Consider the following 111,092-nt stretch of genomic DNA (forward strand, 5'->3'; position numbering starts at 1 on the left):
CTGCCAGCCGCCTTCCGAGATAGCCCGCGCCCCATAGGCCACGCGTTTGCCGCCCTTCAGCAGCTCGGCCACCATCGGGTGATGCTTGAACCGCTGGAATTCCATATAGGGCGACAAATACGGGTTCTTGTAGTTCAGGTGAACAACGAAACCGACGTAAACCTGATTGTTGTCAAGATGATAGATGAAGGAACCGCCCCCGGCGTTCGCGCCCAGCGGCCAGCCCATGGTGTGGGTGACGGTGCCCTCGTGATGCTTGTCGGGATCGATCTCCCAGATTTCCTTCATGCCGATGCCGTATTTCTGGGGCTCGGCATCCGCGTCCAGATCGAATTTCGCGATGGCCTGCTTTGACAGCGATCCGCGCACGCCTTCGGACAGGAAGACGTATTTGCCCTTCAGCACCATGCCCGGCTCATAGGCCGGACCGGGGGTGCCGTCGGCGTCCTTGCCGAATTCACCGGCAACCACGCCGGCAACTTCGCCGTTGTCACCATAGACCAGTTCGGAACAGGCCATGCCGGGGAAGATTTCAACCTCCAGCGCCTCTGCCTGCTCGGCCATCCAGCGGCAGACATTGGCCATCGACACGATGTAGTTGCCGTGGTTGTTCATCAGCGGCGGCATCGGGAAGTTGGGCACACGGATCTGTCCCGCCTCGCCCAGCATATAGAAGTTGTCCTGTTTCACCGGCACGGTGATCGGGGCGCCCTTCTCTTTCCAGTCGGGGATCAGCTTGTTCAGACCGCAGGGATCCAGAACCGCGCCCGACAGGATATGCGCCCCCACTTCCGAGCCCTTCTCCAGCACCACGACCTGAAGTTCGGGATCAAGCTGTTTCAGACGGATCGCGGCCGACAGACCTGCCGGTCCGGCGCCTACGATGACGACGTCATACTCCATCTCTTCGCGTTCGATCTCGGTCATAGGCTTAATCCTCTGCTGCGCGGGGTCTCGATCCCGTCGGGACCCGGACACCTGACTTTGGCTCACCGGGGTTATCGACTGCGGCGGGCCGCAGGGTCAATTGCGACGTTGCGCCTTTTGCCCGCCCGTCGCGCGACCTTGGGTAGCACCCGGCAGGCCGGTGCCACCGCCGCATTCCGCCCCTTGCAATCCGGTCTGCCATTTGTTCAGGTTGGGCTTGGTCGCGTCCGTCCCGGGCAGTATCGGGACGCAGGCAGGATAAAGAGACTCATGGAAAAGATACCGCTGACCCGCGCGGGCCACACCGCGCTGGACAAAGAACTAAAAACCCTCAAGTCGGTGGAACGCCCGGCGGTCATCAAGGCCATTGCCGAGGCGCGCGAACATGGCGACCTGTCGGAAAACGCCGAATATCATGCCGCCCGCGAAAAGCAGAGCTTCATCGAAGGCCGCATCAAGGAAGTCGAATCCATCCTTGGCCGTGCCGACATTATCGACACCTCGAAGCTGTCCGGCGCCATCAAGTTCGGCGCCCGCGTGACGCTGCTGGACGAGGACAACGAGGAAGAGAAGACCTATCAGATCGTCGGCGAACCCGAAGCCGACATCGAGAAGGGCCGACTGAACATCAAGTCGCCGCTGGCCCGTGCCCTGATCGGCAAGGAAGAGGGCGACAGCGTCGAGGTGCGCACCCCCGGCGGGGATCGGGCCTATGAAATTCTGACCATTGTCTATGGCTGACAGCGACCGGACGGGGCGTCCCCACTCGGGTCCCGCCCCGGGCCCGTCGTCCCGGCGCACAGGGGCCACGGCGATCATCGCCATCGGTGCCGGCACGGCGCTTGTTTGGGCGGCCCTTTACCTGCTCGTGTTGCCGCGTGCGGGCGACGGGTTGCTGGGCACGGTCCTTGGCCTTGTCCTGCCATTGGTGCTGATCTGCCTTGCCACCGCCCTGGCCCGCGCCCTGCATCAGGCGCGCGCCGAACTGGAGGTCCTGAAAGCACAGCAGACCGCACCGCAGGTGCGCCCGGAAAAGACGCCGCCGCCGCGCACGTCCGATCCCGTGCCGCTGTCGGTTTCGGCCATGCCGCTGTCAGATCCGCAACCGGCGCTGCCGATGGATCCGGTGCCGGCGCAACCGCTGGCCCTGACCGACCTGATCCGCGCCCTGCATTTCCCCGAAACGCAGGATGATGCCGAGGGGTTCCGCTCGCTCGCCCGCGCCCTGAAGGATCCGCAGTCCCGGCAGGTGGTTCAGGCCGCGCAGGACATGCTGACGCTGCTGTCCCAGGATGGCATCTACGTCGATGACATCGACGGCGCGCTGCCCGATGCGGCCACCTGGCAGGCCTTCGCCGAGGGCGCACGCCACGATGTAGCCATCGGGCTGGCCCTTTTCCAGGACACGCCCGAAGCCGAAAAATGCCGCCGACAGTTGCACACCAACACGGTTTACCGCGACACGGTCCACCATTTCCTGCGCCGCTTCGATCACCTGATCACCAGCCGTCTTCCGGATCTGGACGAGCCCGCCATTACCGCCCTCACTGCCACCCGCAGCGCCCGCGCCTTCCTGCTGCTGGGCGCGGCCGCCGACATGTTCGGCCCGCGCTGAGCACAGCTGTCGGGCAATGGTCCCGGGGGAGATGGGTCATCGGGGGAAGGCTCCCCTACCCGCCCCGCACCCCAAAGCTGCCATAGGGCACGAAGCGCACCGGATCGCCGGGGGAAATCTCGCGGGCGTCTTCGTCCAGTTCCACCAATCCGCAAGCCCAGCTTAGCCCCGAGACCCGGCCCGAGCCTTCCGAGGCAAAGACCTCTGCCCGCCCATTCGCATCCAGCCGCGCGCGCAGATATTCCCGCCGCCCGGCCTTCTTGCGCTTGGAAAATGCGGCCGGAACGCTGAATCCCTGCGGCACGGGCCAGCCCTGCCCGGACAGCGCCGCCAGCATCGGACGCGCGAAAACCAGGCTGCAGACGAAGGCCGCCACCGGGTTGCCCGGCAGGCCGACCACCGGCACCCCCTGCCATAGCGCGAGCGCCAGTGGCCGCCCCGGTTTCATTGCCACGCGCCAGGTCTGCAAGTTCCCCTCTTCGCGCAGCAGGGCCGAGACGTGATCTTCATCTCCTGCCGAAGCCCCGCCCGAGGTCAGCACCGCATCCACCTGCGCCGCCGCGCCATCCAGCGCCGCGCGCACGGCATCGCGCGTGTCGGCGACCTGCCCCAGGTCCACCGCCGTATGCCCCCAGTCCGCGATCAGCCCCAGCAACATCGGACGGTTGGCGTCGAAGGTCTTGCCGGGATCCATGTCTTCCCCCGGCGCCACCAACTCGTCACCGGTTGATACCACGCCCACCCGCAGCGGCCTGTGAACCGCGACCTCGGCCAGCCCGGTGGCGGCCAGCAGCGCCAGGTCCGGCGGGCCAAGCCGGCGGCCTGCGACCAGAACCTCGGCCCCGGCCTGCACATCCTCGCCGGCCTTGCGGGCATTTGCGCCGGGCTTCACCGGACCCTCGAACGCCACCTGCCCGCCGCCAAGCGCGCAGTCTTCCTCCAGCACCACGGTATCGACCCCCTCGGGCAGCAGCGCCCCGGTCAGGATGCGGATCGCGTGGCCCTCGGGGACGCGGCCATGAAACGGTGCCCCGGCGGCGGCGCGGCCGTCCACCAGCGGCAGAACCTGTGGCCCCGCGCCGATCGAAGCCCCGGCAAAACCATAGCCATCCACCGCCGAATTGGCGCCGGGCGGGTTGGCGCGCCGGGCGACGGCGGGTTCAGCCAATACCCGGCCAAGGGCCTGCGACAAGGGCAGGCGTTCAGTGCCGGTCACCGGGCGGATCCGGGCGCGCAGGGCGTCCAGAGCGTCGGCCACCGGTGTCCAAACGACGCCTTGCGGCAGGGCGAAACAATCGTTGCGCAGCGGTGGCGGGCGCAGCGGCTGATCGCCCCGCGCCGCCTGACGCAACTGCGCTTCGGCCCCGGCGCCCAGAATCCAGCCTTCCGCCAGTGCCCCGGTCGGCGCGGCGGACAAAAGCGGACCAAGGCCGTCGCTTGCGGCCAGCCGGGACAGTGCGCGAGCCAGCACCTCGACCTGCACCGCGTCCTTGATGGCGGCAGGATCCTCGGCCATCTGCGCTAAGACCGCCTCGGCCAGAATCGAGGGGTAGACCTCGGCCAGAACCACACTCGCCTCGACACTTGGCTCGAACGGCCAGACCGCGATGCGCCCGGCCAGCGCGCGCCGCAGCCGCGCCAGAACCGGCAGCCCCATCAGGGTCTGCGAGCCCACGGCCCCAGCCCCGGCCAACTGCCAGCAAGAGAACGCCCCGGGCAGGTGTCTTTCGACCTGACGACGTTCCGCCAATCCGGTGGCGGCGCGGTCCAGCCCGCTTGTGCCGCGCGGCAGCCCCACGATCTCGCGCTTCAGGCCATTGCCCCAGAACGACCCGTCGCCAGGGAAGCGGGCGTTGATCTCTGCGGCCAGATCGAAACGGTTGTTGTTCTCGGGCGTGTCGGTGATCCGCGCCTCGACCCACTCCCACAGGGCCAGCGCATCGGCGCGCCCGGTCAGCGCCTCGGCGAATCCCGCCGGATAGCCGAAGGCAAAATCGAAGCCGGCCAGAACCCGGCGACCGGCGCGCAGTTCGGCCTTAAGAAACTCCCGCAGGGCGGCTTCGGCCACCTGACGATTGCGGTGATAGACCGGCGGCTCGGCATCGCCATTCCGGGCGACACAGGTCCAGATGGCATCAGCCTTGGGCGTGGCCCCGCGATCCTTGCCGCCGGACCAATCGACCACCAGCACCGTGTCGAATCGCGTCACAGCCCGACCTCGGCCAGGATGAAATCCGCAATGGCGCCAGTATCGTCCAGATCGAACCGAGGCACCGTCAGATCGGGCAACACCATGTCCGAGGCCACGGCGCGGATCGTCGGATCCTCGGGTGCGATCAGCGCGTGTCCGGCCGCCTGCCGCCAGGCTTCGATCTTGGGATGCCGCTCGCGCTTGTAGCCCTCGATCAGCACCAGATCGACCGGCGACAGCTTGTCCAGCAGCAGTTCCAACGGCGGCTCTGCCCGGTTGCGCAGTTCATGCATCAACGCCCAGCGATGGCCCGAGGCCACCAGAACCTCGGTCGCCCCCGCCTGCCGGTGCCGATGGCTGTCGCGCCCCGCATGATCCACGTCGAAGGCGTGATGGGCGTGTTTCACCGTCGAGACGCTGAGCCCCCGCCCGGTGATTTCGGTCACCAACCGTTCCATCAGCCCGGTCTTGCCCGCGTTCTTCCAGCCCGCGACGCCGAACAGCCTCATTGCACGCCCTCGCGCACCATCCGCTCGGCGCGGGCCAGATCCTCGGGCGTGTTGATGTTGAAGAAGGCGTCGTCGTGGAATGCGGTCGAGGCCGCGCCATGCTTGTCGGTCCACAGCACCACCTTGCGCAAACCATCCTCAAGCGCGGCCCGCAGATCGGCGCGCAGCGCCACGGGCCACAGCCCGAAGGTCGGGTGCCGGGTCATCCGCCCGCCTTCCTGCGTGGCAGCCAGCGCAATCGGCGTGGCGGCGCGTTCGGCGGCGCGCGCCAGACGCGGCGCAAGGTCGGCGGGAAAGAACGGCGTGTCGGCGGCGGCGGTGATGATATGGGTCAGCCCCGCCTCGGCTGCCCAGTCGAGACCGGCCAGAACCCCCGCCAGCGGGCCCGGATACCCCGGCAGGCTGTCACCCCGGACCGGCAACCCGTATTCGGCAAAGCGCGCCGCATCGCCGTTGGCGTTCAGCATCATCGGCCCCACCTGCGGCCCCAGGCGGTCGATCACCCGGTCCAGCAGGCTGCGCCCCCCCAGCACCAGCGCGCCCTTGTCGCCGCCGCCCATGCGCCGCGCCTGACCGCCGGCAAGAATCACGCCGCCAAGGTTCAGCACACCAAAACTCATGCCGGTGCCCCCTTGCGGCGGTGGCGGCGGTCCTCGGCCGGTTGGGCCTCCGGATCCGCGTCCCAGACCAGCCGTTCTGCCCCGCTGAGGCAGACGAACCGCTGGCCGCGCATCCGGCCGATCAGGGTCAGCCCCACCTGCCGCGCGATCTCTACCCCCCAGGCCGTGAAGCCCGAGCGCGAGGCGAGCACCGGAATGCCCATCAGCGCGGTCTTGATCACCATCTCCGAGGTCAGCCGCCCGGTGGTATACAGCACCTTGTCCGCGCCCGAGGCGCCTTCGGTCACCATCCAGCCCGCGATCTTGTCCACCGCGTTGTGACGACCGACGTCTTCCATGTAGACCAGCGGCTGATCTCCCTTGCACAGCACCGAGCCATGGATCGCCCCGGCCTCAAGGTAGAGGCTGGGCAGCGTGTTGATCTGCCGTGCCAGCGCATAAAGGTCCGAGGTCCGCACCTGCGCAGGCGGCAGTTCCAGCCCCTCCAGCCCCTCCATCATGTCGCCAAAGACCGTGCCCACGGCGCAGCCCGAGGTTCGGGTCTTCTTCTTCAGCTTGTCCTCATGGTCGGTCTGTTCGGCGGTGCGCACCACCACCACTTCCAACTCGGCATCGAAATCGACGCCGGTGATCACATCGCTGTCGCGCAGCATCCCCTGGTTGCGCAGGAACCCGACGCCCAGATATTCGGGATAATCCCCGATGGTCATCGCCGTCACGATCTCGCGGCTGTTCAGATAGATGGTCAATGGCCGCTCCTCGACCACCGACAGGTCGCAGGGCTGGCCAGTGTGATCCACGCCGGTGACCGCACGGGTCAAACCGGGGGCCTTGGGGTCTGGAGCGATCAGCAATGCGCGTGTTTCGGGTCGCTCGGACAATTGCCTCTCCTGCCTGCTTGGCGTAGCTCGGGATTGTTCACAGGACGTTAAGGAGTCGCCGTGACAGGTTCCAGCGCGAATTCATCCCAAGGCGGTGTCATCGCAGGCAGTTTCGGCAAAGGTGCGGTGGCCGGCGCCCCGTTCCTGCTGGTCATCATCCCCTTCGCCTTGCTCTTTGGCGTGGTCGGCACCGAGGCCGGCCTGAATCTGGCGCAGGTCATGGGGTTCTCCATGCTGGTGATCGCCGGCGCTGCGCAGTTCACAGCCGTGCAACTGATGGTCGAAGATGCGCCGACGGTGATCGCGCTGCTGACCGCGCTGGCCGTCAACCTGCGGATGGCAATGTACTCGGCCTCGCTTGTGCCCTACCTCGGTGCGGCGCCGCTGTGGCAGCGGCTGCTCATCTGCTACGGTCTGGTTGACCAGACCTATGCGGTGTCAATCGCGCGCTTCGAAAGCCCGCCGGCAATGACCGTCAGCGACCGCGTCGCCTATATCCTCGGCGCCTTCACGATGATCGCCATTCCCTGGTACGCCGCGACGCTGCTGGGCGCGGTCCTGGGCGCCGCGATCCCGCCGGGGCTGCCGCTGGATTTCGCGGTGCCCATCACCTTCCTGGCCCTGATTGCCCCGGCGCTGAAAACCCTGCCGCATGTGGTGGCAGCCCTCACGTCCACCTGCATGGCGCTGGCCTTCAGCTGGATCCCCTACAGCCTGGGCCTGATCGTGGCCGCCGTGCTGGCCATGGCCGCCGGGGCGGCCTGCGAGATCTGGATGGAGCGTCGCGCATGACCCAATCCGATGCCACCGTCTGGGCCGTGATCGTCGGCCTCGGGATCGGCACCTTCCTGATCCGCTTCTCGTTTCTGGGACTGGTGGGCGATCGCCCGCTGCCGAACTGGCTGTTGCGCCTGCTGCGCTACACGCCGGTGGCGGTGATGCCGGGCCTCGTGGCGCCGCTGATCCTGTGGCCCGAGGCCACCGGCGGCACACTGGATCCGGCCCGCCTGGCCGCCGCCGCGGTCACCCTTGGCGTCGGCCTCTATACGCGCAACGTCGTGGCTTCGGTGCTGGTGGGTATGGTCACGCTCTTCGCGCTTCTGGCCCTGATCCCCTGACCCGTTCTTCTTGGGACAAATACTCCCGCCGGAGGCGATCCCCCGCCCCGCAACAGGTCTAGTCGTTGAATTCCAGGTCCAGGTCCGACCAGTCGTCGGGGCTGTCATCCACGTACAGCCGCGTAACAACACCGGGATAGGCATCGAACGACCGCTCGGCCTTGCGCGGCCGCCAGGTCATCGGGAAATCCTCGAAGCCGGGCAGTTGCCGCAGCACGCCTGTGATCGACAGGGTACAGCGCGCCGGCCCGACCGAACCCACCTGCTGCACCAGCGCCAGCGCCTGCGCGGCGACTTCGGGCGGCACCTCAAGGGTCTGGGCCTTGATGCGATAGGTGATCCGCGCGTGATAGTTGAAGAACCAGTTTTCCATGCCGGGGGTGAACCCGTAATGGACATCACCGCGCTCGGGCGCCAGCGGATGCCGCCAGCTTCCAGCGGGGTTGAAGACCACCCGTTCCGGCCCGTTGATGATCAGCGCCGAATGGGCGCCGCTGTCATCGGCGTTGCGGATCGAGGTGACCAGCGTCAGCGACGGCGGCGCGCTGGACACATAGCGGGCCTGCGCGATCTCGACAGGGCCCGCCTGCGGCGTCGGCTGCGCGCAGGCACCAAGAACAACCAATCCCGCCATCAGAACGAGGGCGCGACACAAGACTGAAGATAACCGCATCTCGGCGCGCCCGGGTCGGATCAGCCGTTGACCAGACCCATGAAGATCAGAATGCAGATGCAGACCACGGCCCCGTAGGCCACAGTCTTGGTGAAGCCCTCGAAGGTCTTTTCCTGGACACTGATGTCCATCTCGCCGTGCTTGTAATCAGACATAGGTGATCTCCCTTTTACGCCCGAACCGCTTTAGCGCAGCCAGAGAGGCGTGTCACGCCCCTGATTCCGCGCACAAAATGTCACAGTGCCTGCCACAGCCACGCGCCGTCGTCCCGACGCCAGCGTCGCAGCTCGCCACGTTTCAACAGGTGGTTCAGATGCGCCACCGCCTCGACCAATGCCAATCCATAGGCGCTACCGCCGATTTCGCGCTTGAACAGTGGCAAAAAGCAGTCCCCGGCGGTCTGCGGCGTGGCCAGATGGGCACGCAACCGCGCCAGCGCACCATGATGATTGTCTTCAAGCTGGCGCATCCGCAGCGGCAGGCCGGTGAAGGGCAGCTTGTGCCCCGGCAGCACGAAATGGCGATCCTCGGCAAGGTCCGCAAAGCGTTGGCAGCTGTCGAACCAATCGCTCAGCGGATCGGCCTCGGGCTCGGTCGCGTAGACACCGATATTGGGCGAGATCGACGGCAGAAGCTGGTCGGCGCCCAGCACCAGATCATCGTCCCGGCTCCAGAGCGTGGCCTGTTCGGGCGCATGGCCATTGCCGATGCGCACGTCCCAGGCGCGCCCCCCGAAGCGGATCACATCCCCTTCGGCGACTCGCGTGAAGCCCAGCGGCAAGGGCGTCACCACATCGGCAAAATTGAAGGGACGTTCGGACAGGCGCTGTTCCAGAATATCCGGCGCCATGCCGGCGCTGCGCCAGAAGGCTTCGGTTTCGGGGGCCACCTGGGGCTGTTCATCCAGCGTCAGCATCCGCGCGAACAGCCACGCGGTGCGGGTGCAGATCAACTCGGCCCCGTGGTCTGTCTGGAACCAACCCGCCAGCCCGACGTGATCGGGATGATGGTGGGTGACGATGACTCTTACCACCGGCTTGCCCGCCAGCGGCCCGTCCAGCAGCGCCGTCCAGGCCGCTTTCGACCGTTTGGTGCCAATGCCGGTGTCAATTGCGGTCCAGCCGTCCGCGTCTTCGAACAGGTAGATATTGACGTGATCCAGCGCCATGGGCAGCGGCAGCCGCGCCCAGAGCACGCCCTCGGCCACCGCGATCACCTCTCCCGGCCCGGGGGCCTCGGGGAAGGGTGTCACGATCCCGGGGCGGATCGACGCGGTCACGTGCCCAGATCTTCCAGGCTGAGCGCATAGAGGTCATCGGCACCGACCCGCACTTCCTCCAGCAGGCCCAGGTATTCCGGCAACAGCCGTCCCATGTAGATCCGCGCCAAGGCCGTGCGCGGACCGTCGCCGCCCTCGGCCAGCGCCGCCTTCAGATGATAATGCGCGCCCAGTACGCGGGCAAAGGCCCGCAGATAGGCCACCGCCCCGGCGAACCGCTGATTGGCGTCGGACTGGCCGACCAGCCACTCGGTGGTTTCGCGCAGGCTTTCCGAGGCATTCCAGACCGCGTCGGCCAGGTCCGGAAGGCGGGTGCGGGCGGATTCGGCCTGGGTTTCGATCTCTTCCAGCAGGCGATAGGCGGCCTCGCCCCCGTCCATCAACTTGCGGCCGACCAGATCCATGGCCTGGATGCCGTTGGTGCCCTCGTAGATGGCGGTGACGCGCACGTCACGGCTGAATTGCGCCGCCCCGGTTTCCTCGATCACGCCCATGCCGCCATGCACCTGCACGCCTTCGCGGGACACCTCGATGCCAACGTCTGTCCCGAAGGCCTTGGCGATGGGGGTCAGGAAAGCGGCACGCGCCGACCAGTCGGCCGAGCCTGTGGCGGTTTCCATGTCGATGGCCACGGCGCAGGCCAGTTCGATGGCGCGCGCGGCAAAGATATCGGCCTTCATCGCTGTCAGCATCCGCCGCACATCCGCATGATCGACGATGGTGGGGTGCCCGGTGGGGGTGCGGCCCTGCTTGCGTTCCAGCGCATAGGCCAGCGCGTGCTGATAGGCGCCTTCGGCGGTTCCCACACCCTGCGCCCCGACGTTCAGGCGGGCGTTGTTCATCATGGTGAACATGGCCGCGATGCCGCCGTGCGGGGCACCGACCAGCCAGCCCGTGGCCCCATCGAACTGCATCACCGCGGTGGGCGAGCCGTGCAGGCCCATCTTGTGTTCAAGGCTGACCACGCTCAGGCTGTTGGCCACGCCGGGTTTGCCGGCTTCGTCGGGGATGAACTTGGGCACCAGGAACAGGCTCAGCCCCTTGGTGCCGGGCTTGCCGTCGGGCAACCGCGCCAGCACCAGATGGCAGACGTTCTCGGCCACGTCGTGATCGCCCCACGAGATGAAGATCTTCTGACCGGTGATCGCATGGGTGCCGTCGCCGTTGTCCGCGGCCTTGGAACTGAGCGCGCCCACGTCCGACCCGGCCTGCGGTTCGGTCAGGTTCATGGTGCCGGTCCATTCGCCCGAGATCAGCTTGGGCAGGTAGAGCGCCTTCAAGTCGTCGCTGGCATGGGCTTCCAGCGCCTCGATCTGGCCCTGGCTGAGCAGCGGACACAGTTGCAGCGACAGGCAGGCCCCCGACATCATGTCGTTCAGCGCCACCGACAGGGCAAAGGGCAGCCCCATGCCGCCATGTTCGGGGCTGGCCGAGATGCCGACCCAGCCGCCCTCGGCAATCGCCCTGTAGCCTTCGGCAAAGCCCGGAGAGGTCCGCACCACGCCGTTTTCCAGCCGCGCGGGGGTCAGGTCGCCGGCCCGGTTCAGCGGCGCCATGATGTCAGCGCAAAGCCGCCCGGCCTCGGTCAGGATCGCCTCGCAAACATCCGCCGTGGCCTCGGAAAACCGGTCGGTGGCCGCGACCTGAGCCAGATCCACCACGTGATCCAGCGTGAACTTGAACTCCGACACGGGGGCGGTATAGGGCATCATCTTCCTCTCAAAAGGCGCAACGGCACAAAGCGGGCCTGTTGTGCCCGTCCCGGCACCAGACTAATCAAGCGATCATGGCACACAATCAAGACGCGGCGTCACAATCGCCTGACCGCAAGACCCGGATGCTGGCGCCGGATGCCGAGGGGATCAACGTGGCCGCCGCGCTGTTGCGTGCGGGCAGCCTCGTCGCCTTCCCGACCGAGACGGTCTACGGGCTGGGCGCGGATGCGCGCGACGATGCGGCGGTGGCCGGGATCTATGCCGCCAAGGCGCGGCCATCCTTCAACCCGTTGATCGTGCATCTGCCGGATCTGGACGCGGTCCGAACCATCGCCCAGGTCGGCCCCGCCGCGGAAGCCCTTGCCGCCGCCTTCTGGCCCGGTCCGCTGACACTGGTGCTGCCGGTTACCCCCGCAAGCGGGTTGTCGCGGCTGGTCACTGCCGGGTTGGAGACCGTGGCCGTGCGGGTGCCGGCCGCGCCCCTTGCGCAGGAATTGCTGCGCGCGGCGGCGATTCCGGTGGCCGCGCCTTCGGCCAACCCCTCGGGCCGGATCAGCCCGACCCACGCCGCCCATGTGATGCAGGGGCTGGAGGGGCGCATCGATGCCGTGCTGGACGGCGGCGCCTGCGCGGTGGGGGTGGAAAGCACCATTCTGGACGTGACCGGACCGCCGATGCTGCTCAGACCCGGCGGCCTGCCCGCCGAGGTTTTGGAAGCGGCCCTTGGTGCGCCCTTGGCCCGGTTGCCAGACCATCAGCCCGACCGGCCCTCGGCCCCCGGACAGCTGACATCGCACTATGCCCCGAACGCCCGCCTGCGCCTGAATGCACAAGCGCCGCGTACGGGGGAAACGCTGCTGGGCTTCGGCCCGGTGGAGGGTGCCGTGCTGAACCTGTCGCGCAACGCCGATCTGGTGGAAGCGACGGCCAACCTGTTTGCCATGCTGCATAAACTGGACACGCCCGAGGTCACCACCATCGCGGTCTCGCCGATCCCCGACCATGGGCTGGGAACGGCCATCAATGATCGGTTGACGCGGGCCGCCGCGCCGCGCGCGTGACCGGCGCGGGTCATGCCGGGTCTGGCGGGAGGGAATTGTGGCGCGGTTAGATGAGTATTTTTGCCAAAAAGAAATGGGGGTATCGGCTCAGGCGCGCCCGGCGGCGCCGGAAAGGGTCAGCGGATCGATGCCCATGAGGGCGAGGGCGGCTGTCCATTTGGCGTCGCTGTCGGCAGAAAACACGATCTGCTCGTTGGCCTCGCCCACAAGCCAGGCGTTTTCCTGCAATTCGGTTTCGATCTGCCCCGGCCCCCAGCCGGAGTACCCCAGCGCCAGCAGGCAGGCGTGCGGGCCGCTGCCGCGCGCAATGTCCTCGAGAATGTCCTGCGTCGCGGTCATCCCGAAGCGGGCGTCGACCTGCAGGGTGCCCGCCGCGCCGTGATAGTCCGCCGAGTGCAGCACGAAGCCCCGCGCGTGCTCCACCGGCCCGCCCAGGTAGACCACGGGCATCGACCCCTGATCCGCGCCGGGGTCGATCGACAGTTGCTCGAGCAGCAGCGGAAAGGACAATTCCCGCGCGGGGTGGTTGATCACCAGCCCCATGGCGCCCTCGTCCGAATGCGCGCACAGGAAGATCACGCTTTTCTGGAAGCGCGGGTCGGCCATGCCCGGCATGGCGATCAGCAATTTGCCGCTGAGATCCATCGCTGTGTCATCACCCTGTGTCATCCTTCAAGGATGGGGCAAACACCACCCCTTCTTCAAGGGGGCGCGACACCTTGGTAAGATACTCTCCGTATTGTGACTTTTCTCGGGGATCGGGGCATGTCAAGCCGGTCTCATGACATCACTTCGCACCCTGCTTGCAACCTCTGCCCTTGCCCTTTGTGCCGGGGCGTCAACTGTCGCGGCTCAGGAGATGGGCGACCTGATCGGGATCACCGTTCTGGATGGCTGGCAGACCGAGCGCGGCACCGTGATGGCCGGGCTGCGGATCACGCTGGACGCCGGGTGGAAGACCTATTGGCGCAATCCCGGCGACAGCGGCATTCCTCCGCAGTTCGACTGGGGCGCGTCCGACAATCTGAAGGCGGTGCAGGTTTATTGGCCCCGGCCCGAGATTTTCCAGGACGCCGGTGCCGAAACCCTTGGCTACAAGGATGAATTCGTCTTGCCGGTGGAGCTGTTCCCGCGCGATGCCTCGGCCCCGGTACGGCTGGACGGGCTGGCCTCGGTCGGTGTCTGCCGTGATGTCTGCGTGCCGGTGGACGCGGTGTTTGGCGGCACCGTCGGCCAGGGCGACCGGGGCCATGAGGGCGCCATTCGCGGCGCGCTGGCCGCGCAACCCGACCGGGTGGACGGGCCGCGCACGGTGTCCTGCCGGGTGAAACCCATCGCCGATGGCTTGCAACTGACCGCGCGAATCGCCGTGCCCTCGCAGGGCACGACCGAGCGGGTGGTGTTTGAAACCGGACGGCAGGACCTGTGGATTTCTGCGCCCGTGAGTTCACGGGAGGGTCACATTCTTGTGGCCACCGCCGAGCTGGTGCCGCCCGAGGCCCAGCCCTTTGCCTTCAGCCGGACAGACCTGCGGGTGACCGTGCTGGGCCAGACCCGCGCGGTCGAGATGAAGGGCTGCTCCGCTTCCTGAGCGGTCAGGCCGCCCGGCGCCGCATCTGCAAGGTCGCGGCGATCACGTAGACCAGCACCGTCACCAGAACAGCGCCCGCGGCGAAGATCGCGAAGGCCAGGCCGATGGCGCCGGTCTGGGGCAGCGGTCCCAGCGGCAGCAGCATGGTCCCGGTCACGATCTGCGCGCCCAGCGTCACCGCAAACCAACCCGCCAGAGCCGCGGCCAGAGCCGCCGAGGCCCAGGCGGCCACCCCGCCCCGTCGCCCGGCCCGCAGCGCGCGCCGCCCGGCCCGCAGGCTTTGCGAGAAGTCCTGCCCCGCCGCCAGCAGCGCCGGCACCACGAACAGCACCATCACCACCCCGAAGCCCAGCCCGTAGACCAGCGTGATCACCGTGGGCTTCAGGAACAGCGCCTGCACCGAACGTTCGTACAGCAGCGGCGCCAGTCCCAGCACCGTGGTCAGCGTGGTCAACAGCACCGGGCGCAGACGATCGCAGACCGCATCGACGATGGCCGGACGCAGGCCGCGCGTCTTGCCGTAGTCGTCCACGGTGGTGATCAGCACGATGGAATCGTTGATGATGATCCCGGTCATGCCGATCAGCCCGACCACCGAGAACATCGACAGTGGCACATCCCAGATGTAGTGGCCCCAGATCGTGCCGACCAGGCCGAAGGGAATGATCGCCATGATGACCAGCGGCCGCGCCCAACTGGCAAAGATCCAGGCCAGCGTCAGATAGATCCCCAGCAGGCACAGGGTGAAGCCGACCGAGGCATCGGACAGGAATTCGTTTTCCTGTTCGGCCAACCCGGACAAGCGCCAGCTGACCTGATACTCGGCCTCGATCCTGGGCAGGATCTCGGCGCGCAGGGTCTCGAGGATTTCCTCGGCGCGGGCGGCGTCATCGTCTGAAATATCGCCGCTGACGGTGATGGTCTGCACCCCGTTCTTGCGGGTGATGGTCGAGAACCCCGGCTCTTGCCGCACGGTGACCAGATCGGCCAGCGGCACGTATTGCCCCGACGGCGCGCGCAGCAGCAGGCTTTGCAGGTAGTCGGCGGTCTGTTCTTCCTCGGCGACCTCGACCCGGATCGTGGCGGTGCGGATGCCATCGGGGAAGCGCGCGGCCTCGATCCCGTTCAGGCGCTGGCGCAGGACCCGGCCGACATCGTCGATGGTGAAGCCCAGAACGCGGGCCTGCGGGGTCAGGTCGAGGATGATCTCGTCCTTGTCCCACGACATGCTGTCCTGCACCGCCGAGACCTCGGGATAGATCACCACCTCGCGTTTCAGCGCTTCGGCGGCCTCCTTCAGGCGGCGCGGATCAGAGCCGTACAAGCGCACGTCCAGCGCATCGCCGCCGGGGCCGGAACGCCAGCCGCGAAAGCTGATTTCCTCGGTCTGCGGCAGGCGGCGGGTTTCTTCCTGCAGGGCAGCGACGAAGGCGAAGGCGGAATAGGGGCGCAGGTCGGCGTCGATCAGGTCGATGGCCAGCGATCCCAGCAGATCGTTGTCCTTGTTCTCGGCCGAGGCGATGCCGCGCCCGGTGGTGCCGCCCAGTTGCGCCAGCACATAGGCCAGCGGGTTGGCGCCATGTTCGGCTTCCAGACGCTCGGCCACCACTTCGGCGGCGCGCTGCATCTCGACCATCTGGGCAAAGGTGTCTTCGCGGGTGGCGCCTTCGGCCATGGCGAAATTGCCGGTGACCGAACCCTGTTCCGGCGCATTGAAGAACCGCCAGGTCACCTTGCCGTCCAGGAACAGCACCACCTGCGTGGACAGGATCAGCAGCACCCCGGCAATCACCGGGTAGCGGGCGGTGATGACCAGCCCGATCAGCGGGCGGAACAGATGCTCGCGCAGCCAGCGGAAGCCTTCATTGAACTTTCGGCTGGGCCAGTCGTACCAATGGTCCTGCGCGGTGTGCATCAGCGCGTGGCGCATGTGGTGCGGCAGGATCAGGAAGCATTCCACCAGCGAGGCCGCCAGCACCGCCACCACGGTGATCGGAATGTCGCGGATCAACTCTCCGAACCGGCCGCCGATGGTAGTCAGGGCCCAGAAGGCGATGATCGTGGTGATGGTGGCCGAAAACACCGGCAGCGCCATGCGGCGGGCGGCGTTGATGGCGGCGTCCTCGGGGCTTTCGCCCAGCCGCCGGGCGCGAAAATCGGCGTGCTCGCCCACGACGATGGCATCGTCCACCACGATCCCGAGGGTGATGATCAGCCCGAACAGCGAGATCATGTTCAGCGACACCCCGCCCGCGTACATGATCGCCACCGCCGTCAGCATCGCCACCGGGATCCCGGCGGCCACCCACAGCGCGGTGCGGGCGTTGAGGAACAGGAACAGCAGCCCCACCACCAGCGCCAGCCCGGTCAGCCCGTTGGTGAACAGGATGTTCAGACGCCCGGTGATGGCCTCGGACCGGGTGCGGATCAGGTCGATGTGGACGCCGGCGGGCAGGTCCAGCTCCATCTCGCGCGCCACCTCCTCGACGGTGTTCTGCAGCTTGATGGCGTCGCCCTGGGCTGAACGGTCGACGCGCAGCGATATCGCCGGATTGACGCCCACGTAGTAGGCCTGTTCGCGATCCACGCCGCCGGTTTCAAGGCGGGCGATATCGCCGATGGTCAGCGTGGTGCCATCGGGTTCGGAGCGCAGGGCGATGGTGGCAATTTCATCGGCGCTGCGCCGCTCGGTGCCGCTGCGCAGACGGGCATTGGCGGCATCGACGTCGCCGGCGGGTTCGGCGGCGGCCTCGGCGCCGATTGCGGCGGCGATCTCGGCCAGCGAGGTGTCATGCCGGATCAGGTCGCGGGTTTCGACGATGACCACGATCTCGGGCGCGGCGACGCCGCGCAGGGTGGTGCGGGTCACCCCGGCCTCGAACAGGCGCAGGGTCAGGTCGTCGGCGAACCGCGCCAGTTGCTCGACCCCGACGGGGCCGGTGATCACCACATCCGTCACCCGGTCGCGCCACGCCCGCCGGGTGACCTCGGGCGGATCGGAATCGTCGGGCAGGTCGATGACCGAGGCGACGGCGGTTTCCACATCCGCCTGCGCCTGCGCCATGTCCCAGCCGGGTTCGAACTCCATCGACAGGGTGGCGCGGCCTTCGCGGGAATTGGCGGTGGTCTCCACGGCGCCATCCACGTCGCGCACCGCCGGCAGCAGCGGGCCGATGATGGCGCGGTCCACGTCCTCGGGTCCGGCCCCGTCCCAATCGACACGGATGTTGATTTCTTCCAGAACCACGTCGGGAAAGAACTGGGCGCGCATCTGGGGGGCGGCGGCCAGCCCCAGCACTACAAGGATCACCAGCAGCAGGTTGGCGGCGGTGCCGTGGCGGGTGAAATAGGCGATGATGCCGCCGCGCATCGCGTCACCGGAGGGCAGTTGGGGCAGGTGCATGGCCTAGCCTCCCATCCGCTCTTCGATGCGTTCGACAACGCGGGCGGGCACCTCGTCCTGCGCAAGGATCGACAGTACCCGGTCGCGCGCCTCGGCCGGCATCCGGTTGTTGCCCTGCACCGCGGCGATCAGGCGGGCGCGATGTTCGGGGGTCAGGGTGACCATTGGTTCGGGCTCGGGCGCTTCGGTGCCTTCGGGACGGATCGGCCGGACCTTCAGACCGGTGCCCAGCGACGGGATGCGTTGCGCCACCACCTCGGCTCCGACTAGATCGGGCGCACGGACCAGAACCGTGTCGCCTTGCCGCCGGATCAGTTCCACCTGATGCGCCTGCAGCCGGTCATCGTCGCCCACCACCAGCACCGCGCCGTCGCTGCCAAGGGCGCGGGCCGGCAGACGGGCGACACCACCGATGGGCGCCTCGCGGATCTGCACGGTGACGATATCGCCGGGGCGAAAGCCCACGGACGTGCTGAGCCGGGCAAAGACCTCGCGCCCGGACTGACCCTCGCCGACCTCGGCGCTGACCCGCTCGATGGCGCCCTCGGCACGCAGGTTCAGACCGGCCACATCCATCCGCACCTCGATCGGGGCGCGGCGCAGGCCGCCGCTGTCATCCAGAAGACGGGCGTATTGGGCGGTGGACAGGCGAAAGGCCACCTCAAGGGCGGAAGGATCGACCAGCCGTGCCATGCGCTCATTGGCCGAGACCAGCCCGCCCTCGACCACCGTGACATCCGACAAGGTACCGGTGAACTTGGCGCGGATGCTTTTTTCGTCCAGCAGCCGCTGGGCTTCCTCCATGGCGATGCGGGAGCGGTCACGCTTGGCCGCCGCCTGTTCGATGCGGGTTTCGGCCGTGGCCACGGCCTGCCGCCGCGACACCACCGATTGCCGCGCCTGCGCAGCGGCCAGGGCGGCGGTTTCCACGGCAGAGACACTGCCGACCCCGCGATCCGAAAGGTCATTCTGCCGCGACAGCGCCTGCGCCCGCAGATCGGCCTGTTCGATGGCCACGCCCAGTTCATCCTGGGCCAGTTCCAGCGCGCGCCGGGAATCGCGCAGATCGGCCTCGGCCTCGGCCAGATCGGCGCGGGCCAGCGCCAGGTCGGCCTTGGCCTTGGCCGGATCGATCAGGGCCAGTTGATCGCCTTCGGCCACTTCGCCGCCATCGCGGAAATCGGGCGACAGTTCGACCAGCTTGCCAGTGCTGGTGGCGCGCACCTCGAGAATGCGATGCGAGCGGATTTCACCGAACACATCCATCACCGGCACCACGCGCTCGGGCGTCACGGTCACCACGTTCACCGCCAGCACGACCTCACGCGCGGGGCGCTGACGGTCCTCTTCGGCCAACATCGCCTGCACAGCCCGATAGACCGAGGTCCCGGCCCAGCCGAGCGCCCCGAAGGTCAGTGCAAAGAGCAAAACGCCGGTCAGGGCGCGCCGCAGGAACAGCATCAGGTGACGTCCTCATCACATCGGGTCCGGCTTTCCCGAACCCCTGTCAAATCTAGTCCGCGCGGGCCGCGCATCCAAGTTTCAGTGTCTTGAACGGATCACGCGGCTACTTCCGTCGCAAATGTTCGTCCAGACGCGGAAAAATTTCCACGAAATTGCACGGCATGTGCCGATAATCGAGTTGGTTGCTTAAAATTCCATCCCAGGCATCCTTGCATGCCCCCGGAGAGCCGGGCAACGCAAACAGATAGGTGCCCTGCGCCACACCACCGGTGGCGCGGCTTTGCACCGCCGATGTGCCGATCTTTTCCATCGACAGCAGGGTGAAAACCGTGCCGAACGCCTCGATTTCCTTTTCATAGACATCGCGGTGCGCCTCGACCGTCACATCGCGGCCGGTCAGACCGGTGCCGCCCGTGGAAATCACCACGTCGATTTCGGGGTCGGCGCACCAGGCGCGCAACTGATCGGCGATCTCGGCGCGCTCGTCTCGCAGGATCTTGCGGTCGGCCAGCCGGTGGCCAGCCGCTGCGATTCGGTCCACCAGCACCTGTCCCGAGCGGTCGTCTTCCATCGCCCGGCTGTCGGACACGGTCAGGACCGCGATGCGGACCGGGATGAAGTCTTTGCTGTCGTCGATGCGTGCCATGAGATGTCTCCTTGCGTTGGCCGCACCTAAGCAGGGGCATGGCGCAAGGTCCAGCAAGCCTGCGTGTTTTCCACTGGTCCCGCACCGTGCGCACTGGCATGGTCGCGGCGCCATTGCCCGGAGCCTCCATGTCCAATCGCCCCCTGCTTGTCGCCGCCGCTTTCGCCACGCTGGCCCAGCTTCTGTGGGCCGGGAATTTCATCACCGCGCGGGCGTTGCGCGAGGTGATCGACCCGATCAACCTGAACTTCCTGCGCTGGCTGCTGGCGGCGCTGATCCTGTTGCCGCTGGTGCTGCGCGACCGGCGCGCGATTGCCGCGGCCCTGCGCGCGCAGCCGTTGCAGATCCTGGCGCTGTCGGCCTTGGCCATCACCGGTTTCAACACGCTTCTTTATGCGGGCTTGCAGACCGCCACCGTGGCCGAGGCCGGGATCATCACCGGGCTGGCGCCGATCCTGATCCTGCTGTTGGCGCGGTTCTGGGATGGCACCGCCCTGACCGGCGGCCAGATCGCGGGCAGCGCGCTGGCCTTTATGGGCGCGCTTCTGGTGCTCAGCGGTCGGGATGTCGGGGGCGTCAGCGGCATCCGCGGTCCGGCGTTCCTGCTGGGGGCGGCCACGGCCTGGGCGGCCTATACGGTCGCCTACCAGCGCTTCAAGATCCCGCTGAAGCCCCTGTCGGCGCTGGGGTTGTTCGCGACCCTGGGCAGCCTGCTGATGCTGATGCTTGTCCCCTTCGCGCCCACGCCGATCCACCAGATCCCCCTGTCAGGAGAGGTGATCTTCGGTCTGGCCTACGTCGCCATCGGGGCGTCGATCCTGGCGCTGTATTCCTGGAACCGGGGGGTCAGCGTGCTGGGCCCGGCGCGGGTGGGAGTGTTTCTGCAACTGATCCCGGTTTTCGCGATGATCCTGGGCGCACTGATCCTGGGCGAGACGGTGACCCCGCTGCAGATCGCCGGACTGGTCTGCGTCTTTGGCGGCGTGCTTGTGGCACAGCGGCGCGGGCGGACCTCAGCCGTTCAGGCGCCCGCGCAACGCTAGCAGATCCGCCCAGGCCTCGCGCTTGGCGGCCGGGTTGCGCAACAGGTAAGCCGGGTGGAACATCGGCAGGGCCGGACGGCCGGTGGCCTCGCCCCAGGTGCCGCGCAGGCGGGTGATGCCCTTCTTGCCCAGCATGCCCTGGCAGGCGACATTGCCCATCAGCACCAGAACCTCGGGCGCGGCCAGGTCCACATGGCGGCGGATGAACGGGCCCAGCATGGCGATTTCCTCGGGTGTCGGCGTGCGATTCTGCGGCGGCCGCCATGGCAGGATGTTCGAGATATAGACCACGCGGTCCGGTTCCTCGGCCCGCCGATCCAGCCCGATGGCGGCCAGCATCCGGTCCAGAAGCTGCCCGGCGCGGCCCACGAAGGGCTTGCCCTGCTGGTCTTCCTCGCGCCCCGGCGCTTCGCCGACGATCATCACCCGCGCGCCGGGCACCCCGTCGGAAAACACCAGTTGCGTCGCGCCCAGCTTCAGGTCGCAATGGGCAAAGGCCTCCATCGCCGCGCGCAGGGCGGGCAGATCGTTTGCGGCCTCGGCCATCGCCTGCGCTTCGGCCACCGGGTCGACCTGCGGGGCGGCCATCGGTGCGGCCACCGTTGCCGCCGGAACCGCCTGCGCGGGCGGCGTCTGCGCCACCGGATCGGCATAGCGGTTCACCGACGCCTCCCCGATGGGAAGATCGGCGCCCATTTCGGCCTGCCAGTCCAGCAGCGCCTTGAGTGCTTCGGCTTCGGTTCCGTGATACATGGCCGCGACCCTATCGCCGCGCGAAGGCCCGCGCAATTGCGCCCGCGCCGCTTGCCGCCTTTGGCACGCCCCCGTATAACCCCGGCGACACGCAGACAGATCGGGGCGCGCATGACCTACCGCGGACGGCACCTCTTGGGCATTGAACCGCTTCACCCGACCGAGATCACGACACTTCTGGATCTGGCCGACAGCTATGTGGACCTGAACCGGCGGGCGCAGAAGCGTTCCGACGTGCTGGCCGGTCTGACCCAGATCAACATGTTCTTCGAAAACTCGACGCGCACGCAGTCCAGTTTCGAACTGGCGGGCAAGCGGCTGGGCGCGGACGTGATGAACATGGCGATGCAGGCCAGTTCGATCAAGAAGGGCGAAACCCTGATCGACACGGCGATGACCCTGAACGCCATGCATCCCGACCTTCTGGTGGTGCGCCACCCGCATTCGGGCGCCGTGGACCTGCTGGCCCAGAAGGTCAATTGCGCGGTGCTGAACGCCGGCGACGGACGCCACGAACACCCCACCCAGGCGCTGCTGGACGCGCTGACCATCCGCCGCGCCAAGGGCCGCCTGCACCGCCTGAACATCGCCATCTGCGGTGATATCGCCCACAGCCGCGTGGCGCGATCCAACATCCTGCTGCTGGGCAAGATGGAAAACCGCGTCCGCCTTGTGGGCCCGCCCACGCTGATCCCCGGCCCGATGAAGGACCTGGGGGTCGAGGTCTATGACGACATGCGCGAGGGCATCGCAGGCTGCGATGTGGTGATGATGCTGCGGCTTCAGAAGGAACGCATGGACGGCGGCTTCGTTCCGTCCGAGCGCGAATACTATCACCGCTACGGGCTGGATGCCGAAAAGCTGGGCCATGCCAAGCCCGACGCCATCGTCATGCATCCCGGCCCGATGAATCGCGGGGTCGAGATCGACGGCACGCTGGCCGACGACATCAACCGCTCGGTCATTCAGGAACAGGTGGAAATGGGCGTCGCGGTGCGCATGGCGGCGATGGACCTGCTGGCCCGCAACCTGCGAGCGGAGGCTGCCTGATGGATCTGGACCCCACCGTCGCCCCCCATGAAAGCGGCGTGCTGCGCCTGTACCGGCTGGACACCGACAGTGCCGAGGGCGCGGCCCTGCGCACGGCGCTGGCCACCGAGGCACCCGAAGCCGCCGATCTGGCCGCACAGGCCTTTGGCGTGGCCTCGGTCGATCCGTGGTGGCTGACCCTGCTGCCCCTGTCCGACATTCGGGATCTTGGCCTGCACGCCTATCTGGTCGAAGGCCACGACGTGCCCCGTGATCAACTGGATGCCGAAGCCGCCCGGCTGGCCACCCTTGACGGCACCCTGTTGATCGCTCAGTCCCGCGCCTTCGACGGCGGCGACGTCACCCTGCGCCCCGGCCCCGTCCTGACGCCGCTGCTGATGCTGGACAGCACCCGTGCGCCTGCCACTGCGCGCCCGCTGGCGCGCGCCAAGGTGGACCCGGTCGCGGTCACGCCGCCCACGACCGTGCAGCCGCCACAGAAGGCCCCCGCCGGCAAATGGATGCTGGCCGCCCTGCTGGCCGCTGGCCTGCTGGTGCTGACCGTCGCACTTCTGGGCGCGGGGGGCTGACGTGACGGGCAATGGCTGGGACGACATCCTGGAACCCGGGGAAGAGCTGCTTTGGCAGGGTCAGCCCGACCCGCGCCCTGACTGGCGCGCCCAGACCCTGCGCGAGACCCTGTTCGGGCTGGCGGTGACGGTGTTTTCGCTGTTCTGGATGGCCAAGGCGCTGGGGATCGGCGCGGATGCCTCTTTCATGGGGCTGGTGTTTCCGCTGATGGGGCTGCCGTTTCTGGTGATGGGTCTGAGCCGCGCGGGCGGCAAGATCGCGCTGGGGGTCTGGCGCCGCCGCCACACCTGGTATTCCCTGACCAACCGGCGCGCCTTCATTGCCACCAACCTGCTGGGACGCCGCACGCTTGACGCCTATCCCATCGGCCCGGTCACACCGCTGGACCACGAGGAAGGCCCGCCCGATCACATCTGGTTCGCCACCGACTTCGTGAAAACCGCACAAGGCAGCAAACGCCGCCGCATCGGATTTACCCATCTCCCCGACAGCCGCGCGGTCTATGACCGGATGCGCCGCCTGCAGCGAGAGGCCCTATGACGCAACTCTTCTACAACGCCCGCCTGATCGATCCCGAGGCCGGAACCGAAGCACCCGGCGCGCTTCTGGTGGACCGGGGCGTGATCGCCCGTGTGCTGCCCGCCGCCACCACGCCCGCCGATCATCCCGAGGCCACCGTCCTGGACTGCGACGGCCAATGCCTGGCCCCAGGCATCGTCGACATGGGCGTGAAGGTGGGCGAACCGGGCGAGCGCCACAAGGAAAGCTTCAAGACCGCCGGTCTGGCCGCTGCCGCTGGCGGGGTGACGACCATGGTCACTCGCGCCGACACCGCGACCCCGATCGACAATCCCGAAACGCTGGAATTCGCCATGCGGCGCGGCTATGACGCCTGCCCGGTGCGCATCGCCCCAATGGCCGCCCTGACCCGCAACCGTGACGGTCGCGAGATGGTCGAGATCGGCTTTCTGAAGGATGCCGGCGCCGTCGCCTTTTCCGATGGCGACCGGGTGATGACCGACACCAAGGTGTTCTCGCGCTGCCTGAGCTATGCCGCCGGTCTGGGCGCGCTGGTTGTGGCGCATCCGCAAGAGCCGGGGCTCAGCGCCGGGGCAGCCGCATCGTCGGGCAAATTCGCCACCCTGCGCGGTCTGCCGTCGGTGTCGCCCATGGCCGAGCGCATGGGGCTGGAACGCGATCTGGCGTTGGTCGAGATGACCGCGGCGCGCTATCACGCCGACCAGATCACCACCCGCGCCGCATTGCCTGCCCTGCGCCGCGCCAAGGCGGCGGGGCTGGATGTCACCGCCGGGATCTCGATCCATCACCTGACGCTGAACGCGCTGGACGTCGGCAACTACCGCACGTTCTTCAAGGTCAAGCCGCCCCTGCGCGACGAGGATGACCGGATGGCCATGGTCGAGGCGGTGCGCGAGGGGCTGATCGACACGCTCAGTTCCTTCCACACCCCGCAGGACGAGGAATCCAAGCGCCTGCCGTTCGAGGAAGCCGCCAGCGGCGCCGTGGGTCTGGAAACCCTGCTGCCCGCCGCGCTGCGCCTGTATCACGCCGGCCAGATGGACCTGCCGGGGCTGTTTCGCGCCATGGCGCTGAACCCCGCCCGGCGGCTGGGCCTGCCCGGCGGGCGGCTGGCCGAGGGCGCCCCGGCGGACCTGGTGCTGTTCAACCCCGACACGCCCTTCGTGCTGGACCGGTTCACGCTGCATTCGAAATCCAAGAACACGCCCTTCGACGGCGCCCGCCTGCAAGGCCGGGTGCGCGGCACATGGGTCGGCGGCACACGGGTGTTCGGCACATGATCCCGGCGCTGACCACCCCGCTTGCCGGCCTCGCCGTGACCGCGCTGCTGGCCTACCTGCTGGGCTCGATGGCCTTCGGCATCGTCATGGCGCGCGTTTTCGGGCTGGGCGACCTGCGCCAGATCGGCTCGGGCAACATCGGCGCCACCAACGTGCTGCGCACCGGCAACAAGCTGGCCGCCTTCCTGACGCTGGTGCTGGACGCGGGCAAAGGCGCCATCGCGGTGCTGACCGCCCGCGCGCTGGCGGGCGAGGACGCGGCGCAACTGGCGGGTTTCGCCGCCTTCCTGGGCCATTGTTTCCCGATCTGGCTGGGCTTCAAGGGCGGCAAGGGGGTGGCCACTTTCCTGGGCACGCTGTTGGCGCTGTCGTTTCCGGTGGGACTGGCCGCCTGCGCCACATGGGCCGTGATGGCCGCCGTTCTGCGCTATTCCTCGCTGGCGGCGCTGACGGCGGCAGCACTTTCTCCGCTCTGGGCCCTTGCCTTGGGACAATCCGAGCTTACGCTTCTGACCATTGCCCTGGCCGTCCTGGTCTTTTACCGCCACAGCGCGAACATTCGCCGCCTGCGGGAAGGAACCGAACCAAGGATCGGCCGGAAAACCTGACCGGAGACACCTGATGAACTTCCAGACCGCCATTCAGACCTGCCTGAGCAAATACGCCACCTTCTCGGGACGGGCGACGCGGCCCGAGTTCTGGTGGTTCGTCCTGTTCGTGATCCTTGTCGGGTTGGGCGGCAGTATCCTCGACTCTGTGATCTTCGGCACCGGGCCCGAAGCTGGCCAGCCAATCTCGGCCATCGCCAGCCTTGCGCTGCTTTTGCCCTATCTCGCGGTCGGGGTCCGCCGCCTGCACGACATCGGCCGCAACGGCTGGTGGATGCTGCTGATCCTGCTGCCCCTCATCGGCACGCTGATCATCCTTTACTGGATGGTCCAACCCAGCAAGGACTGACCGGACAAGGGGCGGCACGCCGCGCCGCCCCGGTCCTTGTTCAGAAGAGCGGCCGTTTCAGGACACCCGGCTTTGCCGCGCGCCCATGTGGCAGATGACCCGTGCAGCCAGCGCGGCACCACGGTCCCCCGCCTGGGTCACATCCTCGCCCATGGCCAGCCCGCCCAGGAAGCCGGCGGCAAAGGCATCGCCCGCACCGGTGCTGTCCACGACCTTGGCCACCGGCACCGCTGCGATCTGAACCACCGGGCCGCCATCGCTGACCAGCGCGCCATGTTCGCTGCGGGTCAGGGCGACGGTGCTGACATGATCCAGCGCCCAGTGCAGGGCGCTCATCGGATCGCGCGCCGACGACAATGCCGCCAGTTCCAACTCGTTGCCGATAAGGATGTCGCAATCGCCTTCGATCAGCGCCAGCATGGCGTCGCGCTGACGTTCGACACAGGCCGGGTCCGAGGGTGTCAGCGCCACTTTCGCGCCGACGCCATGGGCCAGCTCCACCGCATGCGCGATGTTGGCCGCCCCCTCGGGAACGTCGAAATGATAGCCCTCGATCAGCAGGATCTCGGTTTCGGGCGGCAGCGCGTCGGGCATCACGCCCGGCACCAGCCGCTCGCAGGCGCCCAGATGGGTGGACATGGTGCGTTCGCCATCCGGGGTCACCATCACCACGCAATGGCCCGTTGCCGTGCCATCGGTCAGGGAGGTCACCGGCACCGTGATGCCCAGTTCAGCCATGTCCCGACGGAACACCGCGCCCAGATCATCGTCGGCCACTTGCCCCAGAAAGGTGCCCTGCAATCCCAGATCGCCGATATGCGCGATGGTGTTGGCGACCGAGCCGCCCGATTGCTGCACCCCCGGCCCGATCTCGGCGTAAAGCTTGGCGGCGGTCTCGGCATCGACCAGATGCATCTCGCCCACAATCAGCCCGTGACGGGCGGGACCTTCGGGGTCGATGGAGGCCAGCACATCGACCAGCGGGTTGCCAATTCCGGCCACCTGGGGCACGCGTTCACTCATCAGAAGTCTCCTGCAACGGCTTTGCGGGGCGCATAGCGCAAAGCCGCCCGCTTGTCACAGAATAACACGCCGCAGGGGTCAACCCCTGTTGCCGCGCAGCCCCTGCACCAGCGGAACGATCGCCTTTGTAACAATCGGCACAAGGATCAGGCCCAGAACGAAGCCGACCGCCACCGACAGCAGCGCCGTCACCAGCCACGACACCACGCCCTCCAGGTCGCCCGCCATATGCCCCAGAGCATGTGCGGCGTCATGCACCCAATGCGCAGGCGCGGCCAGCCCAAGCACTTCGGCGCCATGCAGCAGGATGCCGCCGCCAACCCAGAGCATCGCCACCGTGCCGATGGTCGCCAGCAGTTTCAGGAACCCCGGCATCACACGCACGATCCCGCGCCCCAAAGATCGGGTCATACCCAGCCGCCCGCGCTGGGACATGGCCACGCCCACGTCATCGGCCTTCACGATCAGCGCGACCGACCCGTAGACCACCAGCGTGATGCCGGTGCCGACCAGGGCCAGCACCATCGCCTTCTGCCAGAAGGTGGCTTCGGGCACCGCCGACAGGGTGATGGCCATGATTTCAGCCGACAGGATGAAATCGGTCTTGATGGCACTGGCGACGCGCCGATCTTCCAGCCCCTCGGGCGTGCCAGGGGCGGCCTCTTCTCCCTCGCCATGGCCGTGAGCATGGGGGTGCAGCATTTCCAGCACCTTCTCGGCGCCTTCGAAACACAGGAACAACCCGCCAAACATCAGGATCGGCGTGATTGCCCATGGCGCCAGCAGGCTGAGGATCAGCGCGCCGGGCAAGAGCACCAGAAGCTTGTTGCGCAGGGAGCCGCGGGTGATCTTGTAGATGATCGGCAATTCGCGCTCGGCAGAGAAGCCCACCACGTAGCGCGGGGTGACGGCGGCGTCGTCGATCACCACGCCGGCCGATTTCGCCCCGGCCCTGGCCGCCAGTGCGGCGGTATCATCGACCGAGGCCGCCGCCACCTTGGCAATCGCCACCACGTCATCCAGTAGTGCCAAAAGACCTGAACTCATACCATCCTCCGCGTCTTGCGTATGGGACGAGCTATGCCAGAAACACGCGCGGCGTGCACCCCTCTCGCATCCTTGCGGCTGGTTTTACCGTGCCGGTAGGGCCGCGTGACAATCGCCGACCCCGGCCCTAAGGTCGCGCCAACCCTGCCAGTCCACGAGTTGCCCCATGTCCGACACCGCCCCGCAGTTTCAATGCCCTGCCTGTCAGTCCTGGGTGCCGGTTGTGCCGGAAACCACCGACTGCACCGCCTGCAAGGCCCCTTTTCCCCGCACGGACGGCATCCTTGATCTGCGCGCTGACCGCAGCCGCGACACGCTGCTGGATCTGGACAGCTATGACGCGGACCACGGGGTCGGCCAGGCTTCGCACCAGATCGCCGCCACCTATGCGCGGCTGTTGCAGGGCGCAGGCGTCGGGCGCGCCGCGCATGTGCTGGAGATCGGGGCCGGGTCCGGCAACCTGACCCTCGGACTGGCGCAGGAGCCATATTTCGAAAGCATCCTGTCCACCGACATCTCGGCGGGGTTCCTGAAGCGCCTGATCGGGCGCCTGTCGGACACCGGGACCGAGAACGTGTCGCTGGCGCTGGTCGACGGCAATACCCTGCCCTTTCACCCCGGCGGGTTCGACGCGGTGATCGGCCATTCCATCCTGCACCACATCGCGCGGTTCGAGGACACGCTGGCGCAATGTCACAAGCTGACAAAACCCGGCGGTGCCTGCGTGTTCGGGGAACCGATCCTCGACGTGCATGCCTTTGCCTCGCTGCTGGCGCAGAACATCCTGCTGGCGGCAGAGATGAGCGGACATGTCTTTGACAAGAAAGAGCGGCAGGTGCTGACCGCCGTGGCAGGCCGGTCGGCCATCAAGCATGGCAACCTGATCGGCGATCGCGATGCGCTGGCGCAGGTCGAGGACAAGTTCCAGTTCTCGATCGACCGAATGGCCGAACTGGGCCGATCGCTGGGCTTTTCCGAAGTGACCTGCCTGAACCCGGGCGCCGAGATGCCGCTGGGATTGCGGGCCAAGGACATGCTGCACCGTGTTTGCGGCCAGATGAAGCTGGAACCGGGGTTCCTGACGCCGTTCGACGGGTTTGCCGAAGCGCTCAGCACCACCTATGGCACGCCGCTGGGCCTGTCGGACCGGGCCCCGTTCGGGTTCTTCGTTTTTCGCAAGTGACGGGCAGCGGGGCGGGGCCGCGCTGCCCGGGCCGCCTCAGTAGCGGTAGTGCTCGGGCTTGAACGGGCCTTCCGGCTTCACGCCGATATAGGCGGCCTGTTCGGCGCTCAGTTCCGTCAGCTTCACGCCGATCCGCTTGAGATGCAGGCGCGCGACCTTTTCATCCAGGTGCTTGGGCAGGATGTAGACGTCGTTCTTGTAGGCGTCGCCCCGCGTCCACAATTCGATCTGCGCCAGCACCTGATTGGTGAAGCTGGCCGACATCACGAAGGAAGGATGACCCGTGGCATTGCCGAGGTTCAGCAGGCGGCCTTCGGACAGCAGGATGATGCGGTTGCCCGAGGGCATCTCGATCATGTCCACCTGTTCCTTGATGTTGGTCCACTTGTGGTTCTTCAGGGCCGCGACCTGGATCTCGTTGTCGAAGTGGCCGATGTTGCCGACGATGGCCATGTCCTTCATCTCGCGCATATGCTCGATGCGGATGATGTCCTTGTTGCCGGTGGTGGTGATGAAGATATCGGCGCTGGCGACCTCGTCCTCCAGCGTCACCACTTCGAACCCGTCCATGGCAGCTTGCAGCGCGCAGATCGGGTCAACCTCGGTCACCTTCACGCGGGCACCGGCGCCGCGCAGCGATGCTGCCGAGCCTTTGCCCACGTCGCCATAGCCGCAGACCACGGCGACCTTGCCGGCCATCATGGTGTCGGTGGCGCGGCGGATGCCGTCGACCAGCGATTCCTTGCAGCCGTACTTGTTGTCGAATTTCGACTTGGTGACGCTGTCGTTGACGTTGATTGCCGGGAACGGAAGCTGGCCTTCCTTGACCAGTTCGTACAGGCGGTGCACGCCGGTGGTGGTTTCTTCCGAAACACCAACGATCTGGTCACGGGTCTTGGTGAACCAGCCGGGGCTTGCGGCCATGCGCTTGGCGATCTGCGCCTTGATGGCCTCTTCCTCTTCCGAGGTCGGCACCGGGATGATGTCTTCGCCGGCTTCGGCGCGCGCGCCCAGCAGAACATACAGCGTCGCGTCGCCGCCATCGTCGAGGATCAGGTTCGGACCGTCCGGGAACATGAAGGAGCGATCCAGGTAGTCCCAATGCTCTTCCAGCGACTGGCCCTTGACGGCAAAGACCGGCACACCGGCCTCGGCGATGGCCGCGGCGGCGTGGTCTTGCGTCGAAAAGATGTTGCACGAAGCCCAGCGGACATCGGCGCCCAGATCGACCAGTGTTTCGATCAGAACCGCGGTCTGGATGGTCATGTGCAGCGAGCCGACGATACGGGCACCCTTCAGCGGTTTGCTCTCGCCGTATTCCTCGCGCAGGGACATCAGCCCCGGCATTTCGGTTTCGGCGATGTTCAGTTCCTTGCGGCCGAATCCGGCCAGCGAAATATCCTTGACGATGTAATCGGTCACGTGCTTGCTCCGCAGCTCATCATTTCATGTGTGTTGGAGGTGCAGCTAGCACCCCGCACCGGACCCGGCAAGGCGGGCACCCCGCCAAACCGCGCGCGCCGCCCCAATGGGACGGCGCGGGTCTTGGGTCAGGCGCTGATCTTGTCGGTGCCGTAGATCCGGGCCAGTTCGTCGGCCAGATCGGTCTTTTCCCAGGAAAACCCGCCATCGGCATCCGGGGCGCGACCGAAGTGGCCGTAGGCCGAGGTGCGGGCATAGATCGGTTTCAGCAGATCCAGCTGGTTGCGAATGCCGCGTGGGGTCAGGCGCACCATCTCCTGCAAGGTCTTCGAGATCGCGTCTTCATCCGCCCGGCCGGTACCTTGCGTGTCCACATAGACCGCCACGGGTTCCGGTACGCCGATGGCATAGGCCAACTGGATCAGGCATTTCTCGGCCAGACCCGCCGCGACGACGTTCTTGGCCAGGTAGCGCGCCACATAGGCCGCCGAGCGGTCCACCTTGGTGGGATCCTTGCCCGAGAACGCGCCGCCGCCATGCGGAGCCGCGCCGCCATAGGTGTCGACGATGATCTTGCGCCCGGTCAGACCGGCGTCGCCATCGGGGCCGCCGATCACGAAGCGCCCGGTGGGGTTCACGATCAGGCGCTTGTCGGACACCTGCCAGCCTTCGGGCATGGCGGCGGTCACATAGGGGCGGACCAGTTCGCGCACGCCTTCGGTGCCCAGTTCCTCGGCGTGCTGGGTCGAGACCACGACGGCATCCACCGCAACCGGCTTGCCATCCTCATAGCGCAGGGTGACCTGGCTTTTGGCATCGGGGCCAAAGCCCTGCTGCACGCCGGACTTGCGATCCTCGGCCATGGTCCGCAGAATGCGGTGGGCCAGCAGGATCGGTGCCGGCATCAGTTCCGGGGTTTCAGTGCAGGCATAGCCGAACATGATGCCCTGATCGCCGGCACCCTCTTCGCCCTTGCTGCCTTCATCCACGCCCTGCGCGATGTCGGCGGATTGCTCGTGCAGCAGGTTTTCGACGGCGCAGGTCTTCCACGAAAACCCGTCCTGCTCATAGCCGATGTCGCGGATCGCATCGCGGGCGATTTCCTCGACGCGCTGGCGCACTTCATTGGGGCCGCGCACCTCGCCGGCGATGGTCACATGATCGGTGGTGGCCAGGGTTTCGCAGGCCACACGGGAATGCGGGTCTGCTGTCAGGAAAGCATCCAATACGGCGTCCGAAATGCGGTCGCAAACTTTGTCGGGATGCCCTTCGGACACGGATTCACTGGTAAACAGCCAGCTTTTCGCACTCATATCTCATCTCTCCTTGGGCACGGCCAGAACCGGGGTGGGGCAAGGTCAGGCGGCGCTGTCGGTCGTCCTTGGCTTCGATTTCGGCTTATACCCCAAATTCGGCGCAAGCCAGCCCTCGATTTCCTCAAGGGTAACGCCCTTGCGCCGGGCATAGTCCACTGCCTGATCCTCGCCAATGCGACCGATGCCGAAATAGGCGCTGTCGGGATGGGCAAAATACAGGCCCGACACCGCCGAGGCCGGCCACATGGCGCAGCTTTCGGTCAGGACCAGACCGGCGTTCTCCGGTGCGCCCAACATGTCGAACAGGCGCCGTTTTTCGCTGTGATCGGGGCTGGCCGGATAGCCCGCCGCCGGGCGGATGCCCCGGTAGGTCTCTGAAATCAAATCGTCATTCGACAGTTTTTCGTCTGCCGCATACCCCCAAAGCGCCCGGCGCACGCGCGCATGCAGCGCCTCGGCAAAGGCCTCGGCCAGTCGGTCGCCCAGCGATTGCACCAGGATCGAGTCGTAGTCGTTGCCCTCGGCCTTGTAGCGTTCGGCGATCTCGTGAACCTCGGGGCCGGTGTTGACCGCGAAGCCGCCAACCCAGTCCGGCGTGCCAATGGGTGCGACGAAATCCGACAGGCACATGTTGGCCCGTCCGGCGGATTTTCCGCCCTGTTGGCGCAGCATCGGGAAGCGCGTGGCCTCGGCCGTGCGGGACTCGTCGCTCCAGACGATGATGTCGTCGCCGTCGCTGTTGGCCGGCCACAAGCCCACCACCCCGCGCGGGGTGAACCAGCCTTCTTCCTTGATCCGGGCCAGAATCGCCTGCGCGTTTTCGAACAGATCCCGCGCCGTCGGCCCCATCTGCGGATGCTTAAGGATCTGCGGGTACTTGCCGCGCATTTCCCAGGTCCAGAAGAACGGCGACCAGTCGATGTAGGGCTCGATATCCGCGATGCTCATGTCGTCAATGACCGACAGACCCGGCGTTTGCGGCGCGGGCGGCGAATAGGTCTTCCACCCGCCATCGAAGGCATTGGCGCGGGCGTCGGTCAGATTGGTGCCGACGCGGTCCCCGGCATCGGCGCGGCCCACACGCAAGGCTTCCTGCTGGGCCGCGATCTGGGCCAGGAAATCGGGCTTGCGGGCGGCGCTGAGCAGGGTCGAGACCACGCCAACGGCCTTGGAGGCATCATCCACATGCACAACGCCATGATCATACTCCGGCGCAACCTTCAGCGCCGTGTGCTTCTTCGAGGTCGTCGCCCCGCCGATCAGCAGCGGCAGATCCATGCCCTGCCGGGTCATTTCCGAGGCCACATCGACCATCCGGTCCAGCGAGGGCGTGATCAGCCCCGACAGCCCGATGATATCGGCCTTTTCTTCCCGCGCGCGGTTCAGGATATCCTCGGCGGGCACCATCACGCCCAGATCGACCACGTCGTAATTGTTGCACTGCAAGACGACGCCGACGATGTTCTTGCCGATGTCATGCACATCGCCCTTCACCGTCGCCATCAGGATCTTGCCCTTGGCCGACGTGTCGCCCGAACGCTTCTTTTCTTCTTCCATATAGGGGATCAGATGGCCCACGGCGGCCTTCATCACGCGGGCCGATTTCACCACCTGCGGCAGGAACATCTTGCCTTCGCCGAACAGGTCGCCGACCACGTTCATCCCGTCCATCAACGGGCCTTCGATCACGTCCAGCGGCTTGTCGGCGGCCAGACGGCATTCTTCGGTATCGGCGATGACGAAATCGGTGATGCCATGCACCAGTGCGTGGCGCAGACGCTCCTGTACCGGCGCCTCGCGCCATTTCGGATCGGCCTTCTTCGACGCCTCTCCGGCGCCCTTGTACTTGTCGGCGATCTCCAGCAGGCGGTCGGTGGCATCATCGCGGCGGTTCAGCAGCACATCCTCGACCCGCTCGCGCAGTTCCTCGGGGATGTCGTCATAGACGGTGATCTGTCCGGCGTTGACGATGGCCATGTCCAGCCCCAGCGGGATGGCGTGGTACAGGAAGGCCGAATGCATCGCCTCGCGCACCGCGTTGTTGCCCCGGAAACTGAACGAGACGTTCGACAGACCGCCCGACACATGGGTCAGCGGCATCGCTTCCTTGATCATCCGCGTGGCGTCGAAGAATGCCACCGCATAGTCGTTGTGCTCTTCGATCCCGGTCGCCACGGCGAAGATGTTGGGATCGAAGATGATGTCCCACGGATCGAAGCCCGCCTTCTGGGTCAGCAGGTCATAGGACCGTTTGCAGATCTCGAACTTGTGCTGGGCGGTTTCGGCCTGTCCGCCCTCGTCGAAGGCCATGACCACCACGGCCGCACCATAACGGCGCACGATCCGGGCCTGTTCCAGAAACGCCGCTTCGCCTTCCTTCAGCGAGATCGAATTGACCACACAGCGTCCCTGCACGCATTTCAGCCCGGCCTCGATCACCTCGAATTTCGAGCTGTCCAGCATGATCGGCACGCGGGAAATGTCGGGCTCCGCCGCAATCAGGTTGAGGAAGGTGGTCATCGCCTTCTCGGCGTCCAGCAATCCCTCGTCCATGTTGATGTCGATGATCTGGGCGCCGTTTTCCACCTGTTGCCGCGCCACGTCCAGCGCGGCGGGATAGTCATCGGCCATGATCAATTTCTTGAACTTGGCCGAGCCGGTGACGTTGGTGCGTTCGCCGATGTTGATGAAGCGTGCGATGCTCATGCCGCGCCCTCCGCTTCGAACATCTCAAGCCCTGACAGGCGCAGGCGCTGACGCGAGGCCGGCACCTTGCGGGGCGATTTGCCCTCCACCGCCTTGGCAATCGCCGCGATGTGTTCGGGCGTGGTGCCGCAGCAACCGCCCACAAGGTTCACAAGCCCACTGTTGGCCCATTCTTCCAGATGCGCGGCGGTTTCTTCCGGCGTCTCGTCATAGCCGCCCATTTCATTGGGCAATCCGGCATTGGGATAGGCACTGATCAACGTGTCCGCGACCTCGCCGATGGTGCGCACATGGGCGCGCATCTCGGCCGCGCCAAGGGCGCAGTTCAGGCCCACCGCAAAGGGTTTGGCGTGGGACATGGAGACCCAGAAGGCCTCGGGCGTCTGCCCGGTCAGGGTCCGGCCCGAACGGTCGGTGATGGTGCCCGAGATGATGATGGGCGGAATCTCCAGCCCTTCGTCGCGCAGGCTGTCGATCGCGAACAGCGCGGCCTTGGCGTTCAGCGTGTCGAAGATGGTTTCCACCAGAAGGATATCGCAGCCGCCTTCGATCAGCCCCCGCGCGGCCTCGCCATAGGCGGCGGCCAGCTGGTCGAACGTCACCCCGCGATAGCCCGGATCGTTCACATCCGGGCTGATCGAGGCGGTCTGGTTGGTCGGCCCGATGCCGCCCGCGACCCAGCGCCGCTTGCCGCCGACGCGGGCGATGGCCTCGCGCGCAAGTTCCACCGAGGCCCGGTTCATCTCGTAGGACAGCTCCTCCATGCCATAATCGGCCTGGCTGATCCGGTTGGCCCCGAAGGTGTTGGTGGTCAGGATATCGGCCCCGGCGCGCAGGAAATCCTCGTGAATGTCGCGGATCATTTGCGGCTGGGTCAGGCTCAGCAACTCGTTGTTGCCGCCCACGTCGCGCGGATGGTCGGCGAATCGGGTTCCCCGGTAACTGGACTCATCGGGCTTGTGCCGCTGAATCATCGTCCCCATGGCCCCGTCCAGCACCAGAATGCGCTTGTTCGCTTCTGTTTCCAGTTCCTTCGATCCCGACATGAAACCCCCTGTCCGGTGCCTTGGACGCCACGCCCGTCGCGTGCCGATTTCGGGGCTACATACAGTCCAGAATGCGGGACTTCCAGCCACCACCGCCACGGGCAAGGGCACCAGCGCCGTAACAGCACGCAAATCAGACATTTTCTCTTGCCTGAGCGAATTTGCTGGGCTAGCAGATTCAGGCACGGTGGGAGAATCTGGACTGATCCAGTGCCGAAGGAGCAACCGCCCCGGTAAACTCTCAGGCAACCGGACCGTCGTGCAGAGAGACTCTGGAGAGAGGCGCAAAACGCGTCCGCCGAAGGGATAACGATCTCAGGCAATCGGACAGAGGGGGCATCTCGGGTGCATGGCACCTGCCTGATGCCGGTCCCCTGCCCGGCGCCGACCAGAGGAGCCGACATGGGCGATTTGAAACAGACACCGCTACACGCCATGCACCTGTCGCTGGGGGCCAAGATGACGGCCTTCGCGGGCTATGACATGCCGGTGCAATACAAGCCCGGCGTGCTGAAGGAACACCTGCATTGCCGCGCCGAAGCCGGGTTGTTCGATGTCAGCCACATGGGTCAGATCCTGCTGACGCCGAAATCGGGCGATGTGGCCGATGCCGCGCTGGCGCTGGAAACGCTGGTGCCGGCCGCCATCGCCGGACTGGCCGACGGGCGGCAACGCTATGGCATGTTCACCAACGACGAAGGCGGCATTCTGGATGACCTGATGATCGCCAATCGCGGCGATCACCTGTTCCTTGTGGTCAACGCCGCCTGCAAGGACGCCGATCTGGCGCATCTGCAAGCGCATCTGTCGGACACCTGCGAAATCACCCCGATCCCCGACCGCGGCCTGATCGCCCTGCAAGGCCCCGCAGCCGAGGAGGCGCTGGCCGCTCTTGCGCCCGCCGCGCGCGACATGCGGTTCATGGATGTGATCGTGACAGACAGCGCCTTCGGCGAGCTGTGGATCTCGCGCTCGGGCTACACCGGCGAGGACGGGTTCGAGATTTCCATGCCCGGCGATCAGGCCGAGGCTTTCGCCCGTGCCCTGCTGGACAACGACGCGGTGGCGCCCATCGGCCTTGGCGCCCGCGACAGCCTGCGGCTGGAAGCCGGGCTGTGCCTTTACGGCTCGGATCTGGACACCACCACCAGCCCGGTCGAGGCCGGTCTGACATGGGCCATCCAGAAGGTGCGCCGCACCGGGGGTGCCCGCGAAGGCGGATTTCCCGGCGCCGCGCGCATCCTGGCCGAACTGACGGGCGGTCCCGCCCGCAAGCTTGTCGGCCTGCGCCCCGACGGCCGCGCGCCGATGCGCGCCGGCACGCCGCTTTTTGCCGAGGCCGACGGCGGCGAACCCATCGGGCAGATCACTTCGGGCGCCTTTGGCCCCACTATCGAGGCGCCCATGTCCATGGGCTATGTCACCGCCGCCCACGCAGACACGGGCGGCACGATCTATGGCGAGGTGCGCGGCAAACGCCTGCCCGCCACCGTGGTGGACATGCCGTTCCGCCCTGCCACCTATAAACGCTGACCCACTGGAGATCCGAGATGAAATTCACCGAAGAACATGAATGGCTGCGCGAGGAAGATGGTCTGATCGTGGTCGGCATCACCGAACATGCGGCCACTCAATTGGGCGATCTGGTGTTCGTCGAAATGCCCGACACCGATATCGAGGTCGCCAAGGATGACGAGATCGTGGTGATCGAGTCGGTCAAGGCCGCCTCGGACATCATGGCCCCCATCGACGGCACCATCGTCGAGGTCAACGACGCCATCGTTGCCAACCCCGAACTGGTGAACGAAGACCCGCAAGGCGACGGCTGGTTCTTCAAGATGAAGGCATCGGATGCATCCCAGATGGATGACATGATGGATGCCGACGGCTACGCGAAATTCATCGGATAAGGACCGCGACATGCCCTTCACGCCCACCGATTACCTGCCCTATGACTTTGCCAACAGGCGCCATATCGGCCCTTCGCCGGAAGAAATGGCCGAGATGCTGAAAGTGGTCGGTGCGGCGTCCCTGGACGACCTGATCGACGAAACCGTCCCGGCCAGCATCCGCCAGGCCGAGCCTCTGAAGCTGGGCCGCCCCAAGTCGGAGCGCGAGCTTCTGTATCACATGGCCGAGGTGGCCAAGCAGAACACGGTTCTGACCTCGCTGATCGGCATGGGCTACCATGACACCGTCATGCCCCCGGCGATCCAGCGCAACGTGTTCGAGAACCCGGCGTGGTACACCTCGTATACGCCCTACCAGCCCGAAATCAGCCAGGGCCGCCTTGAGGCGCTGCTGAACTACCAGACCATGATTTCGGACCTGACCGGGCTTGAGATCGCCAATGCCTCGCTGCTGGACGAGGCCACGGCCTGTGCCGAAGCGATGACCATGGCGCAACGCGGGTCGAAATCGAAGGCCACGGCCTTCTTCGTCGACGAAAACTGCCATCCGCAGAGTATCGCCGTCATGCAGACCCGCGCCGCGCCGCTGGGGATCGAGATTGTCGTGGGCGCGCCCGAGGATCTGGACCCGGGATCCGTCTTTGGTGCGATCTTCCAGTATCCGGGCACGTATGGCCACCTGCGCGACTTCACCGATGTGATCGCGGACCTGCACGCAGCCAAGGCAGCGGCCATCCTGTCCGCCGATCCGCTGGCGCTGACCATCCTGAAGGAACCCGGTGCCATGGGGGCCGACATCGCCGTCGGCTCGACCCAGCGTTTCGGGGTGCCGCTGGGCTATGGCGGTCCGCACGCGGCCTATCTGGCCTGCCGCGACAACTACAAGCGGTCGATGCCCGGTCGGCTGGTGGGGGTCTCGGTGGACAGCCACGGCGACCTCGCCTACCGGCTGTCGCTGCAGACCCGCGAACAGCACATCCGGCGCGAGAAGGCGACATCCAACGTCTGCACCGCGCAGGCGCTGCTGGCGGTTATCGCGTCGTTCTACGGTGTGTTCCACGGGCCCAAGGGGCTGAAGGCCATCGCCCAGCGGATCCATCGCAAGACCGTGCGCATGGTGCGCGGGCTGGAAGAAGGCGGCTTCCAGGTGGAGCCGGAAGCCTATTTCGACACCGTCACCGTCAACACCGGTCCGATGCAGGGGGTGATCCTGAAATCGGCACTGGCCGAGGGCATCAACCTGCGCAAGATCGGCGAGGACCGCATCGGCATTTCGCTGGACGAATGCACCCGCCCCGCCACCATCGAGGCCGTCTGGCGCGCCTTCGGCATCGACCGCAAGGATGACGACTGGACCCCGCACTACCGGGTGCCCGACGGGCTGATCCGTGAAAGCGCGTTCATGACCCATCCGGTGTTCCACATGAACCGGGCCGAGACCGAGATGATGCGCTATATGCGCCGTCTGTCGGATCGCGATCTGGCGCTGGACCGGGCGATGATTCCGCTGGGCTCCTGCACCATGAAGCTGAACTCGGCGGCCGAGATGATGCCGGTGAGCTGGCCCGAGTTTTCCAAGATCCACCCCTTTGCCCCGGTGGATCAGGTGAAGGGCTATACCACCCTGATCAGGGAACTCAGCGCAGCGTTGTGCACCATCACCGGCTATGACGACATGTCGATGCAGCCCAATTCGGGCGCGCAGGGCGAATACGCGGGACTTCTGACCATCGCCGCCTATCACAGGGCGCGCGGCGACAGCCTTCGCAACATCTGCCTGATCCCGGTCAATGCCCATGGCACCAACCCGGCCTCGGCGCAGATGTGCGGCATGAAAGTGGTTGTGGTGGCCTGCACCGCCAACGGCGATATCGACCTTGGCGACTTCCGCAAGAAGGCCGAGGCGGCGGGCGACAACCTGGCCGCCTGCATGATCACCTATCCCTCGACCCACGGCGTGTTCGAGGACACGGTGCGCGAGGTCTGCGACATCACCCACAAGTACGGGGGCCAAGTCTATCTGGACGGCGCCAACCTGAACGCCATGGTCGGCCTGTCGAAACCCGGCGAGATCGGCTCGGACGTCAGCCACCTGAACCTGCACAAGACCTTCTGCATCCCGCATGGCGGCGGCGGCCCCGGCATGGGCCCCATCGGCGTAAAGGCACATCTGGCGCCCTATCTGCCCGGCCATCCGGCCACCGGTGGCAGTGAAGGCCCGGTCAGTGCCGCGCCCTATGGCTCGCCCTCGATCCTGCCGATTTCCTGGGCCTATGTGCTGATGATGGGCGGCGAGGGGCTGACGCAGGCGACCAAGGTGGCGATCCTGAACGCCAACTACATCGCCAAGCGGCTGGAGGGCGCCTTCGACATCCTGTTCAAGGGCCAGAACGGGCGCGTGGCGCATGAGTGCATCCTCGACACCCGCCCCTATGCCGAGGCGGGCATCACCGTTGATGACATTGCCAAGCGGCTGATCGATCACGGCTTCCACGCCCCGACCATGAGCTGGCCGGTGTCCGGCACGCTGATGGTCGAGCCCACCGAATCGGAAACCAAGGCCGAGCTGGACCGCTTTTGTGCGGCGATGCTGGCGATCCGCGACGAGATCGCCGATGTGGCCGAGGGGCGGATCGACCGGGACAACAACCCGCTGAAGAACGCCCCCCACACCACCGCCGACCTGGTGGCCGAATGGGACCGCCCCTATACCCGCGAGGCCGCCTGCTTCCCGGCGGGCGCGTTCCGGGTGGACAAGTACTGGCCACCCGTGGGCCGGGTGGACAATGTCTATGGCGACCGCCACCTGGTGTGCACCTGCCCACCGCTGGAAGACTACCAGGACGCCGCCGAATAAGGCTGCGTTCCGGCGGGGGCCACTCGGCCCCCGTCCATCGGTCCTGACCCCTGATCCGTGAAGGTCGCCGCGTACCGCCGTTGCAATCCGCCGCCGGCAGGGTCATATACCGCCCGACGATCCCTGGAGTGGCCATGCATACCTATCTCGACTTCGAAAAACCGCTCGCCGAAATCGAAGGCAAAGCCGAAGAGTTGCGCGCCCTGGCGCGGTCCAATGAAGGGATGGATGTGGCGGGCGAGGCCGCGGGGCTGGACAAGAAAGCCGCCGACCTTCTGAAAACGCTCTATTCCGACCTGACGCCCTGGCGCAAATGCCAGGTGGCGCGGCATCCCGACCGGCCGAACTGCAAGGACTACATCCGCGAGCTGTTCACGGAATACACGCCGCTGGCCGGCGACCGGAACTTCGCCGACGATCAGGCGGTCCTGGGCGGGCTGGCGCGGTTCAACGATCAGCCGGTGATGGTGATCGGCCATGAAAAGGGCCATGACACCCAGACCCGCCTGCACCACAATTTCGGCATGGCGCGGCCCGAAGGCTATCGCAAGGCCGTGCGACTGATGGATCTGGCCGACCGCTTCCGCCTGCCGGTGGTGACGCTGGTGGATACCCCCGGTGCCTATCCCGGCAAGGGTGCCGAAGAGCGCGGCCAGTCCGAAGCCATTGCCCGTTCAACCGAAAAATGCCTGCAGATCGGCGTGCCGCTGGTCTCGGTCATCATCGGCGAAGGCGGCTCGGGCGGCGCCGTGGCCTTTGCCACCGCCAACAAGGTCGCGATGCTGGAACATTCGGTCTATTCGGTGATCTCGCCCGAAGGCTGCGCCTCGATCCTGTGGAAGAACGCCCAGAAGATGCGTGAAGCCGCCGAGGCCCTGCGCCTGACCGCGCAAGACCTGCAGCAGCTGGGCGTCATCGATCAGATCATCGCCGAACCCGTCGGCGGCGCGCAGCGCGATCCCAAGAAGACCATCCGCCGTGTCGGCCGTGCAATCTCGGAACTTCTGGAAGAGATGGAAGGCATGGATGCCGCAGCGCTGGTGAAAGCGCGGCGCAAGAAATACCTGGACATGGGCCGTCAGGGGCTGGCCGGCTGATCCGGCGGGCCGGTCAGAAGCGGAAGGTCGCGGTGAACTTCACATAGGGCAGGACATTGGGGGCATCATCCTCGGCGTCCTTGATTTCCTTGTTCAGGTCGGCTTGCGACACCTGCCCCGACTTGTCCGTCAGCGACACATCAAAACCCCCGGTGTACATCGCCCCAAGATCGGCGCTGAGGGTCCAGCGCGGGCTGACCTGGCCGTCGTAGCCCAGCGAAATCATCGGCATCACCGAGTTCGTGGTGTCGGCGCTGTAGCGCAGGTTCACGTTGTTGTAGCTGTTGTTGCCCACGGTTCCGCTGCCGCGCCCGGTGCCATCCACGTCATAGCCGCTGAACATGGCGCCGCCGGTGACCCTGAGCCCACCGATCCCGGTGTAGTAGTCCCCCAGCAGGCCAATGCCGCCCAGCTGAGCCTCGTAATCATACTTGATGCCGTCGTCGGTTTCCTTGTCGTCGACCGACAGGTAGCCCACCGGCACGCGCAGGCCAAAGCGATCGCTGACGCGATAGGTGCCTTCGAGCGTGGCGCCCAGGGTGGACAGGCCGAAGCCCAGTCCGAACTCCCCCGGCTCTTGCGCAAGAGTGGCGACGGGCACAACGCCAGCGGCGATGAGGATCAGGGCTTTGGTCACGTTTTCCATGGAATCATCTTGGCAGCTGAGAAATCCATACGTCCACTAAGACCGAGAATCCCTAACAAGTCATGTGAAAACCACGTGATAGATCCGCCGGAACGCCGTCTGATGCAAAAAAATTACGTTGCGTCAAACTTCAGGCCGGCCTCGGCCATCAGAAGCTTCGAGCGGGTCTCGACAACCTCCTCAAGCGCGGTCATGAAGGTCCCGATTTCCTGGCCCGGCGGGATCGGATCCAGAAAGTCCACCACCGCAGTACCGGGTTTGCGCAACACCCCCGACCGCGGCCAGAACACCCCGACATTGGTGGCCGCGGGCACGCAGGGCTGGCCCAGCTTGCGGTACAGCACCCCGGTGCCGATCTTGTACGGCAGCGTGGCGCGCGGTGCGACGCGGGTGCCCTGCGGATAGATGATAAGCTGGCCCGGCAAGCTGCGCCCGGCGGCCACGTCCCGGACCATCTGTTCCATCGCCGGCCCGCGCTTGCCGCGATCCACCGGCACGCAGCCGATGCGCAGGGCGTACCAGCCCAGGATCGGCGCCCGCACCAGTTGCTTCTTCATGATGAACTTGGGCCGCGGCACGACCGAGCAGATCATGATGATGTCGAAGAAACTCTGATGTTTCGAGGCGATCATCACCTCGTCGCGGGGGACCTCGCCGCGAATCTCGGACTTCAGGCCGATCATCCAGCCAGCCGACCAGCGCACATAGCGGCAATAGGCCCGGATGCCAGCGAAGGCGCCACGTCGGTCGAAAATGGCCCAAGGGGTATAGACCACCGCCAGAACCGCCATCATCAGATACATCTGGCCGTTGAAGATCAGTGACCGAAGCCATTGAATCGCCTGCACGCCGTTCCCCTCCCGCGTCAATTCCGCCTGTCTATGCCTGCCCGCCCTGCCAAGCGCAACCGCACGATGCTTTGCGCCGGCGCGGCGGGAAGCCTATAGTCGCCGCACCCGAACCGAAAGGGCGCTTGAGCGAGCACATGCGGATCATCTGTCCTGACTGTCAGGCGAAATACGACATACCCGACGCGGCCATCCCCGCCGCCGGGCGCGAGGTCCAATGTGCCCGCTGCGCCCACGCCTGGTACCAGCTTCCGCTGACCGGCGCGGCAGCGGTTGTGGCGCCGCGTGACAAGGCGCGTGACGAAGAAGACGCCGAAGACGCCCTGCCCCCCGACACGACAGCCCGGCTGGACACGGAAACCGGCGCGCCCTCGCCCCGGCGGGAACTGGACCCAAGCCTGTTGTCGGTGCTGCGCGAAGAAGCCAAGCGCGAGGCGGCGGTGCGCGCCGGCAAGGAGGACGTCCTGCCGCCCGCTGCCGCAACGCCGGAACCCGCCGCGCCCTCGGGCGCCAGCGCCCGTCTGGCCCGCCTGAAGGCCGCAGAGACCTCTGGGACGCCGCTGACGCCCGATACCGAAGCGGCAGTGGAAGATCCCGGTGCTGCCACCCGCAGCCCGCAGCCGCCGCTTCTGACCGCGGCCGGGGCCACCGCTGAACAGGCAAGGCCTGGACGCGATCTGCCAGTGCCGATCTCCTCGACCGAATTGGCGGTGATCGCGCAACGGCGGCGGCGGACCGGCTTTCGTCTGGGATTCGGGCTGACCGCCGGGCTGGCCTGTCTGGCGGTGGGGGCATATCTGGCCGCGCCGCATGTGGCGGCCATCCTGCCGCAAGGCACGCCCTATGCGGATCTGGTGATTGCCCATGGCAACCGGGTACAGGCGCAACTGATCGAGGCGCTCAGCCAGCTTCTGGCCCCACGCTCGGCGCTCTAGAACCGGTCCAGCAAACGGCGCAGGTAGTCCAACTCGACCTCGGGGCGGGACTGGTCGCCCGACCGGCGGCGGATTTCGTCCAGCAGGTCGCGGGCGCGGCGATAGACATCCTCGTTCTGCAACAGCCGTTCGCGCGTGCCGAACTGACCGTCGCCAGTGGCCTCGCGGCCCAGCGGATCAAGGCGGTTGCCGGGGGCGGTCTGGCCCAGCTGCTCGCCGCCCTGCCCCTGACCCGGCTGTTCCTGCGCCAGTTCACGGCCCAGATCGCGGATGCCGTCGCGCAGGCGGTCCATGGCCTCGGACTGGCTGTCCATGGCCCCGGCCAGATCGTTGCGGCGCAAGGCCTCTTCGGCCTCATCCATGGCGCGGCCCGCCCCTTCCAGCGCCTCGCGCGCGGCGTCCGAGCCTTCGCCGGTACCCGGCAGCGATTGCTGCTGGTTGCGCAGGGTGTCGCGCAGCGCCTGCTGGCGGTCGGCCAGATCCTGCGCCAGCCCCTCGGTGCCCTGCGGGGCGCCGTTTTCGCCCCCCGGCTGGCCGGGCTGGCCTTGTCCGGGCTGTCCCTGACCTTGCCCCAGCTCGCGCCCCGGCTGCTGCCCCTGCAGCCCCTGGAACGAATCGTCGGACAGGTTCTGCTGGTCGCGCAGGGTCTCGCGCAAGCCGTTCAGCGCCTGCTGGCCCTGGCTTCCCTGCCCGCCGGGCTGGCCCTGGGCCATCTGCATGTTCTGCATCATCCGGGCGATCTGATCGAGCAACTGCTGCGCCTCGGCCATCCGGCCTTCCTGCATCAGCTGTTGCAGGCGGTCGAGCAGGTCTTCCAGCTGCTGGCCGGTAATCTCCTGCCCTTCGGCGAACTCACGCTCCTGATCGTTGTCGCGCTGCTGCTGTGCCAGTTGGCGCATGACGTCCTGCATCGCTTCGCGCAGTTCCTGCATCAACTGATCGATTTCGCTGTCCGTGGCGCCGTCGCGCATCGCTTCGGCCAGCTTTTCCTGCGCGCGGCGCAGTCGCGCCATGGCATCGGATAGATCGCCTTCTTCGATCTTGAGGGCCAGTTCCCACAGGGTTTCGGCCATGTCCTCCTGCAACTCCTGGTCGATGTCGGCGGGTGCCGAGGCTTCCAGCGCGCGGGCGATGGTGCGGACCCGCAGATAATCGGTCTGGATCTGGAACAGGTCTTCGGGCCGATGCGAAATCGCCCGCAAGAGCTGCGCCACGCGCGGCGCGTTGGCCCGCGCCCACAGCAGATCGCGGCGTTGTTCGATCAGCGCCTGCGCCAGCGGTTCGAAGAACCGGCGCGCCGGCAGGGTCAGGGTCAGGGGATCGCTGGCGCCCGTGTTGCCGGCGGCATCGGTCACCCGGAAAGTCATCACCACCGGCAGCCCGGCCCAGGGATGTTTCGAGAAATCCTCGACTAGGATCTCGGAGAACGCCTCGCGCCCACCGGTGATCGGCATCGGCAGGGCGGCGATCACCGGCGCGCGCGGGTCGGGGTCGGCGGCCAGACCGTAGCTGCGCGGCACCGCCGGCAGATCAAGGGCGAACTCGACCTCTCCGGCCTCGACGCCATAGTCATCGCTGGCGGCAAAGGGCTGCGAAAACTCGCCGTCGACTTTGACTTCCAGCGGCCCCTCGGGCGCGACCTGCGGCGGCGCATCGGCGGCCAGCGTGATGATCCATTCCGCCCCGCCTTCGCCAAGGATGGCCAACTCGCCCGCTTGCGTCACTTCGAAGGCCTGCGACGGGGCCGCGGCGCTGTCCAGCTCGCCGGTGCGGCCCGAGACGGTTTCCGAGACCGCCAGATCGCCCGGCCTGCCGTAGAGCCGCAGGTCGATCCGGGTGCCCGCAGGCAGGGTCAGCGCGCCGGGCGGCAGGTCGTTCAGATACAGGCTGGGCCGCCCGGTATAGGCGGGCGGGGTCAGCCAGCCTTCCCAAGACGGGCCCGCGATCACCGTGCCCGAGCCCGCCAGCGGGCTGTTGTGCGCCGGATCGAGCCGCAGGACCGAGCCGAACAGAAGCGCTATCGCAAACAGGGTCAGCGCGGTGTAGCGCAGCCCATAGCGGTCAAATCGCGACAGGTGCAGATCGGGCACCACGGCGCGGGCGCGGGACAGCCTGGCCGCCATGCGCGAGCGATGCGCGGCCCAGACCTGCTCCGACCCGGCATCCCCGGCACCGATTGCCTGCGCATCGCGCAGCGCCGCAATCGGGCGTCCGGACAGCGAGGCATCCAGGCGCTCTTCGGCCTCGACCCAGGACGGCCAGCGGAACCGGCGCAGCGCCCACCACAGGCTCCAGACCCCGGCCAGCGAAGCCCCCAGGTAGGCACCCCAGTAGAGTTCAACCGGCGCCTGCTCCAGCACCCCCAGCATGGCCACCGCGACGACCGTCAGCAGAACGGCCCAGAGCGGCCAGAAGGCGCGCACCCCACGTTCGGCCACCAGCCCCAGAAGGGTCAGCCGCAACGGCCAGCGCAGACGCTTGGCCGGATCGAGGATCCGGGTGGAGGGAGAAGTCATGCCGACCTCCGCGGCGCTGGGATACAGCGTTTCACGCTGAAACGGTAACCCAGCGTCGCAAAAGGTCAAAGGCCGGGGCGATCACAAATGCCTGTCAGGGCGGTTTTTCGCGGGCAGCAGCGCTCAGGTGTCGGCGTCCAGCCAGTCGGGCACCCGATCGCGGCCGATCATTTCCTCGAAACTGGGGCGCGCCCGGATCACCGCCCATTTGTCGCCCTGCACCAGAACCTCGGGGATCAGGGGGCGCGAGTTGTATTCCGACGCCATCACCGCGCCATAGGCCCCGGCCGAGCGGAAGGCGACCAGATCGTCGGGTTGCAACACCGGCATCGGACGTTGCCGGGCAAAGGTATCCCCCGATTCGCAGACCGGGCCGACGATGTCGTAGGGCTGCTGCTCGGCCCCGGCGGCGGGCTCGATCACCGGCACGATGTCATGGTGCGCGTCGTACATGGACGGGCGCACCAGATCATTCATCGCCCCGTCGAGGATCAGGAAATCCCGGCCCTCGCCGGATTTCACATAGATCACCTTGCTGACCATGATGCCGGCATTGCCGGAAATCAGGCGGCCCGGCTCGATCTCGACCTCGCAGCCCAGATCGCCCACCGTGCGCTTGATCAGATCGCCATAATCGCGCGGCAGCGGCGGTGCCTCGTTTGACCGCGTGTAGGGGATGCCCAGACCGCCGCCCAGATCCAGACGGCGGATGTCATGGCCGTCGGCGCGCAGGGCGCGGGTCAGTTCGGCCACCTTGGTATAGGCCAGCTCGAACGGCTCAAGCTCCACCAGTTGCGAGCCGATGTGGACGTCAATGCCCACAACCTCGATCCCCGGCAGGGCGGCGGCCTCGGCATAAACCTCGCGGGCGCGGGAAATCGGGATGCCGAACTTGTTCTCGGACTTTCCGGTCGCGATCTTGGCATGGGTGCGGGCATCCACGTCCGGGTTCACCCGGATGGCGATCGGGGCGCGCAGACCCATCGAGGCCGCGACCTCGGACAGCGCCCGCATCTCGGGTTCGGATTCGACGTTGAACTGGCGGATGCCGCCTTCCAGCGCCGCGCGCATTTCGTCACGGGTCTTGCCAACGCCGGAAAACACGATGCGGTCACCGGGCACCCCGGCGGCCTTGGCGCGGGCATATTCGCCGCCCGAGACCACGTCCATCCCGGCGCCTTCGGCGGCCAGCAGCTTCAGCACCGCCACGTTGGAATTGGATTTCATCGCGAAGCAGACCAGATGCTCCAGCCCGTCCAGGGCCTCGTCGAACAGGCGGAAATGCCGGGTCAGCGTGGCGGCGGAATAGCAGTAGAACGGCGTGCCGACCTGCGCGGCAATCTCGGCCACGGGTACATCCTCGGCGTGCAGTACGCCCTCGCGATAGAGAAAATGATCCATGACCCTGGCCCCCGGCAATTCACACCCGCGCCTCTTAGCAGACAGTTGCCGGTAATCAACAGAACAGATCGGGACGGGACCGCTGCCCTTAACGGCCCCCGCCGCCGCCACTTGCCCGCACAAGATGGCGATGGAAACGCGGCTCTAACGTCCGCCCAGCCGCAGGAAGGCAAACAGCGGCAGGCCGCAGCTGACACCGATGCAGAAAGTCGCCGCGATGGCCAGAAGGCAGGACCACCGCCGCGTTTGCAGGGTGTCGCGAACAACCCAGACCGTCAGGGCGATGGCCGCAATGGTCAGATCCCAGGTCAGGCCGGTGGTGCTGTCGTTCACGTACCAGGCGTCGATCAACCCGCCCAGTCCGCCGCCTTCGACCCGCATGAAGCGGAGGAAGTAATACATCGGATGGATGGCGCCCCAGATCGCAAGGATCAGGAACAGGCCACGCCAGGACAGCAGGTTGCGCATCGGGACCTCGCTTGCAGGGTTTACCGACACATAGGGCAGCCCCGGCGGAAGTCGCGCTGGATCAGCGCTTGACCACGCCCACACGGGCATCGCCGGTGACCTTGACGCCGGTGGCGGGTTTTTCCTTGGGCGGCGGGGCGACCGGCGGGCCTTCCAGACCGCAACCGGTCAGCAGAAAGGCCAGCCCGAAGGCCGCGGCGAGGCGGATCATCAGATGCCCAGCCTCAGGCCGCCAGTTCCCAGACCGATGCGCACCGGGCTGTTGCCGACCCGGACCGAAGCGCCGGCCCCATGGGTGCCCACGGTCACATCAACCTTGTCGGTTTGCACCACGTCGACGGCGGCATAGGTGCCCGAGGTGCTGACCCCGGCACTGACCCGTCCCGACTGCACGCCGGCATGGGCCCCTGCCCCGCCGGGCCCCACCGAGGCGCCAAGGTCGGGCTGCGGGGGGCCACAGGCACTCAGTCCGGCGGCCAGAATCAGAGCGGCGAAGAGTCGGTACAGGCGGGCGAGGGTCATGTGAGAGTCTCTCTCCAACGGGCAATCTGGGTCCGCACCTGGCTGGGCGCGGTGCCGCCAAAGCTGGTGCGGCTTGCCACCGAATTATGCACACCCAGCACGTCAAAGATATCCCCCCGGATGCCGTCGTGTACCGATTGCAAGTCCTCAAGGGTGAGATCGGGCAGATCGACGCCGCGACCCTCAGCCATCGCCACAAGCGCGCCGGTGACGTGATGGGCGTCGCGGAACGGCAGGTTCAGCTCTCGCACCAGCCAGTCTGCCAGATCGGTTGCGGTGGAGAATCCCGAGGACGCCGCAGCCTCCAGCGCATCCTTGTTGCCGGTCATATCCGTGGCCATCCCGGTCATCGCCGCCAGCGCCAGCATCAGCGTGTCGGCGGCATCGAAGACCTGTTCCTTGTCTTCCTGCATGTCCTTGGAATAGGCCAGCGGCAGCCCCTTCATCACCGTCAGCAACGCCACATTGGCCCCGACGATGCGACCGATCTTGGCGCGAATCAGTTCCGCCGCGTCCGGGTTCTTCTTCTGCGGCATGATCGACGAACCGGTCGAGAACCGGTCCGAGAGCGTCACGAACCGGAACTGCGCCGAGGACCAGATCACCAGCTCTTCCGACAGGCGCGACAGATGCATCGCACAGATCGAACTGGCGGCCAGGAATTCCAGCGCGAAGTCGCGGTCGCTGACCGCATCCAGAGAATTGGCCATGGGCCGGTCAAAGCCCAATGCCGCAGCCGTGGCATGGCGATCGATGGGGAAAGACGTGCCGGCCAATGCTGCCGCCCCCAGCGGGCTTTCGTTCATCCGCGCGCGGGCATCGGCAAAGCGCGACTTGTCGCGACCGAACATTTCGACATAGGCCATCATGTGATGGCCCCAGGTCACCGGCTGGGCGGTTTGCAGATGGGTAAAGCCCGGCATCACCCAGTCGGCCCCGGCCTCGGCCTGCGACAGCAACGCCTTTTGCAGCGCCTCCAGTCCCTGCACGGCGGCATCGCATTGGTCGCGCACCCACAGGCGGAAATCGGTCGCCACCTGATCGTTGCGCGACCGGGCGGTGTGCAGACGGCCCGCCGCCGCGCCGATCAATTCGCGCAGCCGCGCCTCGACGTTCATATGGATGTCTTCCAGCGCCGCCGAGAAGGCAAATTCGCCGCCGTCGATCTCGGCCTTGACGCGGGTCAGACCGTCGGTGATCGCGGCCAGATCCTCGCCAGTGATGATGCCCTGCGCGGCCAGCATCGCCGCATGGGCCTTGGACCCGGTGATATCCTGATCGCTGAGACGCTGGTCATAGCTGATCGAGGCGTTGATCGCCTCCATGATCGCGTCGGGCCCGGCGCTGAACCGCCCGCCCCACATCTGATTGCTCGACCGCTCGCCCATGGTGACCCTCGCTGTGAAATCCTGCGCGACTCTATAGGCAAGCCGCCGGGGCGGCGCAAATCGCTTCACAACCCCGCGTGCTGGGGCTTGCCGCGCTTGACCTTGTGGGGCGAGACGGCACATCTGGACGAAATACAGGAGACTGCGATGAAATCCGTGATCCTGGCCACGCTGCTGGCCCTGACCCCCGTTCTGGCGCAGGCCGAAACCGATCTGGACAGCCTGAATGCCCTGCGCGACGGCGACATGAAGAAGCTGGTGTTCCACGAGACGCCCAAGCCCGTGTCGGAACAGGCCTTTTGGGACGTGGATGGAAGCACGTTGACACTGGCCGATTTCGAGGGCGAGATCGTACTGCTGAACTTCTGGGCCACATGGTGCGCGCCCTGCCGCAAGGAGATGCCGGGGCTGAACCGCATTCAGGCCGAGATGGGGGACGATGGCTTTCGCGTGGTAACCCTGGCCACGGGCCGCAACAACCCCGCCGGGATCGACCGCTTCTTCTCTGAATACGGGATCACCCACCTGCCCCGCTATACCGACCCCAAGCAGGCGGTGGCGCGGGAAATGAGCATTCTGGGCCTGCCGATCACCGTGATCCTGAACCGCGACGGGCAAGAGATCGCCCGCCTGCGCGGCGACGCGGAATGGGACAGCGACAGCGCCCGCGCCATCCTCACCGCCCTGAAAGAGGCCGGCGCAGGCTGACACCGCAAGCGACCTGAGCGCCAACACCCCGTCTTTCACCGAGTTCCCCCGGAACGGCCCCGCGAAGGCCGAATCGGGTAAGGCCACGACAGCCGGTGAAGGCGACATCCGGCCCGCCCGGAACACAGGCGGCGGGGTCTGCCAAAGGAAGCTGGCCGCCCGATTTGGCGTACCTGCATGGTTCCAGCCGTGGCAGGTTGTGGCCTCGCCTGCGACAATAGCCCCAACGCCTGCCCTGTGGACTCAGCGCCATCCCCGACAACGCCATCCTGCGCAAGGATGGCGCGGCCCTGACTGACGAAGTTGCTTCGGTGCATGAAAACAACGCGTTGCGGATCCACACCAAGGGTCAGATGTCGGAGGCGGACATCGTGGCAGGTTGTTTCGGCCCTCTCGCAATTTTTCCGATTATTTTTGTCGGAAAGGGTTTTCCCGACAAAAACCATCGGCTAACGTCCGCGCAATGCCCGCCCCTTTCCGGCGGGCCTTGATTTAAGGAGATACCATGCCCCGTCCCACCCTGCGCCTTGCCGCTTTGCTGCTGTCCGCAGCCCCGCTGGCCACGGCGGCCCATGCCGCCGATCCCGCCGCCGTTGTCGCCAATTACGCCGACATCGCCCATGCCGGTTTCGAGGACAGCCTGATCCGGGCGCGCGAATTGAACGCCGCCGTCGATGCCCTGATCGCCGCGCCGTCCGACGCAACACTGGACGCCGCCAGGGCCGCCTGGATCGCCGCCCGCGTGCCCTATCAGCAGACCGAGGTTTTCCGCTTCGGAAACCCGGTGGTCGATGACTGGGAAGGCAAGGTGAACGCCTGGCCGCTGGACGAAGGGCTGATCGACTACATCGACCCGATGCTGGGCGCCAATGACGAGAACCCTTATTCGGTGGTCAACGTGATCGCCAACCCGACCTTCGAGATTTCCGGCACCACGGTCGACGCCACCGAGATCACCCCGGCGCTGCTGGAAAGCCTGCACGAGATCGACGGCATCGAGGCCAATGTCGCCACCGGCTACCACGCCATCGAATTCCTGCTCTGGGGGCAGGACCTGAACGGCACCGGACCCGGCGCAGGCGCGCGTCCGGCCAGCGATTTCGATCCGGCCAACTGTACGGGTGGCAACTGTGACCGCCGGGTTGCCTATCTGAAGGCCGCCACCGACCTGCTGATTTCGGATCTTGAAGACATCGTCGCCGCCTGGGGCGAAGGTGGCCAGGGCCGCGCCGATGTGACCGCCGACCCGCAACAGGGTATGGTCATGGCCTTCACCGGCATGGGCTCGTTGTCCTACGGCGAACTGGCGGGCGAGCGCATGAAGCTTGGCGTGCTGCTGCACGATCCGGAAGAAGAGCAGGACTGCTTCTCGGACAACACCCACGCCAGCCATTTCTTTGACGGCGTGGGCATCCGCAACGTCTATACCGGCAGCTACACCCGCATCGACGGCAGCATTGTCGAAGGCCCCTCGCTGCAAGATGTGGTGGCCAGCGCCGATGCCGATCTGGCAACCAACCTGCTGAGCGATCTGGATGCCAGTGTCGCGGCTCTGGGCGGGCTGGTGGCTTCGGCCGAGGCCGGCACAGCCTATGACCAGCTGCTGGGCATGGGCAACCCCGAGGGCAACGCGCTGGTTCAGACCGCCATCGACGCGCTGGTCGCCCAGACCCGCAACATCGAACGGGCCGTGGATGTGATCGGGCTGGACGGTGTCGGCATCGAAGGCTCCGACAGCCTGGATGCGCCCAACGCCGTGTTCCAATAACCAAGGCTAGACCCACTGCGACGGGCGGCGGTCCTGCCGCCCGTCCGCTTTTCCGGGCGTCCTGCCCGACCTGATGCCCCCAAACTGCGACCCCCGCCATGATCCGAACCGCCCTTCTTGCACTGGCCGTGACAGCCGCCACACAGCTGGCCGCGCAGACCCCGCCTGCCGGGCCGTGGGGTGAGCCGCATCTGTCGCCCGCACCGCGCAGCCCGGTCGAGGCGGCCCGTATCGCCCGCGTCACCGCCCCCACGCAATCCTTCGACGCCGCCGAGACGTATGAGACCCATCCCGCCGGGGCCGCCACCAAATTCGCCGCGCCCTCGCGCAATGCGTTTTCCTTCCCCTCGGCCAACATGGCCTTTGCCCGCGAGATGGATTTCAGGCTGGGCAACGGGCTGTTCAAGAAGCTTTGGGTCACGGCGCCGGCCTCGACCAAATCCTCTGACGGGCTGGGTCCATTGTACAATGCGCGGGCCTGCCAGCGCTGTCATATCAAGGACGGGCGCGGTCATCCGCCGGCCGGGCCAGAGGACAGCGGCGTGTCGATGCTGCTGCGCCTGTCGATCCCCGATGCGGCCTCGGACCTGCCGGGCGAAACACTGGCCTATGTGTCGAACGCGCCCGAACCCACTTATGGGCTGCAACTGCAGGACAAATCCATTGCCGGGCTGGCCGCCGAGGGCCGCATCGCGATCCGCTACGCCGATGTACCGGTGACGCTGGGCGATGGCACCACGGTCACCCTGCACCAGCCGCGGTACGCCGTGGCCCACCCCGCCCATGGCCCGTTGCATCCCGACACCCAGATCAGCCCGCGCATCGCGCCGCAAATGATCGGGCTGGGGCTGATCGAAGCGATCCCCGAGGCCGACATTCTGGCCCATGCCGACCCGCAGGATCGCGACGGAGACGGCATCTCGGGCCGTCCCAACGCGGTCTGGTCGAAGGCGCACGGGCAATGGATGCTGGGCCGGTTCGGGCTCAAGGCAGGCTCCCCCAGCCTGCGCGAGCAATCGGCGGATGCGTTTTCCGGCGATATCGGGCTGTCCACTTCGCTGCACCCGGCGGCCTGGGGCGATTGCACCGAGGCCCAGCCGCTGTGCCGCGCCGCACCCGATGGCACCCAAGGCGCGCCGGATGGGCTGGAAGTCTCGGACCAGGTGCTGGACCTTGTCACCTTCTACAGCCGCAACCTGGCCGTGCCCGCCCGCCGCGATCCCGAGAACGCGCAGGTTCTGCGCGGCAAGGCGCTGTTCTACCAGGCCGGCTGTGCCGCCTGCCACACCCCGAAATTCGTCACCCACCGCCTGCCCGACCGCCCCGAACAAAGCTTCCAGCTGATCTGGCCCTATTCCGACTTCCTGCTGCATGACATGGGCGAGGGTCTGGCCGACAACCGCCCTGAATGGCAGGCCACGGGCCGCGAATGGCGCACCCCGCCGCTGTGGGGGATCGGGCTGACCGCAACGGTTTCAGGCCATACCCGGTTTCTGCACGATGGCCGCGCAGGCTCGCTCCTTGAGGCGATTCTGTGGCATGGCGGCGAGGCCGAAGCCGCCCGCGAGAGCGTCCGCATGATGCCCGCCGAAGACCGTGACGCCCTGATCCTGTTTCTGGAGTCCCTGTGATGATCCGCCTGACCGCCCTGTTGTTCACCGCCGCCCTGCTGGCGTCCCCGCTGGCTGCGGAGAGCGCGGCTCCCGGACCCCTGCCCGACGGCAGCCACAACACCGAGCCTGGCCTGCCCTCTGGCGCGCCGGAACGGGGCGAGATCGACCACGAGGCGCTGCGTCGCCGGTCGCTGGACGTGCTGGAACGGCAATTCGGCGCCTTCGACAGTGCCGCCGCCGGGCTGGCCGAAGTGGCCGCCGCCCATTGCACCGGCGAGGTCAGCGAAGACGCCCTGAAGGCGCAATTCGCGGCCACTTGGCTGGCCTGGGCACCGCTGGACAGCTACCAGTTCGGCCCGATTCAGACTACCGGCGCCGCGCTGACCGTGAACTTCTGGCCCGACAAGAAGAACTTCGTGGGCCGGGGCCTGCGCGCACTGCTGGAACTGCCGCCGGAACAGCAGTCCGACCCATCGGTTGTGGCCGGGGCCTCGGCCGCCGCGCAGGGGCTGCCGGCGCTGGAAATGCTGCTCTACACCGATCTGCCGCTCTGCCCGGCGGTGGTCGGGATATCGGGCTACATGGCGGGGCTGTCCCACGAGGTGTACCAGCAGTGGTTCGGCGCCGACGGCTGGGCCGATCTGGCGCGCACGGCAGGGCCGGACAACCCGATTTACCGAACGGCCGAGGAATTCACCAAGACGCTCTACACCGCCGTGGACTTCGGACTTGTCCGCGTCGCGGAGGCGCGGCTGGGCCGCCCGCTGGGCACCTATGAGCACAGCTTTCCCACGCGGGCCGAGGCCTGGCGCTCGGGCCTGACCGACCAGATCATCCACGCCCAGTTGCGCGGGCTGGAAGACCTGATCGAGTTCGGCTTTGCCGGGGATGTCCGCGACCCCGACCGGGCGTGGATCCTTCAGATCTTCGGTCAGGCGCATGACCGGCTGGATGCCATCGGCACCACCATAAGCGAGGCCGTGGAGGACCCGGCCACACGCTTCCGTGTGGAATCCCTGCAGGACAAGATCGCCTACCTGCGCAGCGAGTTCGCCCGGACCGTCGGCCCGGAGCTGGGCGTGGACACCGGCTTTTCCGCTGCGGACGGGGATTGACCCCATGCGCCGCCGCAGCTTTCTGGCCCTGTCTGCCGCCGCCCTTGCCACCCCGGCGTGGAGCGCGACCACCGCCCGCTTTGTCACGGCGGCGTCGCGTCCCGACAAGTCCACCTGGCTGGTCGGCCTGTCGGACAGCGCCGAGGTCCTGTTCCAGATCCCGATCCCGTCGCGGGGCCATGCCGCCGCGACCCACCCGCTGCAGGCGCAAGCGGTGGCCTTCGCCCGCCGCCCCGGACGCTTCGCAGTGATTCTCGACTGCCTGTCGGGACGCGAAACCGCGCGTCTGTCAGCCCCCGAAGGCCGGCATTTCTATGGCCACGGGGCTTTTACCGCTGACGGGCGCTATCTGCTGACCACTGAAAACGACTACGACGGGCCGGACGGGCGCATCGGCATCTGGGATGCGACCGCCGGCTACAGGCGTGTCGACGAGGTTCCCTCGGGGGGGATCGGTCCGCACGAAATCCGGCGCCTGCCCGATGGCGGTTTTGCCGTGGCCAACGGCGGTATCCAGACCCACCCGGATTTCCAGCGCGCCAAGCTGAACCTGCCGACCATGCAGCCCAATCTGACCTACCTTGACCCGCTGGGGGGGATCGTCGAACAGGTCGCCCCGCCAGCCGAGCTGCACCAGAATTCCATCCGTCACATCGACGTGGATCGCGCGGGCCGCGTGGTGATGGCCCTGCAATGGCAGGGCGATCCGCGCCAGCCGGTGCCGCTGGCAGCCTCGCACCGTCGGGGCGAATCGTTGCGCTTTCACCCCCATCCCGACACCGCGAAACTGCGCCAGTATGGCGGCTCGGTCGCGGTTGCGGGCGATGGGTCGGAATTTGCCGTGACCGGGCCAAAGGGCGATCACATCGTGTATTTCCGGGGGGCCGATGCGGCCCCTTCAGGCGGCGACACCCTGCCCCAAGCCAGCGGCGTGGCACAGATGGGGGACGGGCTGGCCATCACCCGCACCGGTGGCCTGACCCTGCGCCGGAACGGCCGGATGTTCGATCTCGCGGGCGCGGAAAACTGGACCTGGGACAACCATCTCGTGCCGATCTGACAGATTTCGTGATCTGCCCCACACGTCAGTTTCGTTGCGTCTTTACCAAAAATTTGGCAGGCTTCGCGCATTAATCACCGCAGAGTGACATCAGAGGCAGATCATGGCACCCCATCGCACCATCCCGCTCTTCGCAATTGCGACCGCGCTTACGGTTCTGACCGCCCCGCTGGCAGAAGCCGGGCGCATCGAACAGGCCTGCAAACAATCCGACCGCGCCTCGGGCCGCGGCTCGGTCTGCACCTGCATTCAGCAGGTCGCCGACCAGATGCTCAGCCGGCGCGACCAGAAGCTGGCGGCAAGCTTTTTCCAGGACCCGCACAAGGCGCAGGAAATCCGCCAGTCGGACAATCGCCGGGACGAAAAGTTCTGGAAACGCTACAAGCAGTTCGGCTCGACCGCCGCACGCTCCTGCAGCTAGAACAACGCCACGGCCCTACAGGTCGTGCGTCGCGATGAAGCCCCGGCTGGCCACTTCGATCAGGTCCAGGGCTTCGTCGAAATCCCGCGTGTAGTAGGGGTCGGGCACCTCGCGCACCGGCTGATCGGGCGCATAGTCCAGAAACAGGCGAACCGGCGTCGTCGCGCCGGATGGACGCTGCGCCTCCACATCCGCCAGATTGCTGTGATCCATCACCAGGATCTCGTCGAATGCCGTGAAATCGTGGTGGGAAAACTGCCGTGCGCGCAGGGACGACAGGTCATAGCCGCGGGTCTTTGCGGCCCGGATCGCCGGGCCATAGGGCGGCTTGCCCACATGCCAATTGCCGGTGCCGGCGCTGTCGATCTCCAGATCCGGGGCCAGCGCCCGCAACACCCCCTCGGCCGAGGGAGAACGGCAGATGTTGCCAAGACAGACGAACAGGACGCGGCGCACGGGTGATCGGGTCATGGGTCTGTGCTATTGCATCGGACAGCGATTTCAAAGACCTCGGAGGCGGCGATGCCCGCGATTGTTGTGTTGAGTGGCGCCGGACTGTCGGCGGAAAGCGGGTTGGGCACGTTTCGGGACACCTCGGGGCTGTGGACCCAATACGACCTGAACGACGTAGCCACCCCCGAGGGCTTTGCCCGCAATCCGCAGCTTGTCCATGATTTCTACAACGCCCGCCGCGCCAATGCGCTGGCCTCGCAGCCCAATGCCGCGCATCGGGCTTTGGCACGGCTGGAAGCGGCCCTTGGGCCAGAGCTTTATTGTGTCACCCAGAACATCGATCCGCTGCTGGAACAGGCCGGGATGCGCCGGGTGGTGCACATGCACGGGCAGTTGATGCGGATGCAATGCGCCGGGTGCGGCCACTGCTGGCCTGCGCCTGCGTCCACACGGGCCGACGATCCCTGCCCGGCCTGCACCCGGCCCCATACCCGCCCCGACGTGGTCTGGTTCGGCGAGATCCCCTATCACATGGAAGAGATTGCCGACGCCTTGGAAAGCTGCGCCGTCTTCGTGTCGATCGGCACGTCGGGCAGCGTCTATCCGGCCGCGGGCTTCGTGCAGATCGCCCGCGAGGCCGGGGCGCATACGGTCGAGCTGAACCTCGAAGCCTCCGAGACCGCCTCGCAATTCGACGAGTTGCGGCAGGGACCGGCCAGCGAGGTGGTGACACAATGGGTCGAGGAAATCCTGGCCGCCCACAGCGGCACGCAGCCGGTCTAGGCCCGCACCGGTCTGCGCCCCACGGCACCGTCAAACCGCAGATGTGACTCGCAACCGATCTGTCCCTAGACTGGCCGGCACATCATCCTGTGCATTTCTGGAGGAGACATCATGCGAATCATTTCCCTTGCCGCTGGGCTGAGCCTTCTGGCCGCCCCACTGTTTGCCTGGACCCTGGACACCACCGCCTCGTCGATCAGCTATGTGTCCACCAAGAACGGCAGCACGTCAGAGGCCAACCTGCTGTCCGACCTCTCGGGAACGGTGGCCGAAGATGGCACCGAAATCGTCGAGATCTCGCTGGAATCCGTGGAAACCTTCATCGACATCCGCAACGAACGCATGCGCGAGTTCGTCTTCAAGGTCGTGGATTTCCCGATTGCCACCGTTTCGGCCGCCCTGGATCCGGCCGCGATGGCGGGCATGGAGCCGGGCAGTACCACCGAGGCCAGTTTCGAGGTGACCGTGGCCACCAATGGCACCGAGGCCAGCTATGAGGCGACGGCCTATGTCACGCAGGTTGGCGAAGATCGGGTGCTGGTCGCGTCGAAAGCGCCGATCATCGTGCATGCCGAAGACCTTGGCTATGACGAGGGCGTCTCGAAGCTGCAGGAGATTGCCGGGCTCGATTCGATCGAACCGACGGTCCCGGTGGCCTTCCACCTGGTATTCGACCGCTAGGGTCGTGGGGGGGGGGGGGGGGGGCCCCCCCCCCCCCCCCCCGGGGGGGGGGGGGGGGGGGGGGACAGGGGGGGCCCGGGGGGGCTGCCCGGTGGTTCGGGCGGGCGGGGGGGGGGGGGGGCCCGCGCGCCCCCCGCCGCAGGGATCAGTTGCCGTGGCCCTGCTGGTGCATTCCGTGGTCGCCGTCGGCCGGCTTGCGGTCCAGATCGACCACCACGTCCACGGTCATCTCGCCGGCCTTTTCGAAGGTCAGGGTCAACGGGAAGGTCGCCCCCGGCTCCATCGGCTGGGTCAGACCCATGAACATGACGTGGTCGCCACCGCGCATCAGCATGTGCTTGCCCCCGGCGGGCACCGGGAAGCCTTCTTCCACATGGATCATCTGCATGACGCCGTTGTCGGCTTCCTTGTGGGTGTGCAACTCGACCCGATGCGCCACCGGTGCGGCGGCGGCGACCAGGCGGTCATCCTCGGCACCGGTGTTCTCGATCACAAGGAAGGCGGCGCCGGATTTGGCGGCCTTGCCGGCGCTGCGGGCATAGGCATCGGTGACGATGATGTCTGCTGCGGCGGCAGAGGCAAAGGCAAGGCCAGCGGTCATCCCCGCGGCCAGAAGGGAAAATCTGGAGGTCATTTCGGTATCCTCGAATCACGGTATTGGGCTTGGGAAGGGGATCAGAGGATCCGCGGCGGTCCCCGCGCCCGGTGCGCGATCAAGGGGGCCGCTTCGGCCCGTGTCTGCGCCTGCGTGAATACCAGTCGCCGGGGCTGAACCTGCCGCGCGGTCACAACAAGGGGCGCGGCAAGCCCGGCCATGGCCGACATCACGCAATCGGGGCAGACGTGGGGGCGGCTGACCGGCTGTCCGTCGCGATCCACGGTCACCGCGACCGGGCCGGTGCCGGTGCACAGCACCACGGTACCGGCGACGCGGGCGGTGCCGCGCGACAGGCCCAACTGCAGGCTGGTCAAGGCAACCAGCACGATCAGGCACAGGCCGGCGACAAGGCGGATCAGGGACAGCATCGCCGCCAGCGTTAGCCCCGCCTTCGTGCCGCGCCAAGGGACGGCGTGCGGTCTGCGACAGCGTGCTGCATCAAACGCAAAAAGCCCCGCAGGAAGCGGGGCCTTGCATCAGAACATCCGGCGATCAGGCGCTGGCCTGGGCCTTTGCGATGTCCTTCTTGATCTTCAGCGCATCCGAGGACAGCTCGGCATCCTTGGCTTTCGCCAGGTAGGCGTCCAGACCCCCGCGGTGATCCACCGAACGCAGCGCGGCATTCGAGATCCGCAGCTTGAACGAGCGGCCAAGGGTGTCGGAAATCAGCGTCACGTCCTGCAGGTTGGGCAGGAACCGGCGCTTGGTCTTGTTGTTGGCGTGGCTGACATTGTTGCCAGACATCGGGCCTTTTCCAGTCAGTTCGCAGCGGCGCGACATGGCGGTTTCCTTTGTGTTCTCTATACGGCGGGGTTCGGGCGGTCCCGAACGCGGCAAGGGTAAAACAAAGGGGCGCCGACCAGCAGCGCCCAAATGCGTTGGGAGGCTTTAGGCCCTGCGCGCTGGGGCGTCAAGCGCTTTGTACCGGTGGCGGGCGCCGCCGGGTTTCGCGCCACAGGGAATACAGACCCGCGCCCAGGATCAACGCGCTGCCCAGGTAGACCGGCAGTCCCGGCGATTCGCCGAAGATCGCCATGCCCAGAAGCACGCCGAACAGCAGCCGGGTATAGCGAAACGGTGTCACAACAGAGACTTCGCCGGTCCGCATGGCCTGTGTCAGGGCCGAATATCCGGCCACGCCGACCACGGTGGCAATGGCGATGAACCCCAGCGCCGGGGCCACAGCGCCGCTGCCCGCGCCCAGCCGTCCACCGATGCCCGTGGCCAGCAACAGCGCCCCGGTGGGCACCAGCACCGCGAATCCGCACAGGCCCAACTGCCAGTTCGACAGGCTGCGGGGCGAGGCCCGCGTGGCCAGATCACGGCCCGCGAATCCGGCCATGCCGAGCAGCGCGAAAATCGCCACCGGACCCAGCCCTTCGCCGCCGGGCCGCAGGATCAGCATCACCCCGCTCAGCCCCACGGCAATGGCCAGCCAGCGCCGCCAGCCCACCTTTTCGTGGAAGATCAGCGCCGCCCCGGCGACCACCACCAGCGGTGTCGCCTGCAGGATCGCCGACACCGTGGACAGCGGCATCAGCGCGATGGCCATGGTATAGCCCAACCGACCCAGCATCTCGGACGCCGCGCGCAGGATCATCGGGCGCGAGGCCATGTCGGGATGCCATAGCCCCTGCCGGGCGATCCGCGCCAACAGCGCGAACAGGAGCGTGCCGCCCGCCCCGAACAGCATCAGCACCAGCCCCACCGGGAAGCTGCGCGCGGCGGATTTCAGAAACACGTCTTCGATCGCGAATCCCGCCATGGCGGCGATCATCAACCCGGCCCCTTTCAGGTTGTCCGAGGCCGGGGACCGGCTCATCGCCCGAGCCAGCGCAGCATCTCTTCGGCGGCTGGCCCCGGCATCTTGTCACCTGCCGCCACCGCCTTGCCCAGGTCCGCCATGCGCGCGCGCGCCTCGGCCGAACCGGTGAGTCGCGCCAGCAGCCCCTGCCGCACTTCTTCCTCGAACCAGTGGCGCGCCTGGGTGGCGCGGCGGGCGTCCCAATGGCCATGTTGGCGGCGCCATGCGGTCAGGATTTCCATCTCGGCCCAGGTATCCGCCAGCCCGGTTTCCTCGGTGGCCGAGACCATGACCGCCTTGGGAAAGCCCTGCGGGTCCTGCGGCCGCTTGCGCAGCAGCCGCAAGGCCCCGGCGTAGTCGGCACAGGTGCGGGTCGCCACCGGTTTCAGGTCGCCATCGGCCTTGTTGACCACGATCAGGTCGGCGATCTCCATGATGCCGCGCTTGACGCCCTGCAACTCGTCGCCGCCAGCCGGGGCCATCAGCAGCACGAACAGGTCGGACATCTCGGCGACCATGGTTTCGGACTGGCCGACGCCCACGGTTTCGATCAGCACCACGTCGAACCCGGCCGCTTCGCACAGCGTCACCGCCTCCCGCGTGCGGCGGGCGACGCCGCCCAGTTGGGTCTGGCTGGGCGAGGGGCGGATGAAGGCCATCGGATCGCGGCTCAGCCGTTCCATCCGCGTCTTGTCGCCCAGGATCGAGCCGCCTGAGCGGGCGGAAGACGGATCCACCGCCAGCACCGCAACGCGCTTGCCCTGTGCCGTCAGCATCTTGCCGAAGGCCTCGATGAAGGTGGATTTGCCGACGCCCGGCGTGCCCGACAGCCCGATCCGCAAGGCTTGCCGACCGGCACCGCGCACCGCGTCCAGCAGGGCGTTGGCCTGCGCCCGGTGATCGTCGCGGCCGCTTTCCACAAGGGTGATGGCCCGTGCCAGCGCGCGCCGCTCCCCGCGCAGGATGGCTGGCGCAAGCGTGTCTTGGGGGGCGGTCGTCATCGCCTGGGACATGGCGGCGGATCCTCCTGAACTGTCTTTGCGTTGTCTTGCCTTGGGGGCGAAGGTATGTCCAGACCAGCGGCTCTGGCGACAGGATGTGACAAATGCGCGGAATTCTTCTTGGCGGTCTGATGCTGGCAGGGCTGGCCGGCCCGGTACAGGCCGAAACGGCCACCTACAATGTCAGCTTCGCGGGCATTCGCGCCGGGATCCTGGCCTTTGACGGGTCCGAAAAGGGCGGGCGCTATGCAGTCAACGGCGCAGCCCGGCCCAGCGGGATGCTGAAGGCGCTGTTCGATGCTTCCGTCGACACCCATGCCGCGGGGCGGGTGCAGGGCAACAGCTATCGTCCGGCAAACGCCCGCGAAATCACCCGAGATGACGGCGATACCGTGACCCGCACGGTCCGCTTCTCTGGCAGCGGCGTGCCCAGCTACACCCGCACCCCGCCGCGCAAGAAACCACCGGAACATGCCGCGCCGGCCGCGCAGCAGAAGGGCACCGTGGACACCACCACCGCCGCCTATGCCATCCTGCGCGACCGCCCCGCCCATCTGGCCTGCAAGCTGGACATCGAGATCTTCGACGGCGCCAAGCGGCATCGCATCCGGCTGCACGATGCCGCGCCCACCCGCAACGGGCTGACCTGTTCGGGCACCTACATCCGTGTGGCCGGGTTCAGCCCCGAGGACATGGCCGAACGCGTCAACTGGCCCCTGACCATGGACTATGAGCAGATGTCCAACGGCACCATGCGGGTGACCGGCCTGACCTTCCCCACCAGCTTCGGCAAAGCCCGCATCCGCCGCCGGTGACCCAGCCCCCGCCTGCCCTGCCCATCGACCCGCTGCTGCCCGAGATCTGCGCGGTGCTGGCCGCCCACGGCCGCGCCGTGCTGCAGGCACCGCCGGGGGCCGGCAAGACCACGCGGGTGCCACTGGCCCTGCTTCAGGCGGGCGTGGAGGGCCGCATCCTGATGCTGGAGCCGCGCCGCATCGCCGCCCGCGCCAGCGCCGAACGCATGGCCGCGACGCTGGGCGAACAGGTCGGCGACACCGTCGGCTACCGCATCCGGGGCGAGGCCAAGGTGTCGAAAGCCACCCGGATCGAGGTGGTGACCGAAGGCATCCTGACCCGCCGCCTGCAGAACGATCCCGAACTGTCGGGCGTCGGCGTGGTGATCTTCGACGAATTCCACGAACGCTCGCTTCAGGCCGATCTGGGGCTGGCCCTGACCTGTGAAGTGCGCGCGGCCCTGCGCGAGGATCTGCGCCTGCTGGTAATGTCGGCGACGCTGGACGCCGCGCCGGTCGCCGCCCTGCTGGACGACGCCCCGGTGCTGACCGCCGAGGGCCGTGCTTTTCCGGTGGAAACCCGCTGGCGCGACACCCCGCTGCCGCCCAAAGCCCGGCTGGAACAAGCCGTGGCCGAAACCGTGCTGCAGGCGCTGGCCGAAACCGACGGAGGCGTGCTGGTCTTCCTGCCCGGCGAGGGCGAGATTCGCCGCACCCAATCGGCGCTGGAAGGGCGCTTGCCGCCCGGTTGCCACCTGCGCCCGCTCTATGGCGCGCTGCCGCACAAGGATCAGCAGGCGGCCATTGCGCCCGCCGCCTCGGGCCGCAAGATCGTGCTGGCCACCGCCATCGCCGAAACCTCGCTGACCATTCAGGATGTGCGGGTGGTGGTGGATGCGGGGCTGTCGCGGCGGGCGCGTTTCGATCCGGCCTCGGGCATGTCGCGGCTGGTGACCGAGAAGGTCACCCGCGCCGAGGCCGAACAGCGCCGGGGCCGCGCCGGTCGGGTGGCCGAAGGGACCTGCTACCGGCTCTGGACGCGCGGCGCCGAGGGCGCGCTGGCCGCCTATCCGCCGGCCGAGATCGAGGCCGCCGATCTGACCGGTCTGGCGCTGGAACTGGCGCAATGGGGGGCCGCCCCCGGCGATCTGGCCTTCCTGACCCCGCCGCCAGAGGCCGCGCTGGCCGAGGCGCAGGCGCTGCTGCGCGATCTGGGCGCGCTGGACGGGCGTGGCGGGATCACCGCGCACGGGCGCATCCTTGCCGGTCTGCCCCTGCACCCCCGTCTGGGCCATATGCTGACCCTTGCCGGTCCGCAGGCCGCGCCGCTGGCCGCCCTTCTGGAAGACCGCGACCCGCTGCGCGGGGCGGGCGCAGATCTGGATCTGCGCCTGCGCGCCCTGGCTGGCGACCGGCCCGCCGTCCCCGCGCATCCGGGCGCGCTGTCGCGCCTGCGGACCGAGGCGAAACAGCTGGCCCGTCTGGCCGGACCGAAGGCCGCCCCCCTGTCGGCCGGAGAGATGGCCGCGCTGGCCTATCCCGACCGCATCGGCCTGCGCCGCCCCGGCGACGCGCCGCGCTATGTGCTGTCGGGTGGCAAGGGCGCGATGCTGGCCGACAGCGATCCGCTGGCCGGTCAACGCCTGATCGTGGCCACCGACCTGGACGGCAACCCGCGCGAGGCGAAAATCCGGCAGGCCGCGACCTTGTCTGAAAGCGCCCTGCGCGCGCTCTATGGCGACCGGATCGAGACCGCCCATGTCTGCGCCTGGTCCCGCCGCGACCGCCGCGTGCTGGCCCGTGTGCAGGACCGGCTTGGTGCGCTGGTTCTTGGCGATCAGGTCTGGCGCGACGCCCCGCCCGAGGCCATCGCCGAAGCGGCGCTTGAGGGGCTGCGCGACCTCGGCCTGCGGGTGTTGAAAACCGCCCCGAAATTCGACCTGCTGCGCGCCCGCCTTGCCATCGCCCGCAGCGCGCGTCCCGATCTGCCCGACCCTGCCGAAGCGGCGCTGCTGGACAGCGCGGACACCTGGCTTCTGCCCTTCCTGAACGGGGTGCGCAGCGAAGGCGACCTGAAGGGTTTCGACCCGGCGCCTGCGCTGCTGGCCGCGCTGAGCCACGATCAGGCGCAGGCGCTGAACCGCATCGCGCCCCCGGCTTATACCACGCCGCTGGGCCGCAAGATCGCCATCGACTATTCCGGCGACGCCCCCGAGATCGCCCTGCGCCTGCAGGAGCTGTTCGGCGAAACCCGCCATCCACAGGTGGGCGGCCAGCCGCTGCGTGTGACCCTATTGTCCCCCGCGGGCCGTCCGGTCCAGACGACGATGGATCTGCCGGGCTTCTGGGCCGGCTCCTATGCCGATGTGCGCAAGGACATGCGCGCACGCTATCCCCGCCATCCCTGGCCCGAGGATCCGACGCATGCCGATCCGACCCTGCGCGCCAAACCCCGCAAATAGCACCCGCGTCGATTTCGGCGCGGCCTTGCCAACGGGCTGATCCTGCGGACGCGCTTCAGCACCGCCCCCCCTGGTTGACCCTGACCTAACATGCGGCCGGCGGCGGCGTCGTGATGGCCGCGCGAGCGCGCCAAGCCACCCAGCATCGCCTGCACAGGCATTTGTCGTTTCATGCGTCATCCTCCCCAGGCAATTTGCCCACAACTGCGGGTCAATTTTTCTGGGTTTTGCGCGCCCGCCCTCGGGCTGCGGGAAACCGGCGTGCGTTCCGTGGCTTCCCTTCCGCGACAACCACTGCTAAGAGCCGCGCCATGGACACCAAAGCCGCACTCCGACGCCCACGCGCGCCCTTCTGACCCCGCCCCTTTCGCGGGGGCTGCTGCCTTTCGTCCTTTCACCAACCTGAAATCGTTGACTTGCTCCTGTGCCTGCGGCACCAACGGAGTTTCTTGCAAGGGTATCCCCTATGATCGCCTCTGTTCTTCCGACCTATAACCGTGCGCCCCTGACCTTCGTGTCGGGGCAAGGATGCTGGTTGACCGAGGCGGACGGGCGACGTTTTCTGGACCTTGGCGCGGGCATCGCCGTGAACGCGCTTGGCCATGCGCATCCCGATCTGGTCAAGGCGCTGAGCGATCAGGCCGCCCAGCTTTGGCATGTGTCGAACCTCTACAAGATCCCGCAACAGCAGGCGCTGGCCGATGCGCTGGTCGAGGCGACCTTCGCCGACACCGTGTTCTTCACCAATTCCGGCACCGAGACCTGCGAACTGGCCGTCAAGATGGCCCGGAAATACTGGTTCGAGAAGGGCGATGCCGAGCGGACCGAGATCATCGCCTTCGACGGCTCGTTCCACGGCCGGTCATCGGCGGGCATCGCCGCCGCCGGGTCCGGAAAGATGACACGCGGCTTCGGGCCGACCCTGCCGGGGTTCACCCATCTGCCGTTTGGCGATCACGACGCGTTGCGCGCCGCGATCAGCGACCGGACCGCCGCCGTGCTGATAGAGCCGGTGCAGGGCGAAGGCGGCATCCGCCCGTTGCCCGACGCCTGCCTGAAGGGGCTGCGCGACCTGTGCGACGAGACCGGCGCGCTGCTGATCCTTGACGAGGTGCAATGCGGCATGGGCCGGACCGGCAAGCTGTTCGCCCATGAATGGGCCGGGATCGCGCCGGACATCATGATGGTGGCCAAGGGCATCGGCGGCGGCTTCCCGCTGGGCGCGCTGCTGGCCACTGAATCTGCGGCCAGCGGCATGACCGCGGGCACCCATGGCTCGACCTATGGCGGCAACCCGCTGGGCTGCGCCGTGGGGCTGGAAGTCATGCGCCATGTGGCCGATCCGGTGTTCCTGGCCGAGGTGAACCGCAAGGCCGGCCTGCTGCGGCAGAAGCTGGAAGGGCTGGTCGCCGCGCATCCGACGGTCTTCGACCATGTGCGCGGCGCGGGCCTGATGCTGGGCATCGTCTGCAAGGCGCCGAACACCGATGTGGTGCAGGCCGGGTACGACCAGCAGGTGCTGACCGTGCCCGCCGCCGACAACGTGGTGCGCCTGTTGCCGCCCCTGACCATTACCGACGATGAAATTGACGCCGCAGTGGCCCGGCTGGACACCGCCGCCGCAAGCCTGGCCTGAGCCGACGAGAGCGAGACCCATGCCCCATTTCCTGGACATTCACACCACCGACCCGGCGCAATTGCGCGGGATCCTCGATCAGGCCGCGGCGATGAAGGCCGCCCGCGCCGGTCTGCCCAAGGGCACCCGCGACCCGGAAACGCCGTTCGAAGGCCAGATGGTGGCCTTGGTGTTCGAGAAACCCTCGACCCGTACCCGTGTCAGCTTTGATGTCGGCGTGCGGCAGTTGGGCGGCGAGACCCTGGTGCTGTCAGGCTCGGAAATGCAACTGGGCCACGGCGAGACCATTGCCGACACCGCCCGCGTGCTGTCGCGCTATGTGGACCTGATCATGCTGCGCACCTTCCAGGAATCGACGCTGCTGGAGCTGGCCGAACATGCCTCGGTGCCAGTCATCAACGGGCTGACCGACCGCACCCATCCCTGCCAGATCATGGCCGACATCCTGACCTTCGAGGAGCATCGCGGCCCGATCGCCGGCAAGCGCGTGGTCTGGGCCGGCGATGGCAACAACGTCTGCGCTTCGTTCCTGCACGCGGCGGCGCAGTTCGGCTTCGACATGACCTTCACCGGACCGGAGCCGCTGGACCCGGAAGCCGAATTCGTGGCCGGCGCGCGGGCAGCCGGCGCTGACATCCGCATCGAACGGGATCCGTTCAAGGCTGTGGCGGGCGCCGATCTGGTGGTCGCCGACACCTGGGTGTCGATGCACGATCCCGCCTCGACCCGCGAGCGTCGCCACAACCAGCTGCGCCCCTATCAGGTCAACGACGCACTGATGGCCGCTGCCGGGGAACAGGCATTGTTCATGCATTGCCTGCCGGCTCACCGCGAGGAAGAGGTCACCAGTTCGGTCATGGACGGCCCGCAATCGGTGATCTTCGACGAAGCCGAGAACCGGTTGCACGCCCAGAAGGCCGTCATGCGCTGGTGCCTGGGAATGTGACTTTCTTGCCTTCGGCGAGAGTATTTGGACCAAGAAGAATGCACGGTGAGAGCCGGCGCCGTTCAGAGCACCACAGGGGGCTGCCATGACCGTGATCACCGAGATCGAGGATCTCAAGCGTCTGTACCGGCGCCGGGTTCCGAAGATGTTCTACGACTATTGCGAGACTGGCAGCTGGTCGCAGCAGACTTTTCGCGAGAACACCACCGATTTCGACCAGATCCGGTTCCGGCAGCGTGTCGCCATCGACATGACCAACCGCTCTACCGCTGTCGAGATGCTGGGCCAGGAAGTGGCGATGCCCGTGGCGCTGGCCCCGGTTGGGCTGACCGGCATGCAGCATGCGGATGGCGAGATCCTGGCGGCGCGGGCGGCAGAGAACTTCGGTGTGCCCTTTACCCTGTCCACCCTGTCGATCTGTTCGATCGAGGACGTGGCCGCGCACACCCGCAAACCGTTCTGGTTCCAGGTCTATACGCTCAAGGACGATGATTTCATGCAGCGCCTGATGGGGCGGGCCCATGACGCCGGCTGTTCGGCCATTGTCATCACGCTGGACCTGCAGGTGCATGGCCAGCGTCACAAGGACCTGAAAAACGGGCTGTCTGCACCGCCGAAACTGACCCCGGCCTCGGTGGCCAACATGGCGACCAAGGTTGGCTGGGGGCTGAAGATGCTGCGGACACCGCGCCGGGGTTTCGGCAATGTCATCGGCCATGCCGAAGGCGTCTCGGATCCGTCGTCGCTGAGTGCCTGGACGGCGGAGGCCTTCGACGCGGCGCTGGACTGGGACCGGGTCCGGCAGCTGATCGACATGTGGGGTGGCAAGGTGATCCTGAAAGGCATCCTGGATGTGGAGGATGCCAAGAAAGCCGTGGAGGTCGGTGCCGATGCCATCGTGGTGTCGAACCATGGCGGGCGTCAGCTGGATGGCGCGCTAAGCTCGATCCGCGCCCTGCCCGCCATTGTCGACGCGGTGGGCGACCAGATCGAAGTGCATTTCGATAGCGGGATCCGGTCCGGGCAGGATGTGCTGAAGGCCTGGGCGCTGGGCGCGCGCGGCTGCATGATCGGACGGGCCTTCGTCTATGGGCTGGGGGCCATGGGCGAGGCCGGGGTCACCAAGGCGCTGGAGCTGATCCACAAGGAACTGGACACCACCATGGCGCTGTGCGGCCGGCGCACCCTGGCCGATGTGGATCGCGATATCCTGCTGGTGCCCGAAGGGTTCGCGGGCCGCTGGGCCTGAGGCCGGTTGCGCGCTTTTCCGCTGTTGCCGGAAAACGTGATTTGCCAGAAGATCGGGGAATGCGCATCTGAACCTCAGTTGAAACAGCTTTGGCTACTTCCATGCTTCGTCCTGCCCTGACCGGTGCCCTATTGTGCCTTCTTGCGGCCTGCGCATCCCCGACCCCCGAGGTGACGCGCGCCGCCGTGCCGCTGCATCCGAACGAGACCCCGGAACTGCGCGCCAGCATCAACCACTGGGCCGATTACTATGACCTCCCGCGGGAGTTGGTGCATCGCCTTGCGATCCGCGAAAGCACCCATCGCCCGACCGCGCGCAACGGACCCTACTACGGGCTGCTGCAGGTGCTGCCGGCCACCGCGCGCTCGATGGGGTACAGCGGCCCCAACAAGGGGCTTCTGGATGCCGACACCAACCTGCAATATGCCCTGAAATACTTGGACGGAGCCTATCTGGTGGCCGACGGCGACCCGGACCGGGCCATCAAGCTTTATGCCAAGGGCTATTACCCCGAGGCCAAGGCAAAGGGGCTTCTGGATGAAACCGGCCTGAGATAGCCTGCCGGCCCCGGTTTTCGCCCTGAACCCCGCCGGATCTGCCGGAATCGGGGTTCCCAAGGCGCGGGATCTCGGCTAAGAGCGCCGCTTCACCGGGCATACACCCTTGGAGGATGCCCACCAATTTAGGAGAATTCTCATGGCTGGAAAGATCCCAGATCTTTACGCCGAGGTACGGACGGGGACGGGCAAGGGGGCCGCTCGTCAAGCACGCCGTGATGGCAAGGTACCTGGCATTGTCTATGGCGGCGAATCCGATCCGCTGGCAATCAACATCCCCTTCAACGTGCTGCTGAAGAGCCTCAAGCAAGGCCGCTTCCTGTCGACCCTGTTCAACATGAAGGTCGACGGCCACGATGACGTGCGGGTGATCTGCCGGAACGTGCAGCGCGACGTCGTCAAGGACCTGCCGACCCACGTGGACTTCATGCGTCTGCACCGGAACTCGAAGATCAACCTGTTCATTCCGGTTGAATTCATCAACCACGAAGAAAGCCCCGCCCTGAAGAAGGGTGGCATGCTGAACGTGGTGCGTCCGGAAGTCGAACTGATCGTGACCGCGGGCGACATCCCCGAGAAGCTGGTTGTCGATCTGACCGGAACCGTGATCGGTGACACCATTACCATCTCGTCCATCGACGTGCCGGCCGGCGCCAAGCCGACCATCGACCGTGACTTCGTTGTGGCCAACCTTGCCGCTCCGGCCGGTCTGGGCAGCAGCGACGACGAAGACGAAGTGGATGAAGAAGCACCCGTCGAAGAAGAGGCCGCCGAAGAGTAATCCTCGGACCCTTCGACATGGTATTGATGCGCGGCCCTTCGGGGCCGCGCATTTTTTTTGGCATATTTCAGATGACGTTTTGCGACAGATCAAGGACGTTTTTGGAACAGGGTGTTAGGTCCGGGGGGAATTGAAATTACGGAGGTGACCATGACCGAAACCAAACCCACGAACCTGCAAGTGGTGGAACCGGAAACCTCTGAAGCGGCCCCCGAAAGCACACCGGCCCAGGACGCGGCCCCAGTGGCCGAAGAAAAGCCCGCGTCGGATTTCGATTCCTCAAGCGAATACCCCTACGACCGCAAGATGACCCGCCGCACCTATGAGCGGCAGAAGGCCAAGCTTCAGGCCGAGCTACTGAAGGTGCAGTTGTGGGCGCAGGAGACCGGGCAGAAGTTCGTGCTGCTGTTCGAAGGCCGTGATGCCGCCGGCAAGGGCGGCACCATCAAGCGGTTCACCGAGCATCTCAACCCGCGCCAGGCGCGCGTGGTCGCCCTGAACAAGCCCACCGATGCCGAGCGCGGCCAGTGGTACTATCAGCGTTATGTCGAGCATCTGCCGACCTCGGGCGAGATCGTTCTGTATGACCGGTCGTGGTACAACCGCGCCGGGGTGGAACGGGTCATGGGGTTCTGCGAGCCGGGCGAGTACCTGGAATTCATGCGCCAGACCCCGGAATTCGAACGGATGCTGACCCGCTCGGGCGTTCAGCTTTACAAGTTCTGGTTCTCGGTCACCCGCGCCGAACAGCGCCGCCGCTTCGAAAGCCGCGCGACCGATCCGCTGAAGCGCTGGAAGCTGAGCCCGATCGACAAGGCGAGCCTGGACAAGTGGGACGACTACACCGAGGCGAAAGAGGCGATGTTCTTCTACACCGACACCGCCGATGCGCCCTGGACCGTCATCAAGTCCGACGACAAGAAACGCGCCCGCCTGAACTGCATGCGGCACTTCCTGGCGTCGTTGGACTACCCGGACAAGGATCGCAAGATCGTACGGGATCCCGATCCGTTGATCGTCGGCCGCGCCGGGCACGAGATCCACAAGTCCGACCACATCCTGGGCGGCGGCCTGTAGACCAGCCTGCTCGGACACAGACACGCCCCGTGCCGTTACCGGTTGCGGGGCGGTTTCGTCCCAGGGGTGCTGGCTCAGGTCAGGGCCTGCACGGTTTCAAACACTTCCAGTTCCGGCGCGCCCTGGTACAGATCGGCGTTGCCGCCCGCGTTGGCATGGGCCTTGCGAAAGGCCTCGGACCGGGTCCAGTCGCGGAAGGCCGCTTCGCTGTCCCACGCCGTGTGCGAGGCATAGAGCACATGGTCGGCCGTCTGCGGGCCTTTCAGCAGGTGGAAGGCCACGAACCCCGGCACCGCCTTCAGATGGCTGTCACGGCTCTTCCAGACGCGTTCGAAGGCCTCTTCCTGTCCGGGTTTCACCTTGAAGCGGTTCATGGTCAGATACATCGGGGTCTCCTGCAATGGCCGTGCGCCGGATGGCTGGCCTTTGGCGCCAATTCACGGCAGAACGGGGCCATCGTCAATGCCGGACAGGACAGGAGCAGGCCGTGAAGCTTTTCGTGGGATTGGGCAATCCGGGCGGGAAATACGCCCAGAACCGGCACAACATCGGCTTCATGGCGCTGGATCGGATCGCCGAGGATCACGGGTTTGCCCCCTTCCGCGCCAAGTTCCAGGGCCAGTTGTCCGAAGGCCGCCTGGGCCGCGAAAAGGTGCTGCTGCTGAAACCCGAGACCTTCATGAACCGATCAGGACAGTCGGTGGGCGAGGCGATGCGGTTCTACAAGCTGGAACCGGCGGATGTGGTGGTCTTTCATGACGAGCTGGACCTCGCCCCCGGAAAGGCGCGCGTCAAGACCGGGGGTGGCCATGCGGGCCACAACGGGCTGCGGTCGCTGCATGCCCATATCGGCGAGGCCTACGGGCGGGTGCGGCTGGGCATCGGCCACCCTGGCCACAAGGATCGCGTCGCGGGCTATGTTCTGTCGGATTTCGCCAAGGTCGATCAGGACTGGCTGGACGACCTGTTGCGCGGCATTTCGGACGGGGCGGTGTCGCTGGCCGAGGGCGACACCGGGCGGTTCATGAACGCGGTCGCCCTGCGGGTGGCGCCGCCGCGCTCTTCCACCACTCAGCCCAAGCCACGCGCCGCACCGGACAAGCCCGCTGCCACCGCCGAGGCCCCCGTGGCCAGTGAAGACACCCGCAACCCCTTGCAGAAGCTGCGCGACCGGTTTCGCTAGGCCAGAAATACCCTCGCCACGTGCATGTTTTCAGGCTTTGCCGGTGCCGGACATTTGGCTAGGCTTCCGTCATTCTAGAAACGGAGGCATTCTTGGAACGTTCCCCTTCCCGCAACGTCCTCGGGACCGCGCTTGACAGCTGTTCAACCGCGCCGCTGACCGGATATTTCCGCAATGGCAGTTGCGACACATGTGACACCGATCACGGAAACCACACGGTCTGTGCGGTGATGACGGCAGAATTCCTCGCCTTTTCGAAGTATGTCGGCAACGACCTGAGCACCCCGCGCCCCGAATTCGACTTCGTCGGGCTGAAGCCCGGTGACCGCTGGTGCCTGTGCGCGGGCCGCTTCCTGCAGGCCCATGACGAAGGCTGCGCCCCCAAGGTCAACCTGACCGCCACCCACGAACGCGCGCTGGAAGTCGTGCCGCTTGAGGTTCTGGAGGCGCACGCGCTCGCCGAACACTGAGCGTCCGGCGTGCAGCCGACGTCCCTCGGGTGGGCGGCGACGTGGATGAAGACCGGACCGCAAGATGCGCCGTACGCGGGGCCGCCGGGCAATGGCGTCCGCCGGACCCGCCCCGCGCCTAGCCGCTGGCGGTGTTCATGTCGACCCCAAGCGCCTTGGCGACGGTGAAGATGTCCTTGTCGCCGCGCCCGCACATGTTCATGCAGATGATGTGATCCTTGGGAAGTTCGGGCGCAATCTTCAGCACATGCGCCAGCGCGTGGCTGGGCTCCAGCGCCGGGATGATGCCTTCGGTCTGGCAGCAGACCTGGAAGGCCGCCAGCGCCTCGGTATCGGTGATCGAAACATATTGCGCGCGGCCGATCTCGTGCAGCCAGGCGTGTTCGGGACCGATGCCGGGATAGTCGAGACCCGCCGAGATCGAATGCCCCTCAAGGATCTGCCCGTCGTCGTCCTGCAACAGATAGGTGCGGTTGCCATGCAGCACGCCGGGCCGCCCGCCGGTCAGCGAGGCGCAATGTTCCATCTTCAGGTTCACGCCCTTGCCGCCCGCTTCGACGCCAATGACGTTGACTTCCTTGTCGTCGAGGAACGGAAAGAACAGCCCCATGGCGTTCGAGCCGCCACCGATGGCCGCGATCACCGTGTCGGGAAGGCGTCCCTCGGCCTCCAGCATCTGTTGCTTGGCTTCCTTGCCGATGATCGCCTGGAAGTCGCGCACCATTGCCGGATAGGGATGCGGGCCAGCCACGGTACCTATGCAATAGAAGGTGTCGTTGACGTTGGTCACCCAGTCGCGCAGCGCGTCGTTCATCGCGTCCTTCAGGGTGCCACGGCCGCTGGTCACGGGAACAACCTCGGCCCCCAGCAGCTTCATGCGGAAGACGTTGGGCATCTGCCGTTCCACATCATGGGCGCCCATGTAGACCACGCATTTCAGGCCGAACTTGGCACAGACGGTGGCGGTGGCCACGCCGTGCTGCCCAGCGCCGGTTTCGGCGATGATCCGGGTCTTGCCCATGCGACGGGCCAGCAGGATCTGGCCCAGCACGTTGTTGATCTTGTGGGCGCCGGTGTGGTTCAGTTCGTCCCGCTTCAGGTAGATCTTGGCGCCGCCGCAATGCTCGGTCAGGCGCGGCGCGAAATACAGCGGGCTGGGCCGGCCGACATAGTTGGTCCACAGATCGTTCATCTCGTCCCAGAAGCTGTCGTCGGTCTTGGCGTGCTCGTACTGGGCTTCCAGCTCAAGGATCAGCGGCATCAGGGTTTCCGACACGAAGCGCCCGCCGAAATCGCCAAAGCGGCCTTTCTCGTCCGGGCCGGTCATGAAGCTGTTGATCAGATCATCGGGCATGGGGGCTCCTGCTGGTTACGCGCCGTATCGGCTGTGCATACGCGCGGCGGACGGCAATTTCCACCGCGAAAAGTAGCGCGTGCCGCCAAGCTCTGCTAGAGTATGGTCAACAAAAACAGGAGTGCCCTGCCGGTGATCCTCTGACCCTTCCGCCCAACCAGCCGCAGTCGCGACGGACAGAAGACAGAATGCAGGAGCTTCCCATGCACCCAATCATCTATGACGTGGCCGTTTCGGCCGACGGCTTCATCGCCGACACCCAGGGCCGTGCCCATATGTTCCCCGGCGAAGGCGCCCATGTGGCCGCCTATCTGGATCGTCTGGCCGGCTATCGCGTCGCCCTGATGGGCACGCACACCTACACCTTCGGCTACCGGTTCGGACTGACGCCGGGGGCCAATCCCTATCCAAACATGACCAGCATCCTTGTCAGCCGCTCGTTGAAGCTGCCTGCCGGGGCCGAGGTCACGATGTGGCGCGACGGCCTGGAACGGCGAACGCGCGCCTTGAAGGCCGGGGCCGACGGGCCGATTTATCTGTGTGGCGGCGGGCATCTGGCCGGGCAGCTTCTGACGGCGGGGCTGATCGACCGGCTGATCGTGAAACGCGCCCCGGTGCTGATCGGCGCGGGCATCCCGCTGTTTGCCGGGGTATCGACACCAGTGGCGCTGACCCGAACCGGGGGCACGACCTATGACAGCGGCGTCGTGCTGGAATGCTACGACGTCGGGCCGGTCATGCCAGCACCTTCTTGAAGCCTTCGTGGCTGGGGGTGTAGCCGAGCCTGCGATAAAAGGCGTGGGCACGTGTGCGGGCCTTGTTGGTGGTCAGTTGCATCACCCCGCAGCCCGCCGCGCGTGCCCGGGATTCGGCATCGCCGATCAGCTCCGCACCCCATCCCTGACCCCGCAGGTGGGCCGCGACCCGCACTGCCTCGATCTCGGCCCGGCGGGTGCCGGCGTGCGACAGACCCGAGATGAAGATCAACTGATAGGTGGCCACGACCTGTCCCGAAAACTCCCCGACAAACAACTGGTTGCCGGTCTCGGCCGTCATGGCGTCAAAGGCGGCAACATAGGGCGCAAGATAGTCCAGATGCTCGCGCCCCTCGCCCAGCATGTCATCGTGCAACAGGGCCACCACCGCCGGTACGTCCTCGCGGCGCGCGGGACGAAACCGCAGGGTCACGACTGCGCGGCCTGCACGAAGGCGGCGATGCGGGCGGCATCCTTCAGACCGGGCGCGGATTCGACGCCCGAGGAGACATCGACCATCGGCGCGCCGGTCAGGCGGATCGCCTCGGCCACGTTGTCGGCCTGCAGCCCGCCTGCCAGCATCCACGGCACCGGCCAGCGCCGCCCGGTCAGCAGGCGCCAGTCGAAGGCCAGCCCGTTGCCACCCGGAAGGGCCGCACCTTTCGGCGGCTTGGCATCCACCAGCAGCATGTCGGCAACCCGGCCATAGGTGTCGAGCGCGGCCAGATCCGCGGCCTCGGCCACGCCCACGGCCTTCATCACCGGCAGACCACTGCGCGACCGCAGGGCGGCCACCCGTTCAGGGCTTTCCGATCCGTGCAATTGCAGGATATCCAGCGGCACCTCGTCCAGAATGGCGTCCAGCAGCGCGTCTTCGGCATTCACCGTCAGCGCCACCTTGGCCACCCCCGGCGGCACCGTCAGGGCCAGCTTGCGCGCGGTGTCGATCTGAACATGACGGGGGGACTTGGGGAAGAACACCAGCCCAACGAAAGAGGCGCCTGCCGAAACAGCCGCCTCCATATCCTGTTCACGGGTCAGCCCGCAGATCTTGACCCGAATATCATCCGGCATGGGATCAGGCGGCCTTGTTGTCGTCCAACAGCGCCAGCACGTCGTCCTGGCCTTCGTTGCGGTCAGCCTTCATCTTCTCGACTTCCTTGGCGAGAACGGCCTTTTCGCGGCGCTGATGCACGGCTTCCGAACGATGCTTGGATTCGCGGATCCACTCCCAGATGAAGCCCAGCAGCAGCCCGACACCGATCGCGCCCAGCACGACCACATACAGCGGCAGCGACACAGCGTAGTTGAACTTCAGGAAGGGCACCAGGTCGTCGGGCAGCAGTGTCAGGATCACCGTTTGACGGTTGGCAAAGCCGATGGTGATCAGCAGCACCGCCACAATGGCCAGGAACAGATACTTGATGGTCCGCATGGGATCTCCGTTATTTCCCGTTCAGCCGGTCGCGCAGCAGTTTTCCGGTCTTGAAGAACGGTACGTGTTTTTCTTCCACCTCGACCGATTCACCGGTGCGGGGGTTGCGGCCCACTCTCGCGTCTCGCTTCTTGACGGAAAAGGCCCCAAATCCGCGCAGTTCAACGCGGTCGCCACGGGCCATCGCCTCGATGATCTCTTCGAAGATGGTATTCACGATGCGTTCGACGTCGCGCTGGTACAGATGCGGATTTTCATCCGCGAGTTTCTGAATCAGTTCCGAGCGGATCATGGTGCGTCCCCTGTTGGCTATCCCTCTTTTTTCTCAGAGGCTTGCGTGCACTCTACAGGGCGAGCCCCCGGTTTGAGAAGCGGTTTTCCCACTTTGCGGGCGGATTCTGGGCCACCATTCCGGGCCTAGTCGCGGGTTTCAGGCAGATTCCCGGCCCCGGCCCGCTGCCCGGACCCCCGGCCCGACCGCGCAGGGCGAATCGAAAAGGCGCGCCCGGTTGCCCGGACGCGCCTTCAAATCGTCAGTCCCGAATGGGATTATTCGTCGCCCTTCAGCGCCGCACCAAGGATATCGCCCAGCGATGCACCCGAGTCCGAGGAACCATACTGCTGCACGGCCTCTTTCTCTTCGGCGATCTCGCGCGCCTTGATCGACAGACCCAGACGGCGGGTCTTGGGATCGACGTTGGTGACGCGGACATCGACCTTGTCGCCAACCTGGAAGCGCTCGGGGCGCTGCTCGGCCCGGTCACGCGACAGGTCCGAACGACGGATGAACGACTTGGTGCCTTCGTAGGACACTTCGACGCCACCATCTTCGATCGCGGTCACTTCGACGGTGATGATCGAGCCACGCTTGACGCCGGCCACGGCCTCGGCAAACGGATCGCCGCCCAGAGCCTTGATCGAGAGCGAGATACGCTCTTTGTCGGTGTCGATCTCGGTGACAACGGCCTGCACCACATCGCCCTTGCGATAGTTGCCGATCACGTCCTCGCCACGACCTTCCCAGGTCAGATCCGACAGGTGCACCATGCCGTCGATGTCGTCGTCGAGACCAATGAACAGACCGAATTCGGTGATGTTCTTGACTTCGCCTTCGACTTCGCTGTTGACCGGGTACTTCTCTTCGAACAGCTCCCACGGGTTGCGCATGGTCTGTTTCAGACCCAGCGACACGCGGCGCTTGGCCGGATCGATTTCCAGGACCATGACCTCAACCTCTTGCGAGGTGGACACGATCTTGCCCGGATGGACGTTCTTCTTGGTCCAGGACATTTCGGAAACGTGCACCAGACCTTCGACGCCCGGCTCCAGCTCCACGAACGCACCGTAGTCGGTGATGTTGGTGACGCGGCCCTTGTGGGTGGTTTCCAGCGGGTACTTGGCCTGAACCGACTCCCACGGATCTTCCTGCAGCTGCTTCATGCCCAGGCTGATACGGTGGGTTTCCTTGTTGATCTTGATGACCTGAACCTTGACGGTTTCGCCGATCGACAGGATCTCGGAAGGATGGTTCACACGGCGCCATGCCATGTCGGTGACGTGCAGCAGGCCGTCGACACCGCCCAGGTCCACGAAGGCCCCGTATTCGGTGATGTTCTTGACCACGCCGTCGACCGCATCGCCTTCGTTCAGCTTGCCGATGACCTCGGCGCGCTGTTCGGCGCGGCTTTCTTCCAGGATGGCACGGCGCGACACAACGATGTTGCCACGGCGGCGGTCCATCTTCAGGATCTGGAACGGCTGCTTCAGACCCATCAGCGGGCCAGCGTCACGCACCGGGCGGACGTCAACCTGCGAACCGGGCAGGAAGGCCACGGCACCGCCAAGATCGACGGTGAAGCCACCCTTGACGCGGCCGAAGATCGCGCCTTCGACGCGGTTCTCGTCGGCATAGGCCTTTTCAAGGCGATCCCAGGCGGCTTCACGGCGCGCCATTTCGCGCGACAGCACGGCTTCGCCACGGGCGTTCTCGACCTGGCGCAGGTAGACTTCCACCTCGTCGCCGACTTCGATTTCCGGAGCTTCGCCAGGGTTTGCGAATTCTTTCAGCTCGACACGGCCTTCCATCTTGTAGCCGACGTCGATGATGGCCTGACCCGCTTCGATTGCGATGACACGACCTTTGACAACCGACCCTTCCTGGGGGGTGTCGATTTCGAAGCTTTCGTTCAGGAGGGCTTCGAATTCCTCCATCGATGTGTTCTGAGCCATACGGTCTCTGAGTTCCTATTCTATCTTCGTTTCTGGCCGAGCGGTTGTCTCCGCCGGTCTTTGGGGTTGGTCTTCCACCGCACCGCAGTCCAGAACAAACAAGGGCCGGAGGTTTCCCCGACCCTGCTCAGATCATGGTCTGCGACTCTTGCGGCCTGCTTGACAGCGCCCATTTAGGCGCGTTGGCCTTGCAATGCAAGCTTTGTGACGTCGCGGGCGCCGTTAGCCGAACGAAGGATCTTCAAAGCCATGACCCGGCCCGCCAAGGATCGACGCGCCGTCGCTGCCCCAGACGGCGTCGATATCGACGGGGTCTGCCACGGGGGCCGTGCGGGCGACGCCATTGGTGCCCCAGACGGCGGTCACGTCCAATTGGCTTTCACCGGCAATATCCGGGATCTTGGCGAGATCGTTTCCTACGGTGTTCAGGGGGCGGAAAATGAATGTATCGGCCATCACGGTCCCTTTCTTCAACTGACCCGCAATAGTTAACGCACTCCGGCCATGTCGTTGAAGTCAGGCATCCCTAACCCTGGGTCAGGACATCCCGACCTCTACCGCCGCCACGGCCTGCGCCACGGCCTCGTCGATGCTCAGGTGCGAGGTGTCCAGTACCATCGCGTCATCGGCCGGCTTCAGCGGTGCCGTGGCGCGGGCGCTGTCGCGGGCATCGCGGTCGCGCAGATCCTGCAAGACCTGTTCCAACGTCAGATCCGGATCGGAGGGGGACAGTTCGGCAAACCGGCGCTGCGCCCGCGTTTCATCCGAGGCGGTGACATAAAGCTTCACCTCTGCCGCCGGGCAGATCACGGTGCCGATGTCGCGCCCGTCCAGAACCGCGCCGCCGGGCCGCCGGGCAAAGCTTTGCTGAAAGGCCACCAGCGCCGCGCGCACCTCGGGGATCGCCGCCACCTTGCTGGCCGCCATCCCCGCCGCGCCCGAGCGCAGATCGCCCCGCTGCAGATCCTGCGGTGACAGGCTTTGCGCCGCTGCCACGGGCGTCATGCCCTCGGCCACCTTCGCCCCGGTTGCCCGGTACAACAGCCCGGTATCCAGATAGGCAAAGCCGAAATGCGCCGCCACCGCGCGCGAGATCGTGCCCTTGCCCGAGGCCGCCGGGCCATCGATGGCCACGGTGAATGCTGTCTCCATGCGCCCCTCCTGTGCTGCGCCTTTTCTTCCCGCGTTCCGCCGCGGGCCACAAGCCCCGCCGGTCACACCGCCACGGGCGCGATCAGATCTTCGCCGCGCGCCCGGTTGGAGTTCACCGCCGTGTCGACGCGATGGTAGGTCAGGACATCATCGGGCGCCGGGCGCATCAGGGGGGCGGCGCCACGGCCCGCCTCGCCCAGCCACAGGCCCCAGTTCTCGGGCGCCAGCACCACCGGCATCCGGTGATGGATGGCCGACAGCCGGTCATTGGCGGCACAGGTGACAATGGCGCAGGTGGTCATGCCCGCGCCGCCGTCTTTCGGCTCCCACGCCTGCCAGACCCCGGCAAAGACCACCGGGGCGGCATCGGCGCGATGGATGTACCACGGCAACCGCGCGCCGTCGGCATCCTTGGTCCATTCGTAGAATCCGGTGGCCGGGATCAGACAGCGCCGCTGGCGGCAGGCATCGCGGAAGGCGGGTTTCTCGGCAATGGTCTCGGCGCGGGCATTGATCAGCAACGGCCCGTCGCCGGGGGTCTTGTACCAGCGCGGCAGGAAGCCCCAGCGCAGGGCCGCCAGCCGCCGCCCGCCCGCATCGCCGCCGCCCAGAACCGCGACGACATCATTGGTCGGGCAGATGTTGTAATTCGGCCCCTGCGGCAGGTCATTGCCCGGCGCGGCCGCGAACAGCTGCGCCATGGCTTCGACCGGCAGGGTCAGGGCAAAACGTCCACACATGAGCGCAGCCTAGCCGCGCCGTGCGGTGCTGACCAGTTCTTGACTTTGCCAGCCCCAGCGGGCCGTCTGGGCGAAACAGCCCCAATACGGAGACCCAGATGCGTAACCTTGCCCTTGCTGCCGTGGCTCTTGGCCTTGCGGCCTGCGCCCCGTCCGCCAATGACAATCTTGCAACCATGGTTGGTGCCGGCAATGCCGCGGCGATCGAAGCCGCCTCTGCCTGCAATTTCGACACGGCGCTGACACAGGCACAGCGCGAGGCAACCTCTCCGCGCGGCGAAACGCAGCTGTTCAGCCAGTTCACCCAGGCCGCGATCTATACGGAGACCGGCCAGAGCGCGAAGGCCGCCGCGGCCGTGGACATGGCGACCAACAGCGCCACCATGAATCCCGATGGCGCCAGCCGCGATCAGATGCAGCAAGGCGCCAACGGTGTTCTGAAGATGGTGCGGGACCGCCGGTACGAGATCACCGGCAGCCCCGATTGCTGAGCCGACGCCTTACTTGGCGTAGCTGATGCGACCGTCCGTATAAGGCTGGTAGGGCGAGTTCGTGGCCAGGAATTCGGCCATGACCTCGGCCAGGTCCGGCCCGAAGTCATAGACATCGCTGGCCGACGTGAACATCGAATAGCCATCGCCGCCGTTGCGCACGAAGTTGTTGGACACCACGCCATAGGTCTTGGCCGGATCCAGCGGCGTCGGGGTGCCGTCCTCGATCACCATGATGTCGGTCACGCGCTCTCCGGTTGCGGCGTCCGCGTTGATGACGAAAGTCATGCCCGCGACCTGCGGGAACCGGCCATCCTTTTCAGGATCGTCGAACTGCGCCATGCCGTTTTCCAGCGCTTCCTTGATGGTGGCACCGGTAACGAAGAAGGTCGACAACGTGTTCTGGAACGGCAGAACCGTATAGACCTCGCCCATGGTGATCTCGCCCCCGTCGATCGAGGCCCGCACGCCGCCGCCGTTCTGATAGGCGATCGAAATGCCCTGATCCTTGACCCGGGCCAGCATCGCGTCGGCCACCAGGTTGCCCATGGCGCATTCGGTTGTCCGGCAGACAGAACGTTCCCCGTCGATAGGTTCTGCGGCCTCGGCCACGACCTTGTTGCGGATGTCATCCAGCGGCACCGCCAGCATGGCGATCCGGTCGACGTATTCCGCGACCTCGGGCACTTCGCCATCCATGATCAGCGGCTCGCCCGCAGCGGACACCAGGTTACCGGCGTCGTCGAAGGTCACGTCCAGCGCGCCCAGGAACTTGCCATAGGCATAGGCCTGTACGATGGCAGTTTCGCCCACCATGGTGGGATAGGGGCCTTCTGCGCGGTCAGAGGTGTTCGACAGGTAAGTATTGGAATGGCCGCCGACGATCACATCGACACCGGTGGTGCCTTCGGCCACCCGCAGATCCACATCATAGCCCGAATGGCTCAACACCACGATCTTGTTGATGCCATCGGCGGTCAGCTTGTCGACCTGTGCCTGCACGGCTTCGGTCGGGTCTGAAAAGGTGATGTTGGGACCGGGCGAGGAGATCTCGTGGTTGTCCACCGGGGTGAGACCGATCAGGCCGATCTTCTCGCCGCCGACCTCCAGAACCGTCGAGGACATGACCTTGTCTGACAGCAACGCCTCGGCGGAAAAGTCGGCGTTCGACATCAGCACCGGGAAATCCACCCGTTCGACGAATGCGGCCAGCGTCTCGGGGCCGTCGTCGAATTCGTGGTTGCCCACGGTCATCGCGTCGTAGCCGAGCTTGTTCATCATCTCGGCGGCGACTTCACCCTTGTAGTAAGTGTAGAACAGCGTGCCCTGAAACTGGTCGCCGCCATCCACGAGGATCGAGTTTTCTGCCGCCGCACGCGCCGCCGCAATGGCCGTGGCCAGCCGCGCGGTGCCGCCAAAGCACTTGCCCTCGGCATTGTCCTCGGTGCTGCACGAGCTGTCATACTTGCTGATCGGCTCGAAACGGGCGTGGAAATCGTTGGTGTGCAATATGGTCAGGTTGAAGTCGGCCTGGGCCGATGCTGCCGCCAGCATGGCACCCGCCGACAGGCAAAACAGGCGTTTCATGAGAACCTCCGGTATCGTTTCTTGTGAATCTCAGAAGGCCACCTTGGCACGCTTTGCCTCAGGGACAAAGCACCTTGCGCGGTTGACCCGGCGCCCCGTGCGCGGCACATGAACCCCATGATGATCTTCAAGATATTCCGTGCCGAAGAATGGGCCAAACTTTGCGCCGATGGGCAAACCTTGGGCGCTCCGGTGGACCTTGCCGATGGTTTCATCCATTTCTCGACCGCCGCGCAGGTGGCCGAAACCGCGGCCAAGCATTTCGCCGGTGCCGAAGGGCTGATTCTGGCCGCTGTGAACGCCGAGGCCCTTGGCCCGGACCTGAAATGGGAACCGTCGCGCGGGGGGGCGCTGTTCCCGCATCTGTACCGCGCGCTGGCCCGCGCCGAGGTGACCTGGTCCGCCCCGCTGCCACTGGCCGCCGATGGCCATGACTTTCCGGAGTTGCCCGCATGAGCTTGCTTGAGCGCCTTGGACTGAAAGCCCTGCACCAGATGAACCCCGAAACTGCGCATGGGCTGGCCATAGCGGCGCTGAATGCCGGGCTGGTGCCGGGCAGCGGGCCGGTGACCTCGCCCCGGCTGGCCACCACGTTGGCGGGGCTGTCGCTGCCCAACCCGGTCGGTCTGGCCGCCGGGTTTGACAAGAACGCCACGGCGCTGGATGCACTGGCCCGCAGCGGGTTCGGTTTTCTGGAGGTCGGCGGCGCCACCCCGCGCCCGCAGCCGGGCAACCCGCGCCCGCGCCTGTTCCGGCTGGCGCGCGACCGCGCCATCATCAACCGCTTCGGATTCAACAATGACGGTGCCGAGGCCATCGCCGCACGTCTGGCCACCCGTCCCGGCGCGTCGATCGTCGGACTGAACCTTGGCGCCAACAAGGACAGCGACGACCGCGCGCAGGACTATGTGAAGGTGCTGGAAACCTGCGGGCCGCATGTGGACTTCGTGACCGTCAACGTGTCCTCGCCCAACACCGAGAACCTGCGCGACCTTCAGGGACGCGCCGCCCTTTGGGCGTTGCTGACCGGGGTGATGGATGCGCGCGGCCAGATGAAGCGCCCGATCCCGGTGTTCCTGAAGATCGCGCCCGACCTGACCGACGCCGAGATTGCCGACATTGCCGAGGTCGCCACCGACAGCGCCATCGACGGGATCGTCGCCACCAACACCACGCTGGCCCGGCCATCGTTGCAAAGCCATGACCGGCTGGAGGCAGGCGGCCTGTCCGGTGCGCCGCTGTTCGAGACATCCACCCGCGTTCTGGCCCGCCTGTCGCAATTGACCCAAGGCAAGCTGCCGCTGATCGGCGTCGGCGGCATCGGCTCGCCCGAGCAGGCCTATGAAAAGATCCGCGCCGGTGCGTCGGCGGTGCAGATCTATTCGGCGCTGGTCTACGAAGGGCTGTCGCTGGCCACCCGCGTCGCCGAAGGGCTGGAGGTTCTGCTAAAACGCGACGGTTTCGCAACCGTGGCCGAGGCCGTGGGCAGCGGGCGCGACGACTGGCTGTGACCGCCTAGAAGGGCAGGTGCGCCAGCGGATACTCGGCCATCAGGTCATAGACCGCCCCTGAGGAGGTCAGGGTCGAGCGATACAGGCCGAAGGCGCGCGGTTCAAAGGCTGGCAGGCGCAACTGCGCGTGGGTCTGCAGGGCGCGGCCCAGCTTGTCCAGATCCTCGGGGCGCATCTCCTTGCGGTAACGGGCCAGCGTCACATGCGGGCGAAACCGCCGCCGTTCCAGCGTGATGCCTGCCCGTCGCGCCGCGCGCGCCACCTGCCCCTGCAATGCGACCAACGGGTCGGTCAGCGTGACCTCGGCAAAGGCAATCGCCGGGCCGCCCTGGGTGTTCAACCCCGCGATTTCCACCGCCACACCGTCCTGCCGGACCTGTTCCAGTTCCAGATGCAGGTCGTCCAGAACTTCGACCGGCTGATCGTCCATGAAGGCCAGCGTCACATGGAAATTCTCGGGCGGCACCTTGCGGCCGGACGGCAGCATGTGTTGCACCTTTTCCAGGGCATCCGACTGGAACCCCGGCACGGCAAGGGCCACGAAACTGCGCATCTCAGGCGGCCTCCGCTTCCAGCGCCGGATAGCGCAGGCCCAGCGTCACCCCGCGCACCACGAAACTGACCATCAGCGCCGCCCACAGCCCGTGATTGCCAAAGGCCGGCATCAGCACCGCCAAGGCCGCGCCGTAAGCCAGCACGGAAACCACCATCATGTTGCGCATGTCCTTCGATCTGGTGGCCCCCACGAAGATGCCGTCCAGCATCCAGGCTGCCGCGCCGAAGACGGGCACCACCATCATCCACGGCAGAAATTCACGTGCTTGCACCCGGACATCCTCGGCAGTGGTCATCAGATCGACGATCGTACCGCCCGCCACGGCGAAACCGACGGTCAGCAGCAGCCCCGCGATGCCGCCCCAGAAACTGGTCAACACCGCGCTGCGGCGCAGGACCTGGCGTTGCCGCGCGCCCATAGCCTGCCCCACCAGCGCTTCGGCGGAAAAGGCGAACCCGTCCAGCGCGTAGGCCGTGATGTGCAGGAACTGCAGCAGCACCTGGTTGGCGGCCAGCGTGGCGTCGCCCAGATCGGCGGCGAAGAACAGGAACGACACGAAGATCGCTTCCAGCAACAGCGACCGGATCAGGATATCGCGGTTCAGCGTCGCCATGCGCAGCATCCGCGCCCGGTCGAACACCGCCGTCCAGGCCCGCGCCGCCGGGGCCAGCAGCGCCCCGCGGCAGATCCAGAGGCCCAGGGCCAGCCCGCTCCATTCCGCGATGAAAGTGGCCACGGCCACGCCGTTCACGCCCCAGCCGAAGGACAGAACGAACAGCACGTCCAGCCCCATGTTCAAGCCGTTCATCCACAGTTGCAGCAGCAGCACCGCGCGGGTGCGTTCCTGCGCGATCAGCCAGCCGGTAACGCCATACAGCGCTATCGCCGCCGGGGCCGACCAGACCCGGATGCCGATATAGCCACGCGCCATGTCTTCAACCTCGGCCGAGGCCGGCGACAGGGCAAAGGCGCCGGCCATCATCGGTCCTTGCAGCGCGATCAGCCCGATGCCGCCAAGCGCCGCCACCAACAGGGCGCGCGACAGGATCGCCACGACCTCCTCGCGGTCGTCCGCCCCCAGCGCCTGCGCGGTCAACCCGGCGGTGCCCATGCGCAGAAAGCCGAAGACCCAGTAGATCGATGTCAGGATGACCGCGCCGATGCCCACCGCGCCGATCGGGGCCGCCGCCCCCATCTGGCCGACCACGCCGGTATCGACCAATCCCAGGATCGGCACCGTGGCGTTCGACAGCACGATGGGCAGGGCGATCCGCAGCACCCGGCGATGGGTCGGCGGGGCCATTTCGACCGGCGTTCGGGTCATCTCAGCCCTTCCGGCGCGGCGCCTGCATCACGAAATGCCCGGTCGCCTGCGCGAACAGGCGGTCACGATTGTCCTGCCAGCCCTCCACATGGACACTGGCATAGCGCCGCCCCATCCGGTTGACCCGCGCCCGCGCATAGGAATCGCGCGGCAGGCCGGACCGCAGGTAGTCGATGGTGAAATCCACGGTCTTGGGCATCCGGATCGCCTCTGGATCGGCCAGATCCTCGGGTGTGACCCGGCCCGCTTCGACATCGTCCCAGATGATCGACCAGGTCAGTTCGATCACGGCGGCGACTTCCAGAAATCCGGCGGTGACCCCGCCATGCAGGGCCGGCAGCATCGGGTTGCCAATCAGCTTTTCACTGAACGGCAGAATCGCGGTCAATTCGTCGCCCCGACGCTCGAACACGATGCCCAGGGTGCGGATGTAGGGCACCCGCCCGACCAATGCATTCAGCGTCGCATCACGGCGTTGCTTGACGATCTGGACCGGTTCGGGGCGCGGGAAATCAACGGGCATCTGGGGTTCCTCGGCTCAGGACGTGAAGGCGCCGGTGGCCATGGCGATGGGATCGTCACGCTCATCCCGGGTGGTTGCGCGCACAAACGCGATAGAGCGGGTCACCCGCACGCAATCGGCCCGCGCCCGAATGGTCTGCCCCGGCACCGCAGGCCGCATGTAGTCGATGCGCAGATCCAGCGTCGCGGTTGTCGGCCCGGTGTCGGGATGGCTCATCACCGCCGCGCCACAGGTGGTGTCCAGCAAGGCCGACACGGTGCCGCCATGCATGACCCCGGTGGCCGGATCGCCCGCCAGATCGGCGGAATACGGCATCTCCATCTCGGCCCAGCCTTCGCCGAAATCGGTCAGCACCAGCCCCAGCGCGTGGGCGTAGGGCAAGGCCGCAATCAGGGCCCGCGCATTTTCAAGACTGCTGTCACTCATCGCCGTACCCGTCGCTGCGTCCTGCCAAGCTCTAGTCCCGCCCCTCGGTCGCGTCCACCCCTGCGCATGACGCAACGGGCCAGATGCGTTGACCTTCCCGGCGATATACGGTTCCTTCAAGTGCAGGACTCAGACGGGCAGGAGGGCGCCATGACCGACCAGCAAAGGCTGTCGTTCAAGGAAATGTGCGAGAAATTCGATGTGACGCCGCGAACGCTGCGCTACTATGAATACATCGAGCTGTTGCAGCCCGATAAGGAAGGCCGGTCCCGGTTCTACACGCCGCGCGAAGTCGCCCGGATGGTGCTGATCAAACGGGGCCGCCGATTTGGTTTCAGCCTTGAAGAAATCCGGCAGTGGCTGATGATCTACGAAGAGAAGGGCACCCACGTGCAAATGGAAGCCTGGGTCGACCTGGCTTCCCGCCAGTTGGACGTACTGGCCGAACAGCGCCGGCAGCTGGATGCCTCGATTTCCGAACTCGAGGAGTTGCGCGACAAGGTCGCCAACAGCCTGTAGGCGCGCGGATCATCGGCGGCCGATGACGCAATAGGCCTTAAAGATATACCCAATATACAGGTTATTGACCGCCCCTGTTGCCCGCTATTGCGGGCACACACCCCGGGATCTGACGCAGGACCATTCCCGAAAAATCCGCACGTCCAAGCTGCATCTGCGCGGGTTCATACCGTTGATGCGCCGAAAACTGACGCACGGTTAACTAATTTCGCGAAATCTTTACCCCGCCGAAAGAGCCCCGAACCGGGCTTCCCGCAACAAATATCCTCCAGATATCCCTGAGGGTTGGCGTTTCAGCCGAAATTTTCCTTCAGTTGGGCAAGAAAATGCCTTTCCTGACCTCTTCCAGCGTCTACGACTTGTCCTTTGCAGCGCAAACATCAAATAACGTAACGCTCTCTCTTGGGATGACGCGACGTTTCGTTTACGTGCACGTCACCCTGTCTACTAGATTGGCGTCAGCGGCCTTAGGTCGGTGGTGTCAGAAGACCTCAACGACCTAGGACGAGTTGAACGATGAACGAAACAATGACCATTCGGGAAATGTGCGATGCCTTTGATGTCACGCCCCGTACGCTCCGCTTCTACGAATCCAAGGAGCTGCTGGCCCCGATCCGTCAGGGTCAGAAGCGGCTTTTCATACGCCGCGACCGGGCGCGCCTGAAGCTGATCCTGCGCGGCAAGCGTTTCGGGTTCAGCCTGGAAGAAATCCGCCAGCTGCTGGATCTGTACGACGTGGATGACACGCGCCAGACCCAACTGCGCCATGCCGTGGAGATCGGGCAGAAACATCTCGAAGAGATGCTCGCCCAGCAACGCGCGCTGGAAGATGCCATCGCCGATCTGCGCGAACAACTGGTCACCGGCCGGGCGCAGATCGCGGAATACGACGCCGCCGGCAAGGCGGCAGAATAGACAGGGGGGCCACACCACCAGCGTATGGCCCCACCCCAACACCCAAGGGAGAGAGCCATGCCCACCTACACCGCCCCGATCAAGGATCTGCAGTTCGTCCTGCAGAACGTGCTGAACGCCGCCGACAGCGGCATACCCGGCTATGACGAACTGGAAGCCGATTTCACGTCAGCCGTGCTGGAAGAAGCCGGCAAGATCTCGGAACAGGTTCTGGCGCCGCTGAACCTGTCCGGGGATCGGGAAGGATGCCGGTTCGAGAACGGCGTGGTCTCGACACCCAAGGGCTTTGACGAGGCCTTCAAGGTGATGAAAGAGGGCGGCTGGACCGCGCTGGATTGCGATCCCGAATACGGCGGCCAGGGCATGCCCTATGTGCTGGCCACGGCGGTGGGCGAGATGTTCGTCTCGGCCAACATGGCCTTCAACATGTACCAGGGCCTGACCCACGGCGCCTATTCGGCGATCCATACCCATGGTTCGGACGCGCAGAAGGCCGCCTACCTGCCCAAGATGGTGTCCTGCGAGTGGACCGGCACCATGAACCTGACCGAGCCGCATTGCGGCACCGATCTGGGCCTGATGCGGACCAAGGCCGTGCCGCAGGACGATGGCACCTATCAGATCACCGGCCAGAAGATCTTCATCTCGGCAGGCGATCACGATCTGGCCGAGAACATCATCCACCTGGTGCTGGCCAAGATCCCCGGCGGGCCAGAGGGCATCAAGGGCGTTTCGCTGTTCATCGTGCCGAAGGTGCTGGTGAACGAGGACGGCTCGCTGGGCGACCGCAACGGCGTTTCGGTCGGCAAGATCGAAGAGAAGATGGGCATCCACGGAAATGCCACCTGCGTCATGAACTATGACGCGGCCACCGGCTATCTGCTGGGGGAAGCGCACAAGGGCATGCGCGCCATGTTCACCATGATGAACGAGGCGCGACTCGGTGTTGGCCTGCAAGGCTACGCGGTGGCCGAGGCCGCCTATCAGAACGCGGTTTTCTACGCCAAGGACCGGCTGCAAGGCCGCGCCGTGACCGGCGCCCAGAACCCCGATGGCCCGGCCGACCCTTTGATCGTGCATCCCGACATCCGCCGCAACCTGATGGATCAGAAGAGCTTTGTCGAAGGGGCCCGCGCCTTCACCCTGTGGGGCGCGCAGTTGATCGACCGCTCGCACCGCACCGATGACGATGCCGCCGAAGACATGATCTCGCTGCTGACCCCGGTGCTGAAGGGCTTCCTGACCGACAAGGGATTCGAGATGTCCTCGGCCGCACAGCAGGTTTATGGCGGCCACGGCTATATCGAGGAATGGGGCATGTCCCAATTCGCCCGCGATGCCCGGATCACCATGATCTACGAAGGCGCCAACGGCGTGCAGGCGCTTGACCTGGTCGGCCGAAAGCTGGCTGCGAAAGGCGGCAAACCGGTGATGGCCTTTTTCGAGATGGTGAAAACCTTCCTGAAAGAGAACGAGGGCGACGAGGCACTGAAAGCCGATTTCCTCGACCCGCTGAAAGCCGCCTCGAAGCACCTGCAGGACGCGGGGATGTACTTCATGGCGCAAGGGATGAAGAACCCCAACAACGCGCTCGCCGGCTCCTATGACTTCATGCATCTGTTCGGGCATGTCTGCCTAGGGCTGATGTGGGCACGGATGGCGAAGGCCGCCCAGACGCAACTGGACGCCGGCGAAGGCGACAGCGACTTCCTGAAGGCCAAGATCACCACAGGTCGCTACTACATGGCCCGGCAACTTCCGATGACGGCAACGCATCTGGCGCGGATCCAGTCCGGGGCGGCGCCCGTGATGGATCTGGACGAAGCACACTTCTAGAAGCGCGCGGGAGGGAGGGGGGCGCTGCCCCCTCTGGACCTGCGGTCCATTCACCCCCGGAGTATTTGCGCCAAAAAGAAACAGGGCACGCATAGTGTTCTCAAGCCGCAACAAAAGTCACCCCTCTACCTGCACTGACACGAGTCATCGATCACCTCGCCGAGGTCAACGAAGGCAGAGGGGTTTCTCTTTGGGCGGTCATCGGCGCTCCCGCCTGTACCGCCGGGAAAGCTTGTGCGACGCAGGGTTACAAGTGGGTAAATCCTGTTTTCTTCTTGGCAAAAATACTCATTCCCGACCGGCCAGAGTCGCGACGCAGCGTTCCGGGGCACAAGCCTTGCACCAGGCGCCGTCCTGCGCCCAGATAGGGTAAGGGAGAACTTGCATGACACTTCAGTTGCATTGTTTCGGGGAGAGCGGCAACGCCTACAAGGCGGCGCTGGCCCTGCAGCTTTCGGGCCTTGATTGGGAGCCCGTCCCCGTGGACTTCTTCAACGGGGCCACGCGTTCGGCAACCTATCGCGAAGGGGTGAACCCGATGGGTGAAGCGCCGGTTCTGGTCGACGGCACCTTTCGGTTGTCGCAATCCGGCGCGATCCAGCAGCTTGTCGTCGCGCGCAGCGGCGCGCTGGGCGGGCGGGACGAAGATCGTTTCGAGGTTCTGCGCTGGCAGTTCTGGGACAATCACAAGATGTCGAGCCAGGCGGGCATGACCCGGTTTCTCTGCAACTATCTGCCGGAAGCAAAGCGTGCAGAGATGGGCGATGTGATTGCCTTCAACCAGGCGCGCCTGCTGTCGGCCTTGCAGGTTCTCGACGAGCATCTTTCCACCCGGGACTGGGTGGTGGGCGACGGTGTGACCATCGCCGATCTCAGTTGCTGCGGCTACCTGTACTACCCTGAACCTTACGGCTTCATCCGCAAGGATCACCCGCATATCGACGCCTGGCTGGACCGCATTGCCGCCCTGCCCGGCTGGAAACACCCTTATGACCTGATGCCGCCTGCGCGGCCCGAGAACCGGAAAGGACCGGCCTGATGACCGATGCCTATATCTACGACGCTGTCCGCACTCCGCGCGGCAAAGGCCGCAAGGACGGCAGCCTGCACGAAGTTACCTCGGCGCGGCTGTCTGCGCAGATCCTGAACGCGGTGAAAGCGCGCTCGGGCCTGGACACCACCGACATCGAGGATGTGATCTGGGGCAATGTCACCCAGGTGGGCGAACAGGGCGGCTGCCTTGCGCGCACCGCCGTGCTGGCCTCGGATTTTGCCGAGAGCGTGCCGGGCCTGTCGATCAACCGCTTCTGTGCCAGCGGCATGGAGGCCGTGAACCTGGCTGCCAACCAGGTCAAGGGCGGCGCTGGCCGCGCTTATGTTGCCGGCGGGGTCGAGATGATGGGCCGGGTCGCCATGGGCTCTGACGGGGCGGCGATTGCCGTCGATCCGTCGATTGCCATGAACACCTACTTCGTGCCGCAGGGCATCTCGGCCGATATCATCGCCACCGAATACGGGTTTTCGCGCGATGACGCCGACGCGCTGGCGGTGGAATCCCAACGCCGCGCCAAGGTGGCCTGGGACGAGGGCCGCTTTGCGCGCTCGGTGGTGCCGGTGACCGACATCAACGGGCTGACCATCCTCGACCATGACGAATACATGCGCCCCGGCACCGACATGCAGAGCCTGGGCGGCCTGAAACCGGCCTTCAAGGACATGGGCGAAGTCATGCCCGGATTCGACCAGATCGCGCTGATGAAGTACCCGCATCTGGAGCGGATCGCGCACATTCACCACGCCGGCAACAGCTCGGGCATCGTGGACGGGGCCGCGGCGGTTCTGATCGGCAACAAAGCCTTCGGCGAAGCCCATGGTCTGAAGCCCCGTGCCCGCATCCGGGCCACGGCCAAGATCGGCACCGATCCCACCATCATGCTGACCGGCCCGGTGCCGGTGACCGAGAAGATTCTGCGCGAGACCGGGTTGAACATCGGCGACATCGACCTGTTCGAGGTCAACGAGGCCTTCGCCTCGGTGGTGCTGCGCTTCCTGCAAGCCTTCGAGGCGGATCCGGAAAAGGTGAACGTCAACGGCGGTTCCATCGCGATGGGTCATCCGCTGGGCGCCACCGGGGCTATCATCATCGGCACCCTGCTGGACGAGCTGGAGCGGCAGGACAAGGAACTGGGGCTTGCCACGCTGTGCATCGCCTCGGGCATGGGTGCCGCCACCGTGATCGAACGGGTCTGAGCCATGGACGGCGCCGCTGCGACCCCCACCGAAATCGTCCAGACTTGGCTGGACCGTGTGTCCGACACGTTCTTCCAGGATGATTTCGACGGCTTCGCGGCGGCGATCGACCTGCCTTTCGTGCTGACCACGCAGGCAAGCCGCACGGTATTGACCAGCCGCGACGACTTGCGCGCCGGTTTCGACGCCTGGGTGAAGATGATCCGCGGTCACCGCGCCACGCATCTGATCCGCACGGCCCGCGAGGTGCAACAGATCACGCCCAACCTGATCACCGCCACCTATGACAGCGAAATGCTGCGCAATGGCACGCGGCTGGTGCCCGGCTTTTCCTCGTGGATGATGCTGGTCCGGCGCGATGGGGTCTGGTTGTCGGATCAACTGATCAGCGGTGTCGTCAACGCCCGCTATCCGTTCAGCCATATCAAGGTCGATCCCAACGCCCCGGCCCCCGACACGCGCAGCATTCCCAAGCCGCCCGTGTCCGACGCCTGATCCAAAAGGAGTTTCCCGTGCCGAAGATCGATCCTGCTACCGTCCCGCTGAAGACCAGGTCCATCTATCCCGCGCCCTATGCTGCGCAGATGGCCGGGCGCAAGTCCTTGCGGCTGGGCCAGGCCGGGGGGCTGACCCAGTTCGGCGTCAACCTGGTGATCCTGAAGCCCGGCGCGCGATCCTCGTTGCGCCACTGGCATCTGAACGAGGATGAGTTCGTCATGGTGTTGGAGGGCGACCTGACCCTGATCGACGATGACGGCGAAACCGCCATGGCGCCGGGCGACTGTGCGGCGTTTCCGGCGGGCGATGCCAATGGTCATTGCTTCGTCAACAGATCCGAGGCCGAAGGCCGGTTCCTGGTGGTGGGCAGCAAGGCCCCGCACGAGGTGGCAACCTATTCCGACATCGACCTGAAGGTGACGATGGCCGAGGGCGCCGCCACATTCACCCGCAAGGATGGCTCCCCCTACGTCGACACGAGGGAAGGATGATGCCGAAACTTGATCTGAGCGCCCTGCCCCGCGAGCAGGCCCCGCCGCACTGGAACCCGATGAGCTGGTTGACCCTGGGAGATCCGGGCGGGCTGTCGCAGTTCGGCGTGGCGATGGAAACGCTGGACCCGGGCAGCCGCAGCAGCGATCCGCACTGGCACGAGAACGAGGACGAGTTCCTGTACGTCCTGTCCGGCGAGGTGACGCTGTGCGAAGGCACGGGCGAAACCCCGTTGCTTCCCGGCGATGCCGCGGCCTTTCCGGCCGGAAACCCGGTGGGGCACACCCTGGCAAACCGCTCGGGGTCTCCGGCGACCTATCTGATCATCGGCACGCGCGCCGCCAGTGACCGGGTTCACTACACCATGCTCGACAAGATCCGCACGCGGGAAAACGGGGTCGAGACCCTGACCCGCCGTGACGGCACCATCCTGGAGCCGGAGCGATGACGGCGCGCTGCCCTGCCCGGACCCTGGAATATCAACACCGCAACAAGTTGTTGCAGCCACAGAAAAATGCTCCCGGAGGAGACCTCAGATGACCGATTTCACCTATGACGTGGACGCCGACGGCGTCGCCACCATCACCTGGGACGTGCCCGGAAAATCCATGAACGTCATGAGCCTTGAGGGTCTGACGGCGCTGGAAGGTTTCATCGACCAGGCCCTGGCCGACGACGCCGTCAAGGGCGTGATCCTGACCTCGGGCAAGGACAGTTTTGCTGCCGGCATGGATCTGAACATCATCGCGCAGATGAAAGCCTCGGCCGGAGACAACCCGGCGCAGGGGCTGATGGACGGGCTGACCCGCATCCACGCCATGCTGCGCAAGATCGAACGTGCAGGCATGGACCCCAAGACCCTGAAGGGCGGCAAGCCCATCATCGCGGCCCTGCCCGGCACCGGGCTGGGTCTGGGTTACGAGATCCCGCTGGCCTGTCACCGGATCATCGTGGCCGACAATCCCAAGGCCAAGATCGGCCTGCCCGAGATCATGGTCGGCATCTTCCCCGGCGCGGGCGGCACCACACGGCTGTCGCGCAAGCTGGGCGCGATGGCGGCGGCGCCCTTCCTGCTGGAGGGCAGGCTGTCAGATCCCAAACGCGCCAAATCGGCCGGCCTGATCGACGACGTGGTCCCGGCGGCCGACCTGTTGGACGAAGCCCGCAACTGGGTGCTGTCGGCCAGCGACAAGGACATTGTGAAGCCCTGGGACCAGAAGGGCTGGAAGATGCCCGGCGGCGCGCCTTATCACCCGGCGGGCTTCATGACCTTCGTCGGCGCATCGGCCATGGTCAACGGCAAGACCAAGGGCGTCTACCCGGCGGCCAAGGCGCTGTTGTCGGCGGTTTACGAAGGCGCGCTGGTGCCCTTCGACACCGCCATCAAGATCGAATCGCGCTGGTTCACCAGTGTCCTGCTGAACCCTTCCTCCACCGCGATGATCCGCTCGCTCTTCATCAACAAGGAGGCGCTGGAGAAGGGCGCCAACCGGCCCGAAGCGCCGGACCAGACCGTGAAGAAGCTGGGCGTCATCGGCGCGGGCATGATGGGCGCGGGCATTGCCTATGTCTCGGCGCAGGCCGGGATCGAGGTGGTGCTGATCGACCAGTCGCAGGAGTCCGCGGATCGCGGCAAGGCCTATTCCGAGGGACTGCTGGACAAGGGCATCAAGCGCCGCAAGGTGACCGAAGAGAAAAAGGCGCAGGTGCTGGGCCAGATCACCGCAACCACCGATTTCGCCGCGCTGGCGGGCTGTGATCTGGTGGTCGAGGCGGTGTTCGAAGATCCCAAGGTCAAGGCCGAAACCACCACCAGGGCCGAGGCGCATCTGCCCGCCGACGCGATCTTCGCCACCAACACCTCAACCCTGCCGATCACCGAACTGGCCAAGGCCAGCCGGTCGGCAGAACAGTTCATCGGCATCCACTTCTTCTCGCCCGTCGACAAGATGCTGCTGGTCGAGATCATCAAGGGGGCGCAGACCGGCGACCGGGCCGTCGCCAAGGCGCTGGATTTCGTGCGCCAGATCCGCAAGACGCCGATTGTCGTCAACGACGCGCGCTATTTCTACGCCAACCGCTGCATCCTGCCCTACACCAACGAGGGCATCCGCATGGTCCGCGAAGGGGTCGCTCCGGCGCTGGTCGAAAACGCCGCCAAGCTGGTGGGGATGCCGCTGGGCCCGCTGCAACTGACCGACGAGGTTTCCATCGACCTGGGCGCCAAGATCGCCCGCGCCACCCGTGCCGCCATGGGCGACGCCTATCCGGACGGCGATGTGGACGAGGTCGTGTTCTGGCTGGAGAGCGAGGGCCGTCTGGGTCGCAAGGCCAACGCGGGCTTCTACTCCTATGACGATGCCGGCAAGCGCACCGGCCTGTGGGACGGGCTGGCCGCGAAATACCCGCGCGCCGACACCCAGCCCGAACTGACCGAGGTCCAGCACCGTCTGCTGATGATGCAGGCGCTGGAAGCGGTGCGCGCCTTCGAGGAGGGCGTGCTGATGGACATCCGCGAAGGCGATGTGGCGGGGATCCTCGGCTGGGGCTTCGCGCCGTGGTCGGGCGGCCCGATCAGCTGGCTGGACATCCTCGGCGCGGCCAAGGCGGTCGAGATCTGCGACCGGCTGGAAGCCGACCACGGCGCCCGCTTCCGCGCGCCTGCGCTGCTGCGCGATCTGGCCGACAGCGGCGAGACCTTCTATGGCCGTTATGGCGATGGAAAGGCCCTCGCCGCCGCCTGAGGACTGCCATGAGCCCGTCACACCCTGCCGCCCCCCCCACATTGGGCTGGACCCTGGTCCTGGGAATCGCGGCGGGGATGCTGGTGCCGATCCTGTTGACCCAGGCGCTGGCGCCGGAAGCGGTCATGGCGGCTGTCGGCGGGACCATTCTGGGGACCGTGGGCAGCCTTGTGGGCAGTTCCCGCAGAAGCCTGGCCGGGGCGATGGTGCTGGTGGCCCTCATGGCCCTCGATCTCATGGCCCCCGGCGCCTGGAACCTGTTGCCCGTGGTTCTGGTCCTGGCCCTTGCCGCCGGGGTCGAAACCGCCACCACGGGCGGGCGCAGCCTGACCATGTCCCTGTTCGGGGCCGTGATGCTGTCGGGGGCGATCCTGCGGGATGGCACACCGCTGGGGCTGGCCGCCGCGGTGTTCCTGGCCAGCCTGCTGTTCGGCGCCCTTCTGGCCGTGGCCCTGAAACTGCACGGACGGGCAGCCCTGCCCGCCAATGACGTGCGGGGCGGGATTGCCCATGCGGTGTTTCTTTGTACCGGCCTGTTGCTGACCCATGCCCTGGTGGGCAACATGGGCGCAACGCTGGCCATGTGGACCCTGCAGATGTTCGTGATGCGGGCGATGGCCCCGCCCGAGATGAGCTTGCGCCGCAGCCTGCAATACGTCTGCGGTGCCGCCATCGGCGCCGCGCTGGCCTCGGCCTGGCAGTTTCTGCACCCGATGGATGCCGCCACCCTGCCGCGCATGCTGGTGGCCGCCGCCTGTCTGATGCTTGGCCTGCGCTATACCGTTTCGGCGCGGGTTTTCTCGGCGGCAGCCCTGACGCTGGCGGTGCTGCTGGCGTCGGCGGCCTCACCGGGACAGGCGCTGATCCGCTTCGAGGCCGCCGGGCTCAGCGCGCTTGTGGCCCTGGTGTTGCTTCTGGCGTTGCAGGTGCTGGGATCTCTGTTGTGGCCGCGCCGCGGGTCCCAAGGACCATGACCGCTCCCGAGCCGACAATCACCGCAATGCCGGTCAGCGCCCAGCCGTCCACCGTCTGCCCCAGCAGGACATAGCCCCAGAACACCGCGAAGATCAGCAGCGCGTATTCGAAGACCGCCACGAAGGACGCCTCGGCGATCTGGTAGGCGCGGATGATCAGCCCCACCGCGAAGATCGACCCCAGCGCCTGCGCCACGGTCCAGCCCCACGCCGCCACCGACATCTGCCCCCACAGCCGCCAGGGGAAGCCCTCGGGCCCGGCGGGCACCGGTTGGGGAAACAGGCTCAGCCCGGCGAGACCGACCAGCCCCCACAGGCCAAGGGCGGCGAAGAAGCCAAACAGCAGGGTCAGCGCGGTTTCCTCGGCACACCATTCGCGCGTGGCGATCTGGGCCAGCGCATAGAGCACGCCCGAGATCAGTGGCAGCGCCGTCAGCCAAGTCAGGGTGCCGGTGTCGGGGCGCAGAACCAGCATCACCCCGACGAACCCGGCAATCACCGCGACGATCCGCACCCGGCCAAGGGATTTGTCGAAGAACAGCGCCGACAACAGCAAGACCCAGATCGGCGCGGTGAACAACCCGGCGATGACCTCGGAAATCGGCAACAGCACCAGCGCCCCGAAATAGGTGACCAGCGCCACCGACAAGATCGCACTGCGTGCCACCACCACGCCCCAATGCCGGGGCTGCAACCGCGTGCCGGTCAGCCGGGCATAGATCGCCAGAAGGCCAAGGCACATGGAGGACCGGACGACGTGGAACTGCCACAGCCCGGTGGTCTCGGCGATCACCCGCACGTAGTTGTCGATCAGCCCCATGGTCGCCATGGCCGTCAGGATCATGGCGGCGGCAGCAAGCGGGCGGGGGGCGGCAAAGGGGCGGGTCATACCTTCATTGGCCGCGCGCCGGGGCCAAGGTCAAGGTGCTGCGATTTTGAGCGATTGTATCGCCCCGCCCCCTCCCCTAGTCTGGCGTCAGGCAGAACTCAGGCAGGCAGGCCCGTCCGAATGACGGCGTTGGACAAATTCGAGAAGCTGGAATGTCCCGGGCTTTGGCGTGAAACCCTGTCCGAGCAGCGCCGCAATGTCTTCGTGTCATTGGGCGACGCCACCCTCATCATCAAGGATGCCACCGACACCGCGCTGGCGCATTGGTCGCTGCCAGCGGTCGAGCGCAGCAATCCCGGCACGGTCCCCGCGATCTACACCCCCGGCGGCGATGCCGAGGAAGAACTTGAGATCGACGACGACACGATGATCGAGGCGATCCGCACCGTGCAACAGGCGGTGGCGCGCACCAAGCCCCAGCGCGGGCGGCTGCGGCGGGTGATCCTTGGGCTCAGCCTGCTGGGGGTCGCCGTACTGGCGGTGTTCTGGCTGCCCGGCGCGCTGGTGCGGCACACCGCGCAGGTCCTGCCCGACACCGTGCGTCAGGAAATCGGCCAGCGGCTGCTGAAAAACCTGGTGCCCTTCACCGGCGCGGCCTGCACCGATGCCACCGGCACCCGCGTTCTGAACCAGTTGAAGCGGCGCACCCTTGGCCCCGAATCGTGGAACGTGGTTGTCGTGCCCAGCGGCCCGGCCCTGTCGGCGCATCTGCCCGGCGCGATGATCCTGCTGCGCAAGGATGTGATCGAGGACGAGCGGACCCCCGATCTGGCCGCCGGGGCCATCGTGCTGGAAGCGGCGCGCGCCCGCCACGTCGATCCGCTTCTGGCGGTGTTGGACCAGGCCGGCCCTTTTGCCACCCTGCGCCTGCTGACGCAGGGCGAGATCGGCGACGCAGTTCTTCAGGCTGCGGCCCAGACCTATCTGGTGACACCCCCGGTGTCGGTGCCCGAGGCGCAACTGGCCGAAAAGTTCCGGGCGGTGCAGGTCGATCCTGCCGCGATTTCCGCACGCAGCGGTCTGACAATCCCGCCGCTGACAACAGCCCCCGACAAGCCCCTTCTCAGCGACAGCGCGTGGTTGCGGCTGGGGGCAATCTGTTCGGGCTGACGTGACGCTCAGATGTCGAAGCGCCCGGCCTCGACATTCTTGTCCAGGTATTCCGCGGGCAGCACCCGCCCGTTCATCACCCCGTAGATCCCCGCAGGCAAGGTCTGCGCCGCGACCACCGCACCGCCGAGGTTGAACGACCCATCCGAGGCGCTGAGCGAATGCGGCCGCATGGCGCCGGTCAGCACCACGGTCTTGCCCTGAACCCGGTCTGCCAGCCAGCGCGCGGTTTCCCCCATGGTGCCGGTGCCATGGGTGATGACCAGCGCGATTTCGGGGGCAGCCAGCACCGCGTCGGATATGGCGGTACGGTCGGCGTCGTCGAACTCCAGACTGTCCTTCAGCAGCACCTTCTGGACCCTCGGGTGATGGCAGCGCCCCATGGCCAGGATATCGGGGATCTGGGTGGCGCCGTCCCTGGCAAAGACGATGGCCTCGATCCTTGGGTCATGCACCTTGTCGATGGTGCCGCCGGTCACGAGGATCCGCACATCCGGAAAGTCTGGAAGGGTCATCGGGGGTCTCCTAGCCGCGCATGAGGCTTCGGATCACACCTGCCAGAAAGAGCAGCGTCAAGAGCGGAAACACCACCAGCCTCAGGGTGTAGATCGCCACGATCTCAAGCGAGGCATCGAAAATCGCCGTGCCGCGTTCTTCGACCTGGTCCATGTCGGGCAGATGCGCCGACAGGTCGGACCAGGCCCCGGTGACCGAACTCTTCATCCCGTTCAGCACACGGGTCATCAGCCCCGGCGCGGGGTCGTCGGGATTTTCGGGGACCGGGGTTTCAGCCAGCGCCTCCAGCCCGCGGGTCAGGGTGGCTTCTTCCCCCTGAAGCTGGGCCACGGCGGTCTCCAGCCGATCATGGGTTGTCAAATCGCCAAGCCAGCCGCCCGCCGCATAGCTCAGCGGCAGAACCAGCCCGATCACAAGGCCAAAGCGGGTAACCGTTGCGAACCCCCGCTCAAGCCCGCGCAGGCGCGGCGTCTGGACCGGGCGCAGCGCATCGCGCAGCCCCCATTGCGCCGCCAGCCCGACGGTGGCCAGGGCCAGCCCGACCGTTCCCAGCGGCGCGAAGGCCACCGCCAGAAGGGCTGAAAGCCCCGCCAGCAGGAACACCGCATCCGACACCCGCGCCACAGTTTCATCCAGCGGATCGAGGATCATCGCCGGCTTGCCTTCGACGGCGCCGACGAATTCCACCCCGACCGAGGTCTGCTTGGCCGTGGACAGCACCGCGTTGATGGTGCGCAAGGCCGCATAGGTGGCTCCGGCGCTGGTCAGAACGCGGGTATTGAACTCCTGCGCGGCACGCAGCCCCGGCGGGCCGGTGACCACCAGCGCCAGCAACACCGCGACCGCCGCCAGCCGCCAATGGTGCAGGACGCGCGACAGGGGGGAGGCCGGCGTGGCACGCATCAAGGGGCTACATCACCCCCGGCACGACCTGATCCGGCGGCCGGTGACCATCGGCAAAGGTCTTGATGTTGATGATGACCTTCTCGCCCATCTCGATGCGGCCTTCTACGGTGGCCGAGGACATATGCGGCAGCAGCACCACGTTGGGCAGTTCGCGCAGCACGTCGTTGATTTCGACGCCATGCTCGTAGACATCCAGACCGGCCCCGGCCAGATTGCCCGCCCGCAATTCGCGCGCCAGCGCGTTTTCGTCCACCACATCGCCGCGCGAGGTGTTCACGATCACCGCCGAGGGCTTCATCAGCTGCAACCGGCGAGCGTTGATCAGGTGGAAGGTGTCGGGCGTCGAGGGGCAGTTGATCGACAGCACATCGACGCGCTTGACCATCTCGTCCAGATCTTCCCAATAGGTCGCGCCCAACTCGGACTCGATGCTTTCGGCGACGCGGCGACGGTTGTGATAATGCACCTGCATGCCGAAGGCCTGCGCCCGGCGCGCCAGGGCCTGGCCAATGCGGCCCATGCCCAGAATGCCCAGCCGACGCCCGCCGATGCGGCCGCCCAGCAAGGCGGTCGGCGCCCAGCCGGTCCAGCTTTTGCTTTGCACCATGGCCAGCCCTTCGGGGATGCGGCGGGTGACCGACAGCATCAGCGCCATCGCCATGTCGGCAGTATCCTCGGTCACGACACCGGGGGTGTTGGTCACCAGAATGGCGCGGCTGCGCGCCGAGGCCACGTCGATGTGATCCACGCCCGCGCCATACGACGCGATCAGCTTCAGACCGGGTCCGGCCTGCGCCATCATTGCAGCGTCGATCTGGTCGGTGACGGTGGCCACCAGCACCTCGCAGCTCTGCATGGCTGCCACCAGTTCGGCGCGGCTCATCTGGGTATCCTCGTCGCGCAAACGCACGTCAAACAGATCCCTCAGCCGGTTCTCCACCGGTTCCGGCAACCGTCGTGTCACCACAACACTCACGCGCTTTGCGGGCATACTGGAACTCCTCGTCTTCTAATCCGTCGTGTTGGCTGGCAAAGTGACTTATAGGGAACCGGCGCACAAGCGCCGGGATCGGATAGCGACAAAAACACGCCGGATAACGGGCAGGACAACATGAGCAAGCACTGGCGGCAGACCGCGTGGCGCAAGGCCATGGCGGCGATTTCAGCGATGATGGTGATGGCAATGGCCAGCGGCACCGGGGCCGAAAGCCTGGGACCGGTCACGAACCTGCCGATTCCGCGGTTCGTCTCGATCAAGACCAACGAGGCCAACATCCGCCGCGGCCCCTCGACCACCCACAGAATCGACTGGGTGTTCCGTCATCAGGGAATGCCGGTGATCGTCACCGGCGAATACGGCCACTGGCGGCGGGTGGTGGATCGCGACGGGGTCGGCGGCTGGATCCATTATGCCCTGCTGTCGGGCACCCGAACGGTGATCGTGGATGCCGACGAGGTTCTTCTGCGCAGCCAACCGTCGACCAACGCCAAGGTCAAGGCCCGCGCCGAGAAAGGCGTCATCGCCCGGCTGGGCGACTGCGAGAACGACTGGTGCGAGATTCGCGCCGACGGCTATCGCGGCTGGGTCGCGGCCAATGCCCTGTGGGGACTGGACGTGAACGACGTGCGCGGCGCCCCCGAAGACTGAAGCCCCGCGCTGGTCGGTCAGGCCGCTGTCAGGCCCCGGCCTTTCAGCAAGGCCTCGACCCCCGGCAAACGCCCCCGGAACCGGGTATAGAGCGCCTTGGCATCGACGCTGCCACCCTTGGACAGCACATGGTCGTGCAGCGCCTGCGCGGTGGCCGGATCGAAGGCATCGCCCACGTCCTCGAAGGCCTCGAAAGCATCGGCATCCATGACCTCGGACCACATGTAGCTGTAGTAGCCCGAGGAATATCCGTCGCCGGAAAAGACATGGGCGAAATGCGGGCTGGCGTGGCGCATGGTGATGGCGTGGGGCAGCCCGATGTCGGCCAGCACCTCGGCCTGCCGCGCCATGACATCCTCTGGTGCGGTGCCCTCGTGAAACGCCAGATCGACCAGCGCCGAGGCGACATATTCCACCGTGGCAAAGCCCTGATCGAAGTTCTTGGCCTTCAACAGGCGGTCCAGCATGTCGGCGGGCATCGGGGCGCCGGTGTCTGCAAGGGTGGCGAATTCGGCCAGGACCTCGGGCACTTCCAGCCAATGCTCGTACAACTGGCTGGGAAGCTCGACGAAATCCCGTGCTACCGAGGTGCCAGAGATGCTTTCATAGGTCACGTCCGACAGCATCTGGTGCAGCGCATGGCCGAATTCGTGAAACAGGGTACGGGCGTCGTCATAGGACAGCAGCGCCGGCTGGCCGGCCTCGGGCTTGGCGAAATTGCACACGTTGATGACCACGGGGCGGATGTTCCCGGCCAGTTTCTGCTGGCTGCGCATGGCCGAGCACCATGCGCCCGAGCGTTTCGACGCGCGCGCGAAATAATCCCCGATGAACAGCGCCAGATGCTCGCCGTTGCGGGTGATCTCCCACGCGCGGCAGTCGGGATGGTAAAGCGGCACATCGACCGGCCGGGCTTCGATCCCGAACAGCCGGTGCGCACAGGAAAACGCGGCTTCGATCATCCGGTCCAACTGCAGGAAGGGCTTCAACTCGGCCTCGTCCAGATCATGTTCGGCCTTGCGGCGCTTTTCGGCGTAGTACCGCCAGTCCCAAGGTTCCAGATCGCCGTTGATGCCATCGGCGCGCATCATCGCGGTCAGTACCTCGGCATCGGCCTCGGCCATGGCGCGGGCAGGCTCCCACACCGCCATCAGCAGATTGCGCACGGCGTCTGGGGTTTCGGCCATCTCGGTTTCCAGCTTGTAGGCGGCGAAACTGTCATAGCCCAAAAGGGCCGCGCGTTCTTCGCGCAGCTTCAGGATCTCGGCGGCGACGGCGCGGTTGTCGGTCTTGCCGCCGTTTGCCCCGCGCGCCACCCAGGCGGCGAAGGCCTTCTGGCGCAGGTCGCGGCGCGGCGAGAATTGCAGGAACGGCACGATCAGAGAGCGCGACAGCGTCACCACCGGCCCGTCTTGGCCACGCTCGGCCCCGGCGGCGCGGGCGGTGGCCTTCACGAAGTCGGGCAGACCTTCCAGATCGGCCTCGGCCAGCGGCATCGACCAGGCGCGCTCATCCGCCAGCAGGTTCTGGGTGAACTGCGTGCCAAGGCTGGCCAGCCGTTCCTTGATCTCGCCCAGACGGCTGCGCGCGGCCCCTTCCAACTGCGCCCCTGCCCGCACGAACCCGCGCCGGGTCAGCATCAGAACACGGGCCTGTTCTTCGGTCAGCTCCAGCGTGTCGCGCGCCTGCCACAGGGTTTCGATCCGGGCGAACAGATCGGCGTTCATGGTGATCTCGCTGCCATAGGCGGCCAGCTTGGGCGAAAATTCCCGCATCAGGTCTTCGCGGGCGGGCGTCGCATCGGCCCCGGCCACGGCATAGAAGGCGCCCAGCACCCGGCCCAGAGTCTCGTCGGCGCGTTCCAGCGCCTCGATGGTGTTGGCGAAGGTCGGGGCTTCGGCCTGATCGGTGATGGCCTTGATCGCGGCGCGGCCGTCGTCCAGCGCGGCCGCGACCGCCGGCGAGAAATCCTCGTCTCGGATGGCGTCATAGGGCGGAAGGTCGAAGGGCGTGTCCCAAGTGGCAAGCAGCGGGTTGGTCATGAAGACTCCGTCGAAGGGACCGCACCGCAAACCGGGCAGTCGGGGTTCCGGGTCAGGGCGATGCGGCGGGTTTCGCCCCACAGCCCGTCGTAAATCAGAAGGGCATCGTTCAGCGGCGCACCGATCTCGCAGATCCGCTTGATCGCCTCCACCGCCATCATGGTGCCGATGACGCCGGGCAAGGGGCCGATCACCCCGCCCTCGGCGCAGGAGGGCGCAAGTCCCGCCGCCGGTTCTTGGGGAAAGATGCAGGCATAGCACGGCCCGCCCGTGGCCGGGTCGAACAGGGCCAACTGGCCTTCCCACTGGGTGATGGCACCCGAGATCAGCGGTTTGCCAAGCGCCACGCAGGTGCGGTTGACCAGCGCGCGGGTGGCAAAGTCGTCGCAGCCGTCCAGCACCAGATCGTAGTCGGCAATCAGGTCTTCGGCGATGTCTTCGGTCAGGCGGCGGTGAAAGGGCCGCAGGATCACATGCGGGTTCAGGTCGCGCAGGCGGGTCTGGGCCGAGAACACCTTGGGCATCCCCAGCGTTGCCTCGGAATGGATCACTTGCCGTTGCAGGTTGGACGCATCGACCACATCGTCGTCGATCACCCCGAGGGTGCCGACCCCCGCCGCGCCCAAGTATTCCAGCACCGGCGCCCCCAGACCACCCGCGCCGATCACCAGCACTTGGGCGGCTTTCAGACGGCGCTGGCCCATGCCGCCCAATTCGCGCAGCACGATGTGGCGGGCATAGCGGTCCAGTTCGGCATCGGTCAGCGGCGCGGTCTGGTCCGGCGCGGCCTGCGCCGTGTCGGCCTTGTTCTCGGGACGCACGCGGGCGCGCAGGCGTTTCAGCACCACCGCATAGCCATAGGCCAGCCCCCCTAACACGCCCAGCACCAGCCAGTTGCCCGCCGAGCCTCCCAGCGTCTGCCGCAGCGGCGCGCCCTCGGGCAGCACCAGCAACACGGCGATCACCGCCAGATAGAGAAACCCGATCATCAGGGCCCGCACCTGAAGGGGCATCCCGAGCATCCAGCCCAGCCCCCAAAACCCCGCTGCCGCCGCCAGAAACAGCGCCATCAGCCGGTACCGGTCGAGCCGAACCCCCCGGCGCCGCGCGCGGTATCGTCCAGCGTTTCGGCCAGAACGAAGCCCGCTTGCAGCACCGGGGCCAGGATCATCTGGGCAATGCGGTCGCCATGCGAGATCACGAAGGGCTGTTCGCCCATGTTCATCAGGATCACCCCCAGCGGGCCGCGATAGTCGGCGTCGATGGTGCCGGGCGCATTGGGCAGGGTGATCCCGTGTTTCAGCGCCAGCCCCGAGCGGGGGCGGATCTGCACTTCGTAGCCTTCAGGGATCGCCATCCGCAGTCCGGTGGGCACCAGCCCGCGCGCGCCGGGATAGACCGTCATGCCGCTTTTGCGCAGGCTGGGAGCGAAATTGGCGCGCAGATCGGCACCGGCGGCCTGCGAGGTTTCATAGGAGGGCAGCGGCAGGGTGCGGTCGGCCTCGTCGGTCCAGGCCAGGGTCACGGGAATGCGGGTCATGTCAGGGCCTCGGCGATGCGTTGGGCCAGCCGGGCCGAAACCTCGGCCTTGCCCATGCGCGGCCAGTCCTCGGCCCCGGCCTCGGTGATCAGGGTCACGGCGTTTTCGGTGCCGCCCATGATGCCGGTGCCCGGCGACACATCATTGGCGACAATCCAGTCGCAGCCCTTGCGGAGGCGCTTGGCCGTCGCATGGGCAATCACGTCGTGGGTTTCGGCGGCAAAGCCGACCACCAGTCCGGGGCGGTCCGGTCCTTTGGAAACCCCGGCCAGAATGTCGGGATTTTCCACCAGATCCAGCGGCGGCGGTGCGCCGGTGCCATCCTTTTTCAGCTTGCGGTCGCCCGCACCGGCCATGCGCCAATCGGCCACGGCGGCGGCAAAGACGGCGGCATCCGCCGGCAAGGCCGCGCTGACGGCCTCTTGCATCTGGAGCGCGGTTTCCACGGCGACGACCTGCACACCTTCGGGCGGTGGCACGCTGGCCGGGCCGGTGACGAAAATCACCTCGGCCCTCAGTGCGGCCAGCGCCGCCGCCAGGGCCGTGCCCTGTGCGCCGGACGAGCGGTTGGCGATATAGCGCACCGGATCAATGGGTTCATGCGTCGGACCCGAGGTCACGACGATGCGCTTGCCCGTCAGCGGTCCATCGGCGAAATGGGCCTGTGTGGCGGCCAGAATCTCGGCCGGTTCGGCCATCCGGCCAAAGCCGAATTCGCCGCAGGCCATCGCCCCTTCGTTGGGGCCGACCACGCGCACCCCATCGCCTTTCAGCACCGCCAGATTGCGCCGGGTGGCGGGATGATCCCACATGCGCACGTTCATCGCGGGCGCGATCAGCACCGGCGTGTCGGTGGCCAGCAGCAGCGTGGTGGCCAGATCGTTCGCCTGCCCGGTGGCCATCTTGGCCATCAGATCGGCGGTGGCCGGGGCCACGACCACCAGATCGGCGGCGCGGGACAGTTGGATATGGCCCATCTCGGCCTCGTCCGTCAGGTCGAACAGATCGCGATAGACCTTCGATCCGGCCAGCGCAGAGACCGACAGCGGGGTGACGAATTCCTCGCCCGCACGGGTCAGAACCGGCGTCACGCTGGCGCCGGCGTCCTGATAGCGGCGGATCAACTCCAGCGATTTATAGGCAGCGATGCCGCCCCCGATGATCAGAAGAATGCGCTTGCCTGCCAGCATCTGGTCCCGCTCCATGACTTGCCCGGACCCTAGGCCGGGGCCGCGGGCGGAGCAACCGGGGTTTTGGCCTTGCTACTTCGCAAAGACAGCGCAGGGATCGTCGCGTTCCGCCGGGGCCGACAGGATCCACAGATCATAGGGCGCGTCGACGGGCGGCGTGTCCTGATCTTCGATCTGCCCCACTGACAGCACGGTGACCTCGGGCGCGGCGTGGGACAGGTAGACCGGAATACCCCAGTCCTTGCGCACATGGCCGTTGCCGGCAATCACCGCCACCGGGCCGCCGGTTTCCTCCAGCGCCTGCAGGATCGACCGGGCAAAGGCGGCATCGCGGAACCGCTGGGCATCGACCATGCCCGGCAGCATCTCGCGGGGGAGGGCATCGCAATGGGCCGCGAATTGCGCCTCTTCACGGGTGGCCTGTTCGTCCTCGGGCAACGGCTGATCCAGCCCGAAGCGCGCGGCCTCGGGCCCGAAGGCCGTCGCGGCCCCAACATCGAACACTGCGCCAAGATCGGCGCGGGGCACGGCCATGCCAAAGATGCGCGTGGCGCGGGCCGCCTCGATCACCGGTTCATAAAGGGAAAAGGCGGGCCAGCCGGAGCCGGCCCAATCCAGCGCTTCGGCCAGCGCCTTGCCCGACAGCGTGCTGTCGGCAAGGATGCCGGCCTGAACGGGGGTCAGCATCTCGAACACCACGGCGGCAGGGTCCATGCCCCTGAGGACAGCAGCCTGCCGGTCGTGATGGACCCCATTGTCATGCACCTCGCCCAGCAGCACGATCTGCGCATCGGGCAGATCGATGCGCTCGATCGGCGGGGGCGCGCCTTCGAACGCCGCCGCCGCGCCTGCCAGGGCCAGAAGGCTAGACCAGGAAGCGATGAACCTCGCCGGACTGCGCCTCAAGGTTCCTGCGCATCTTGCCAAAAGCGGCGGCTTCCAGCTGACGGACCCGTTCTTTCGACAGGCCCAGTTCGTTGCCCAGGCTTTCCAGAGTGCGGGGCGTGTCGCGCAGCTTGCGTTCACGGACGATGAACCGCTCGCGCTCGTTGAGCGCGCCCATGGCCTCCAGCAGCCACTCCCGCAGGCGGGAAGTATCGCGCGAATGCTCGACAATATGCTCGGCCTGAAGGCCGTCGTCTTCCAGCGTGTCAATCCATTCACGGCCTTCATCCTCGGCGCTTTGCGTGGCGTTGAGGGAGAAATCCGACCCTGACAGGCGGCCTTCCATCATTTCCACATCGTGCAGGGGCACCCCCACCTCCGAGGCGATCATCTGCCGCAACTGGTGCTTGTCAAGCTCCTCGCCGCGGGTCATGGCTTCGCGCTCCAACCGCGCCTGCACCCGGCGCATATTGAAAAACAACGACTTCTGGCTGCTGGTCGAGCCGGTCCGCACCATCGACCAGTTGCGCATCACGTAGTCCTGAATGGACGCCTTGATCCACCAAACCGCATAAGTCGAAAACCGCACGCCGCGATCCGGGTCGAACTTGTCGGCGGCCTTCATCAGGCCCAGCCCGGCCTCTTGGATCAGGTCGTTCATCGGCGCGCCGTAGCGCTTGAATTTCGACGCCATCGAGATCGCCAGCCGCATGTAGGCGGTGATCAGGCGATGCAGGGCCTGCTCGTCGCGTTGGTCGCGCCAGGCATAGGCCAGGGCCAGCTCGGTCTCGGCGTCCAACAATTCAGCCTTCATTGCGCGGCGCGTCATGGATTGATCCGCGTATCCGTCCAGTGCCATATGATTTCCACTCCCGGTCGGTGCTGCTGTTCAGCGTGGTTGTCGAAAGGGTTACGGACACCTGCGGAAACTGGATCACAACAAATGACAAAAAATGCAGTGCCCCGGCTTGCGCTTGTGACCGGCGGGGCGGCCTCAGGGAAATCCCGTTTCGCCGAAGGGCTGGTGTCGGGCTTTGGCCGCCCCCGCGTCTATGTCGCCACCGCGCAGGCCTGGGATGACGAGATGCGCGCCAAGATCGCGCGGCACCGGGCGCAGCGCGGCCCGGACTGGCGGCAGGTGGATGCGCCCGGCGATCTGGCCGGGGCGCTGGCGCAGGCCCAGCCGGAAGAGGTGTTGCTGGTCGATTGTCTGACCATGTGGCTGACCAACCGGATGCTGGCCGAGGCGGATCTGGCCGCCGAATGCACCGCGCTGGCACAGGCCCTGGCCCGCGCGCCAAGCCAGGTGGTCTGTGTCACCAACGAGGTCGGACAGGGCATCGTGCCTGAAAATGCCATGGCCCGCGCCTTCCGCGAGGTTCAGGGGCGTCTGAACCAGCAGGTCGCCGCCGAGGCCGATCTGGTGGTCGCGGTGATGTCGGGCCTGCCGTTGGTCTTGAAGGGCCGGTTGCCGCATGGGTGAGCCGCTGACCATCTGGTGGGTGCGCCACGGGCCGACCCACGCCAAGACCATGATCGGCTGGACCGACCTGCCCGCCGACCTGTCGGATGCGCCGGTGCTGGCCCGCCTGCGCGCCTATCTGCCCGACGTGCCGGTGGTGTCCTCGGACCTGCTGCGGGCGCGCCAGACCGCCGAGGCCATCGCCGGGGACCGTCCGCGCCTGAGCGCCCTGCCCGAGTTGCGCGAGATCCATTTCGGCGCGTGGGAGCATCGCAGCTTCGAAGAGATCGAATCCGAGGCCCCCGATCACATCTTCCGGTTCTGGGATCAGCCCGGCGAGATCTCCCCGCCCGGCGGCGAAAGCTGGAATGCGCTCGCCGATCGGGTGAACCGGGGCGTGGCACAGTTGCACGGCCTGGGCGAGGTCATCGCGGTGGCCCATTTCGGCGCCATCCTGACCCAGGTGCAGCGCGCGCAGGGTGTCAGCGCCAAGCAGGTGATGGGGCAATACATCAACAACCTGTCGGTCACCCGGCTGAGCTTTGACGGGCAGCGCTGGTCGGCACATCCGATCAATCACAGGCCGTGATGGGGCACTTCAAGAATGATCGTTTTTCTGGATTGACCGGCGCGTCTAGGGTGGGGCCATGACCCATATCCTCGCCCTTGCAGACCCCGCCCATTCCAGTTGGTCCATGCGGATCGGCCTGTTGATTCAGCGCTTTGACCTGCCGGTTTCGCTGACCTTCGCCGATCTCTACACCCCTGATTTCCCGAAGATGCTGGCGGATTTCGCGCCGGCCCGCACCGTGCCGGCCCTGAAGCTGGACGATGGCACAGTGGTTTGCGAAAGCCTTGCCATTGCCGAGGAACTGGCCAGCCGCTTTCCCGACGCCGGTCTGTGGCCGCAGGCTCCCTCCGCCCGCGCCCACGCGCGCGGATTGACCGCCGAAATGCACGCGGGCTTCATGGTGCTGCGCGACAAATGCCCGATGAACCTGCGCACCGCCTATGAAAACACGCCGCTTCAGGCCGAGGTGCAGGCCGATCTGGACCGGCTGGAAGACATCTGGGGCCGCGCCCGCGACAGGTTCGCGGCCGACGGTCCGTGGCTGTGTGGACCCTACTCCATCGCCGACGCCTTCTTTGCCCCGGT

At 66.4% G+C, this 111,092-nt stretch carries 113 protein-coding genes, 1 pseudogene and 2 riboswitches (2 of these 116 running past the window's edge); of the genes and pseudogenes, 56 read left to right on the forward strand and 58 right to left on the reverse strand.

Going from position 1 to position 111,092, the window contains the following annotated elements; all coding sequences use genetic code 11:
- Positions 1–927, reverse strand: partial view of a 4Fe-4S dicluster domain-containing protein gene (locus ACP15K_RS03810; protein WP_424989846.1) — the 5' portion only. Its footprint begins 726 nt before the window's first position; 927 of the gene's 1,653 nt are visible here — the first part of the coding sequence; its start codon is at positions 925–927; its stop codon lies beyond the left edge, outside the window.
- A 270-nt stretch (positions 928–1,197) separates the two neighbouring features.
- Between ACP15K_RS03810 and greA the strand changes: the two genes are divergently transcribed.
- Both greA and ACP15K_RS03820 read left to right on the forward strand, forming a co-directional pair.
- Entirely contained in the window at positions 1,198–1,668 is a 471-nt protein-coding gene (greA, locus tag ACP15K_RS03815; RefSeq protein ID WP_424989847.1) for a transcription elongation factor GreA, read from the forward strand.
- Positions 1,661–2,542, forward strand: a complete 882-nt coding sequence (locus tag ACP15K_RS03820; RefSeq protein ID WP_193140642.1) for a hypothetical protein — start codon at positions 1,661–1,663, stop codon at positions 2,540–2,542. The genes greA and ACP15K_RS03820 overlap by 8 nt, the downstream gene beginning before the upstream one ends.
- Before the next feature lie 55 nt (positions 2,543–2,597).
- Here ACP15K_RS03820 and glp read toward each other — a convergent pair whose 3' ends face one another.
- The 4 genes from glp to ACP15K_RS03840 are packed head-to-tail and all read right to left on the reverse strand — an operon-like array spanning position 2,598 to position 6,743.
- Positions 2,598–4,751, reverse strand: coding sequence for a gephyrin-like molybdotransferase Glp (gene glp, locus ACP15K_RS03825; RefSeq protein ID WP_424989848.1), 2,154 nt, complete (start codon positions 4,749–4,751; stop codon positions 2,598–2,600).
- Positions 4,748–5,242: a molybdopterin-guanine dinucleotide biosynthesis protein B gene (gene mobB, locus ACP15K_RS03830; RefSeq protein WP_424989849.1), complete on the reverse strand. Its 495-nt coding sequence runs from the start codon at positions 5,240–5,242 to the stop codon at positions 4,748–4,750. The genes glp and mobB overlap by 4 nt, the downstream gene beginning before the upstream one ends.
- Positions 5,239–5,862: a molybdenum cofactor guanylyltransferase MobA gene (gene mobA / locus ACP15K_RS03835; protein ID WP_424989850.1), complete on the reverse strand. Its 624-nt coding sequence runs from the start codon at positions 5,860–5,862 to the stop codon at positions 5,239–5,241. The genes mobB and mobA overlap by 4 nt, the downstream gene beginning before the upstream one ends.
- The gene (locus tag ACP15K_RS03840) at positions 5,859–6,743 is read right to left on the reverse strand and encodes a formate dehydrogenase accessory sulfurtransferase FdhD (protein WP_193140638.1); all 885 of its coding nucleotides are present in this window, start codon (positions 6,741–6,743) and stop codon (positions 5,859–5,861) included. The genes mobA and ACP15K_RS03840 overlap by 4 nt, the downstream gene beginning before the upstream one ends.
- Before the next feature lie 60 nt (positions 6,744–6,803).
- Here ACP15K_RS03840 and ACP15K_RS03845 point away from each other — a divergent pair, with 60 nt between their 5' ends.
- Complete coding sequence (locus ACP15K_RS03845; protein ID WP_424989851.1) at positions 6,804–7,535, forward strand: AzlC family ABC transporter permease; 732 nt, start codon at positions 6,804–6,806, stop codon at positions 7,533–7,535.
- A complete protein-coding gene (locus tag ACP15K_RS03850) occupies positions 7,532–7,861 on the forward strand; it encodes an AzlD domain-containing protein (RefSeq protein ID WP_193140637.1) in 330 nt (109 codons plus the stop codon). The genes ACP15K_RS03845 and ACP15K_RS03850 overlap by 4 nt, the downstream gene beginning before the upstream one ends.
- A 58-nt stretch (positions 7,862–7,919) precedes the next feature.
- On the opposite strand, the gene ACP15K_RS03855 is transcribed toward ACP15K_RS03850, so the two are convergent.
- The 4 genes from ACP15K_RS03855 to ACP15K_RS03870 all read right to left on the reverse strand — a co-directional run bounded on the left by ACP15K_RS03855 (position 7,920) and on the right by ACP15K_RS03870 (position 11,522).
- The gene (locus tag ACP15K_RS03855) at positions 7,920–8,495 is read right to left on the reverse strand and encodes a hypothetical protein (protein WP_193140636.1); all 576 of its coding nucleotides are present in this window, start codon (positions 8,493–8,495) and stop codon (positions 7,920–7,922) included.
- 59 nt (positions 8,496–8,554) lie between these two features.
- Positions 8,555–8,689 carry an aa3-type cytochrome c oxidase subunit IV gene (locus ACP15K_RS03860; RefSeq protein WP_193140635.1) on the reverse strand — a complete coding sequence of 45 codons (135 nt, stop codon included), beginning with the start codon at positions 8,687–8,689 and terminating at the stop codon, positions 8,555–8,557.
- Positions 8,690–8,769: 80 nt separating this feature from the next.
- On the reverse strand, positions 8,770–9,813 hold the full coding sequence (locus ACP15K_RS03865) for an MBL fold metallo-hydrolase (RefSeq protein ID WP_424989852.1): 1,044 nt from the start codon (positions 9,811–9,813) through the stop codon (positions 8,770–8,772).
- On the reverse strand, positions 9,810–11,522 hold the full coding sequence (locus ACP15K_RS03870; protein ID WP_193140765.1) for an acyl-CoA dehydrogenase: 1,713 nt from the start codon (positions 11,520–11,522) through the stop codon (positions 9,810–9,812). Before ACP15K_RS03870 ends, ACP15K_RS03865 begins: the two co-directional genes overlap by 4 nt.
- Positions 11,523–11,599: 77 nt before the next feature.
- Between ACP15K_RS03870 and ACP15K_RS03875 the strand changes: the two genes are divergently transcribed.
- Positions 11,600–12,589 carry an L-threonylcarbamoyladenylate synthase gene (locus ACP15K_RS03875; RefSeq protein ID WP_424989853.1) on the forward strand — a complete coding sequence of 330 codons (990 nt, stop codon included), beginning with the start codon at positions 11,600–11,602 and terminating at the stop codon, positions 12,587–12,589.
- Between the two features lie 87 nt (positions 12,590–12,676).
- Here the strand turns inward: ACP15K_RS03875 and ACP15K_RS03880 are convergent, their stop codons facing one another.
- Positions 12,677–13,234, reverse strand: a complete 558-nt coding sequence (locus ACP15K_RS03880) for a YqgE/AlgH family protein (RefSeq protein WP_424989904.1) — start codon at positions 13,232–13,234, stop codon at positions 12,677–12,679.
- A gap of 136 nt (positions 13,235–13,370) precedes the next feature.
- On the opposite strand from ACP15K_RS03880, the gene ACP15K_RS03885 reads away from it, so the two are divergent.
- The gene (locus tag ACP15K_RS03885; protein ID WP_424989854.1) at positions 13,371–14,180 is read left to right on the forward strand and encodes a protein-disulfide reductase DsbD domain-containing protein; all 810 of its coding nucleotides are present in this window, start codon (positions 13,371–13,373) and stop codon (positions 14,178–14,180) included.
- 4 nt (positions 14,181–14,184) lie between these two features.
- On the opposite strand, the gene ACP15K_RS03890 is transcribed toward ACP15K_RS03885, so the two are convergent.
- From ACP15K_RS03890 to moaB, 3 genes are all read right to left on the reverse strand, one after another.
- Entirely contained in the window at positions 14,185–17,583 is a 3,399-nt protein-coding gene (locus tag ACP15K_RS03890; RefSeq protein WP_424989855.1) for an efflux RND transporter permease subunit, read from the reverse strand.
- 3 nt (positions 17,584–17,586) lie between these two features.
- Positions 17,587–19,044 carry an efflux RND transporter periplasmic adaptor subunit gene (locus tag ACP15K_RS03895; RefSeq protein ID WP_424989856.1) on the reverse strand — a complete coding sequence of 486 codons (1,458 nt, stop codon included), beginning with the start codon at positions 19,042–19,044 and terminating at the stop codon, positions 17,587–17,589.
- A 106-nt stretch (positions 19,045–19,150) separates the two neighbouring features.
- Positions 19,151–19,693 (reverse strand): molybdenum cofactor biosynthesis protein B, encoded by a 543-nt coding sequence (moaB, locus tag ACP15K_RS03900; RefSeq protein WP_193140630.1) that lies wholly within the window; start codon positions 19,691–19,693, stop codon positions 19,151–19,153.
- A gap of 128 nt (positions 19,694–19,821) precedes the next feature.
- Here moaB and ACP15K_RS03905 point away from each other — a divergent pair, with 128 nt between their 5' ends.
- Positions 19,822–20,736, forward strand: coding sequence for a DMT family transporter (locus ACP15K_RS03905; protein ID WP_424989857.1), 915 nt, complete (start codon positions 19,822–19,824; stop codon positions 20,734–20,736).
- Here ACP15K_RS03905 and ACP15K_RS03910 read toward each other — a convergent pair.
- A complete protein-coding gene (locus tag ACP15K_RS03910) occupies positions 20,707–21,489 on the reverse strand; it encodes a uracil-DNA glycosylase (protein WP_424989858.1) in 783 nt (260 codons plus the stop codon). The genes ACP15K_RS03905 and ACP15K_RS03910 overlap by 30 nt on opposite strands.
- Positions 21,490–21,600: 111 nt before the next feature.
- On the opposite strand from ACP15K_RS03910, the gene ACP15K_RS03915 reads away from it, so the two are divergent.
- Genes ACP15K_RS03915 through ACP15K_RS03940 form a run of 6 tightly spaced genes read left to right on the forward strand, consistent with a single transcriptional unit; the run spans position 21,601 to position 25,886 of the window.
- Positions 21,601–22,539 carry an aspartate carbamoyltransferase catalytic subunit gene (locus tag ACP15K_RS03915; protein ID WP_193140627.1) on the forward strand — a complete coding sequence of 313 codons (939 nt, stop codon included), beginning with the start codon at positions 21,601–21,603 and terminating at the stop codon, positions 22,537–22,539.
- Entirely contained in the window at positions 22,539–23,108 is a 570-nt protein-coding gene (locus ACP15K_RS03920; RefSeq protein ID WP_424989859.1) for a hypothetical protein, read from the forward strand. The genes ACP15K_RS03915 and ACP15K_RS03920 overlap by 1 nt, the downstream gene beginning before the upstream one ends.
- Position 23,109: 1 nt before the next feature.
- The gene (locus ACP15K_RS03925) at positions 23,110–23,649 is read left to right on the forward strand and encodes an aspartate carbamoyltransferase catalytic subunit (protein ID WP_193140625.1); all 540 of its coding nucleotides are present in this window, start codon (positions 23,110–23,112) and stop codon (positions 23,647–23,649) included.
- Positions 23,646–24,929: a dihydroorotase gene (pyrC, locus tag ACP15K_RS03930; RefSeq protein ID WP_424989860.1), complete on the forward strand. Its 1,284-nt coding sequence runs from the start codon at positions 23,646–23,648 to the stop codon at positions 24,927–24,929. Before ACP15K_RS03925 ends, pyrC begins: the two co-directional genes overlap by 4 nt.
- Entirely contained in the window at positions 24,929–25,537 is a 609-nt protein-coding gene (gene plsY, locus ACP15K_RS03935; RefSeq protein WP_424989905.1) for a glycerol-3-phosphate 1-O-acyltransferase PlsY, read from the forward strand. The genes pyrC and plsY overlap by 1 nt, the downstream gene beginning before the upstream one ends.
- A gap of 13 nt (positions 25,538–25,550) precedes the next feature.
- Positions 25,551–25,886: a DUF805 domain-containing protein gene (locus tag ACP15K_RS03940; protein ID WP_193140623.1), complete on the forward strand. Its 336-nt coding sequence runs from the start codon at positions 25,551–25,553 to the stop codon at positions 25,884–25,886.
- 57 nt (positions 25,887–25,943) lie between these two features.
- Here ACP15K_RS03940 and ACP15K_RS03945 read toward each other — a convergent pair whose 3' ends face one another.
- Both ACP15K_RS03945 and ACP15K_RS03950 read right to left on the reverse strand, forming a co-directional pair.
- Positions 25,944–26,909 carry an adenosine kinase gene (locus ACP15K_RS03945; protein WP_193140622.1) on the reverse strand — a complete coding sequence of 322 codons (966 nt, stop codon included), beginning with the start codon at positions 26,907–26,909 and terminating at the stop codon, positions 25,944–25,946.
- Between the two features lie 78 nt (positions 26,910–26,987).
- On the reverse strand, positions 26,988–27,956 hold the full coding sequence (locus ACP15K_RS03950) for a DUF808 domain-containing protein (RefSeq protein ID WP_424989861.1): 969 nt from the start codon (positions 27,954–27,956) through the stop codon (positions 26,988–26,990).
- Between the two features lie 166 nt (positions 27,957–28,122).
- Between ACP15K_RS03950 and ACP15K_RS03955 the strand changes: the two genes are divergently transcribed.
- Positions 28,123–29,139, forward strand: a complete 1,017-nt coding sequence (locus ACP15K_RS03955; RefSeq protein ID WP_424989862.1) for a class I SAM-dependent methyltransferase — start codon at positions 28,123–28,125, stop codon at positions 29,137–29,139.
- Positions 29,140–29,175: 36 nt separating this feature from the next.
- Here ACP15K_RS03955 and ahcY read toward each other — a convergent pair whose 3' ends face one another.
- The 3 genes and pseudogenes from ahcY to metH all read right to left on the reverse strand — a co-directional run bounded on the left by ahcY (position 29,176) and on the right by metH (position 35,629).
- On the reverse strand, positions 29,176–30,561 hold the full coding sequence (gene ahcY / locus ACP15K_RS03960; RefSeq protein ID WP_193140619.1) for an adenosylhomocysteinase: 1,386 nt from the start codon (positions 30,559–30,561) through the stop codon (positions 29,176–29,178).
- A 128-nt stretch (positions 30,562–30,689) separates the two neighbouring features.
- Positions 30,690–31,874, reverse strand: coding sequence for a methionine adenosyltransferase (gene metK / locus ACP15K_RS03965; protein WP_424989863.1), 1,185 nt, complete (start codon positions 31,872–31,874; stop codon positions 30,690–30,692).
- 45 nt (positions 31,875–31,919) lie between these two features.
- Positions 31,920–35,629 (reverse strand): annotated as a pseudogene (gene metH / locus ACP15K_RS03970) (methionine synthase).
- A 178-nt stretch (positions 35,630–35,807) separates the two neighbouring features.
- Positions 35,808–35,896: riboswitch (glycine riboswitch) on the forward strand.
- 3 nt (positions 35,897–35,899) lie between these two features.
- Positions 35,900–35,962: riboswitch (glycine riboswitch) on the forward strand.
- A 69-nt stretch (positions 35,963–36,031) separates the two neighbouring features.
- Here metH and gcvT point away from each other — a divergent pair.
- The 4 genes from gcvT to ACP15K_RS03990 all read left to right on the forward strand — a co-directional run bounded on the left by gcvT (position 36,032) and on the right by ACP15K_RS03990 (position 41,493).
- Positions 36,032–37,162: a glycine cleavage system aminomethyltransferase GcvT gene (gene gcvT, locus ACP15K_RS03975; protein WP_424989864.1), complete on the forward strand. Its 1,131-nt coding sequence runs from the start codon at positions 36,032–36,034 to the stop codon at positions 37,160–37,162.
- Positions 37,163–37,179: 17 nt separating this feature from the next.
- Positions 37,180–37,539 (forward strand): glycine cleavage system protein GcvH, encoded by a 360-nt coding sequence (gene gcvH / locus ACP15K_RS03980; RefSeq protein WP_193140614.1) that lies wholly within the window; start codon positions 37,180–37,182, stop codon positions 37,537–37,539.
- Positions 37,540–37,549: 10 nt separating this feature from the next.
- Positions 37,550–40,396 carry an aminomethyl-transferring glycine dehydrogenase gene (gcvP, locus tag ACP15K_RS03985; RefSeq protein ID WP_193140613.1) on the forward strand — a complete coding sequence of 949 codons (2,847 nt, stop codon included), beginning with the start codon at positions 37,550–37,552 and terminating at the stop codon, positions 40,394–40,396.
- 134 nt (positions 40,397–40,530) lie between these two features.
- Positions 40,531–41,493 carry an acetyl-CoA carboxylase carboxyltransferase subunit alpha gene (locus ACP15K_RS03990; RefSeq protein ID WP_193140612.1) on the forward strand — a complete coding sequence of 321 codons (963 nt, stop codon included), beginning with the start codon at positions 40,531–40,533 and terminating at the stop codon, positions 41,491–41,493.
- Between the two features lie 13 nt (positions 41,494–41,506).
- Here the strand turns inward: ACP15K_RS03990 and ACP15K_RS03995 are convergent, their stop codons facing one another.
- Positions 41,507–42,139 carry a hypothetical protein gene (locus ACP15K_RS03995; RefSeq protein ID WP_193140611.1) on the reverse strand — a complete coding sequence of 211 codons (633 nt, stop codon included), beginning with the start codon at positions 42,137–42,139 and terminating at the stop codon, positions 41,507–41,509.
- Positions 42,140–42,252: 113 nt separating this feature from the next.
- Complete coding sequence (locus ACP15K_RS04000; protein ID WP_193140762.1) at positions 42,253–42,942, reverse strand: lysophospholipid acyltransferase family protein; 690 nt, start codon at positions 42,940–42,942, stop codon at positions 42,253–42,255.
- A 170-nt stretch (positions 42,943–43,112) separates the two neighbouring features.
- Here ACP15K_RS04000 and ACP15K_RS04005 point away from each other — a divergent pair, with 170 nt between their 5' ends.
- The gene (locus tag ACP15K_RS04005) at positions 43,113–43,922 is read left to right on the forward strand and encodes a zinc-ribbon domain-containing protein (RefSeq protein ID WP_424989865.1); all 810 of its coding nucleotides are present in this window, start codon (positions 43,113–43,115) and stop codon (positions 43,920–43,922) included.
- On the opposite strand, the gene ACP15K_RS04010 is transcribed toward ACP15K_RS04005, so the two are convergent.
- The 6 genes from ACP15K_RS04010 to argH all read right to left on the reverse strand — a co-directional run bounded on the left by ACP15K_RS04010 (position 43,919) and on the right by argH (position 50,217).
- Complete coding sequence (locus tag ACP15K_RS04010; RefSeq protein WP_424989866.1) at positions 43,919–46,438, reverse strand: TIGR02302 family protein; 2,520 nt, start codon at positions 46,436–46,438, stop codon at positions 43,919–43,921. The genes ACP15K_RS04005 and ACP15K_RS04010 overlap by 4 nt on opposite strands.
- Before the next feature lie 123 nt (positions 46,439–46,561).
- Positions 46,562–47,839, reverse strand: coding sequence for a diaminopimelate decarboxylase (gene lysA, locus ACP15K_RS04015; protein WP_193140608.1), 1,278 nt, complete (start codon positions 47,837–47,839; stop codon positions 46,562–46,564).
- A 144-nt stretch (positions 47,840–47,983) separates the two neighbouring features.
- Complete coding sequence (locus ACP15K_RS04020) at positions 47,984–48,307, reverse strand: DUF2834 domain-containing protein (protein WP_424989867.1); 324 nt, start codon at positions 48,305–48,307, stop codon at positions 47,984–47,986.
- A gap of 61 nt (positions 48,308–48,368) precedes the next feature.
- Positions 48,369–48,518, reverse strand: a complete 150-nt coding sequence (locus tag ACP15K_RS04025) for an argininosuccinate lyase (protein WP_193140607.1) — start codon at positions 48,516–48,518, stop codon at positions 48,369–48,371.
- Positions 48,518–48,829, reverse strand: coding sequence for a hypothetical protein (locus tag ACP15K_RS04030; RefSeq protein ID WP_424989868.1), 312 nt, complete (start codon positions 48,827–48,829; stop codon positions 48,518–48,520). The genes ACP15K_RS04025 and ACP15K_RS04030 overlap by 1 nt, the downstream gene beginning before the upstream one ends.
- Entirely contained in the window at positions 48,826–50,217 is a 1,392-nt protein-coding gene (gene argH, locus ACP15K_RS04035) for an argininosuccinate lyase (protein ID WP_424989869.1), read from the reverse strand. The genes ACP15K_RS04030 and argH overlap by 4 nt, the downstream gene beginning before the upstream one ends.
- Before the next feature lie 147 nt (positions 50,218–50,364).
- Between argH and ACP15K_RS04040 the strand changes: the two genes are divergently transcribed.
- The 6 genes from ACP15K_RS04040 to ACP15K_RS04065 all read left to right on the forward strand — a co-directional run bounded on the left by ACP15K_RS04040 (position 50,365) and on the right by ACP15K_RS04065 (position 56,902).
- Positions 50,365–50,925, forward strand: coding sequence for a TlpA family protein disulfide reductase (locus tag ACP15K_RS04040; RefSeq protein WP_424989870.1), 561 nt, complete (start codon positions 50,365–50,367; stop codon positions 50,923–50,925).
- Positions 50,926–51,430: 505 nt separating this feature from the next.
- Complete coding sequence (locus ACP15K_RS04045; RefSeq protein ID WP_424989871.1) at positions 51,431–52,693, forward strand: imelysin family protein; 1,263 nt, start codon at positions 51,431–51,433, stop codon at positions 52,691–52,693.
- Between the two features lie 98 nt (positions 52,694–52,791).
- Positions 52,792–54,324, forward strand: coding sequence for a di-heme oxidoredictase family protein (locus ACP15K_RS04050; protein ID WP_424989872.1), 1,533 nt, complete (start codon positions 52,792–52,794; stop codon positions 54,322–54,324).
- Positions 54,324–55,421 (forward strand): imelysin family protein, encoded by a 1,098-nt coding sequence (locus ACP15K_RS04055; RefSeq protein ID WP_424989873.1) that lies wholly within the window; start codon positions 54,324–54,326, stop codon positions 55,419–55,421. Before ACP15K_RS04050 ends, ACP15K_RS04055 begins: the two co-directional genes overlap by 1 nt.
- 4 nt (positions 55,422–55,425) lie before the next feature.
- Positions 55,426–56,481: a DUF1513 domain-containing protein gene (locus ACP15K_RS04060; RefSeq protein ID WP_424989874.1), complete on the forward strand. Its 1,056-nt coding sequence runs from the start codon at positions 55,426–55,428 to the stop codon at positions 56,479–56,481.
- Positions 56,482–56,584: 103 nt separating this feature from the next.
- Entirely contained in the window at positions 56,585–56,902 is a 318-nt protein-coding gene (locus tag ACP15K_RS04065; RefSeq protein WP_193140599.1) for a hypothetical protein, read from the forward strand.
- 15 nt (positions 56,903–56,917) lie between these two features.
- On the opposite strand, the gene ACP15K_RS04070 is transcribed toward ACP15K_RS04065, so the two are convergent.
- Positions 56,918–57,373 carry a low molecular weight protein-tyrosine-phosphatase gene (locus ACP15K_RS04070; RefSeq protein ID WP_193140598.1) on the reverse strand — a complete coding sequence of 152 codons (456 nt, stop codon included), beginning with the start codon at positions 57,371–57,373 and terminating at the stop codon, positions 56,918–56,920.
- Positions 57,374–57,424: 51 nt separating this feature from the next.
- Here ACP15K_RS04070 and ACP15K_RS04075 point away from each other — a divergent pair, with 51 nt between their 5' ends.
- Positions 57,425–58,138, forward strand: a complete 714-nt coding sequence (locus ACP15K_RS04075) for an NAD-dependent deacylase (RefSeq protein ID WP_424989875.1) — start codon at positions 57,425–57,427, stop codon at positions 58,136–58,138.
- A 111-nt stretch (positions 58,139–58,249) separates the two neighbouring features.
- Complete coding sequence (locus ACP15K_RS04080) at positions 58,250–58,819, forward strand: YceI family protein (protein ID WP_424989876.1); 570 nt, start codon at positions 58,250–58,252, stop codon at positions 58,817–58,819.
- 145 nt (positions 58,820–58,964) lie between these two features.
- On the opposite strand, the gene ACP15K_RS04085 is transcribed toward ACP15K_RS04080, so the two are convergent.
- From ACP15K_RS04085 to meaB, 5 genes are all read right to left on the reverse strand, one after another.
- Positions 58,965–59,453 carry a copper chaperone PCu(A)C gene (locus ACP15K_RS04085; RefSeq protein ID WP_424989877.1) on the reverse strand — a complete coding sequence of 163 codons (489 nt, stop codon included), beginning with the start codon at positions 59,451–59,453 and terminating at the stop codon, positions 58,965–58,967.
- Between the two features lie 41 nt (positions 59,454–59,494).
- The gene (locus tag ACP15K_RS04090) at positions 59,495–59,845 is read right to left on the reverse strand and encodes a hypothetical protein (protein WP_424989878.1); all 351 of its coding nucleotides are present in this window, start codon (positions 59,843–59,845) and stop codon (positions 59,495–59,497) included.
- Between the two features lie 124 nt (positions 59,846–59,969).
- Entirely contained in the window at positions 59,970–60,257 is a 288-nt protein-coding gene (gene rpmB / locus ACP15K_RS04095; RefSeq protein WP_193140593.1) for a 50S ribosomal protein L28, read from the reverse strand.
- A 130-nt stretch (positions 60,258–60,387) separates the two neighbouring features.
- Positions 60,388–61,299, reverse strand: coding sequence for a DMT family transporter (locus ACP15K_RS04100; protein WP_424989879.1), 912 nt, complete (start codon positions 61,297–61,299; stop codon positions 60,388–60,390).
- On the reverse strand, positions 61,296–62,294 hold the full coding sequence (gene meaB / locus ACP15K_RS04105) for a methylmalonyl Co-A mutase-associated GTPase MeaB (RefSeq protein WP_424989880.1): 999 nt from the start codon (positions 62,292–62,294) through the stop codon (positions 61,296–61,298). Before meaB ends, ACP15K_RS04100 begins: the two co-directional genes overlap by 4 nt.
- 92 nt (positions 62,295–62,386) lie before the next feature.
- Between meaB and ACP15K_RS04110 the strand changes: the two genes are divergently transcribed.
- The 8 genes from ACP15K_RS04110 to ppk2 all read left to right on the forward strand — a co-directional run bounded on the left by ACP15K_RS04110 (position 62,387) and on the right by ppk2 (position 71,784).
- On the forward strand, positions 62,387–63,097 hold the full coding sequence (locus ACP15K_RS04110; protein ID WP_424989881.1) for a DUF3108 domain-containing protein: 711 nt from the start codon (positions 62,387–62,389) through the stop codon (positions 63,095–63,097).
- Positions 63,094–65,538, forward strand: coding sequence for an ATP-dependent helicase HrpB (gene hrpB / locus ACP15K_RS04115; RefSeq protein WP_424989882.1), 2,445 nt, complete (start codon positions 63,094–63,096; stop codon positions 65,536–65,538). The genes ACP15K_RS04110 and hrpB overlap by 4 nt, the downstream gene beginning before the upstream one ends.
- Before the next feature lie 466 nt (positions 65,539–66,004).
- Positions 66,005–67,174 (forward strand): aspartate aminotransferase family protein, encoded by a 1,170-nt coding sequence (locus ACP15K_RS04120; RefSeq protein ID WP_193140590.1) that lies wholly within the window; start codon positions 66,005–66,007, stop codon positions 67,172–67,174.
- A gap of 19 nt (positions 67,175–67,193) precedes the next feature.
- Positions 67,194–68,120, forward strand: coding sequence for an ornithine carbamoyltransferase (argF, locus tag ACP15K_RS04125; protein ID WP_193140589.1), 927 nt, complete (start codon positions 67,194–67,196; stop codon positions 68,118–68,120).
- A gap of 85 nt (positions 68,121–68,205) precedes the next feature.
- Positions 68,206–69,369, forward strand: a complete 1,164-nt coding sequence (locus ACP15K_RS04130; protein WP_193140588.1) for an alpha-hydroxy acid oxidase — start codon at positions 68,206–68,208, stop codon at positions 69,367–69,369.
- Positions 69,370–69,470: 101 nt separating this feature from the next.
- Positions 69,471–69,926 carry a lytic transglycosylase domain-containing protein gene (locus ACP15K_RS04135; RefSeq protein ID WP_193140587.1) on the forward strand — a complete coding sequence of 152 codons (456 nt, stop codon included), beginning with the start codon at positions 69,471–69,473 and terminating at the stop codon, positions 69,924–69,926.
- A gap of 139 nt (positions 69,927–70,065) precedes the next feature.
- Positions 70,066–70,707, forward strand: coding sequence for a 50S ribosomal protein L25/general stress protein Ctc (locus ACP15K_RS04140; protein WP_193140586.1), 642 nt, complete (start codon positions 70,066–70,068; stop codon positions 70,705–70,707).
- A 150-nt stretch (positions 70,708–70,857) separates the two neighbouring features.
- Entirely contained in the window at positions 70,858–71,784 is a 927-nt protein-coding gene (ppk2, locus tag ACP15K_RS04145) for a polyphosphate kinase 2 (RefSeq protein ID WP_193140585.1), read from the forward strand.
- A gap of 74 nt (positions 71,785–71,858) precedes the next feature.
- On the opposite strand, the gene ACP15K_RS04150 is transcribed toward ppk2, so the two are convergent.
- A complete protein-coding gene (locus ACP15K_RS04150; RefSeq protein WP_193140584.1) occupies positions 71,859–72,170 on the reverse strand; it encodes an antibiotic biosynthesis monooxygenase family protein in 312 nt (103 codons plus the stop codon).
- A 101-nt stretch (positions 72,171–72,271) separates the two neighbouring features.
- Between ACP15K_RS04150 and pth the strand changes: the two genes are divergently transcribed.
- Entirely contained in the window at positions 72,272–72,967 is a 696-nt protein-coding gene (gene pth, locus ACP15K_RS04155; RefSeq protein WP_193140583.1) for an aminoacyl-tRNA hydrolase, read from the forward strand.
- A 92-nt stretch (positions 72,968–73,059) separates the two neighbouring features.
- Complete coding sequence (locus tag ACP15K_RS04160) at positions 73,060–73,437, forward strand: DUF2237 family protein (protein WP_193140582.1); 378 nt, start codon at positions 73,060–73,062, stop codon at positions 73,435–73,437.
- 118 nt (positions 73,438–73,555) lie between these two features.
- On the opposite strand, the gene trpB is transcribed toward ACP15K_RS04160, so the two are convergent.
- Positions 73,556–74,791, reverse strand: coding sequence for a tryptophan synthase subunit beta (gene trpB / locus ACP15K_RS04165; RefSeq protein ID WP_193140581.1), 1,236 nt, complete (start codon positions 74,789–74,791; stop codon positions 73,556–73,558).
- Between the two features lie 203 nt (positions 74,792–74,994).
- On the opposite strand from trpB, the gene ACP15K_RS04170 reads away from it, so the two are divergent.
- The gene (locus ACP15K_RS04170; protein ID WP_193140580.1) at positions 74,995–75,546 is read left to right on the forward strand and encodes a dihydrofolate reductase family protein; all 552 of its coding nucleotides are present in this window, start codon (positions 74,995–74,997) and stop codon (positions 75,544–75,546) included.
- Here the strand turns inward: ACP15K_RS04170 and ACP15K_RS04175 are convergent.
- From ACP15K_RS04175 to ACP15K_RS04210, 8 genes are all read right to left on the reverse strand, one after another.
- Positions 75,527–75,979 carry an N-acetyltransferase family protein gene (locus ACP15K_RS04175; RefSeq protein ID WP_424989883.1) on the reverse strand — a complete coding sequence of 151 codons (453 nt, stop codon included), beginning with the start codon at positions 75,977–75,979 and terminating at the stop codon, positions 75,527–75,529. The two genes, ACP15K_RS04170 and ACP15K_RS04175, sit on opposite strands and share 20 nt — an antisense overlap.
- The gene (locus ACP15K_RS04180) at positions 75,976–76,620 is read right to left on the reverse strand and encodes a phosphoribosylanthranilate isomerase (RefSeq protein WP_193140579.1); all 645 of its coding nucleotides are present in this window, start codon (positions 76,618–76,620) and stop codon (positions 75,976–75,978) included. Before ACP15K_RS04180 ends, ACP15K_RS04175 begins: the two co-directional genes overlap by 4 nt.
- Positions 76,621–76,624: 4 nt before the next feature.
- Positions 76,625–76,981, reverse strand: coding sequence for a LapA family protein (locus ACP15K_RS04185; protein ID WP_193140578.1), 357 nt, complete (start codon positions 76,979–76,981; stop codon positions 76,625–76,627).
- A 10-nt stretch (positions 76,982–76,991) separates the two neighbouring features.
- The gene (ihfB, locus tag ACP15K_RS04190; RefSeq protein ID WP_193140577.1) at positions 76,992–77,273 is read right to left on the reverse strand and encodes an integration host factor subunit beta; all 282 of its coding nucleotides are present in this window, start codon (positions 77,271–77,273) and stop codon (positions 76,992–76,994) included.
- Positions 77,274–77,530: 257 nt separating this feature from the next.
- Positions 77,531–79,210, reverse strand: coding sequence for a 30S ribosomal protein S1 (gene rpsA, locus ACP15K_RS04195; protein WP_193140576.1), 1,680 nt, complete (start codon positions 79,208–79,210; stop codon positions 77,531–77,533).
- A 222-nt stretch (positions 79,211–79,432) separates the two neighbouring features.
- Positions 79,433–79,666, reverse strand: coding sequence for a hypothetical protein (locus tag ACP15K_RS04200; RefSeq protein ID WP_193140575.1), 234 nt, complete (start codon positions 79,664–79,666; stop codon positions 79,433–79,435).
- An 81-nt stretch (positions 79,667–79,747) separates the two neighbouring features.
- The gene (locus ACP15K_RS04205; protein ID WP_193140574.1) at positions 79,748–80,362 is read right to left on the reverse strand and encodes a (d)CMP kinase; all 615 of its coding nucleotides are present in this window, start codon (positions 80,360–80,362) and stop codon (positions 79,748–79,750) included.
- A 62-nt stretch (positions 80,363–80,424) separates the two neighbouring features.
- On the reverse strand, positions 80,425–81,102 hold the full coding sequence (locus ACP15K_RS04210) for an SOS response-associated peptidase (RefSeq protein WP_424989884.1): 678 nt from the start codon (positions 81,100–81,102) through the stop codon (positions 80,425–80,427).
- A gap of 98 nt (positions 81,103–81,200) precedes the next feature.
- Here ACP15K_RS04210 and ACP15K_RS04215 point away from each other — a divergent pair, with 98 nt between their 5' ends.
- Positions 81,201–81,593, forward strand: coding sequence for a hypothetical protein (locus ACP15K_RS04215; protein ID WP_193140572.1), 393 nt, complete (start codon positions 81,201–81,203; stop codon positions 81,591–81,593).
- 9 nt (positions 81,594–81,602) lie between these two features.
- Here the strand turns inward: ACP15K_RS04215 and ACP15K_RS04220 are convergent, their stop codons facing one another.
- Positions 81,603–83,180: a bifunctional metallophosphatase/5'-nucleotidase gene (locus ACP15K_RS04220; protein ID WP_424989885.1), complete on the reverse strand. Its 1,578-nt coding sequence runs from the start codon at positions 83,178–83,180 to the stop codon at positions 81,603–81,605.
- Positions 83,181–83,297: 117 nt separating this feature from the next.
- Between ACP15K_RS04220 and ACP15K_RS04225 the strand changes: the two genes are divergently transcribed.
- Together ACP15K_RS04225 and ACP15K_RS04230 are read left to right on the forward strand one after the other, a co-directional pair.
- Positions 83,298–83,636 (forward strand): DUF952 domain-containing protein, encoded by a 339-nt coding sequence (locus ACP15K_RS04225; RefSeq protein WP_193140570.1) that lies wholly within the window; start codon positions 83,298–83,300, stop codon positions 83,634–83,636.
- The gene (locus tag ACP15K_RS04230; protein ID WP_424989886.1) at positions 83,633–84,691 is read left to right on the forward strand and encodes a quinone-dependent dihydroorotate dehydrogenase; all 1,059 of its coding nucleotides are present in this window, start codon (positions 83,633–83,635) and stop codon (positions 84,689–84,691) included. Before ACP15K_RS04225 ends, ACP15K_RS04230 begins: the two co-directional genes overlap by 4 nt.
- A gap of 4 nt (positions 84,692–84,695) precedes the next feature.
- Here the strand turns inward: ACP15K_RS04230 and thpR are convergent, their stop codons facing one another.
- Genes thpR through ACP15K_RS04250 form a run of 4 tightly spaced genes read right to left on the reverse strand, consistent with a single transcriptional unit; the run spans position 84,696 to position 87,520 of the window.
- Entirely contained in the window at positions 84,696–85,244 is a 549-nt protein-coding gene (gene thpR, locus ACP15K_RS04235) for an RNA 2',3'-cyclic phosphodiesterase (protein ID WP_424989887.1), read from the reverse strand.
- A 1-nt stretch (position 85,245) separates the two neighbouring features.
- Entirely contained in the window at positions 85,246–86,571 is a 1,326-nt protein-coding gene (locus tag ACP15K_RS04240) for an MATE family efflux transporter (RefSeq protein WP_226925693.1), read from the reverse strand.
- Between the two features lies 1 nt (position 86,572).
- The gene (locus ACP15K_RS04245; RefSeq protein ID WP_193140567.1) at positions 86,573–87,094 is read right to left on the reverse strand and encodes a PaaI family thioesterase; all 522 of its coding nucleotides are present in this window, start codon (positions 87,092–87,094) and stop codon (positions 86,573–86,575) included.
- Between the two features lie 15 nt (positions 87,095–87,109).
- A complete protein-coding gene (locus tag ACP15K_RS04250; RefSeq protein WP_193140566.1) occupies positions 87,110–87,520 on the reverse strand; it encodes a PaaI family thioesterase in 411 nt (136 codons plus the stop codon).
- A 150-nt stretch (positions 87,521–87,670) separates the two neighbouring features.
- Here ACP15K_RS04250 and ACP15K_RS04255 point away from each other — a divergent pair, with 150 nt between their 5' ends.
- The 10 genes from ACP15K_RS04255 to ACP15K_RS04300 all read left to right on the forward strand — a co-directional run bounded on the left by ACP15K_RS04255 (position 87,671) and on the right by ACP15K_RS04300 (position 97,748).
- On the forward strand, positions 87,671–88,039 hold the full coding sequence (locus ACP15K_RS04255; protein ID WP_193140565.1) for a MerR family transcriptional regulator: 369 nt from the start codon (positions 87,671–87,673) through the stop codon (positions 88,037–88,039).
- Between the two features lie 528 nt (positions 88,040–88,567).
- On the forward strand, positions 88,568–88,954 hold the full coding sequence (locus tag ACP15K_RS04260; protein ID WP_424989888.1) for a MerR family transcriptional regulator: 387 nt from the start codon (positions 88,568–88,570) through the stop codon (positions 88,952–88,954).
- 57 nt (positions 88,955–89,011) lie between these two features.
- Positions 89,012–90,790, forward strand: a complete 1,779-nt coding sequence (locus ACP15K_RS04265; protein ID WP_424989889.1) for an acyl-CoA dehydrogenase C-terminal domain-containing protein — start codon at positions 89,012–89,014, stop codon at positions 90,788–90,790.
- A 385-nt stretch (positions 90,791–91,175) separates the two neighbouring features.
- Positions 91,176–91,829, forward strand: coding sequence for a glutathione S-transferase family protein (locus ACP15K_RS04270; protein ID WP_424989890.1), 654 nt, complete (start codon positions 91,176–91,178; stop codon positions 91,827–91,829).
- Positions 91,829–93,040 carry an acetyl-CoA C-acetyltransferase gene (locus ACP15K_RS04275; RefSeq protein ID WP_193140561.1) on the forward strand — a complete coding sequence of 404 codons (1,212 nt, stop codon included), beginning with the start codon at positions 91,829–91,831 and terminating at the stop codon, positions 93,038–93,040. The genes ACP15K_RS04270 and ACP15K_RS04275 overlap by 1 nt, the downstream gene beginning before the upstream one ends.
- 3 nt (positions 93,041–93,043) lie before the next feature.
- Positions 93,044–93,535 (forward strand): hypothetical protein, encoded by a 492-nt coding sequence (locus ACP15K_RS04280; protein WP_193140560.1) that lies wholly within the window; start codon positions 93,044–93,046, stop codon positions 93,533–93,535.
- Positions 93,536–93,552: 17 nt separating this feature from the next.
- Positions 93,553–94,029, forward strand: coding sequence for a cupin domain-containing protein (locus ACP15K_RS04285; protein ID WP_424989891.1), 477 nt, complete (start codon positions 93,553–93,555; stop codon positions 94,027–94,029).
- Complete coding sequence (locus ACP15K_RS04290; RefSeq protein ID WP_424989892.1) at positions 94,026–94,478, forward strand: cupin domain-containing protein; 453 nt, start codon at positions 94,026–94,028, stop codon at positions 94,476–94,478. Before ACP15K_RS04285 ends, ACP15K_RS04290 begins: the two co-directional genes overlap by 4 nt.
- 88 nt (positions 94,479–94,566) lie before the next feature.
- Complete coding sequence (locus ACP15K_RS04295) at positions 94,567–96,774, forward strand: 3-hydroxyacyl-CoA dehydrogenase NAD-binding domain-containing protein (protein WP_424989893.1); 2,208 nt, start codon at positions 94,567–94,569, stop codon at positions 96,772–96,774.
- 8 nt (positions 96,775–96,782) lie between these two features.
- Positions 96,783–97,748: a hypothetical protein gene (locus tag ACP15K_RS04300; protein ID WP_193140557.1), complete on the forward strand. Its 966-nt coding sequence runs from the start codon at positions 96,783–96,785 to the stop codon at positions 97,746–97,748.
- Here ACP15K_RS04300 and ACP15K_RS04305 read toward each other — a convergent pair.
- Positions 97,660–98,637: a DMT family transporter gene (locus ACP15K_RS04305; protein WP_424989894.1), complete on the reverse strand. Its 978-nt coding sequence runs from the start codon at positions 98,635–98,637 to the stop codon at positions 97,660–97,662. The genes ACP15K_RS04300 and ACP15K_RS04305 overlap by 89 nt on opposite strands.
- A gap of 120 nt (positions 98,638–98,757) precedes the next feature.
- On the opposite strand from ACP15K_RS04305, the gene ACP15K_RS04310 reads away from it, so the two are divergent.
- A complete protein-coding gene (locus tag ACP15K_RS04310) occupies positions 98,758–99,747 on the forward strand; it encodes a hypothetical protein (protein ID WP_424989895.1) in 990 nt (329 codons plus the stop codon).
- An 8-nt stretch (positions 99,748–99,755) separates the two neighbouring features.
- On the opposite strand, the gene ACP15K_RS04315 is transcribed toward ACP15K_RS04310, so the two are convergent.
- Genes ACP15K_RS04315 through ACP15K_RS04325 form a run of 3 tightly spaced genes read right to left on the reverse strand, consistent with a single transcriptional unit; the run spans position 99,756 to position 102,160 of the window.
- A complete protein-coding gene (locus ACP15K_RS04315) occupies positions 99,756–100,262 on the reverse strand; it encodes an asparaginase domain-containing protein (RefSeq protein WP_424989896.1) in 507 nt (168 codons plus the stop codon).
- 10 nt (positions 100,263–100,272) lie between these two features.
- Positions 100,273–101,166, reverse strand: coding sequence for a hypothetical protein (locus tag ACP15K_RS04320; RefSeq protein ID WP_424989897.1), 894 nt, complete (start codon positions 101,164–101,166; stop codon positions 100,273–100,275).
- 7 nt (positions 101,167–101,173) lie between these two features.
- On the reverse strand, positions 101,174–102,160 hold the full coding sequence (locus ACP15K_RS04325; RefSeq protein WP_193140552.1) for a 2-hydroxyacid dehydrogenase: 987 nt from the start codon (positions 102,158–102,160) through the stop codon (positions 101,174–101,176).
- A gap of 120 nt (positions 102,161–102,280) precedes the next feature.
- On the opposite strand from ACP15K_RS04325, the gene ACP15K_RS04330 reads away from it, so the two are divergent.
- On the forward strand, positions 102,281–102,817 hold the full coding sequence (locus ACP15K_RS04330; RefSeq protein WP_226925691.1) for an SH3 domain-containing protein: 537 nt from the start codon (positions 102,281–102,283) through the stop codon (positions 102,815–102,817).
- Positions 102,818–102,834: 17 nt separating this feature from the next.
- Here the strand turns inward: ACP15K_RS04330 and ACP15K_RS04335 are convergent, their stop codons facing one another.
- From ACP15K_RS04335 to ACP15K_RS04360, 6 genes are all read right to left on the reverse strand, one after another.
- Complete coding sequence (locus tag ACP15K_RS04335; RefSeq protein ID WP_424989898.1) at positions 102,835–104,859, reverse strand: M3 family metallopeptidase; 2,025 nt, start codon at positions 104,857–104,859, stop codon at positions 102,835–102,837.
- Complete coding sequence (locus tag ACP15K_RS04340; protein WP_424989899.1) at positions 104,856–105,929, reverse strand: HesA/MoeB/ThiF family protein; 1,074 nt, start codon at positions 105,927–105,929, stop codon at positions 104,856–104,858. Before ACP15K_RS04340 ends, ACP15K_RS04335 begins: the two co-directional genes overlap by 4 nt.
- Positions 105,929–106,399, reverse strand: a complete 471-nt coding sequence (gene dut / locus ACP15K_RS04345) for a dUTP diphosphatase (protein WP_193140549.1) — start codon at positions 106,397–106,399, stop codon at positions 105,929–105,931. The genes ACP15K_RS04340 and dut overlap by 1 nt, the downstream gene beginning before the upstream one ends.
- Positions 106,396–107,589 carry a bifunctional phosphopantothenoylcysteine decarboxylase/phosphopantothenate--cysteine ligase CoaBC gene (gene coaBC, locus ACP15K_RS04350; protein ID WP_424989906.1) on the reverse strand — a complete coding sequence of 398 codons (1,194 nt, stop codon included), beginning with the start codon at positions 107,587–107,589 and terminating at the stop codon, positions 106,396–106,398. The genes dut and coaBC overlap by 4 nt, the downstream gene beginning before the upstream one ends.
- A 72-nt stretch (positions 107,590–107,661) precedes the next feature.
- Positions 107,662–108,495, reverse strand: coding sequence for a ChaN family lipoprotein (locus tag ACP15K_RS04355; RefSeq protein ID WP_424989900.1), 834 nt, complete (start codon positions 108,493–108,495; stop codon positions 107,662–107,664).
- Positions 108,455–109,333 carry an RNA polymerase factor sigma-32 gene (locus ACP15K_RS04360; RefSeq protein WP_193140547.1) on the reverse strand — a complete coding sequence of 293 codons (879 nt, stop codon included), beginning with the start codon at positions 109,331–109,333 and terminating at the stop codon, positions 108,455–108,457. The genes ACP15K_RS04355 and ACP15K_RS04360 overlap by 41 nt, the downstream gene beginning before the upstream one ends.
- Positions 109,334–109,417: 84 nt before the next feature.
- Between ACP15K_RS04360 and cobU the strand changes: the two genes are divergently transcribed.
- The 3 genes in view from cobU to ACP15K_RS04375 are tightly spaced (at most 58 nt apart) and all read left to right on the forward strand, a layout consistent with a single transcriptional unit that may run on beyond the window.
- The gene (gene cobU / locus ACP15K_RS04365; protein WP_424989901.1) at positions 109,418–109,957 is read left to right on the forward strand and encodes a bifunctional adenosylcobinamide kinase/adenosylcobinamide-phosphate guanylyltransferase; all 540 of its coding nucleotides are present in this window, start codon (positions 109,418–109,420) and stop codon (positions 109,955–109,957) included.
- Entirely contained in the window at positions 109,950–110,525 is a 576-nt protein-coding gene (locus ACP15K_RS04370; protein WP_193140545.1) for a histidine phosphatase family protein, read from the forward strand. The genes cobU and ACP15K_RS04370 overlap by 8 nt, the downstream gene beginning before the upstream one ends.
- 58 nt (positions 110,526–110,583) lie before the next feature.
- Positions 110,584–111,092: the 5' portion of a glutathione S-transferase gene (locus ACP15K_RS04375; RefSeq protein ID WP_193140544.1), read on the forward strand. The gene runs 193 nt beyond the window's last position; 509 of the gene's 702 nt are visible here — the first part of the coding sequence; its start codon is at positions 110,584–110,586; its stop codon lies beyond the right edge, outside the window.

Origin of the sequence: Fluviibacterium sp. S390 (genome assembly GCF_049800695.1) — a bacterium.
GTDB lineage: Bacteria > Pseudomonadota > Alphaproteobacteria > Rhodobacterales > Rhodobacteraceae > Meridianimarinicoccus.

Bases quoted from the DNA above. Each gene is read 5' to 3' on its own strand.
- moaB (WP_193140630.1), bottom strand. From the start codon at position 19,693: ATGGCACGCATCGACGACAGCAAAGACTTCATCCCGGTCCGCATCGCG.
- gcvP (WP_193140613.1), top strand. From the start codon at position 37,550: ATGCCCTTCACGCCCACCGATTACCTGCCCTATGACTTTGCCAACAGG.
- ppk2 (WP_193140585.1), top strand. From the start codon at position 70,858: ATGACCGAAACCAAACCCACGAACCTGCAAGTGGTGGAACCGGAAACC.
- ACP15K_RS04300 (WP_193140557.1), top strand. From the start codon at position 96,783: ATGAGCCCGTCACACCCTGCCGCCCCCCCCACATTGGGCTGGACCCTG.
- ACP15K_RS04225 (WP_193140570.1), top strand. From the start codon at position 83,298: ATGATGATCTTCAAGATATTCCGTGCCGAAGAATGGGCCAAACTTTGC.
- ihfB (WP_193140577.1), bottom strand. From the start codon at position 77,273: ATGATCCGCTCGGAACTGATTCAGAAACTCGCGGATGAAAATCCGCAT.
- ACP15K_RS03890 (WP_424989855.1), bottom strand. From the start codon at position 17,583: ATGCACCTGCCCCAACTGCCCTCCGGTGACGCGATGCGCGGCGGCATC.
- ACP15K_RS04230 (WP_424989886.1), top strand. From the start codon at position 83,633: ATGAGCTTGCTTGAGCGCCTTGGACTGAAAGCCCTGCACCAGATGAAC.
- ACP15K_RS04075 (WP_424989875.1), top strand. From the start codon at position 57,425: ATGCCCGCGATTGTTGTGTTGAGTGGCGCCGGACTGTCGGCGGAAAGC.
- ACP15K_RS03895 (WP_424989856.1), bottom strand. From the start codon at position 19,044: ATGCTGTTCCTGCGGCGCGCCCTGACCGGCGTTTTGCTCTTTGCACTG.
- ACP15K_RS04030 (WP_424989868.1), bottom strand. From the start codon at position 48,829: ATGACCCTCGCCCGCCTGTACCGACTCTTCGCCGCTCTGATTCTGGCC.
- ACP15K_RS04370 (WP_193140545.1), top strand. From the start codon at position 109,950: ATGGGTGAGCCGCTGACCATCTGGTGGGTGCGCCACGGGCCGACCCAC.
- ACP15K_RS04090 (WP_424989878.1), bottom strand. From the start codon at position 59,845: ATGCTGTCCCTGATCCGCCTTGTCGCCGGCCTGTGCCTGATCGTGCTG.
- ACP15K_RS03905 (WP_424989857.1), top strand. From the start codon at position 19,822: ATGTCCAATCGCCCCCTGCTTGTCGCCGCCGCTTTCGCCACGCTGGCC.
- ACP15K_RS03945 (WP_193140622.1), bottom strand. From the start codon at position 26,909: ATGAGTGAACGCGTGCCCCAGGTGGCCGGAATTGGCAACCCGCTGGTC.
- ACP15K_RS04210 (WP_424989884.1), bottom strand. From the start codon at position 81,102: ATGTGTGGACGTTTTGCCCTGACCCTGCCGGTCGAAGCCATGGCGCAG.
- greA (WP_424989847.1), top strand. From the start codon at position 1,198: ATGGAAAAGATACCGCTGACCCGCGCGGGCCACACCGCGCTGGACAAA.
- ACP15K_RS03995 (WP_193140611.1), bottom strand. From the start codon at position 42,139: ATGGAAAACGTGACCAAAGCCCTGATCCTCATCGCCGCTGGCGTTGTG.
- metK (WP_424989863.1), bottom strand. From the start codon at position 31,874: ATGAGTGCGAAAAGCTGGCTGTTTACCAGTGAATCCGTGTCCGAAGGG.
- ACP15K_RS03910 (WP_424989858.1), bottom strand. From the start codon at position 21,489: ATGTATCACGGAACCGAAGCCGAAGCACTCAAGGCGCTGCTGGACTGG.
- ACP15K_RS04260 (WP_424989888.1), top strand. From the start codon at position 88,568: ATGACCATTCGGGAAATGTGCGATGCCTTTGATGTCACGCCCCGTACG.
- lysA (WP_193140608.1), bottom strand. From the start codon at position 47,839: ATGGATCATTTTCTCTATCGCGAGGGCGTACTGCACGCCGAGGATGTA.
- ACP15K_RS03915 (WP_193140627.1), top strand. From the start codon at position 21,601: ATGACCTACCGCGGACGGCACCTCTTGGGCATTGAACCGCTTCACCCG.
- ACP15K_RS04065 (WP_193140599.1), top strand. From the start codon at position 56,585: ATGGCACCCCATCGCACCATCCCGCTCTTCGCAATTGCGACCGCGCTT.
- ACP15K_RS04360 (WP_193140547.1), bottom strand. From the start codon at position 109,333: ATGGCACTGGACGGATACGCGGATCAATCCATGACGCGCCGCGCAATG.
- pyrC (WP_424989860.1), top strand. From the start codon at position 23,646: ATGACGCAACTCTTCTACAACGCCCGCCTGATCGATCCCGAGGCCGGA.
- ACP15K_RS04310 (WP_424989895.1), top strand. From the start codon at position 98,758: ATGACGGCGTTGGACAAATTCGAGAAGCTGGAATGTCCCGGGCTTTGG.
- argF (WP_193140589.1), top strand. From the start codon at position 67,194: ATGCCCCATTTCCTGGACATTCACACCACCGACCCGGCGCAATTGCGC.
- ACP15K_RS04060 (WP_424989874.1), top strand. From the start codon at position 55,426: ATGCGCCGCCGCAGCTTTCTGGCCCTGTCTGCCGCCGCCCTTGCCACC.
- mobB (WP_424989849.1), bottom strand. From the start codon at position 5,242: ATGAGGCTGTTCGGCGTCGCGGGCTGGAAGAACGCGGGCAAGACCGGG.
- ACP15K_RS04205 (WP_193140574.1), bottom strand. From the start codon at position 80,362: ATGGAGACAGCATTCACCGTGGCCATCGATGGCCCGGCGGCCTCGGGC.
- gcvH (WP_193140614.1), top strand. From the start codon at position 37,180: ATGAAATTCACCGAAGAACATGAATGGCTGCGCGAGGAAGATGGTCTG.
- ACP15K_RS04055 (WP_424989873.1), top strand. From the start codon at position 54,324: ATGATCCGCCTGACCGCCCTGTTGTTCACCGCCGCCCTGCTGGCGTCC.
- ACP15K_RS04050 (WP_424989872.1), top strand. From the start codon at position 52,792: ATGATCCGAACCGCCCTTCTTGCACTGGCCGTGACAGCCGCCACACAG.
- ACP15K_RS04265 (WP_424989889.1), top strand. From the start codon at position 89,012: ATGCCCACCTACACCGCCCCGATCAAGGATCTGCAGTTCGTCCTGCAG.
- ACP15K_RS04280 (WP_193140560.1), top strand. From the start codon at position 93,044: ATGGACGGCGCCGCTGCGACCCCCACCGAAATCGTCCAGACTTGGCTG.
- ACP15K_RS03850 (WP_193140637.1), top strand. From the start codon at position 7,532: ATGACCCAATCCGATGCCACCGTCTGGGCCGTGATCGTCGGCCTCGGG.
- ACP15K_RS04270 (WP_424989890.1), top strand. From the start codon at position 91,176: ATGACACTTCAGTTGCATTGTTTCGGGGAGAGCGGCAACGCCTACAAG.
- ACP15K_RS03990 (WP_193140612.1), top strand. From the start codon at position 40,531: ATGCATACCTATCTCGACTTCGAAAAACCGCTCGCCGAAATCGAAGGC.
- ACP15K_RS04185 (WP_193140578.1), bottom strand. From the start codon at position 76,981: ATGCGGACCATCAAGTATCTGTTCCTGGCCATTGTGGCGGTGCTGCTG.
- ACP15K_RS04110 (WP_424989881.1), top strand. From the start codon at position 62,387: ATGCGCGGAATTCTTCTTGGCGGTCTGATGCTGGCAGGGCTGGCCGGC.
- cobU (WP_424989901.1), top strand. From the start codon at position 109,418: ATGACAAAAAATGCAGTGCCCCGGCTTGCGCTTGTGACCGGCGGGGCG.
- coaBC (WP_424989906.1), bottom strand. From the start codon at position 107,589: ATGCTGGCAGGCAAGCGCATTCTTCTGATCATCGGGGGCGGCATCGCT.
- trpB (WP_193140581.1), bottom strand. From the start codon at position 74,791: ATGCCCGATGATCTGATCAACAGCTTCATGACCGGCCCGGACGAGAAA.
- ACP15K_RS04150 (WP_193140584.1), bottom strand. From the start codon at position 72,170: ATGTATCTGACCATGAACCGCTTCAAGGTGAAACCCGGACAGGAAGAG.
- ACP15K_RS03955 (WP_424989862.1), top strand. From the start codon at position 28,123: ATGTCCGACACCGCCCCGCAGTTTCAATGCCCTGCCTGTCAGTCCTGG.
- ACP15K_RS04255 (WP_193140565.1), top strand. From the start codon at position 87,671: ATGACCGACCAGCAAAGGCTGTCGTTCAAGGAAATGTGCGAGAAATTC.
- ACP15K_RS04085 (WP_424989877.1), bottom strand. From the start codon at position 59,453: ATGACCTCCAGATTTTCCCTTCTGGCCGCGGGGATGACCGCTGGCCTT.
- ACP15K_RS04025 (WP_193140607.1), bottom strand. From the start codon at position 48,518: ATGATCCGCCTCGCCGCGGCCTTCGGGCTGGCCTTTCTGCTGACCGGT.
- ACP15K_RS04220 (WP_424989885.1), bottom strand. From the start codon at position 83,180: ATGAAACGCCTGTTTTGCCTGTCGGCGGGTGCCATGCTGGCGGCAGCA.
- ACP15K_RS04130 (WP_193140588.1), top strand. From the start codon at position 68,206: ATGACCGTGATCACCGAGATCGAGGATCTCAAGCGTCTGTACCGGCGC.
- ACP15K_RS03860 (WP_193140635.1), bottom strand. From the start codon at position 8,689: ATGTCTGATTACAAGCACGGCGAGATGGACATCAGTGTCCAGGAAAAG.
- ACP15K_RS04040 (WP_424989870.1), top strand. From the start codon at position 50,365: ATGAAATCCGTGATCCTGGCCACGCTGCTGGCCCTGACCCCCGTTCTG.
- ACP15K_RS03875 (WP_424989853.1), top strand. From the start codon at position 11,600: ATGGCACACAATCAAGACGCGGCGTCACAATCGCCTGACCGCAAGACC.
- ACP15K_RS04020 (WP_424989867.1), bottom strand. From the start codon at position 48,307: ATGCGCAACCTGCTGTCCTGGCGTGGCCTGTTCCTGATCCTTGCGATC.
- rpmB (WP_193140593.1), bottom strand. From the start codon at position 60,257: ATGTCGCGCCGCTGCGAACTGACTGGAAAAGGCCCGATGTCTGGCAAC.
- thpR (WP_424989887.1), bottom strand. From the start codon at position 85,244: ATGCGCAGTTTCGTGGCCCTTGCCGTGCCGGGGTTCCAGTCGGATGCC.
- ACP15K_RS04290 (WP_424989892.1), top strand. From the start codon at position 94,026: ATGATGCCGAAACTTGATCTGAGCGCCCTGCCCCGCGAGCAGGCCCCG.
- ACP15K_RS04325 (WP_193140552.1), bottom strand. From the start codon at position 102,160: ATGCCCGCAAAGCGCGTGAGTGTTGTGGTGACACGACGGTTGCCGGAA.
- ACP15K_RS03880 (WP_424989904.1), bottom strand. From the start codon at position 13,234: ATGGATCTCAGCGGCAAATTGCTGATCGCCATGCCGGGCATGGCCGAC.
- ACP15K_RS04315 (WP_424989896.1), bottom strand. From the start codon at position 100,262: ATGACCCTTCCAGACTTTCCGGATGTGCGGATCCTCGTGACCGGCGGC.
- ACP15K_RS04340 (WP_424989899.1), bottom strand. From the start codon at position 105,929: ATGGCGCTGTTTCTGGCGGCGGCAGCGGGGTTTTGGGGGCTGGGCTGG.
- ACP15K_RS03885 (WP_424989854.1), top strand. From the start codon at position 13,371: ATGACATCACTTCGCACCCTGCTTGCAACCTCTGCCCTTGCCCTTTGT.
- ACP15K_RS04330 (WP_226925691.1), top strand. From the start codon at position 102,281: ATGAGCAAGCACTGGCGGCAGACCGCGTGGCGCAAGGCCATGGCGGCG.
- ACP15K_RS03920 (WP_424989859.1), top strand. From the start codon at position 22,539: ATGGATCTGGACCCCACCGTCGCCCCCCATGAAAGCGGCGTGCTGCGC.
- ACP15K_RS04295 (WP_424989893.1), top strand. From the start codon at position 94,567: ATGACCGATTTCACCTATGACGTGGACGCCGACGGCGTCGCCACCATC.
- ACP15K_RS03950 (WP_424989861.1), bottom strand. From the start codon at position 27,956: ATGAGTTCAGGTCTTTTGGCACTACTGGATGACGTGGTGGCGATTGCC.
- gcvT (WP_424989864.1), top strand. From the start codon at position 36,032: ATGGGCGATTTGAAACAGACACCGCTACACGCCATGCACCTGTCGCTG.
- ACP15K_RS04045 (WP_424989871.1), top strand. From the start codon at position 51,431: ATGCCCCGTCCCACCCTGCGCCTTGCCGCTTTGCTGCTGTCCGCAGCC.
- ACP15K_RS04245 (WP_193140567.1), bottom strand. From the start codon at position 87,094: ATGCCCGTTGATTTCCCGCGCCCCGAACCGGTCCAGATCGTCAAGCAA.
- argH (WP_424989869.1), bottom strand. From the start codon at position 50,217: ATGGGCGAGCGGTCGAGCAATCAGATGTGGGGCGGGCGGTTCAGCGCC.
- ACP15K_RS04180 (WP_193140579.1), bottom strand. From the start codon at position 76,620: ATGCCGGATGATATTCGGGTCAAGATCTGCGGGCTGACCCGTGAACAG.
- ACP15K_RS04170 (WP_193140580.1), top strand. From the start codon at position 74,995: ATGCACCCAATCATCTATGACGTGGCCGTTTCGGCCGACGGCTTCATC.
- ACP15K_RS04100 (WP_424989879.1), bottom strand. From the start codon at position 61,299: ATGAGCCGGTCCCCGGCCTCGGACAACCTGAAAGGGGCCGGGTTGATG.
- ACP15K_RS04275 (WP_193140561.1), top strand. From the start codon at position 91,829: ATGACCGATGCCTATATCTACGACGCTGTCCGCACTCCGCGCGGCAAA.
- ACP15K_RS04305 (WP_424989894.1), bottom strand. From the start codon at position 98,637: ATGACCCGCCCCTTTGCCGCCCCCCGCCCGCTTGCTGCCGCCGCCATG.
- ACP15K_RS04135 (WP_193140587.1), top strand. From the start codon at position 69,471: ATGCTTCGTCCTGCCCTGACCGGTGCCCTATTGTGCCTTCTTGCGGCC.
- ACP15K_RS04215 (WP_193140572.1), top strand. From the start codon at position 81,201: ATGCGTAACCTTGCCCTTGCTGCCGTGGCTCTTGGCCTTGCGGCCTGC.
- ACP15K_RS04080 (WP_424989876.1), top strand. From the start codon at position 58,250: ATGCGAATCATTTCCCTTGCCGCTGGGCTGAGCCTTCTGGCCGCCCCA.
- ACP15K_RS04335 (WP_424989898.1), bottom strand. From the start codon at position 104,859: ATGACCAACCCGCTGCTTGCCACTTGGGACACGCCCTTCGACCTTCCG.
- ACP15K_RS03820 (WP_193140642.1), top strand. From the start codon at position 1,661: ATGGCTGACAGCGACCGGACGGGGCGTCCCCACTCGGGTCCCGCCCCG.
- ACP15K_RS04320 (WP_424989897.1), bottom strand. From the start codon at position 101,166: ATGCGTGCCACGCCGGCCTCCCCCCTGTCGCGCGTCCTGCACCATTGG.
- ACP15K_RS04010 (WP_424989866.1), bottom strand. From the start codon at position 46,438: ATGACTTCTCCCTCCACCCGGATCCTCGATCCGGCCAAGCGTCTGCGC.
- ACP15K_RS04070 (WP_193140598.1), bottom strand. From the start codon at position 57,373: ATGACCCGATCACCCGTGCGCCGCGTCCTGTTCGTCTGTCTTGGCAAC.
- ACP15K_RS03855 (WP_193140636.1), bottom strand. From the start codon at position 8,495: ATGGCGGGATTGGTTGTTCTTGGTGCCTGCGCGCAGCCGACGCCGCAG.
- dut (WP_193140549.1), bottom strand. From the start codon at position 106,399: ATGACCCGCATTCCCGTGACCCTGGCCTGGACCGACGAGGCCGACCGC.
- ACP15K_RS04120 (WP_193140590.1), top strand. From the start codon at position 66,005: ATGATCGCCTCTGTTCTTCCGACCTATAACCGTGCGCCCCTGACCTTC.
- rpsA (WP_193140576.1), bottom strand. From the start codon at position 79,210: ATGGCTCAGAACACATCGATGGAGGAATTCGAAGCCCTCCTGAACGAA.
- ACP15K_RS04240 (WP_226925693.1), bottom strand. From the start codon at position 86,571: ATGACCCGAACGCCGGTCGAAATGGCCCCGCCGACCCATCGCCGGGTG.
- ACP15K_RS04140 (WP_193140586.1), top strand. From the start codon at position 70,066: ATGGCTGGAAAGATCCCAGATCTTTACGCCGAGGTACGGACGGGGACG.
- ACP15K_RS04250 (WP_193140566.1), bottom strand. From the start codon at position 87,520: ATGAGTGACAGCAGTCTTGAAAATGCGCGGGCCCTGATTGCGGCCTTG.
- ACP15K_RS04200 (WP_193140575.1), bottom strand. From the start codon at position 79,666: ATGGCCGATACATTCATTTTCCGCCCCCTGAACACCGTAGGAAACGAT.
- ACP15K_RS04000 (WP_193140762.1), bottom strand. From the start codon at position 42,942: ATGTATCTGATGATGGCGGTTCTGGCGGTGGTCTATACCCCTTGGGCC.
- meaB (WP_424989880.1), bottom strand. From the start codon at position 62,294: ATGTCCCAGGCGATGACGACCGCCCCCCAAGACACGCTTGCGCCAGCC.
- ACP15K_RS03870 (WP_193140765.1), bottom strand. From the start codon at position 11,522: ATGCCCTATACCGCCCCCGTGTCGGAGTTCAAGTTCACGCTGGATCAC.
- ACP15K_RS03940 (WP_193140623.1), top strand. From the start codon at position 25,551: ATGAACTTCCAGACCGCCATTCAGACCTGCCTGAGCAAATACGCCACC.
- mobA (WP_424989850.1), bottom strand. From the start codon at position 5,862: ATGAGTTTTGGTGTGCTGAACCTTGGCGGCGTGATTCTTGCCGGCGGT.